Genomic DNA, 91,255 nt, shown 5'->3' with positions numbered 1-91,255 from the left:
CTGCCACAGCAGTGCGCCCGCTTTGTTTATTTCGCTGCCGCTTTTGCGTGCCCACCCGCGCGATGCGACGGCGCGAACAGCCGCAGTCCGCTCGCGAGGCTCGCCGCGCCGGCGAAGAAAGCGCCGGCACTGAGCGCGAGTGTCGGGCCATGCCGGCCGGCGATACCGAAGCTCAGCGCGACAAGCGCAGCGCCGGTGGTCTGCCCGAGCAGCCGGGCAGTCGCGACGATGCCGCTGGCGCCGCCGCTGCGCTCGGGCGGCGCGCTCGCCATCAATGCTTTCAGGTTGGGCGACTGGAAGAAGCCGAAGCCCGCGCCGCAAATCGCCATGCGGATGCCGATGTCGAGCACGTGCGGATGCGCCGGCAGCAACGCCAGCGACGCCATTCCCGCCGACATCACCGCAAGGCCGATCGCGCCGAGCAAGCCCGGCGGATAGCGGTCGGACAGGCTGCCCGCCAGCGGTGCGGCCAACGCGACCACGACCGGCCACGGTGTCATCAGAAAGCCGGTCTCGACCTGGCTGCGATGCAGAACATCCTCGAAGTAGAACGGCAGCGACACGAACGCCAGCCCTTGCGCGGCGAACGAGCACACCGCGGTCACCGCCGACAACGCAAACACTGGCCGCTTGAACAGATCGACGGGCAGCATCGGCGCGGGATGACCGGCTTCACGGCGAATCAGCAATACGCCGAACACCACGGCGATCGCGGCCGCGCTCAGCACCAGTTGCGTCGGCGCGCGCTGGGCGGCCTCGCCGAGCGCGAAGATCAGCGCGGCGAAGGTGACCACGTTGAGGAGCGCGGCAATCGGGTCGAAGTTGTGTGTGCCGCGCTCGGTGTGCGGCAGCGCGGGCCACGCGAAGCCTAGCGCCAGCAGACCGAGTGGCACGTTGACCGCGAACAGCCACGGCCATGCGGCAACGGACAGAATCAGCGACGCCACCGTCGGCCCGACCGCGAACGACACGCCGACGATCAGCGCATTGGTGCCCAGGCCTCGTCCGAGCCGATGCGGCGGATACAGATAGCGGATCAGCGCCGTGTTGACGCTCATGATCGCGCTCGCGCCGAGACCTTGCAGCACGCGTGCGGCGGCCAGCATCGGCAGCGTCGATGCGAGCGAACACGCCAGCGACGCCAGCGTGAAAAGCGCAATGCCACCGATATAAATCTTGCGATGCCCGACGATGTCGCCGAGCGCGGCAAGCGGCAGCAGTGTCGCGACCATTGCGAGCTGGTAGGCGTTGATGATCCACACCGACGCCGCAGGCGCCGCATGCAGATCCGCGGCGATGGCGGGCAGGGCGGTGTTGGCGATCGCGGTATCGAGTGTGGCGAGCGCGACCGCGAGCATGATCGCCGCCATCGCGCGGCGGTTGGCGGCGGACATCGGGCCGTCCGCTGGAAAGGTCTGAGCGGCGGTGGCGCTGGGTTTGTCGGACAAGGCGTGGCTCGTCGGGTTATGCATGCCGAAGCGCCGGGCATGTCGGAGGGACAGCGCGGCGCGCCAGCGGCAGGGTTGCGTGGAGTGAAGCGCACGTGGCCTGAGTCCAGCAGTCAGGGCGGCTCGCGCGGGGAATGGTGCAATTGTTACAGAGACGTGGAAATCGTGCTGGGAGGCCGGCGGGGCGGAGCGCTTAATCGGCCGCTAATAACGCAACTAACGGTCAATTCCGCGCAGCACCTTCGAACCCGCGCCGTCCGGGTTGTCATACGCCACTTCAGCACAACGGTTCAACAGACGAGGCGCCCGATTTGACCACGTATCGAACCGGTCAATGTATTCATCGGCCGGTCACATGTCGAAAAAATAATCGTGCTGTCTCTCCTATGGAAGCGCCTTTCGTCGTGCGCCATTGTTTGCCTGTTTTGTGGGCCGATGCACGTGCGCAGTGCCGCGCACAGGCTGCCTGCACCGCGTACGTGCGCAAAACCCGTGAAGTGCGGCGTGTCGACAGGCATGGCATGTGCGTGAGCACCCGCTCGCGCTCGCCGGTGTCCGTGGGCCGTAAAATGTCGTACTCTGTTCGTTAACCCGCCTGACCGACACGCGCCTCCCGTCCGTCATCTATGCGGTTCGCGTATGTCGCGTCGTTTTTTCCCGGAGGCTTCGATGACAGCCGTCGATCTGGAATTCGACCAGCTCAACAGTACCGTCGACGCGCTACGGCGCTCAATTTCCAATCGCATGATGTACGGCGTCGGCAAGGACGCCGTCACCGCTCACCCGCATGACTGGCTGCACGCGGCGGCGCTCGCCGTGCGCGACCGGCTGGTCGCGCGCTGGATGAAGACCACGCGCCTGCAGTACGAACAGGACGTCAAACGCGTCTACTACCTGTCGATGGAATTCCTGATCGGCCGCACGTTTACGAACGCGTTGCTCGCGCTCGGCATTCACGATCAGATGAAGGAAGCACTCGCGAGTCTCGGCGTCGATATGGAGATGCTGGTCAATATCGAGCCGGACGCGGCGCTCGGCAATGGCGGTCTCGGGCGGCTTGCCGCCTGTTTTCTCGATTCGATGGCTACGCTCGGCATTCCGGGCTTCGGCTACGGTATCCGCTATGAATACGGCATGTTCCGTCAGGAGATCGTCGACGGCGAGCAGGTCGAAGCGCCGGACTACTGGCTGCGCGCGGGCAATCCGTGGGAGTTTCCGCGGCCCGAGATCAAGTACATGGTGCATTTCGGCGGCCGCACCGTGCAGCGTGGTGAGCACGTCGAGTGGATCGACACCGAGCACGTGAACGCCATGGCCTACGACACGGTGATTCCGGGTTACGCGACCAGCGCGACGAACACGCTGCGACTGTGGTCCGCGCGTGCGAGCGAAGAACTCGACCTCGGCGCGTTTAACCGCGGCGACTATCGCAACGCGGTCGACACCAAGAACATGTCTGAGAACGTGTCGCGCTTGCTCTATCCGGACGATTCGACGCCGGCCGGCCGCGAATTGCGGCTGCGTCAGGAGTACTTCTTTGTTTCAGCGACGATGCAGGATCTGATTCGCCGCTATCAGCGCACGCACAGCACGTTCGGGCGTTTTTCCGAAAAGGTGGCGGTGCATCTGAACGATACGCACCCGGTGCTGGCGATTCCGGAGCTGATGCGTTTGCTGGTGGATGTTCATCATCAGCCGTGGGACAAGGCATGGCAGCACGTCACGAAGATCTTCTCGTACACGAACCACACCTTGATGCCCGAGGCGCTCGAAACATGGGACGTCGAGATGCTCGCGCGCCTTTTGCCGCGACATCTGGAGATTATCTTCGAGATCAATGCGGGCTTTCTCAAGCATGTCAGCGAACAATCCGGACATGACGGCGAGATGATCCGCCGTATTTCTCTGGTCGACGAATATGGCCAGCGGCGTGTGCGGATGGCGTATCTGGCGATTGTCGCGAGTCACAAGGTAAATGGCGTGTCGAAGCTGCACTCGCAACTGATGACGCGGGATATCTTCGCCGACTTCGCGCGCATCTATCCGGACCGCTTCACCAATGTCACCAACGGCATCACGCCACGGCGCTGGCTGGCGCAGGCGAGTCCGTCGCTGTCGTCGCTGATCGATCAGCAGATCGGCAAGCATTGGCGCAGCAATCTGTTCGAGCTGGAACAATTGCGCGCGCTGCGCAACGACAGTGCGTTCATCGACGCCTTTCGTGAAGCGAAGCGACAGAACAAACTGCGGCTCGTGCAGCGGCTCGCGCATCACACCAAACTGCATTTCGATCCCGATGCGTTGTTCGACCTTCAGGTGAAGCGCATTCACGAATATAAGCGGCAATTGCTGAACGTGCTGCATGTGATCGTGCGGTACAACCAGATTCGCGCGAATCCGGAGCGCGATTGGGTGCCACGCGTGGTGATGTTCGCCGGCAAGGCCGCGTCTGCGTATCGCATGGCGAAGACGATCATCAAGCTGATCGGCGACGTCAGCGAAAAGGTGAATCACGATCCGTTGATCGGCGATCGCCTCAAGGTCGTGTTCGTACCGAACTACGGCGTGAGTGTGGCCGAGTTGATCATTCCGGCGGCCGATCTGTCCGAGCAGATTTCGATGGCCGGCACCGAAGCATCAGGCACCGGCAACATGAAACTCGCGCTGAACGGTGCGTTGACGATCGGCACGATGGACGGCGCCAATATCGAGATCTGCGACGCAGTGGGGCGCGAGAACATCTTCATCTTCGGTCACACCGCTGACGAAGTGGACAGCCTGCGTGCCACCGGCTACCGGCCGCGGCAAGTTTACGAAGAGAATCCGGAACTGCGTATGGCGCTTGACCAGATTCGCTCCGGCTACTTCTCGCCGGACGATTCGCGGCGCTTTTCAGACATCTTCCACACGCTGGTGGATTGGGGTGATCACTACATGGTGCTCGCCGATTTCGCCGCGTTTTCGAAAGCGCAGGACGAGGTGGATGCGCGTTTCGTCGACAAGCGCGCGTGGGCCGAGAGTGCGATCGAAAATGTCGCGGGCATGGGGCAGTTTTCGTCGGACCGTACGATTGGTGAATATGCACGCAATATCTGGCACGTGAATCCACTCAGTATGGAGTGATGCGGGCGTGTTTGCGTTGGTATTTTTTAAGGCGCCAACTCAAATGAAAAAGGCCGTGCGAAACAATCCGCACGGCCTTTTTTATCGATCGATGAATATCACGGAGCGAATCGTTCGCTCTCGTTCGCTGCATGCAAACCAAATTGCGCGCGCGGGAAATCGAATAGCACATCGATATTCTGCATGGCCATCAAACCGACCACGATGCGGTTAGCGTCTGGCTTCGCCTTGACGATCGTGACTTGCGCCTTCTCGTAACGGTGCACCCACGGACCGGTGCCGATTGCCGTTTCATAGTTGCCCTGCTCGAGCACGTTACCGATATCGCCATCACCGGTCCAGTTGGGCGCTGTGTCCATTTCGATGCGGATCATGCCGGTGCTGCCGGTTGCGAACACCAGCGGTGCGCAGAAGGTCATCTTGCCGCCCACATTCACGCAGCCACGCGGCCATTGTGCCGTGCCGTCTTTCGACACCGTCATCGGCACCATCGTGTAGTCCTTCGTGATGGCGCTCGAAGGGCTCAACACCATGTACGGTTTCGCGAAGTTCGCATGCACCAGATAGCGTTGGCCGATGTTGCCGGGGAGCGCGCGCAGCGGTTGCGTGTAGCTGTTGTCGTCCGGCTGCGCGGCGCCGACGCCGACGATGCCGGAAAACGCCCAGCCGAATTCGCCGGTGTAGCCGTCCATCCCGACACACTTCCGCGCGTTCGGCAGGCAGCGCACGACGTCTACCGCTTGCGCGGCGATCGGCGTTGGCGTGGTGCCGGCGAGGCTGAACGGCACCTTGACGCCCGCGCCGAGAATCTCCACGCCGTTTGCGAATGACAGCGACGTCACGCCGCCGGCGCTCGCATAGTTCGAACCCGGCAGCACCGACTTCAATATCCGCGCGCCTTGCGTCCCCGTGTCGAGCGCCATGTACACCGACTTACCGTCGAGCTGGACCGGCAGGCCGAGGCGTGCATGATCTTCGTCGGCCCGTTCCACGTGCAGGGGGATCAGCAGGCCGTCATTGCCGCCATTGATCAGCGCGGCGTTTGCGGCGGGCGGCGTGGGGGTAGGGAAGGTGGTGGAGCAGCCGGTCAGCGCGGCGAGCGTGCCGGTTGCGACCAGGGCCACGATCGCTGAACGACGAAGATGATGGCCATATTGCCGGCGCGCGGCATCGAGAGACGACAGAAACATAGGATCACGCTTTGCAAAAAGGCGGATCCCTGGCGAAGGCGATGCATCGTGAGCTGCGAGTTGGACAGCCTGGACAGCACTGGCGGCAATCTCACTGGATTGCCGCGGCGTGGACGGGGAAACCGGGACGCTTGCGGGGGCCTGCGGGAGGGAACACGCGATAACAGGAGCGGCGACTCTACATGGCCGCCCTCGGGCAATTGCAAAGATGTGTAAAGGTTTGGGGTGCGGCTAGCAGGTTGTCCGTGCAAGCATTGATCTATGTCAATAGTTGCGCGGGCGGCGGATCACGGTGGCCTGCGCGTGACCGAGCGTGGCGCGGTCGAGCGCGGTTGTCAGCAGACCGATCACGTCCTCGAGCGAGCGCGAGGTCACTTCGACACGAAAGGTCACGCGCTCGAGTTGTTTGTCGATGGTAACGACGTAGAGACGCAGATCGTCGCCGAGCGCGGTATGCAACGCGCACCGTCCATTTGCCGACGAAGTGCCGGGCACGGTGACGTCGATGATGACAAGCGGAACGACGATATGCGTGCGGCGGGGAAGGCGTGATTCGCGCGGTGCGCGCGGGACGGAAACTTCAGACGTGGCTACGGACGTGAGCATCATGATTGCGCCGATTCGGCGAGGCGGCGCGCGTTGTTGATACCCAACCACTCTAGCGGCGCGCGCGTCAACGACGCGCAAAAGCTGCCGCGTCGCGAATCAATTTTGTGTTAACGCGCGACGCCCGGCGTTTTGCGGATGGCGAACGCTCAAGCCTTCGGCGCCGGAGCGGCTGTCTTCGCCTCGTGCACGGCCGCGGCAACACGCTCGACGAACTCGCGATCGGTGCTCATGAGCGCCTCACGCAGGCCATTGGCGGTCTGTACCATCAGACGATGCGTGACGTCCTGAGTCGCCCACGTAAGCCAGCCGACCACCACCAGCATCGTGCCGCACACCATGCCGACCGGCGAGCGCAATATCCCACCGACAATAGCGCCGACGAGCCCAAGCAGCGAGATTGCACGTGGCAAGACCTTATTCTTCTGTACGGTGACGACCTGCACGTCCACGATGTCGCGCAGCGGAAAGACCTGGCCGGCCGACGAGAGTGCGTTGCGCGTGACCGACACGCCGCGATCGTTGAAAGGGGTTTCCATCGAGTCCAATGCAAGCGGTAGCAAAGGGCGCAGCGTAACAGATGCGGCACCGGCGCTGGAAGTGGCCGCACGTCGCAAGACATCTTTAGATCAGCGCAGGCGCCTGAAAAACCGATCGCCCAAAAGGAAAACGCCCCGCAGGGCGTTTTCCATAACCTCGGAACGGCAAGGAACTGATGCTCCTCGCCGACCAAGGTAAAGCTCGCTTAGAACTTGTGACGGATACCGACGCGGAATGCCAGTTGGTTGTCCGCGCCCGTGCCCGACGTGCTGAAGTAGCTCGTGCTCGAACCGATCTGCGCTTGCAGATCCTGCGTGCCGTTGCGACCCGCTGCGATCTGGTAGATACCCAGTGCATACACGTCCGTACGCTTGCTCAGCGCGTAGTCGACGCTCAGGTCAGCCTGGTTCCAGTGGCCGCGGTTCGCATTGCTCAGGTGCATGTACGTGTAGCCCGCGCCTGCCGTCAGTGCCGGCGTGAACGCGTACTTCGCGCCCGCTTCGTATGCAGCGAACGTGGTCGAACCGCCTGTGACCGGCTCGAAGCGCGTGTTGGTGTACAACGCCCACAGCGTGGCTGCGCCGATCGAGTAACGGCCGCCGACACCGAACGTGCGCAGATCGCGGACGTTGCCCGTCGAGACGTTGGCGATGCTGGTCGAGAACGCCGGGGTTGCCTGGCTCGGGTAACGGATGTCCGTGTACGCTGCGCCGACGCCGAACGGGCCGTTCGCGTAGTTCACGCCGACACTGTACGCACGCGACGAACCTGCCACCGGTGCTGCGGTCGTGCCGCTAGCCGGCGAGCCGGCAAATGCGCCAGCCTGGTTCGAGAAACCGTACATTGCGCCGAAAGTCAGGCCCGCGAAATTCGCGCTGCTGAACTTGATTGCGTTGTTGATACGGCTCGACGTCAACTGGTCGACGTCATTGATGTGGTAAGCGTAGTTACCCGCGACGGTTTGGCCACCCGTCGAGTAGTTGCCACCCAGGTAATCCGTCGAAAACGAGTACTGGCGACCGAACGTCAGCGAACCGACGCCGTTCTGCGACAGACCGACAAACGCTTGACGGCCGAACATCGCGCCGCCCTGGCCGAGCGTACCGTTGCCGCTGTTAAAACCGTTTTCCAACACGAACAGCGCCTTCAGGCCGCCACCGAGGTCTTCGGTACCGCGCAGGCCCCAACGGCTGCCTTGAGCAACGCCGTCGTCGTACTTGAAGAGGTTGCCGTGGCCGGTGGCGGTCTTCGAGTTGTTCACATAGCTGATACCGGCATCGATCAGGCCATACAGCGTGACGCTGCTTTGCGCGTGGGCGGCACTGGCGAAGACGGCGAGAGTAGCGGCGGTCAATATTTTCTTGTTCAAGACTTTCTCCGATTAAAAATTAAGCGATCGCGACGCCGTGCTCTTCGGTAAGGTCGTGCGATGGCCCGAAATTTAAGGGAACGCAGAGTAAGGTATGTGACAGATTGTCTTTTTTTGATATCTGTCGTGCCGGCGCGACACTCAGATAGCTTCGCTAGCTGAAATCAAGCAAGGCACGTGGCTCATAAGCTTTTTCTGGCTCGTGCATATAAGCGTGTGAAAAACGATTGGTTTTCGGGGGCATCGGCCGCATGCGACGATCCGCGCCTATCAATCAAAACCGCTCGAGGGACACGCATGCAACGCCGGAAAATCATCCAGAATCTGCTCGCTATCGCCGCTGTTTCGCTAACGGCAACGTTTGCGCATGCTGACGACAAACAACTCAAGATCGGCACGATGAGTGGCCCGGACGCGCAGATCTGGTCGGTTGTGACCAAGGTCGCTGCGCGTGAAGGGCTGAACGTGAAGGTCATCGAATTCAACGACTACGTGCAGCCGAACGCGGCACTCGACTCCGGCGACCTCGATGCCAACGGTTTCCAGCATCAGCCATTTCTCGATAGCCAGATCAAGCAACGCGGCTACAAGATCGTCAACGTCGGCCTGACCTACGTTTCGCCAATGGGCTTCTATTCGAAAAAGCTCAAATCGCTCAAGGACTTGCCGGAAGGCGCGAAGGTCGGCATCCAGAACGATCCGTCGAATGGCAATCGCGCGCTGCTGCTGTTGCAGAAATACGGCGTGATCAAGCTGAAGCCGGGGGTCGGCACGAACGGTGTCAATGCAACGCCGCTCGACGTCGCCGACAATCCGAAGAAGATCAAGCTGATCGAACTCGACGCCGCGCAATTGCCGCGCTCGCTCGACGACCTCGACGCGGCGTCGATCAACACGGACTACGCAGTGAAGGCCGGTTTGCAGCCGACCAAAGACGCGATCGCGATCGAAGACTTCAAAGGTCCGTACGCGAATCTGATCGCCGTCCGTGCACAGGATCGCGACAAACCGTGGGTCAAGAAGCTGGTCGCAGCTTATGAGTCGGATGAAGTGCGCAAGTACATCGACACGCAGTTCAAAGGCGCGATTATTCCGGCTTTCTGAGCGGTTTCATGAGCGGCTTTCCAGCCGTCTTTGAGCAATCCGTTCTTTCGCAACAGGCGCGTAAACGCAGATCGCCCGCTGAAATAGCGGGCGATCTGCTTTGCAGACATGGCTTCCACGGGCAATACCGGGAAGCGCGGTTTCCTGCTTCTTAATTGCTCAACAACGATCCGCTTCTGAATGCCTTCGCGCCGGCAATGCGCGCGAACTCCAGCCCGGCCGTTGCAAAGCGTGTCAAATGCCGCGCGTACAGCACGCCGGCCACGCTGCTTTTCAGCGTCACGACGCGATCGGTCAACGGATCGACGATATCGGCGATCTCATGACCGACATCGACCCAGGTGCCGACTTCGCAGCGGTAAACCAGCACACCGCTTATCGGCGCGACAATCGGCTCGGCGCCGGCCAAAGGCGTCGCGGCGAATTCGAGCGCCGGCAGCGGCGCCGGCGTGCCGTCGATCACGCCACGTGAGGTCAGGTACTCGATGATCGCCTGGGCGTCGCGATCGGCATACTCGTACGACACTTCGCGTTGACCGCGCAGTTCGATCGTGACCGAGATCGAGCCATTCGGAATCGGAAAACGGTCGCCGTAACGGCCGCGCAGATCCGACCAGCAGAAGCTGTGAATTTCATCGAACGGATTACCCACCGAATTTAGCGCCAGCAGCGAGGCCTTGGCATCCAGATAGCAGGCGAGCGGCTCGACTTCCGGCCACAGGTCCGGGTTCGTGTACAGGTGCATTGCGGCTTCCCAGTCGCAGTGCAGATCGAGTACGACATCGGCGTCATATGAGAGCTTTTGCAGCGCCAGACGCTGTGATTCGAGTTCGGTTGCCGGTTTTTGCGCGTCGAGCGCTTCATGCATCGCCGCGCGGATTGCTGTGCGATTGGCGTCGATGTTGTCGGTCAGACGCCCTTCGATGCCAGGCTGAATCAGCGCCGACAGCTCGTAGAAATTACGGTTGAAGTTCTGCGCGCTGTTGGTCTCGAAGCGACCCGTCAGATGACCGAGAAAGTGTTGATTCAGACCGATCGGATTGGCCACCGGCACGATCACGACCTCGCCGCGCATCTTGCCGGCGGATTCCAGCGCGGCGAGTTTGCGGCGCAATGCCCACGAGACCAGCATGCCAGGCAACTCGTCCGCATGCAGCGACGACTGGATGTAAATCTTCTGCCCGCCGCCAGGACCATAGTGAAAACTCGTCAGATTACGGGCGGTGCTGAGCGTTGGGGCAATCAGCGGATGGGTTTGGGTTTGCATGGTTTTCAAATCCGCGGGCAAGTGAAGCATGCCACGCTATGTCGTTGATTACAGGGGAAATGGGGACTTCATTGCCGGTCATTGGCGGCCTGGCTCGCGGCGCCTCTATCGCACGATCTTAGCCGATATGACGCGACGCGTGGTTTTATGCGGCGTCATCCGGATGGCGCGTGGCACGCGGGCAGGCTTGTCCGGTTCGATCATAGTCCGGGCGGCGCGGCAAAGCGGTTCCGCAAACGAAACGGGCTCCGCATGATGCGGAGCCCGTTCCCTGCAAGCGCTGCAAGCGCGTCGTCAGACGCGCGTGGCTGGCTTAGCTGCCGTACACGTCGAAGTCGAAGTACTTCTTCTCGAGCTTCTTGTACGTACCGTCCTTGATGATGTCGGCGATCGCCTTGTCGACCTTCGCCTTCAGATCGGTGTCTTCCTTGCGCATGCCGATGCCCGCGCCGTTGCCGAGGATCTTCTCGTCGACGATATCCTTGCCGGCGAACTCATAGCCCGCGCCGCGCGGCGTCTTCAGGAAGCCGATTTCCGCTTCAACCGCGTCCTGCAGCGATGCGTCAAGACGACCCGACAGCAAGTCTGCGTAGACCTGGTCCTGGTTCTGATACGGCACAACCTTCGCGCCCTTCGGTTCCCAGTAAGTCTTCGCGTAGGTTTCCTGGATCGTGCCTTGCTCGACACCAACCGCTTTGCCCTTCAGCGAATCGGCGGTCGGCATGATGCCCGAACCCTTCTTCGTGACGAGGCGTGTCGGCGTGTTGAACAGCTTCGACGAGAAGGCGATCTGTTCAGCGCGTTGCGGCGTCATGGACATCGACGACAGCACGCCGTCGAACTTCTTCGCCTTCAGGGCCGGAATCATGCCGTCGAAGTCGTTTTCGACCCACACGCATTTGGCCTTCAGGCGCGTGCAGATTTCATTGCCGAGGTCGATGTCGAAGCCCGCGAGCTTGCCGTCCGAGCCCTTTGACTCAAACGGGGGATAGCTGGCGTCAACGCCAAAACGGATAGTCGACCAGTCTTTAGCGTGTGCGCCAATCGAGACGGTTGCAAGCAGAGCAACCGTCAAAGCCGCTAGCAGTTTTTTCACTGTTTTACTCCTCGGTGTAGTTCAAATACTCCCGTACGCGGTTGTGCCGCTGCGGGACGCCCGGCGCGACTCACGACCGGGCTTGGGTTGAAGCTGCCGGCCGGGGCGGCCAGCAGCGCGCGCCAAGCTTATCAGTTCAAAAAGATTGAGTAGCTAGTGAAACACCGGATGGCGAAAGGGAATAGCTTCTAAAGCCAGAATCTGGCCGGGATTCGACGCCGCCGCCATGCGTATTGCATTGATTTCGTGCGCTGCGGGTTGGCCTGTAAAGACCTCGTAATGAAGTTGGCTAATGGCGGGACGGCGGGGCGGTGGGACCTTGCCCGGATACTTCGCATAATGCGTTGTTCTGCAAAACCGGTATTTAAAATAACACTATTTACTACCGCATATTGCCGCCTATTAAGGCGTTCCTGTTTCAATTGCCTGACGGTAAGTTAAAGGTTTCGCAAGAATTACCGTTAAACGCAGATGAGCACATTTGTTAAATCACGCCGGATAGTTCGTTTTTCTCTACCGAGGCGAGGCTGAAACCCAAAATGGTCTGCTTGGCGTTATTATCAACGCTCCGCACGCTCGCCATCGCAGCATGCGCGAGTATTGGTATCTGTCTGAACAAAGTCATCGAGCACTACGCCCGCGGTTAAACGCCGCGCGCCTGTCCGCGCTCGTCGTAAAGGCCTTCTGCTAAGCGGTGTTGTATATGCACACGATTTCCACGGCAGATGAAATGCGCTGTTTCAATCCATCGCTACGGCGCCGAATTGTAGTTGTAGCGGCACGCGCGAATTCACTGCGCTGCGGCGGGCTTTCCGGTTTTTTGACACTGCTGATAAACGCCGCTTTCTGCTGTAGCCTTTTGTCGTCGGCACCCGTCGCGGCCGCCGACAAAGTTCTGCGTGTACTGGCGTGGCCCGGTTATGCGGACACCGATGTCGTCAAGACTTTCGAAACACGCTATCACGCGAAGGTCGAAGTTACGCTGGTCGATTCGGACGAGGCGCTATGGGCGCAGATGCATGCGCAGGGTATGCCCCCGTTCGATGTGCTCGCCGCCAATACGGCCGAAATCGAACGCTACACCCGCGCGAATCTGCTGGCGCCGCTCGATCTGGCCAGTTTGCCGAATACGAAAAAACAGTTGCCGCGGTTTCAGGCGCTGTCGTCGATCGAAGGGCTGACCTCGGCAGGCAATGTGTACGCCATTCCATTCACGTATTCGTCGATGGGGCTGATCTATGACCGCAAGCAGATCGCCGTTGCGCCGCGCTCGATGCGCGAATTGTGGAACCCGCGCTATCGCGGCAAGGTTCTCGACTTCAATAGCGCCCAACATAATTTCTCGTTCACCGCGCTGGCGCTGGGATATCCCAATCCGTTCCAGCTCGATGCCGTGCAGATGCGCGTGATCGCTCACAAGCTCGTCGACCTGCGCCGCAACCTGCTGACCTATTACAACTTGCCGGAAGAAGCGACTGCGTTCTTCATCCAGCACAAAGTTGCCTTGATGTTCGGTAACTATGGCACCCAGCAAGTTGAATCGTTGCGTCGTGCCGGCGCGGACGTGGGCTACGTGATTCCCGACGAAGGGGTGCTCGCGTGGCTGGACTGCTGGTCGATGACGCGTGCCGCAAATGATCGCCCACTCGCGCTTGCGTGGATCAATTACATGCTTGAGCCGGACGTTAGTGCGTTGCTGACGCAACGCCAGGGGCTTGCGAATACATTGACGGCGCCGGCGGAACACAGCGACAACGCGCACATCGTCTGGATCGGCCCGGTGGAAGATATTCAGCGGCGCGAAGACCTGTGGAAGAGAATCGCGTCCGGCGACCGGTCGGAGCGCTTCTGATGATACGTCCCGGCCTGACATTCAAATTATCGATTCTGCTTGCGTGCATTGGCGTGCTCGCGTCCGGCGCGACCGGTTATTACGCGTATCGCGCCAACCGTACGATGCTGGTGAACGAAGCCGAACGCAGCCTGCTGACTTCGACGGAACTGCTGGGCCAGCGTTTTTCCGTTGCGATCGACGATGTCGCCGCCGACGCGCTGGTGCTCGCGAGCCTGCCGTCTTCGGCGGATGTCGTGCAGACCGACAACGGCGTTGGCGCGAATGCGCCGCGCGAAAAGCTGGCACAGGTGTATGCCAGCTTCATGGTTCATCACCCCGAGTATCTGCAAATCCGCCTGATTACCCGCAAGCACTACGGACTCGAACTGATCCGCTTCGACCGTGATGCGGACGGTCTCGTGCGGGTCGAGGGGGACAGTTTGCAGGAGAAAGGCCAGTTCGCGTATGTGTTCGACACACTCGCGTTTTCGGCCGGGCGCATTTACACCTCACCGATCTCGGTGAATCACGAGTACGGTACGCATGCCGCCGAGGGCAAGCCTACGTTGCGGCTCGGCACACCCGTGGCGGACGCGAGCGGGGTCGTGGTGGGGGTCGTCATTATCGACATCGATCTTGCCGGTCTGCTTAAACGTTTGCAGAGCGATTTGCCGAGCGACTATCAGGTCTATCTCGCCAACGAATGGGGCGATTTCCTGGTCCATCCGGATGCCTCGAAAACATTCGGCTTCGACAGGGGGCGTCGCGTTCTGATGCAGGACAGCTTTTCCGTCACCAAGCCGCTCTTCGACCAGTCAGAAAGCGAAGTTCTGCTGAATGGTCTTGTGCGGCCGAGGCAGGCGGCCGGTCAGGTGCTCGCTTTCGTGCGCAGGCCATTCGGCGCGTCCGAGGGCAATCGGTTTATCGTGCTTGGCCTTGCCAAGCCGCTCGAGGATGTGTTGTCCGGCGCTACCCAGTTGGGTAACAGAATCATTCGCATGGTATTGATCTTCAGCGTGCTGGCGCTGTTCCTTGCGATTCTGTTTGCCCGCGCACTGACCAAGCCTTTGCACATGCTTGCACACGCGGCGACGCATCTGTTCGCCGAGCACGCGATGGAAACGCTGCCGCTCAAACGTACCGACGAAATCGGCGTGCTGGCGCGCTGCTTCGATCGTCTGCGCCGGGAAATCAGGTCGCAAATGGATGTGCTGCATAACAAGCAACGCGAGCTAGTGCATCTCGCCACACACGACGGGCTGACTGGTCTGCCGAACCGTATGTTGTTCATGCAGAAGCTCGCGACGGCGATTGAGGACGCGACGCGGCGCGAGGAAGGGCTCGCTGTGCTGTTCGTCGACCTCGACCGCTTCAAGCAGATCAACGACCAGTTTGGGCATTCGATTGGTGACAAGGTGCTTACCGCGGTGGCACAACGGCTGAAGCAGGTGCTCTGCACGGCGGATGTTGCCGCGCGCCTCGGCGGTGATGAGTTCATCGTGTTGATCGAGGGGCCACGTTCCCTGGAGGCGGCACCGGCGATTGCCTCGCGGATCATGGACGCGTTGAACGAAGAACTGCTGATCGACGGACAAAGCATGACAGTGGGGGCGAGCATCGGCATCAGCCAGTTTCCGGACGATAGCACCACGGTGGAGGAGCTTCTGCTCAACGCCGACGCGGCGATGTATGCGGCCAAATCCGGCGGGCGGTGTGGGTATCTGCGCTACCAGGATGTCCTCGAGGCACGGAAGCTACAACAGGAGCGGGAGCAGTTGCAGGCGAGCGAAGGTGCGACGGAGGGGCGCGAGGCGGAGCCGACTGCCTGAAGTGCTTTTAGAAAATTGCCTATAAAAAGTACCTGCAAAAAACGCCGACGTGTCGGGTCACCTCGACGCTTCAGGCGGCGCCGTGCCGGTCGCACTCGCTTCCCAAACGCGCGGATTCATTGCAACGCGGCAATGGCGCCCCTTGCGCCGTTTTCATGAAGCAACTGCAAGGCGTGCCGAAGCGTTTTTCTGAATTCAGGAATGTTGGCCAGATTCGCAGGAAACACCTCGCGCACAGACAGCAATGCATCCATCAACGCCTGCGGTTCGCCATGCGCGGATGCCGCGAGCGCCTGTAATCTACTCGCCAATGGATCGCTGATTTCGTAACGCGTGCCGGCGTCTGCATGGCCTCGCAAAAACATCATCCAGGCCGCTACCGCCAGCGTGAGACGCGTGAACGATTGGCCCGCGTCGATCCGCGCCGCAATCGTCGCGAGCAGACGCGGCGGAATCTTCTGGCTGCCGTCCATCGCAATCTGCGCGCAGCGATGTTTCAGCGCCGGATTCGCGTAACGCTCGAGCAATGCGTCCCGATAGGCGAGCACGTCAAATGATGCGGGCATGGTTAGCGTCGGCGCGATTTCCTGCGTCATCATCGCGTGGATGAGATTGCGCATGGCGGGGTGGGAGATCGCGGCGTCGATCGTATCGAAGCCGCCGAGCATCGACAGATAAGCTAGCGTCGAGTGCGTGCCGTTCAACATGCGCAACTTCGCCAGTTCGAACGGCGTGACGTCGCCGACGAGTTGCGCGCCGACTGCGTCCCATGCGGGACGCCCTCCGGGAAAACGATCTTCAATGACCCACTGCCGGAATGGCTCGCAGGGTACCGGTGCGGCGTCCTGATAACCGATCGCGTCGGCCACGGTGGCCCGTTCGGCGTCGGTGGTTGCCGGCACGATACGGTCGACCATTGTCGATGGAAACGCAACCCGGGCGGCGATCCAGTCGGCCAACTCGGGATCGGCTTGCCGTGCGAACGAACAGACCACCTGGCGCAGCGCGGCGCCGTTATGGGCGAGGTTGTCGCACGAGAGCACCGTGAACGGTTCGCCGTTCGCGCCGTCGCGCCGCTCGCGTAATGCTGCGACGAGAATGCCCGGCACCGTGCGCGGCGTGAGCGGGTGAGCCAGATCGTGCACGACGGCGGAATCGTCGAGCGCGACCTCGCCGGTTTTCGGGTCGCGGCAGTAGCCTTTTTCGGTGACGGTCAGCGAGACGATCCGTACCAGCGGATCCGCGAGGCGCGCGAACAGGGCGGCGCGATCGTGCGGCATGGCCAGCACCTCGCGCAATGCGCGCACGACCGTTACTTTCGCGCCGTGCGGCCCGCGCTCGACCACGCTATACAAGCCTTGCTGTTCCGTCAGCGCGTCGCGCTTGCCGACATCGCCTTGTAGTGTCACGCCGCAAATGCCCCAGTCGCCGCCCGCGGCGAGCATGGCCTCTTCCGTATAAAGCGCCTGATGCGCGCGATGGAAGTTGCCGATCCCCAGATGAACGATGCCGATGCGCGGCTCCCGCCATTGCGGCGACAGCAGGTGCGTTTGCAGCGCGGGCAGTGCGTGGCGGACGAGGCGGGGCAAGGTGGCTGCAGAGCTCATGTAATGAAATCCAGATTACGGAAAGGCTTTGAAACGACGCCGTTCAGCGGGAAAACCCTGATTTGACGTCACGCTATACTTGTATGGTAGCATCGTTCAAACGGCTTGAGACAGGTTGAGGAAGGTGATTTTCTGCTTCATTCCCCATTTCATTTTCCACCTCAGCCGCCGTTCGAAACCGATATGAAAACAGCAAGTCGCATGCCGCCGTTCGACGCGGTTCGCGACCTGCTATTGCAAGGAAGATGTCATGAAGATCGTTCGCGCCGACGTGATCGTCACGTGCCCGGGCCGTAATTTCGTCACGCTGAAAATCGTCACTGACGAAGGCGTGTACGGTATCGGCGATGCAACGTTGAACGGCCGCGAACTGGCGGTCGCTTCGTACCTGAAAGACCACGTGTGCCCGTTGCTGATCGGGCGCGATCCCGGCCGTATCGAAGACACCTGGCAATACCTCTACAAGGGCGCGTATTGGCGCCGCGGTCCTGTCACCATGACGGCGATTGCCGCGGTGGACATGGCGCTGTGGGACATTCTCGGCAAAGTGACAGGCATGCCGCTGTACAAGCTGCTCGGCGGTGCCTCGCGAGAAGGCGTGATGGTGTACGGCCATGCCACCGGCCGCGACATTCCTGAAGCGCTCGACCGTTACGCGGAACACATCGAAGCGGGGTATCAGGCCATCCGCATTCAATGCGGCGTGCCGAATATGCGCTCGGTGTATGGCGTGTCGAAAGGCAGCGGCATGTACGAGCCGGCCACCAAAGGCGCGGTCGAGGAACAGAGCTGGTCGTCGGAGAAGTATCTGGACTTCGTGCCGAAGCTTTTTGAAGCGGTGCGCGACAAGTTCGGCTTCGATACGCATTTGCTGCATGACGTACACCACCGTTTGACACCGATCGAAGCGGCGCGTCTCGGCAAATCGGTCGAGCCATATCGCCTGTTCTGGATGGAAGACCCAACGCCCGCGGAAAACCAGGCCGGCTTCCGGCTAATTCGCGAGCATACCGTTACGCCGATCGCGGTGGGTGAAGTCTTCAACAGCATTTGGGATTGCAAACAGTTGATCGAGGAGCAATTGATCGACTACATCCGCGCGACCTTGACGCACGCGGGCGGTATTACGCATCTGCGGCGCATTGCGGATTTTGCTTCGCTGTACCAGGTGCGAACCGGTTGCCACGGACCGTCAGATTTGTCGCCGGTGTGCATGGGCGCGGCGCTGCATTTCGATCTGTGGGTGCCGAATTTCGGCGTGCAGGAGTACATGGGTTTCCCGCAGGAAGCGCTTGACGTATTCCCGCATGCGTGGCGCTTCGAGCACGGCATGATGCATCCCGGCGAAGCGCCGGGCCACGGCGTCGACATCGACGAAGCGGCAGCCGCGCGGTATCCCTACGACCCGGCGTATCTGCCGGTCGCGCGTCTCGAAGACGGGACGCTGTGGAACTGGTGAGTCGATTCGCCCGGCTAACCTGACTACATAATTATGGAGACACGTGTGAATCCAGCACGCCCGCAACCCGCCGCGCCGGCCAGCACCGCCATGCTGCGCCGCGTGGCCTTCGCCTCGACCATCGGCACGGCAGCCGAGTACTACGACTTCTTCGTTTACGGCACGGCCGCCGTGCTGGTGTTCGGCCAGAAGTTTTTCCCCTCCGCCGACCCGCTGATCGGCACGCTCGCAGCTTTCGCCACCTATGCGGTCGGGTTTCTGGCACGGCCACTAGGCGGCATCGTGTTCGGTCATTTCGGCGATCGCGTCGGCCGCAAGAAGGCCTTGATCGTGACGATCCTGATTGTCGGCCTGGGAACGTTCGCGATCGGTCTGCTGCCTGACTATCAGTCGATCGGCATCTGGGCGCCGATTGCACTGATCGTGATTCGTGTACTGCAAGGCTTTGGCGTGGGCGGCGAGCAGGCGGGCGCCGTGTTGCTCACGGCGGAATACGCACCGCCTGCGCGGCGCGGCTTCTTCGCGAGTCTCGTGCAACTGGGCGCGCCTGCCGGTTTTCTGATTCCGTCGGGTCTGTTCGCGCTGCTTACCGCGACGTTGACGCAGGCGCAGTTGCTCGACTGGGGCTGGCGCATTCCGTTTCTCGCCAGCGCGTTGCTGGTCGCCGTAGGTCTGTATATCCGCTTGCGCACCGAAGAATCACCGATCTTCGCCACGATCCAGCGCACCAAATCGGTGGCTTCGCGCCCGGTGGTAGAAGTGGTGCGCCAGTTCGGTCCGACGATCGTCAAAGGTGTCGGTGCCAAATTGATCGAGGCCTGCGCTTTTGCGATGTACACCATGATCGTGCTTGCCTACGGCAAAGCACACGGCATCGCGCAAAGCATGCTGCTCGAAACGGTAATCGTCGCGGTCGCGCTCGAGCTCGTGACGATTCCGCTCGCCGGTGCGCTGTCCGATCGCATCGGGCGGCGGCCGACCTTCATCGCGGGTGCGTTATTGCATGTTGCGCTAGTGGTGCCGTTCTTCATGGCGATCGATAGCGGCAATCGCGCGGCGATCCAGCTTGTGATGATTCTCGCCATCAGTGTCGGCCATAGTCTCTGCTATGCACCGCAAGCGGCGCTGTTCCCCGAACTGTTCCCGGCGCGCGTGCGCTGCAGCGGTATTGCATTGATCTGGCAGATCGGCTCTTTGCTCGGCAGCGGCGTACTCGGACTGCTGGCCGTCAAACTGATTCAGCTCACGCATGGCAATTCGCTCGCGTTGATTATCTACGTGGCGGTGCTCGGCACCGTATCGGCTGTATCGCTCTTTGCATTGCCAGAAACCGCGCCTCTGCGCCGCGGTGGCGATCTCCATGATTGGGGCGGCGGTGAGCCGGTCGAGGCGCATACGGCAGCGCAAGCGTCTTCGTCCTCATCTTCGTCTTCCCTCGCGCAGCCCTGAGCGCGCGACCTTTGCCATACCGGAGTCCATCATGCTCGCAGCCGTGCTTCACGAACCCAAACTGATCCGCATCGACGAAGTCGATCCGCCCGAACCCGGTCCAGGCCAGGTACGCGTGCGTGTGCGCGCCGGCGGCATTTGCGGCTCCGATCTGTCGTACTACTTCAAAGGCAGGAGCGGCGATTTCGCGGTGCGTGAGCCGTTCGTGCTCGGACATGAAGTGGCCGGAGAGATCGATTCGCTCGGCGAGGGCGTGAGCGCGGAGCATCGGTTGACGCCCGGGCAGCGCGTTGCCGTCAATCCGGGGTTGGCCTGCGGGACGTGCCGCTTTTGCGTCGGCGGGATGCCGAATCATTGTCTGAACATGCGCTTCATGGGCAGCGCATCGACCTTTCCGCATACGCAGGGCATGTTCCGTCAGTACATCGTCGTCGCGGTGCGGCAATGTGTGCCTGTGCCGGATGGCGTCGATTTCGCGCAGGCGTCGATGGCCGAACCACTAGCCGTCGCATTGCATGCGGTGAAGCTGGCCGGTTCGCTCGTCGGCGCGAGTGTCTTGCTGGTGGGTTGCGGGCCAATCGGTTGCATTCTGCTGAGCGTGGCACGCCGTGCCGGCGCTCATCGTGTGGTCGCATTGGATCTTTCGGATCGCGCGTTGCAGATCGCGCAGCAACTCGGCGCGGATCAGACCGTGAACGCCGCGGACAGCGCCGTGATCGATCAATGGTCCGCACAACGCGGCACGTTCGACGTAGTTATCGAGGCATCGGGCAGTCCCGCCGGCCTCGATACGGCACTGCGTGCGGCGCGCGCGGGCGGGACGGTGATTCAGGTGGGTAATCTGCCGGCCGGCCAGTCGCCAGTGGCGGCGAACCTGGTGATGTCGAAAGAACTCCGCTATCAAGGCTCGTTCCGCTTCACCAGCGAATATGCCATCGCAGCGGATGAAATCGCCTCGGGCAAGGTCGATCTGCGGCCACTGATGACGCACGCGTTTGCGATGAGCGAAGCAAACCGCGCGTTCGAAGTGGCGCTCGACCGCTCGCAGTCGATGAAGGTGCATCTGAACTTCGACTGAGCATCCCCATGTTGCATGGGCGTTGCACCGATCCGCAGCGCCTTCCAAAGCCAATCAAGCTACTAGAGCCACTCAAACGCCCACCAAGAGGCGACCGGAAGGAGACACCTGATGATCAAGAGTCAACGCTGGTTTGTCGTCGCGCTACTGTTTCTGGCCGGCGTTATCAACTACCTCGATCGAGCCGCGCTGTCGATCGCCGCACCGCTGATCCAGAAAGACCTGAACTTCTCGCATGCGCAAATGGGCATCGTGTTCAGCAGCTTTTTCATCGGCTATGCGCTGTTCAATTTCGTCGGCGGGGTGCTGTCGGACAAGGTCGGCGCGAAACGCGTGTTCGGCACCGCGATGGGCGTGTGGTCGGTGTTTTGCGGCGCGACCGCGTTGGCGAGCGGCATCGGTTCGCTGATCGTGCTGCGCGTACTGTTCGGTATGGGCGAAGGTCCGTTCAGTTCGTCGAACAGCAAGATGGTCAATAACTGGTTCCCGCGCAAAGAGGTCGCGAGCGCGATCGGCGTGATCAGTTCGGGCACACCGCTCGGCGGCGCGCTGGCGGGTCCGGTGGTCGGCTTTATGGCGGTGCAGTTCGGCTGGCGCTGGGCCTTTGTCGCGATCATGCTGCTGGGACTCTTGTGGCTCGTTTTCTGGGCGGCAACGACTACCGAACACCCGCATGAGAATTCCCGGGTCACGCCTGACGAGATCGAACTCATCCACGCCGGTCAGGCGGACGAGCATGCGATCGCGCATTCGGCCGACGGCGAGAAGCTCGGCCTGCGGCACTTCCTGAAGAAGCCGATCATTCTCGCGACGGCCTTCGCGTTCTTCTCATACAACTACGTGCTGTTTTTCTTCCTGTCGTGGTTCCCGACTTATTTGACCGAAGCGCATCACCTGAGCCTGCGCGACATGAGTTTCACCACGGTGATTCCATGGCTGCTCGGCAGCGTCGGGCTCGCGGCGGGCGGCTTCATCTCGGACTTTATCTTGCGCTTGACCGGCAAGCCGCTGCTGTCGCGCAAGATCGTGCTGGGTAGCTGTCTGGGCGCGGCGGCGGTGTGCGTCGCGTTGGCCGGGCGTGTCGCCAGTACTCAGAGTGCGGTTGCGCTGATGTCGGTGTCGATCTTCTTCCTGTATGTGACGGGCGCGGTGTATTGGGCCGTGATTCAGGACACCGTGCCGCGTGAACACGTCGGCGGCGTAGGCGGCTTTGTGCACCTGCTCGCGAACCTGGCCGGGGTGATCGGACCGGCAGTGACCGGCTTTATCGTCGAAGCGACGCACGGCAATTACGCTAGTGCGTTTGTGTTGGCGGGGGTGATTGCCGTGCTTGGCGCGGTGTGTTCTCTGGTGTGGATTCGCGAGCCGCGACCCAGCGTGCTGAACATGAAACGTGCATGGTAGTATGGTGCGGCGCATTTGAGTGGATATCCAGGCAGGTATTCACGGTGTGTGCCGCCTCCCTCGCTATTCATTTGTTGCTTTGCTGATGCCGACCAAGAACCTCCACGCCAGCGCGTCTTCTTTCTCCTCCGATGCCACGCTCGTTGCGCCCCGCACACGCCGTCGTGCGAGCGTGCAGGGCGGTGCGCGCGTCGAGTTGCCGGATCTGACCGCCAGTGTCTCGTTCGATTCGCACGAGCCGATCGGCAAGCAGATTTTCCGTGCGCTGCGCGAAGCGATTTTTATCGGTCAGATGGTGCCAGGCACGCCGCTCTCGGAGAAGGAAGTGTCCGACATGTTTCAGGTGTCGCGGCAGCCGGTGCGGGAGGCATTCATCAAGCTGGTCGAAGCGGGCGTGCTTCAGGTATTGCCGCAGCGTGGCACCTTCGTGAAGCGTATTTCGCCGCGCCAGGTGCGCGAAGGGCGCTTCATTCGTGAAGCGATCGAGACGGCGGTGGTGCGCAAGGCAGCCGTATCGATTACCGACGAGCAGTTGCAGGCACTCGCCGACAATCTTCGTGACCAGAAGCTTGCGGCGAAATTGAACGACACCGCGGCTTTCCTCGCGCTCGACGAGGCGTTTCATTACGCGATTGCCCAGGCGATTGATTGCACGGCCGCATGGGAAACGATTCAGGACATCAAGGCGCAGATGGATCGCGTGCGTTATCTGAGCCTGCCTGACGTATCGCCGCTCGATTTGCTGATCAAGCAGCACGCAAAAATTCTGGCGGGCCTTCGCGCGCATGACCCAGGCGCCGCTGAAAAGGCGATGCGCAACCATCTGCGTGAGATTCTGATGTCGCTCGGTCCGATTGCCGAACGCAATCCAGCCTGGTTCGAAGCGGACGAACCGGAGCGCGTGCCTTTGTCGACCTGACGCGATAGCGGAGGGTCTCGCGCGTTGCAATTGACGCGCCTTGTCAAACGGCGTCACGAAAACGCAGTGTCGAGTGGTTACCATGAGGCCCCGGACGGCCCCGATTCCATGCACAACGCAGCCCCATGCCGGCTGCGTCGTGCGACGAAGGTAGGGCCGTGCTGCATTTGCTGAGGCCCTCGTTGATCAGATCTCATACGCGTAAAGCAGCAGTGTTGGTGGCGCTTGCCGGTATCGGCCTCGCCGTCGGCGCGCCTTTCGCTCTCAATTCGCACGCAGCGTTCGCCGGCCTGCGTCATGTTTCCCTCTATGTGTTCGCCGCGCTTGCCGCAAGTGCGGCAATCAGCGCGATGGCAAAGGCCGGCAAGCTGCATCTGATGCAGACCGCGCTCGGACTCAGGGTGAGTTTCCCGCGCACTTTCGCCATCACGCTGGCGACCGATTTCGCGTTCCTGGCTTCGCCGCTGGGGGCGGCGGGCTACGGCGTCAACATCGGCCTGCTGCAACGCGCCGGGGCATCCTGGTCGCTTGCGACGACCGTCGTCGGTGCGGATCAGGCGCTCGACCTCGCGTTCTTCACGACCGCCGTGCCGGTTTCGCTGCTGTTTGCATTCGGGCCGCTGACGCAAGTGATTCCGCGCGCGAGCGCACCGTTCGTGTTCGGCGTGCTGGCCGGCGCCGTGTGCCTGGCAGGTGTCTGCTGGATGAATCGTCGGCGCGTGGCGGCGGCATTGGACGCCGCCGGCCGGCGCGTTCATTGGCTTAACGAGCGCCGCACGCGGTTGAGCAGGTTTTGCCACAGCGTTCGCCGGCAATGGCTGGAACTGGTCGCCATACCCAGGTGGCGGCTTACCGCGTTGTGTCTGCTGACGACGCTGCAGTGGCTGCTTCGCTATGGCGCCCTCTGGTTCATCTTGCGCGAACTCGGTTACCGCCTGCCGTTAGGTTTCGTGCTCGCGGTGCAGGCCGTGGCCCTGCATGCCGCGCTGTGGACTGGTGTGCCCGCGGGCGGCGGCACCGGCGATATCGCGCTGGCTGCCGCATTCGCGACCTGGGTGCCCCGCGCGAGCATCGCGACGGCGCTGGTGCTGTGGCGCTTCGCGACGCTTTACAGCCCCCTGGTGCTGGGCGCGGCAGGTTTTGTTGCGCTTGCAACGAGGGGACGCGATCCGCTGTCGGCTGTCGAATGAACCGTCGAGGCTGGGAGCGAATGGAACGGCGCGGCGCGGCTCACCAGGCTCGCTGGGTTCACTCACGCCAGGTTCGGTCAGCGTTTTAGCGCGGACTATCGGGCACTTTCCGGATGCGTGCCGCAAAACTCGCCCGTGAGCCATGGTCAATGCGTAAGCGAAGCATCTGAAAGGTCTGTGAAATCAGCGCGAGCGGATAAACAGCTTTCAGCAGGTCCACGATCATGCGCCATTCCGCGCGTATGCCTTTCCAGTAACCAAGCTTCTCAGTTTTGCGAGCCTGCGTGACGTGGGGCCAGTGAGTGACCGCAATCGGCAGACGGCGCACGACGATGCGACGGTTCATGAACACCTCGATCCCGAAGCGCGGCAAGCCGTGAACGTCCTGCAGGACTTCGCTCAACAGCGTTTTCCTGACCACGCGCTCACCGGAGACGAAATCGAGGCCGATGGCGCGAAACGCCAACAGGCTGTTCTGGCGCAGACTCAGGCTCACCTGTGCGCTGCCTTGCAAAACGGGCAGGGCGAGGGCGCTGATGTCCGCGGCGGTCAGACCCTTCAGGTCGGCATCGAGCAGCATAAGCAACTCGCCTTGCGCCGCGGCGATTCCAACCGCCATTGCGGCGCTTTTGCCCTGGTTTTCCGTGCATCGAATCAGTTGTACGGATGAGAAGCCTTTGACTATTTCAGCGGTGCCGTCGGTCGAACCGTCGTCCACCACGATGATTTCATCAAGCAAAGGGTGGGTGCAGGCCACAGCCAGCACCGCGGCGATGCGAGGCGCCTCGTTGTAGGCGCAAATGACACAGGAGATTCGTGGAGGACGTCTGAGCGGGGCGCGAGCTGTCATGGAAAGGGGCGTAGTGAGCAGGTCATGGTGCGGTGCAGCACAAAGCTTACTTTTCAGCTATAGTCGGGATACGGCTTATGTCCAGAGAGGTACAGAATGTACGACGCCGAAATCGCCGCCACCCTCCTGAATCGTTGGGCTACACGTTCATCAACTACTGATTTCGACGCCTACTTCGATTTGTTGCGCGAAGGCAATCTTAGTTTCACCTTTCAATCCGGACATGTGCGCGAAGCGGGCATTGAAGAGGGGAGCGCATTCACTGTCGAATCCCTCGTATTCGGTGACGGCTCGCGCACCCTGCGCGTCGAAGCGCCTGACCGGACACCCCGCTGGACGCGCTGGGCCGCGGTGGAACCGCTGCTGCCCGCACCCAGCGAGGCCTGAGCAGCATCGTCAGACGATCCGCGCCCCGGCGCGATACGTCGCGCGCGGCACCGGCAGCGTGTCGAGCATCGTGACGCGTACGAAGTCCGCGCGCAAACCTGCTTCGATCGCGCCGCGATCATGCAGGCCTGCCGTGCGGGCCGGCTCGGCGGAGACTGTCGCCATGGCGCGCGGCAGCGTCCAGCCGGCCTTACCGACCAGTTCGAACACGGCAGTCAACAGACTGGACGGCACGTAATCCGACGACAGGATATCGAGCAAATCAGCTTTAGCCAGTTCGAGCGCCGACACGTTGCCGGAATGTGAGCCGCCGCGCACGATATTCGGCGCCCCCATGATGGTCGAAATACCGTGCTCGCGTGCCGTCTCGGCGGCGATGCGGGTGGTTGGGAATTCGGCCAGCACGATGCCTTCGGCCTTGGCCTGTTCGACGTGCTCGATCAGCGTGTCGTCATGGCTCGCTACCGGAATGCCGAGCCGGTTGCAGCGCGTGACGATCTCGCGGCGGTGCGCGTCGGCGTAACGGTCCTGTTCGACGGACAGCTCGGCCAGCGCCGTCGCCACGTGTTCGTCAGTCAGTTTGCCGTTGCGCTCCTGAAAGCGGCGCCATTGTTCGCGGTCGTGCCATTGACGCTGGCCGGGCGTGTGATCCATCACGGAGGCAAGCCGCAGCAACGGATGTCCGCACAACGAATCGAACACCTCGACCACGTCGGCGGTAGCGATTTCGCAGCGCAGATGCAGAAAGTGTTCGGCGCGCAGCAGCTTGCGCTCGGAAAAGCGCGTGAGGGATTCGGCGCATTGCGTTTGCAGATCGCGGCCGCGCAGGCCCACATTCGAGCGCGAACCGATCGCGAGGGCATCGAACACCGTGGTGATGCCGGCCGCCGCCACCTGCGCGTCGTGGATCACAAAGGCGGCATCGGTATTCCATTGCACGCCCGGACGCGGCGCCAGATGTTTTTCGAGGTTGTCCGTGTGCAGTTCGATCAAACCCGGCAACAGATAGTCGCCGTCCCAATCTTCCGCTTCGCGCGCCGAGGTCGTGCCACGCTCGACGTCGCGAATCACGCCGTCTTCAATGCGTAGCACGCCGGTAAATACATCGTCTCGCGTCACGATGCGAGCGTTCCTGATCAACATCGACTTGCTCCGTAGTCTGTCGTGAGTGTCGCAGCGCAGTGCTTCGACACAGTATTTCAGTTTAGTGGTTCAGTTTAGTGCCGTTTCGTGTCAATTAGTGGCGTAGCGGCGGCTGGAGTTCAAGGCGGCGCGTGGCGACCTTGTTGCGGGTATCTTCGTCGTGAAAGATGCCGACAATCGCCGCGCCACGCTCGCGAGCTTCGACGACCAGATCGGCCACTAAGTCGCGGTTCTCCGCGTCGAGCGAGGCCGTGGGCTCGTCGAGCAGCAACACCGGATGCCCGGCGATCAAACCGCGGGCGATGTTCACGCGTTGCTGTTCGCCGCCGGAGAAGGTGGCGGGCGCGAGCGACCACAGCCGCTCGGGCACATTCAAGCGCGCTAGCAGGGCAGCAGCACGCGCGCGGGCTTCGTCTTCCGCCACGCCACGAGACAGCAACGGTTCGGCGACAAGCGTAAGCGTCGGCACGCGCGGAATCACGCGCAGAAACTGGCTGACGTAGCCGACTATGCTGCGCCGCAGGCGCAGCACGTCGTGCGGCTCGGCGCCAGTGATCGACACCGGCTGCCCGCCATCCGCCGCCGCGTCGCGAATCGCAATCGAGCCCGTGCTGGCCAGGTAGTTGCCGTATAAACAGCGCAGCAGCGTACTCTTGCCGGCGCCTGAAGGGCCGACCAGCACGACACATTCGCCGCGTTCGACATCGAGCGACACACCCGCGAGCGCTTCGATCTGCACGCCGCCCTGGCCGTGCAGCGTGAAGGTCTTGCCGATGTCGGCCGCGCGCAGCATCAGTGCGTTGTTCTCGATGAACGCGCGTTCATCGACGTGTGATTCCCTGCTTGTTTCAATGGATCGCATTGTGAACCTCAAACCGGCAGAACCGAGGAAACCAGCGTTTGCGTGTACGGATGCTGCGGATCGTCGAGCACCTGGTCCGTCAGACCGGCCTCAACGACTTCACCGCCTTGCATGACCATCAGGCGATGCGCAAGCAGCCGCGCCACGCCGATATCGTGTGTCACGATCAGCACCGACAGATGGAGTGTGGACGTCAACGTGCGCAGCAGATCGAGCAGGCGTGCCTGCACCGAGACGTCGAGGCCGGCGGTCGGCTCGTCCATGAAGACGAGGCGCGGACCGGTGACGAGATTACGCGCGATCTGCAAACGCTGCTGCATGCCGCCGGAAAACGCCGCCGGAAATTCGTCGATGCGGGTGGCGTCGAGTTCGACGCGCTCCATCCACTGCGTTGCGGCGTGGCGGATATCGCCATAGTGGCGGGCGCCGACGGCCATCAACGGCTCGCCGATATTCGCGCCGGCAGAGACGCCGCTGCGCAGGCCGTCGCGCGGATTTTGCTGCACGAAACCCCACTCGGTACGCATCAACAAACGCCGGCGCGGTTCGGACAAGGCGAGCAGATCGAGCTTTTCGCCATGCGTGGCCGTGTAGTGGAGCGAGCCGCTATCGGTTTCGGTTTTCAGGGCGAGAGCATTCAGCAGCGTGGTCTTGCCCGAGCCGGATTCGCCGACGATACACAGCACTTCGCCCGGATACAGATCGAAACTGACGTTCCTGCAGCCGTTGCGGCCGCGATATTGTTTGGTGAGCGAACGGGCGCTCAACAGCGGCGTCATGCGGCTTCTCCTTTGCGCGCTTCGTATGAAGGCAGTTCGAGGTCCTGATCGCCGCGGCGTTCATGGCAGTAGTCACTATCAGAGCAGACGAACATGCGCTTGCCGGCGTCGTCGACGATCATTTCGTCGAGGAAGCTTTCCGTCGATCCGCACAGCGCACACGCGTGCTGCCACTTTTGCACCTCGAACGGATGGTCGTCGAAGTCGAGACTGCGCACGGGGGTGTACGGCGGGATCGCGTGAATGCGCCGTTCGCGGCCGGCGCCGAACAATTGCAGCGCGGGGTTCATATGCATCTTCGGGTTGTCGAACTTCGGAATCGGCGACGGCGAGCTCAGATAGCGGTTGTTGACGATCACCGGGTAGTCGTACGTGGTAGCGATGCTGCCGTGATGGACGATGTCCTCGTACAGCTTCACACTGATCAACCCGTAATCGGCCAGCGCGTGCAGCTTTTTGCATTCGGCGACGCGCGGCTCCAGGCGAAATAACGGTTCGGGCATCGGCACCTGATAAACCAGAATCTGCTTGTCGGTGAGCGGTGCTTCGGGAATCCGGTGACGTGTCTGGATGATCGTCGCTTCGGTCGTGCGGCGCGTGGTCGCCACGCCCGTAGTGCGCGCAAAGAAGCGGCGGATGTTGACCGCATTGGTGGTTTCGTCGGAACCCTGATCGATGACCTTCAGCGTATCGTTCTTGCCGATGATCGCCGCGGTCACCTGAATGCCGCCAGTGCCCCAGCCGTACGGCAGGGGCATTTCCCGCGAGCCGAACGGTACCTGATAACCCGGCACGGCGACCGCCTTGAGCAACGCGCGGCGCAGCATGCGCTTGGTCTGTTCGTCGAGGTAGGCGAAGTTGTAGCCGTCCGCGGCGCTGTCGTACGAAGCAGTGGTGAGAGAGGTGTGCGGCGCGTTCATGCGGCTTGCTCCTGCTGATCGCGATCCTGATCCTTGCCTTGATCGTTGCCCTGATTTTTGCCCGCTGCGTCGTGTTGCGCGCGCAGTCGTCGCACGAGTTCGAGTTCGGACTGGAAGTCGACGTAGTGAGGCAATTTCAGATGTTGAACGAAACCGGAGGCTTCGACGTTATCGCTATGCGAGAGCATGAATTCGATGTCCTGCGTCGGCGAGGCGAGCGTTTCACCGAGTTCCTCAGCGCGCAACGCACGATCCACCAGCGCCATTGCCATCGCTTTGCGTTCCGAGTGTCCGAACGCGAGGCCATAGCCTTGCGTGAAAGTAGGCGGGACGTCGCCGCTGCCGGCGAACTGGTTGATCATCTGGCATTCGGTGATATCGATATCGCCGATTTCAACGGCTTCGCCCAGTTCGTCGAGTTCCATTTCAACAGCGATCGTGCCGAAGCGGATCTCGCCGGCAAAGGGATGCGTGTGCGCATAGCCACGTTGGGTGGCGTAGCCCATGGCGAGCAAAAAGCCTTCGTCGCCGCGAGCGAGGTTTTGCAAACGCGTCGCGCGGCTCGCGGGAAATGCGAGCGGCTCACGCGAGAGGTCGCCGGGTTCCGGCGCTTCCGGCGTGGGGCGTTCCTGTTCGATCAGGCCTTCCTTGTCGAGCAGCGTGACCACGCGTGGCATGGCCTCTACTGCGAACTGAACGGCTTGAGTGGAAGCTGGTGTTGCGGTCGTATCGGTCCCGGCATCGCCATCGGCGAGCAACGCAAAATCCAGCAGACGCTGCGTGTAATCGTAAGTCGCGCCGAGCAACTGGCCGCCGGGCACGTCCTTGAAGGTCGCCGAAATGCGGCGCTCCACTTGCATGGTTTCGGTATCGATCGCCTGCGTATAGCCAAAACGCGGCAACGTAGTGCGATACGCACGCAGCAGAAAGATTGCTTCGACCAGATCGCCCGCGGCCTGTTTGATCGCGAGCGCCGCGAGCTCTTCGTCGTACACCGAGCCTTCGGTCATCACGCGCGCGACGGCGAGGCGCAGTTGTTCACGAATCTGCGCGACGCTGAGTTCAGCCAGCCGAGTATCGCCGCGGCGCTTCTTGTCGAGCAGACGCCATGATGCTTCGATCGCGCGTTCTCCACCCTTGACGGCAACGTACATCAGTTCACCTTCGCTTGAGTTGTGCGCGGCAGGCCGATCAGCGTGCTGCCGCAGACGAGATAACAATCGATGCCGCACGGAAAGAGCGGTGCGAGGGCGGCGCGTTCGTGCCAGAAGTGCTCGGGCAGGCCGATCGGCGAGATTGTCGTGGTGTGCTGTATGCCCGGGCCATTGAGTACGACCGGCGTGCCGCCCGTCAGTGCTTCGACGCGGATCAGCAACGTCACCGAGTGCTCAGGCGATTCCGCTTCGCCGAGGGCAAAGCTTTCCAGCGCCGGCATTGCGTTTGCGTCGTGGATATAGGCGAACGCTGCCTGTCGCGGTTCGTCGACGAGCGGCGCGCCGGTATGAAAGCGCAGCGCCGAGCCCAGCGCCGTGTCCGCCTGTGCGAGCCACACGGGCGTGGCGTAATCACACAGCGTCAGCAGTGCGGCGAATGCGGCGAACTCGGCGCGAGTGGCCCGCACTTCCGGCAATCCGCTTTCGACGACGCCCACGGTACCCGGGCGCGACAGCGCATCGAGCAGCGTGCGGAATACCGCCTGGGTGTCGTGCACCGGGTCCGCGAAACCGGGCGTTAGTGTCGACAATGCAATCTGTGAGTTTTCCATCAGTCGCCTCTGACCATCGTGAAGAATTCGACGCGTGTCGCCGCAGCATCCTGCCGGCGCTCCGCGCGTTCAGCGACCTGCTGTGTGTCAAACGGCTCGATCAATTGCTGATGCAAGGCAGCGTGATGCTCAGGCATTTGCAGCAGTGCGTCTGCCAGCGCAGCCAGTTCGGCGCGGCGGCGGTCGCGGCCCAGATGACACGCAACGCCGACGGTTGCCGTTGCGTCACCCGTGACGCGCAAACGCAACGTGGCGCGCGTGACGGTAGCCTCACCGAGATTGAACGGGTCGCCGCTGCCGCCGACGCGGCCGCGCACCATCGCGAGGCCGATTTCGGGTGGCCGCAGCCAATCGTAAGCAGGGGGCGGGACGCCTTGCAGCGCACGTTCCAGCGCGGCTTCGAGATCGGCGCGCGGTGTGCGGGCCAGCACGGCCATCCATGCGCGCCGCGTGGCGGAGGAAGGCGAGGCAGAAGTGGCACTCATCGAAATTCCTGTTGATCCAGCGAGCGGTCATTTGACCATCTATTCATCTAAACGTCTAGACGTTTAGGGGTATGCTTGCCGGGCGTTGATGTGCCTGGCCGACGTTTCACATTTCCATCACGGCTCGCGCACTACAATGCATGGCATAGCGAATATTTGAACCCAGAGGAATGACAGCACCATGACATTGAACGACAACGCGACGCCGGGCACGCTGCTCGAACGCGGCGCGGGCGTTGCCGTCTGGCGGCAGATCGAGCAGATTCTGGCGGCGGAAATCGCCGCGAGCGGCTTCGGCGAAGAAGGCCGTTTGCCGAGCGAGGGCGAACTGGCCAAACGCTTCGACGTGAACCGCCATACCGTGCGCCGGGCCATGCTCGGCCTGGCCGCATTGGGACTTGTGAGCGTCGAGCAGGGGCGTGGCACGTTCGTGCAGCCCGGCGCGATCGACTATACGATTGGCCGGCGCACGCGGTTTACAGAAAACTTGCGCCAGCAGCATCATGCGGCGGCGGGCACGATGCTGTCGGCCGCGCGCGTGAAGGCCGAGCCGAATGTCGCGAAGGCGCTCAGCCTGCGGGCGGGCGCGTCGGTCTACCGGATCGAGTCGCTGCACGAATCGGATGGCGTGCCGCTCACGTTCGCGCGCAACTGGTATCCGGCCGCGCGTTTTACGGACTTGCCGGCGGTGCTGGAGCGCACGGGCAGCATCACCAAGTCGATGGCTGAACTGGGCGTGAGCGATTATTTGCGCAAGTGGAGCCGTATCGGCAGCGTGTTACCTGAGCCCGAAATAGCGCGGCGTCTGAACATCAACCGGCAGCAGCCGGTGTTGTGGGTCGAAAACGTCGACGTCGATCTGGACGGCACACCGGTTAAATACGGCTTTACGCATTTTGCGGCGGACCGTGTGCAGTTGCTGGTGGAGCACGACGTATGAGCGGCGCGGTGTGGGGCGTTGGGGCACGTTTCGCGGTGTATTACGCACCCTCGCGCGAGTCGGCATGGTGGCAGGCGGGTTCGGCGTGGCTGGGGCGTGATGCGGAAAGCGGCGAGCGATGCATGTCGCCGCAACCGGAAGACCTGACGCGCCCTCTGGCCGATCTAACCGAAGCGCCGCGGCGCTATGGTTGGCATGGCACGCTGGTCGCGCCGTTTCGTCTTGCCGAAGGCATTACCCAACAAGATCTGCTGGAAGCGACGCGCAAATGGGCCGGCACGCAAAGCCCATTCGCGCTACCTGTCCAAGCGGCGACGCTCGGCGATTTCGTCGCACTACGTCCTGCCGATCCGAGTGGCGAAGCAAACATTCGTCACGTTGCCTCCAGTGCGCTGCAATCGCTCGATGCACTGCGCGCCAGGCCGGCCGCCGCCGATCTGGCACGCCGTCTCGCCGCGCCGTTGAGTGAACGGCAACGGGCATTGCTGATCGAATGGGGTTATCCGTACGTCTTCGACGAATTCCGCTTTCACATGACGCTATCCAGTTCTCTTGCCGATGCCGATGAGCGCGCGACGCTGGTTGCATGGTGGCAAGCGAAAACGCCGATGCTTGGGCCGCTCGCTATCGATCACGCGGCGCTCTTTGTCGAACCCGCGCCCGGCGAGCCATTCGTTCTGTGGCAACGCGTGCCGTTTCAGACCCGCGAGGTGAAATAACAATGGCTGGTCGTCTGATTTATGTCATGGGGCCGTCCGGTGCGGGCAAGGATTCATTGCTGGATTTTGCGCGCCACCGCCTGATGGGCGAGCCGATTCTGTTTGCGCATCGCTACATCACACGGCCGAGCGGCAAGGGTGAAGAGCATGTTGCGTTGAGCGTCGAAGAATTCGCGGCGCGTTCGGTGCTCGGTCTGTTCACGCTCGAATGGTCGAGCCATTCGCTGCGTTATGGCATCGGTATCGAACTCGATGCATGGCTTGCACGCGGTTGTACGGTCGTCGTCAACGGGTCGCGTCAGTATTTGCAGCAAACGTTGGCGCGTTATCCGCACACGGAGGTCGTGCACGTATATGCAGCGCCGCATATTCTCGAAGCCCGGCTCGGCGCACGGGCGCGTGAGTCGGCGGAACAGGTCGCGGCCCGGCTCGCACGGCGGGCACCGTTTTCGCTGCCGGAGGGGCTCCGGTGCATGACGATCGATAACTCTGGAGCGCTGGAAGACGCGGGGCTCGAACTGATTGCTTTTTTGCAGGCGGAAGCCGACGTTCGATAAGCCTGGCTACCCGGCCATGGCCATCCGCTCTCTGGTCGCTTCCTGCAGGCACGACACAAACTGCAACACCGCCGGCGTAGGTAACAAATCGCGCCGTGAGATGATGCTGAGGTCGTAACTTGGCAGCGCCTCTTCAATCTGTGCAATGCGTATGCCAAGCGGCGCGACCATCTGCGCCAGGGGCCTGGTAAAGCAGCCGATCACATCGGTTTGCGACACCAGCCCGAGCGTCACCGCGAATGACGACGGTGCCCGCAGTTGTCGTTTTGGCACCGGCAAGCCGTGCGCATTGAACATTGCCATCATCACGCTATGCGGAAAGTGATCGGCGCCCACGGTCACGATCCATTCCGCGTCTAGCAATTCATGCAGGCTCGTGACGTTCGCTAATGGATGCCCCGCGCGCATCGCGACGACGAACTGCGTCGAGTAGAGCGGCGCTTGCACCAGATCGCTGTCGAGCGCCTGCACATGATGGATTGCCGCGATATCGAGCGCGCCGTTGCGCAAACGCGCGACGGCATCCGGAATCGTGACTTCTTCCAGATGCAGATTCACCAGCGGCATCGCACGGCGAAACTTCGAAACCGCATGCGGTAGAGCAGTCAGCGCGATCGACGGCATCGTGCCCACGCTCACCTTGCCGGCCAGTTCCCCCTTTACCTGTTCGACTGCCTCGACAGTGCGGCGCATATCGCCCAGCAACTGTTCCGCGCGCGGCAACAGCGCAAGCCCGCACGCCGTCAACTCGACGCCGCGCACGCTGCGCACCATCAACTCGGCATTCAATGCGTTTTCCAGCTCGCGAATTGAGTGCGTGACGGCCGGTTGCGTTACGCCGAGCTCGCGCGCGGCGGCGCGCAGACTGCGATGATGGGCGGCGGCGACGAATGCTTGCAGTTGTTGCAGCTTCATGAGGGTAATCCCGTATATAAAGCTTGTTAATCAGGGTGAAAAAAACAGCATCTTATTCGAACAAAACGGCGTAGCTATAGTGCTTGCCTGTTTGCCGCGTTATGCGGCGTGAATTCCCATGGAGCGATAGATGAGCGAAGCCGCGCGTTTTACCGAAGTGTCCGACCTGGTGCCTGCCGCCGAAAGCCTGCGCGAGATCCGCCATCACATCCATCACCATCCGGAACTCGCCTACGAGGAAGTGCAAACCAGCGCTTTGGTGGCTGAGAAGCTCGAACAATGGGGCTGGCAGGTCACGCGAGGGGTCGGTCAAACTGGCTTGGTAGGCACGCTGAAAGTGGGCGATGGCACGCGCAGCATCGGCATTCGCGCTGACATGGACGCGCTACCCATCATCGAACAAACCGGACTGCCGTATGCGAGTGGCACGCACGGCAAGATGCACGCGTGCGGCCACGACGGCCACACGACGATGCTGCTTGGCGCCGCGCAACATCTCGCCGCCACCCGCAATTTCTCGGGCACCGTGCATCTGTACTTCCAGCCGGCCGAAGAAAGCGGCATCGACAGCGGCGCGATGAAGATGATCAATGACGGCCTGTTCGAGCGTTTCCCGTGCGACGCCGTCTTCGGTCTGCACAACCATCCGGGCGAAGAACCGGGCGTGATGCTGTTTCGCAAGGGGCCGTTCATGTCGGCGGGCGACAAGGCGATCATCACGATCGAAGGTATCGGCGGTCATGCGGCGCGTCCGCATCTGACGGTCGATCCGGTGGTGGTGGCGGCGAGCATTGTGATGGCGTTGCAGACGATCGTGGCGCGTAACGTCGATCCGTCGCAGCCGGCGGTGGTGACGGTCGGCTCGATGCATGCGGGCACCGCGAACAACGTGATTTCGGGCAGCGCGAAACTGGAGTTGAGCGTGCGTTCGTTCAGCCCCGAAGTGCGCACACTGCTGAAAAAACGCATTACGGAACTCGCCGAAAGCCAGGCCGCGAGCTATGGCGGCAAAGCGGTGGTGGAGTACATCGAAGGCTATCCGGTGGTGATCAATTCGGATGCCGAAACGGATTTCGCGGTGCAGGTGGCGCGCGAGCTGGTCGGCGACGACAAGGTGGTCGAGCAGACCGACATTCTGATGGGTAGCGAAGATTTCGCCTTCATGCTGCAGAAACGGCCCGGCACGTTTCTGCGGATCGGTAACGGTGCGGGCGAAGACGGCTGCATGGTACACAACCCGCATTACGACTTCAACGACCGCAATCTGCCGGTCGGCGCGGCATTCTGGACGCGGCTGGTGGAGCGGTATCTGGGCCAGTGAGGAGCCAAAGCCGGGCCAATAAGGCGACTCAGGCGCTAATGAGCTGCGGTTGAGCGGGCATTGAGTTCGCACCGTCAGCCACACAATCATAATGACGAGGAAGACCCGCGATGAACGCCACAACGGATGCGAGCCACGCTGTCGACGCTACCCGAACCACCAACCGCGGCGCAGTCGCGGCAGCGGTGATCGGTAACTGGCTCGAGTTTTTCGACTTCACCGTGTACGGTTTTTTTGCCGTGATCATCGGTAAGCTGTTTTTCCCGTCGGCGGATCCCACGACTTCGCTGCTCCTGTCCGTGGCGACCTTCGCCGCGGGTTTCATCACGCGGCCGCTCGGCAGCGTGATGCTCGGGGTGTATGCGGACCGCAAGGGCCGCAAGTCGGCGCTCAACCTGACCATCATGCTGATGGCGGCGAGCACCGGCCTGATCGCGATTGCGCCGACCTATGCGCAGATCGGCCTCGCCGCGCCGCTGCTGATCGTGCTGGCGCGTCTCGTGCAAGGCTTCTCACAGGGTGGTGAGTTCGGCGCGGCGACCACCACCTTGCTGGAACAGGGCGGCGGCACGCGGCGTGGTTTTCGCGCCAGTTGGCAACTGGCGACGCAAGGCGGCGCGGCGCTGATGGGTTCGGGCATTGCGGCGGCGCTTTCGGGCGCTTTGCCGAAAGAGTCGCTGGAAAGCTGGGGCTGGCGCATTCCGTTTCTGATCGGCGTGCTGATCGCGCCGGTCGGCATCTACCTGCGCCGCCGCCTCGCGGACGAGCCGGCAGGGGCGCACAGCCACGCCATCGAGCGCGGTGTGCTGCACGAACTTTTCACGGAGCATCTGCGTCCGCTGGTGCTGATTACGCTCACCGTCATGGGCGGCACGGTCTCGACCTACATCCTGACCTTCTATATGCCGACCTATGCGATCCACACGCTCGGCCTGCCGATGTCGCTGTCGATGCTGGTCGGCGTCGCGTCGGGTTTCGTCATGCTCATCATGTGTCCGGTGTTCGGCATGCTGTCAGATCGTATCGGCAGCCGTAAGCGGCCGATTCTGTTCGGGCGTGGCGTGCTGGTGCTGCTGCTGTTTCCGGCCTTCATGCTGATCAACCGCTTTCCGCAGTTGCCGGTCATCATGTCGGCGACCGCGTTGATGCTGCTGTTCTACTCGATGGGATCGGCGTCGGAATTTGCGTTGATGTGCGAGTCGTTTCCGCGGCGTGTGCGCGCCACCGGCATTTCGATCGCGTATGCGTTGAGCGTGTGCGTATTCGGCGGCACCGCGCAACTGGTCGCTACTTGGCTGATCAAATTGACCGGCAGCAAGCTGGCGCCGGCCTGTTACGTGGCGGCGTGCGTGGTGGTGTCGTTGATCGCGGTGGCGATGCTGAAGGAAACGGCGGATAAGCCGATCGATTGATTGATCAACCGCGCCGCGCAACCATCTCGGAGACCGTCTGCGCGGCCTGCTGCAAGGGCTCCAGAAATGCCTTCACCATCTGTTTGGCCGAATTACGCTGAGCGTTGCCGCTGATATTCATCGCCGCGATTACACGCCCCTGGCGGTTGCGAATCGGCGCGGACAGTGAAATCAGGCCGCCTTCCAGCTCCTGATCGACGATCGCCCATCCCTGGCGGCGCACCTGCGCGATCAGCTTTTTCAACTCTTCCTTATCGGTCACTGTGCGCGGCGTGTGAGCGTAGAGCGGCGCCGAGCTCAGGGTCGCTTCGAGCGCTTCGTCGTCGAGCGCGGACAGCAGGACCCGGCCCATCGACGTGCAATATGCCGGCAAGCGGCTGCCGATCGACAGGTTGATGGTCATGATCTTGTGAGTCGGCACGCGCAGCACGTAGACGATCTCGGTGCGGTCGAGCACGGCCGCCGAGCAACTTTCGTGAACCTGCGCCGACAGCGTTTCCATCACCGGTTCGGCGAGATTCCAGAACGGCATCGAGGTCAGATACGCGAAACCGAGGTCGAGAATCTTCGGTGTGAGGCGGAACAGGCGGCCTTCGGCCTCCACGTAGCCGAGCGTCTGCAGGGTCAGCAGGATGCGGCGTGCGCCGGCGCGTGTCAGGCCGGTAGCGGCCGCGACGTCCGTGAGCGTCTGTTCGGGGCGGGCGGCATTGAACGCGCGGATCACCGAGAGACCTCGCGCGAACGACTGCACGTAGGAATCGCCCGGTTTGTCCGGGGCCGGTTCGGCGCTGACAGGAACGGCGGAAGACGGCGGCAGGGCTTGGCTCATAGACCTAGGACGGTGCGTTTGAAGAAGTGCGCGGAGCGATTGCGCGATTCAGCCGTCGCGATGCTGCGCCAAGGCGTGACGATAGCTTAAGCCTTCTGTTTCGCCAACGTTGACCGTTTTTGCTCCAGGTCCGTATAAATGGAATCTGGTCTGAGGTGGCAGGCTAAGTTATTGATTCAACGGAACTTGTGCGCCATACACATTTGTCCATGCTGCAAATAAAGTTGCGGCTGGATACCTGCGTACCGAACCTTTGATGAACACGACGGTCCCGCAACGTTTAAACATTGCTTCGGACTCTCCCGAAGTGTAGTTCTTGTTTTTGGCATTTTTCCGTTGATTTTGTTTGCCTAGACTCCGTTTCAGATGCACCACTCGCTTCTGACAAAGAGCGTTGCTGCAGCAATGGAGAGGGCGGCGCCTCTGCGTCGCCCATATCTGGACGAATAAAACAGGACGGAGGCAATCATGTCTGAAAACAGCTACGAAACGGGTCGGCTCAATTTGCCGTTTGTGGGGATCTGCACGTTCGCGAAATCCCCGTTGTGTCTCGACTGGGACAAGATCGATGCGGATGTCGCGGTAATGGGCGCGCCCTTCGATTGCGGCACCCAGTGGCGTGCCGGGGCGCGCTTCGGCCCACGTTCGATTCGCGATGCGTCGACACTGTTCTCGTTCGGCCACGGCGGTGCATACGACTTCGAAGACGATGTCGTTTATCTGCCTAGCAACGAAGTTCGTATCGTCGATATCGGCGATGCGGACATGGTTCACACCAACACTGAAAAGAGCCACTCGAACATCGAATACGGCGTGCGCAAGATATTGGCGGCAGGCGCGTTGCCGGTGGTGATGGGCGGCGATCACTCGATCAACATTCCGTGCATCAACGCGTTCGAAGGTCAGGAGCCGTTTCATATCGTTCATATCGACGCGCACCTCGATTTCGTCGACGAGCGTCATGGTGTGCGGTACGGCCACGGCAATCCGCTGCGGCGCGCGGCAGAGAAAAGCGTTGTGTCGGGCATGACGCAAGTCGGCATTCGCAACGTGTCGTCGACTGCGCGCGAGGGCTATGCGCAAGCGCGTGAGATGGGCTCGGACATTATCTCGGTGCGCGATCTCCGCCGCCTCGGTATCCAGGGTGTGCTGGACCGCATCCCGAAGGGCGTGCGTTATTACCTGACGATCGACATCGACGGTTTCGATCCGTCGATCGCGCCTGGCACGGGCACGCCGAGCCACGGCGGTTTGCTGTATTACGAAGGACTCGAACTGTTCGCGGGTCTCGCAGAGCAAGGCGAGGTGATCGGCATCGACCTCGTGGAAGTTGCACCTGATTACGACCATTCGGGTTCGACTTCAATTCTTGCTGCGCAATTGCTGCTGAACACCATCGGTCGTGTCATGCATCAACGCAAAGTCAAACGAAACCTTTCTCGCTGATTTGCGCGTAATTGCTTTTCGGCGCGTTGAACGTGATACCCGGTCACCTATGGCCGATATATTAGCCGCGGGCGCTACTTGCCGCTTCGCGAGGCGCGGCCCAGTTCTTTGGCCGCAGCCCGCAACTGGTTGCAAAAAGCCTGTACGACCCGTGCCGATTCGCCGCTTTTGCGCGTGATTATCTGAAAATCCAGATGCGTCACGTAGTGCTCGGGATCGATGCGGGTCAACAAGCCGTTGTCCACCCAAGGCAGCGCGTAGTGAGGCGGCAGAAAGCCGATATAGTTGCCGGACAGAATCAGCATGGCCCGGCCCTCGACGTTATCGACGGAGGCCGCGGCTTCCGGCATGTGCAGCAACTTCAATTCCTGGTTGCCGAGATACGCGCGGGCCGCCAGTCGCTGCTTACTGAGCACCGAAACAGGAACCCTGCCGCTCGCCCGTTCGTGCAACGGATGAGTCGACGCACAATAGAGTCCCTGTTCCTCACGATAGAGCGGCAGGTAATCGAGGCCGGGAATGTGCACGGGAAATGGCCCCACGGCGAGATGCAGACGACCATCCAGCACGTGCTGCTCCATGCTTCCCGGCGTTTCGATCTGCACATGCAGGCGAACTTCTGGCGCCATCTGACCGAACTCGCGAATCGCCATGGGTAGAGGCGAGTACTTGTCGGTCAACGTCGCCTCGATCATGCCGAAGCGCAACACGCCGGAAAGCTGATTGCGCAGTGCGCCAGCTTCCATTTGAAACGTGTCGACCGCGCCGAGCAGACGTTGCGCGGCGGCGTGCAGTTCCGCGCCTTCCTCGGTGAGCCGGAAACCGGCGCGTCCGCGTTCACATAGCCGCAGTCCGAGTCGCGTCTCCAGTTGTGACATGTACTCGCTGATACTCGATGCGCCGATGTTGAGAATGGGCTGCGCAGCCGCAAAGCCACCGCATCGCACGATGGTTTCGAAAATTCGCAATAGCTTGAGATCCGTGTCCTGAACTTGCATGGTGGCGCCCCTCGATTACTTCGGGGGGTTCCGAAGTGCATTTCATCAATGGTGCATTTTATTGGGGAATTTGGCTACACAGAATTGCCATCAACCCAACTGTCCGACCATCGGAAGATCGGTCGCGACGGATGGGGTCAAGCGATGTTATCTGTGCCATGCCGGTAAGGTTCGCGGCTCGTCGGCGACACCGTCTGGCACACCACTCGAGGTGAGGAGAGCATGATGAAGAAGCCATACGCAGGTGCAAGCTGGTTGACAGCAGTCGCTTTGAGCATGATCTCCCTGAGCGCGACAGCGGGTGAGCAGGTCGTCAAGATCGGTCTGACGGGGCCGTTGACCGGCCCGCAAGCCGCCATCGGCAAGGACGACGAAAACGGCGTGAGAATGGCGATCGAGCGTCTGAATTCCGAGGGTCTCGTGATCGGTGGTCAGAAAACTCGCTTCGAGTTGGTCTCGCAAGACGACGCCGCCGATCCGCGTACCGGTATGACGGTCGCGCAAGGCCTGGTGGACGCCAACGTGAAGGTTATTTTCGGGCCGTTTAATTCCGGTGTCGCGATTCCGATCTCGAACCTCGTGAACGGATCAGGCATCGTGATGGCGACCGTCGCGTCGAATCCGTCGATCACGCAGCACGACTATCCGTTCGTGTTTCGCATCTCCGCCAGTGATACGCAACTTGGCAGCCGGATGGGGGAGTTCGCAGCAAAGGAACTGAAGATCAAACGTATCGCCGTGATCGATGATCGCACCGCGTATGGCCAGGGCGTCGCCGATGAATTCGTCAAGGCGGCTAAAGCCAACGGCATCGAGATTGTGGATCGGGAATATACAACCGACAAGGCGACTGACTTCGTATCGATTCTCACGCACGTCAAGGGTGCGAACGCGGAAGGAATCTTCTACGGTGGCTACTACGCGCAGGCCGGTGCGTTGCGCAAGCAGATGAAGCGCCTCGCAATGAATGGCTACCTGCTGGGCGGCGATGCAATGTGTAATGCCGAACTGGCGAAACTTGGCGGCGATTCGGTCGACGCGCGCGTGTATTGCCCACAAGGCGGCCCCGTCCTGGATCAAACGCCGGAAGGCCGGCGGTTCAAGGCGGACTACAAGCAACGCTTTCAAACCGATCCGCTAACCTACAGCGCTGCCTTGTACGATGGCGTGAACATCGTGGCGCAAGCGATGACGAAGGCGAACTCGATCGAACCGGCCCAGTACCGCGCTGCGCTGGCGAGCATCGATTCTCGCGGTGTGTCGGGCCACTACCGGTTCGACAGGAACCGCGATCTCACGGATTCACCCATCACCATCTATCACTATCGAAATGGCGAGCCGACGCCTCTTGCGTCTGCACAACCCTAAGCCTGCCCCATGTGCGCCTTCTGCTCGGCCGTACGGTAGCTTTCCATCAGGTCGATCATGAATACCTGCAGGATGGTCGGGGGCACAGCGGCACGCCGTATGATCGCGCAAAATGGCCACTGGGTGCCGAACTGGTCCGGGCATATCTGATGCATCTCGCCGCGCGCGATCCATCGGGCAGCGTAGTGGATCGGTAGAAATCCAATGTATGCCCCCGATAGAATAAGGATCGCCTGTGCCTCGATATTGTCGACGGTTGCTGCGGCTTTACTTACCTTGAGCATTTGAAGGTCGTGCTGCTGCAGATAGCCCCGTGCAACGACACGGCTCGACGCGATGGCCTGTTCGAGCGCGTTATCGGCCTGCGAGCGGCCGGCAAGCGGGTGACTCTGTCCGCAATACAGGCCGTCCGGTTCGCAGTAGAGATCCGTGTAGGTTAGCCCCGGCACATGAAGCGGGAAATGCCCCACGGCAATGTGCAGCCGGCCGTCCAGCACACGCTCCTCCAGTTCGGCAGGCGTGCCCACGTAGACATCCAGATGCACGTCGTGTCCCCGCGATACGAACGTTTGCAGTGCCTGCGGCAGCGGCGAGGCCGAGTCGGTTACGGTGTTGTCGATGATGCCGAGGTACAGCTTTCCCGAGATGTGCTTTTTTAACGCATCGGTATCCACACAGAAGCTTTCTACCGCCACCTGCAACCGCTGCGCCGCCTCGTACGTCGCCATGCCGTGTTCGGTGAGGCGAAATCCGCTCCGCCCGCGCTCGCAAAGCTTGAGCCCCAATCGTGTTTCGAGCGTCGTCATCTGCTCGCTGATCGTCGACTGGCTGACGTTCAGGGTCGCCTGGGCGGCGGAAAACCCCCCGCACCGTACCACCGTCATGAAAACCCTCAGTAGTTTGAGGTCCACGTCCTGCAACTGGATCACCGTCGTCGCTCCTATTGCACCGCTTGCTTCGATATTCCCGATATGAACATCTGATTCACGTGATTTTTACCCTCGAGCATGTCGTCCATAGTCTCTCAAAACGCCGCGTAGCTACAAGCCACGTTTATATCGATGGACCTCCGGTTGTTTGTGAGCGGCCGACCGACCCTTCTCGCGATCCCGCGAGGTCCTCGCCAGGCGTTGCAGGAACGCGCGGACCTACGCGCATGAAACTGGCCCATTAGAGGCCGAATTGCAGTCAATCCGTAACACAGGAGACAAAGATGGATACCGTCGTACGAAATTACCTGGAGAAGTTTGGCGTCCTTGAAGAGACGCAACGCTTTCTCATCAAGCCGCAGAAAATGTTTATTGGTGGCGCGTGGGTGCCGCAAGGTGACCGGGAATCCTGCGCCGTGATCGAGCCGTCCACCACCGGGCTGATCACGCACATTCCCTTGGGCACCACTGCGGATCTGGATCGTGCGGTCGAAGCTGCCCGCAAACAATTCGATGGCGGACCATGGCGCAGGCTCAAGCCGCTTGAGCGGGAACGGCTGCTTCATCGACTCGCTGATCTGATTGAGGCGAATGCAGCTGAACTGGCCGAGATCGAATCGATCGACGTAGGCAAGTCCGTCGCGAATGCGCGTGACGTCGACGTTCAAGGCACGATCGACACCTTCCGCTATTTTGCCGGGTGGGCGTCAAAGCTCCACGGCCGCACGGTTGAACCCTCTCTGCCGGGTGAATACGTTGCCTATACGCGCAAGGAACCCATCGGTGTGATCGGCGTGATCGTGCCGTGGAACTTCCCGTTGCAAACAATGGCATGGAAGGTGGCCGCAGCGCTTGCCGCCGGTTGCACCACAGTGATCAAGCCCGCCGAACTGACTTCTCTATCGACCCTGCGCTTCGCGGAGCTGGTGCAGGAGGCCGGGCTTCCTGACGGCGTCGTGAACGTCATAACGGGACGTGGACGCGAAATTGGTGCGGCCATGGCCGCCCATCCTGGCATCGACAAAATCACGTTCACCGGTTCCACCGAGGTGGGCCGTACTGTCGGACACACGGCCGTGGGAGGCATCAAACGCCTCACGCTCGAACTGGGTGGCAAGTCACCGGTGCTGGTGCTGGAGGACGCCGACGTCGAGGCGGCGGCCCAGGCGGTCGCAAACGGCATCTTCTTCAATTCCGGACAGGTCTGCGATGCGGGGACACGGGTCTACATCCAGCGCGGCATTCACGACAAGTTCATTGGCGCGCTGATTGAACACACCCGCAAGCTGAAGATCGCCCCCGGTCTGGATCGGGATTGTTTCATCAGCCCGCTCGTTTCTGCGCTTCAGAAGGATCGCGTCTCTTCCTATATCGAAGCGGGGCGGCGCGAAGGCGCGGAAGTTGTGCAGGGTGGCCATGTACTGGACCGGCCAGGCTATTTCGTCGAGCCGACCATCTTTGCGCATTGCCGCAGCGACATGAAGATAGTTCGCGAAGAGATCTTCGGCCCGGTGCTGGTGACCGCGCCCTTTGACGACCTGGATGATGCGTTGTCGCTGGCAAACGATTCGCCGTACGGTCTTGCCGCCGCGATTTACTCCAATGACCTGAACCGCGTGCACAAGCTGATCCCGCAGTTGCGCGCCGGCACGGTCTATGTCAATGCACATAGCACCATTGATCCGTCAATGCCGTTCGGCGGATTCAAAGAGTCCGGCTTCGGCAAGGACCTTGGCCCCGAGCAACTGGATCATCTGATGGAGACCAAGGCGGTCTGGATCACGCTGCACTGAAGCGCAAATACGCTAACGACGCCGCCTCGAATAAACGTGAGCCGAGCGCCACGTGACGAGCGGAAGTCGCGGCCAGCACGCATGCCGGATCTATCTCTATTCCATCAACCTCTCATTGCAGCCAGGGGTACATGATGCAAGCAACAGACGAAACAGTTGAACGCGCGGTAGTTGGGGTCGAGTCGGGTGCCATCGAGGGCCATTCAATCGACTTCATTCCAGGTAACGAAAGAACCGACAGGCTATCCAGGCAGGGACCGTTCTGGTTTCTGGGTAATTTCACGTTCTTCACCATGACTATTGGTTTTGTTGGTCCCAGCATTGGCCTGAGCGCGCTGTGGACGACGATAGCCGGCACGCTGGGCATTATGTTCGGCACGTTGTTCATGGCCTTTCACGGATCGCAAGGTCCTCATCTTGGTTTGCCGCAGATGATTCAGTCGAGAGCGCAGTTCGGCTATCGCGGGGTCATCGTGGTCTTGCTGGCGACGCTATTCGTGTTTGCTGGATTCAACATCGTCAACCTGGTGTTGATGATGCAGGGTCTCAAAGCGCTGTTCAACTGGGACCCCGTCAAGGTGGCGTTGGCAGTCACGCTGCCGGCTTCGATTCTGGCCATTCTCGGGCATGACTGGATGCACCGCAGTTTCAAATGGGCGTTGTATCTGTCGCTTCCCCTTTACGGCCTCGTAACAGTGGCCGTCCTGATGCACTGGGTGCATGACGTGCCGCTCGCCTCCGTCGCACCGGGCGCGGCGCCGACACCACCACTCGGCTTCAACTGGATTGCATTCATTGCACAATTCGCAGCCGCCGCCAGCTACAACATCGCTTACGCACCCTATGTATCGGACTATTCGCGCTACCTGCCGAAAAACACGCCGAGCGGTAAGCTGATCGCGGCGGTGTTCCTGGGCGCATCGCTGTCGGGCGCGTGGATGATCGCGATTGGGGGTTGGCTCGCGGACCATCTGCACGCAACCGATGTACTGGTCGCGTTGGATCAGGTGGGTAACGACCTGGCACCAGGTATGGGAAGCATTGTGGTTGCCGTCACGATCCTGGCGTTTCTGCCGGTGATCGCAATGAACATCTATAGCGCCAAATTGACGGCTATCACGGCAGTTGATTCGTTCCGGAAAGTCCAGCCGACTCTCAGGACTCGCATTCTGGCAATTGTCTTCGTGGTGATCCTTCAGCTCGGCGTGGCGCTGAGCATCTATACCTCGGGTAAGGGACTCTCCGTCCTGAATATTTACCTCGTCGTCATGCTGTATTTTCTGGTGCCCTGGACCGCGGTCAATCTGACGGACTACTTTTTTGTCCGCAAGGGGCGCTATGCGATTCCGCACTTCTTCATGCCTGACAACAATCTGTACGGCAAATGGGGCGCGCGCGGTTTGCTGGCCTATGCGATCGGCTTTGTCTCGATGATCCCGTTCTTCTGCGTCCTCGACGGCTCAAACGAAGTGTATGTCGGCCCGTTTTCACGTGCGATGGGCAGCGTCGATCTGGCCTGGCTGGTTGGTCTGTTCGTCTCGGGCATTGCCTACTACGTGTTGTCGCGTTCGCTTGATCTGAAGTACGAAGCATCGGTCATTGCCCAGATCGAGAAGACATCACCGCAATACACCACCGGCGACACGAGTCGCTACTGATCCACAGACGAATTCGTCAAGATCCAGAAAGCAGGCAAATATCATGGTTACCGAGCAATTCGATTACATCATTGTGGGCGCCGGATCGGCCGGATGTGTATTGGCCAACCGGCTCACCGAGGACCCTGCGGTCCGCGTTCTGGTGCTGGAATACGGCGGCAGCGATCGCAGCGTCATCATTCAGATGCCGAGCGCGTTTTCGATGCCGATGAATACGACCAAATACAACTGGCGTTATCAGACCGCCCCCGAAGCGCATCTGAATGGCCGCCAGTTGCACTGCCCGCGCGGCAAGGTGCTGGGAGGGTCATCGTCGATCAACGGCCTCGTCTATATTCGCGGACACGCGTGCGACTTCGACGAATGGGAGGAGCTTGGCGCTCGAGGCTGGGGTTATCGCAACTGCTTGCCCTATTTCCGTCGCGCGGAGAGCTACAAGTTTGGTGGCGACGAGTACCGGGGTTCGGAGGGGCCGCTGTCCACCAATAACGGCAATAACATGGCCAATCCGCTGTACGGTGCGTGGATCGAGGCCGGGGCAGAAGCCGGCTACATCAAGACGGACGACTGTAATGGCCATATGCAGGAAGGTTTCGGCGCGATGCATATGACCGTCAAGAATGGCGTGCGCTGGTCTACAGCAAACGCTTATCTACGCCCCGCGATGAAGCGGCCCAATCTGACCGTGGTTACTAATGCGATGACACGTCACGTGATTCTCGAAGGCAAGCGCGCTGTCGGGGTCGCGTACGATCAAGGCGGGGTCACGCGTACGGCGCGATGCCGTGCGGAAGTATTGATCGCCTCGGGTCCAATCGGGTCGCCCCACTTGCTGCAACGCTCCGGCATCGGGGCTGCCGAGGTGTTGCGCCAGGCGGGGATCGCGGTCAAACATGACCTGCCGGGCGTGGGCGAGAACCTGCAGGATCACGCGGAGATTTATATCCAGTACGCCTGCAAGGAACCCGTCACGCTGAATTCGAAAATGGACCCGTTCAGCAAATTCATGATCGGGCTACGCTGGCTTTTGTTCAAGGATGGCCTCGGTGCCAGCAACCATTTCGAGGCGGGTGGATTCATCCGCTCAGAAGCGGGATTGCGCTGGCCGGACATTCAATTCCATTTCTTGCCGGCAGCCATGCGCTATGACGGCGACAAGCCGCTCAAGGGCCACGGGTTCATGGTGCTGACCGGACCGAACAAGCCGAAGAGCCGAGGCTATATTCGAGCGACGTCAGCCGATCCCTATACGCACCCGGAGATCCGCTTCAACTACCTGGATCGCGAAGAGGACCGCGAAGGATTTCGACGCTGCGTCCGGTTGACCCGGGAAATCATCGGTCAGCCGGCGATGGATCGCTTCCGCGATGCCGAACTCGCGCCTGGTCCGGACGTGCAAACAGATGAGCAGATCGACGCCTTCGTCAGGGCGAACCTGGAAAGCACCATGCATCCGTGCGGCTCGTGTCGCATGGGAGAAGACGATATGGCTGTGGTCGACTCCGAGTTGCGGGTTCACGGTATCGAGGGCTTACGGGTGATCGATTCGTCGGTATTCCCGACTGAGCCCAATGGCAATCTGAATGCGCCGACGATCATGCTCGCCGAACGTGCGTCTGACCTGGTCCGGGCGGTGTCCATGCTGCCGGCGTCCAACGCGGACGTGGGCCTCGCCCAGGGGTGGGAGACGCGGCAACGCACGCATGCGCCGACGCGAGATTTGCATGTAGGGTAGCGTAGGGAAGCCGGCGGCTGTCACGTCCGCCGCGCATTCAATCCGGGAGCGCGTTGTCCTTCAGACAGTCGATAAAATACTCCGCCGCGTTGTCCAGCACGCGATCCTTGCGATGTATCAGGCTGAGCGCGAGGCGAGGTAGCGCGAAATCGAGTGCAACACGCTCCAGCGTGCCGCGCTCGATTTCCTCGTTTAGCTGAAAGTCTGGCCAGACGCTCACCACCCCGGCCTCGCTGGCGAGCTCCGTATAGAGCCTGCGCGCGGTGCACACCGTCACGCGCGACGGCGGTGCAATCGTCCCTGCTGTGGCGCCCGCGTGCGCGATCAGTGCGGCCCAGAATGGGGGCACGCTCTTGCGCGTGTAATTGTAGAGCCAGTGCGCGTCCCGCAAACGTGCAAGCTGTTTCTCACCCGCAAGCGGATCGCCTGGTTTGACCGCCAGCGATTGCGACACGGTGCCGAGCGGTGTCACGCGGAACTCGTTGCTCGGGTCCCCTTCGCTGGTAAAACCGATACACATGTCGAACGAGCCGTCGCGCAGGCCGTCGATGAGCCGTGTTGTCTGGTACTCGTGCACGTCGAGCTGCACGTCGGGAAAGCGCGTACGGAACGCGTGGATCGCGTCCGGCACGACGATTGAGGCGGCGAGCAGCGATACGCCAATCTCGAGTGTCCGGCCAGCCGACGACTTCATCTCCTCCAGTTCCTGCTCGGCCCGCGCGATTTCAGTAACGACGGTGCGCGCACGCCTGAGCAGCGCTTCGCCATACGACGTCAGGCGGATGCCCGAGCCGCTGCGCACGAGCAGCTGCACGCCGAGGCGCGCCTCCAGCTCCTTGATGCTCTTGGTCACAGCGGGCTGCGACAGGCACAGTGCTTCGGCGGCAGCCATCAGCGTGCCGTACTCGGCAACAGCCACGAAGGTGCGCAATTGGGTGGTTTTCATGGTTTCCGCGGCCCATAAGCTTTGGCTATGTACATAAAAAACTGGAAATTGACCAGTCGCGGCGCTGGCTAGTATAGCCACTCCGCCGCCGTCTGTGAGGCGCGGCCGGAGGCACTCAAGACAAGGAGGGACAGTGGGACTGAACGTCATCGACGCCGATATCGACGAACTCGTTGCATTGCGGCGAGACATTCATGCAAATCCGGAGACGGCGTTCGACGAGACACGCACGAGCGAACTCGTCGCCGCGAAACTGCGCGCCTGGGATATTGAAACACACACGGGTGTGGGCAAAACGGGCGTGATTGGCGTCATTCACGGCACGCGCACGACGTCGGGCATTGGGCGCGTAATCGCGTTGCGCGCCGACATGGACGCGCTGCCGATGGAAGAAGAAGGGCGCCCGTTGCACCGCTCCTTGCGGCAAGGGGTATTTCACGGTTGCGGCCATGACGGCCATACAGCGATGCTGCTCGGCACGGCGCGCCATTTCAGCCGTCATCGAGATTTCGCAGGGACGCTCGTGCTGATCTTTCAGCCCGCCGAGGAAACCGGCGGCGGTGCGCTGGCCATGCTGGCAGACGGGCTCGAAACCCGCTTTCCGTTCGACGAAATCTACGCCATGCACAATGCGCCGCATTTCGCGCCGGGCACGTTCGGCGTGCGCGACGGCGCCATGCTGGCGTCGTGCGACGAGTTGCGAATCGACGTGAACGGCGTCGGCGGTCATGGCTCGTCGCCGGAAAGGACGAAGGATCCGATCGCGGCTTCGGCGCAGCTCATCTGCGCGCTGCAGACTGTCGTGAGCCGCGCGATCGACCCCGCTTCGGCCGCCGTGCTCAGCATTGGCAGCATTCATGCGGGCAGCACGTCGAACGTGATTCCTTCACACGCGCAGATGACGGGCACCGTGCGTACGTTCGACGAAAGCGTGCGCGCACGGATGAAGGCGCGTATCGAGTCGATCTGCGCGGGCGTCGCGCTCGCGACCGAATGCGAAATCGCCGTGACGTTCTACGGCAGTTCGCCCGCGACGATCAACCATCGCGAGCAGGCCGAGGCCGCGGCCGCCGCAGCGGCAGATGTGTTCGGTGCAGCGAACGTTCTGCGCGATTTCCCGCCGCTCAATGGCTCCGAGGACTTCTCCGAATTTCTGCTGCGTCGCCCCGGAGCCTACGTGCTCCTCGGCCAGGGCGGCGTCTATTGCCATCATCCCGAGTTCGACTTCAACGACGAGGTGCTGCCGCTCGGTGTGCGCTTCTTCGTGACGCTGGCGCTCGCGCGCCTCGACGCGTAGCCCATCTTTTCGCGTCAGGAAAACACCCACTCAATCCAGTCAGGAGATACCTATGAACCAGCACCTGCTGGCGGTGCTCGGCTCGGCGCTCGCCGCTGCCGCGCTCATCGCCGCACCGTCTGCGCAGGCCGAAACCTTGCGTTTCGGTACCGATCCGACGTATCCGCCGTACGAGTACAAATTGCCGAGCGGCCAGCTCGCGGGGCTCGACATCGAAATCGGCAATGCCCTGTGTGCCGCCTCCCATGTGAAATGCGAATGGGTGGAGGGGAGTTTTGACGGGTTGATCGCCGGGCTGCAATCGCGCAAGTTCGATGCAATCAATGCTTCGCTCGCGGCCACGGCCGCGCGACGTGCGGTGATGGATTTCTCGACACCGCTCTATCCAGCGGACATCCGCCTCGTCGCCGCGAAGAGCGCCCATCTTCAGCCGAATGCGGCATCGCTCGCCGGCAAGCGTATCGGGGTGCTGCAAGGGTCGACGCAAGCGGCCTTCGCGAGGCTGAACTGGGCCGCGCACGAGGTGATGATTGTCGAGTATCAGGACCAGAACAGCGTCTACGCAGACCTCATGAACGGACGGCTCGACGGTACGCTGGTGGTCGGCGCCGCTGCCCAACTGGGATTTCTCGCGAAACCCGAGGGCAGGAACTTCGAACTGGCCGGCGCGCAGATCGTCGATCCGGCGCTGCTCTCTGCAAGCAGCGTGATCGGTGTGCGCAAAGCCGACCCGCGCACGCTACAGATGCTCGACGCAGCGATCGCGCAACTCAAACAAAACGGCACGATAGACCGGTTGACCCACAAGTACCTGGACGCAGGGATGACCACGAAGTAACCGCTGCACCCGCTAGGTGCGCCGCTGCCAGCGCGCGGCGCGCACGCGAGCAACGACACCGGCATCACGCTATTCGACGTTCAACAGCATCCAACGAAAGCGGCCGTTCCTCGAGATGACCTCGCCGGGCTATTGGCAGTCGTGGCCAACGAGCGCGCGTGCCGCCGATCACCGACCTCAGAGCGCAATCTGGACGCTCTGTCGAATCACACCGTCCGGCGAAAAGCGAACGCCATAGCGCGTCGGACGGCGGAGATGCTATTGGCGCGCGACCGGCGTGAACCCGTAACGTGTGAGGACGTCCTGTGCCTCCGGGCTCATCAGGTACAAGGCAAGCCGGTAAGCGGCGTTTCGCGTGGTAGCGGTCTGCGGCAACTCCAGGACTGTCATTCCATAGTCTGCGGAGATGCTGAGGTCGGCCGGGAGTTCGACCTGCACAAGGCTCGAATCGGGCTTTGTTTCGTGGGAGCTGCAATAGCCGATGAAGACATCGACGCGCCGCGTCGCCATAAAGTATTTCACGGGATTCTGACCAGCTGGAACCTGAGGCGCTGCTGGGCCACCAACCAGTTGCTGCGCTTTCGTCTCCAGAATCTGCTTCGCTCCGGGGTGGACTGAGTCAGCCTTCGCGAACAACGCCCATGCATAGTCACCGCCCGGGTCTGCCTTTGGTGTTGAGGTGCCGATCTTGACATTCGGATCGAGCAGTTTGTCGAGCAGATTGTCCGTTGTGAGGCCGACGTCCGGGCGGGCCTGAACGCAAACCCGATTTCTCGCAAAGACAACAGTAGGGGCAGCCTTTCCTTCTGTCGTGAGGCGTTGCGGATGCGCCATATTTGCGGAAACGAAAATATCCGCCTTGGCGGAATTCTCGATCTTGTTCAGCAGAAGACCTGCTGGCCCTGTAACGAGATCAATTTTCTGGCCGGACTCCATGGTGTATTGCTGCGTGATAGAGGCGAGTGCGCCGCCCATGCTTCCGGCAGCATAGATCGTGACAACTGGAGCAGCGGGTGCTTGCTGCGCCGACGCGATGCTCACGGTGCTACCGAGAACGAGGGAAAGAAGGGTGCGAAGTACCATATTCCGGTCCTTGTTCAGAGATTGATTTGTAGCGAAGCGCGGACGGTACGAGGAGCGCCAAGCGTGCCTGTACCATTGTCGGAGCCGCTGTAGCCACTTTGTCCACTTGGCGTGATGTTGGCCCAGTACTGGCGGTTGGTGATATTGTCGACGGCAATGCGCAGCGTCACTGATTTGCCGGCAATTTTCGTTCTGTAGCGCGCACCGAGATCAAAGACGGTATAGCCGTCGACATAGTCTGTGTTCGTATAGTTGCCCGGCCGACGGCTTGCGTAGTTCATGTTGATGTTGAACCCGAGACCGGCGACGGCCGGCACGGAGTAATCAAGTAGCGCATTGAATACGACGCGCGACAGGCCGAGGATCTGTTTATCACTGGTAGACGCCGAGCCAGTGTCGAACAGGCGGGGATCGAGTAGCGAGATCCCCGTGAAGATGTTGAGATCTCGCGTAACCGCGCCTGTCGCAGTCAGTTCAAGTCCGCGATTAACTTGTTGACCTTGTTCAGCAAAAACGTTGTTCGCGCCTACATACGCGTACGGCCGCTCGATGCGGTAAAGGGCGGCGCCGAGCGTAACCCGGCTCACATCGACTTTGTAGCCCAGTTCCCATTCTTTGCTTCGGTACGGAGCGAGGCTATCTCCTGCATTTGCTGATCCAGCCGGGGCATTGTCCCCCTGTTGAAGACTGTCAGCGTACGTCAGATACGCCGTCATATTGTCTTGCGGTTTAAACATCAGACTGGCCGTCGGGCTGATGCCGTTCGCGTTGTACTTGCTGGTTGTCGCGCCCTGCTTGTTGTAATTCTCTGTGTGTATCCAGCTCTGGCTCGCGGCCAGTAGCGTCGACCAATACTTGTTGAAGCCAATCGTGTCCCCGACGCTAATCGATTGCTGAACCGTATTGACGGACCGGTACCGATTTGAGAAATCGGGCAGCGGAGGTTTCGCAAAAGACAATGGGTCGTCGATGCTTGCAGTGCCGAGCGTAATCGCCCCTGTCTGATACGGTGTGTATCGATTCCAGAAGAAACCCGTGTTTGACACGAAGACGTCGTGTGAAAGGCCTGCAAGCTCGGTATGGCCATTCAGCGCGACGGTGTTGCTGACGATCGTGTCGAGGCTGTACGTGGTCGTCGCGGTGGTCGTCGTATAGGCGCCGGTCTTGCTGGTGATCGTGTTGGTCGGCACTGTCGACGCACGGTCGTTCGTCTCTCTCGACACGCCAGCGCTTAAGTGCCAGTCCTTGTTGAAGTCGTGCTTCAAGGTGGCACTGAACATGTTGGTGACGTTGTCATCACCCGCCCACGATTGGCCATAACCCGGACGTGCAGGGTCGGGCGCACTGGGAAAAGGCACGTTACGCGCCAATGCAAACGTTCCTGGGAATCCAGTCGACAGATAGTGGTACGTGCTGAAATTGGTCTCAAGCTTCGTGTCCGGGGTGAAACGAACGTCGAACGCGAGGCTTGCCAGTTGCCTGCGCAGGCGACTGCCCTCCACATATCCCTCACCGTTCTGGTTGAGCAGATTCAGCCGATAGCCGAAGCGGTCGTCGTTGCCGAAGTGTCCTCCGAGGTCCAGATGTTCAGTCAAGGACTGGCGTGACGCGTAGCCGAGCGTGAACTCGCGTAACGGCTCGGCGGTGGGCCGTTTGAGCACGTAGTTGAACGTGCCGGCAGGACTGGCGGGCCCATACAGGGCACCGGCCAGGCCATTTAGAACCTCAATCTGCTCGAATTGCTCGATTGGATAGTCTGTTGTCGCAGCGATACTGAGGCCATCAATCCGCGTGTTCTGGACAACTCCGGCTTGCAGCCCCCGAGTCTGAGGGCGGATATTTTCGCCCTGAACCGTCGGGATGAAGCGAAACGCTTCCCGCACGCTCTGGAGTTGCTGATTCTCCGCAAGCGATGATGGGACGACGCTGATCGAGTACGGCGTATCAAGAAGTTCTTTCTCGCCAAGCGGTCCAACTTTCGTTCGGTCGATCTGATACGACGGGTATTGGGTGGGAGATATTCCAGTGATGACTACGGGTGTAAGTTGGATTCCGTCGTCCTGGGCATGGACTGAGAATGTCGCGCCCATTCCTGCTGAAACGAGTGTGAGCGCCTGAAAGGCGTTGATTGTGCGAGTCATGGACCTTGATGTATCTATTTTTGTGTCGTTGTATCTGGCTATATATAACGCGGCGCATAAGCTTTCGACAAGTAGCGGCCTGTAATAGATGGAATTCGGCCAGAGCCCGGCTCAGGAAGCCTTGCGACTGAAATCTGGCTCTTCGTTGAGTGAACACGGCCGCCGGGTTGTTTGCGATAGACCGATGCCCGAGACGTCTATCAGCGTTGTGGCTGGTCATGTCGCGCAAAGAATCATTCGAAAAAACCAGGGTTTGCATGGATGCAGCCAAAGTCTCAAATTTGTATGATGACCCGACAACATGATTCGTTGGGGCATCCATGTTCGACAAGATTCCTGCCCGCGCGCTGAGCGATACCGTCGCGCAGCAGTTGCTCAAGCAGATCGACAAAGGCACCTTCGCGCGCGGCGGCAAGCTGCCGACCGAGGCCGTGCTGGCGCAGCAGTTCGGCGTGAGCCGCACGGTGATCCGTGAGGCAATTTCGCGGCTGAAGAACGAAGGCGTGGTCCAGCCGCGTCAGGGCAGCGGCGTGTTCATCGCCGCGCACGGGGCGATCCGGCCGCTGCGCATCGATTACGCGGAAGCGGTTGAAGCGGGCTCGGTGCTGCAAATTCTCGCGCTGCGGCGGGCGATCGAGGCGGAAGTCGCCTCGGAAGCCGCCATGCGCCGCAGCGACGCGGACATGATGTCGATCGACGCGGCGCTCGCCAGGATCGACGAAGTAGTGGCCGAAGGCGAGAACGGCGTCGCCGAAGACGTTGCTTTTCATCGCGCAATCGCCGCAGCCACCGGCAATCCCTATTTCCTGAAGACGCTCACCTTCCTGAATCAGTACCTCGAAGCCGGCACCCTGGTGACGCGGAGTAACGAAGCGCTGCGCGATGACTTCTCGCGTCAGGTGCGTGAAGAGCATGCGGCCATCGTCGCGGCGATCCGGGCGGGTGATCCGATGGCGGCGCGCAATGCGGCGAGCACGCATATGTACAACGCGGCACGGCGGCTCGCGGAAGCGGGCATTTGCTGAGCTGAACTGAGCCGGCCCGGATTGGGTTCTACCGGGCGCTCGCGGCTTACCAACGGAGAGGTCAGGCATGTCCAGAAATGTCGGTGTCATCGGTCTCGGCGCGATGGGCATGGGCGTCGCGCGCTCGCTGCTGCGCGCGGGCTTTCAGGTTCATGCGTGCGACCTGCGCAGTGAGGTCTTGCAAGCATTCGTCGATGCTGGCGGCCTGGGCTGTGCATCACCTGCCGAGCTTGGTGCGCAATGTGACGTGGTCGTCACGCTGGTCGTCAATGCCGCCCAAACCGAAGCCGTGCTGTTCGGCGCGCAAGGTGCGGTCGCCGCGATGATGCCGGGCGGTGTGGTGATTGCGAGCGCCACTGTGGCGCCGGACTTCGCGATCGAACTCGGCAAGCGCATCGAAACGGCCGGCTTGCAAATGCTCGACGCGCCGGTGTCCGGTGGCGCGGCGCGCGCCGCGTCCGGCGAAATGACGATGATGACGTCCGGCCCGGACGCCGCCTACGCCGCATGCGAAGACGTGCTGGCCGCGATGGCGGGCAAGGTTTATCGGCTGGGCCTGGCGCACGGTGCGGGTTCGAAGGTGAAGATCATCAATCAGTTGCTGGCCGGCGTGCATATCGCCGTGGCCGCCGAGGCGATGGCGCTCGGTTTGCGCGAAGGCGTCGATCCTGACGCGCTGTACGAGGTCATCACGCATAGCGCGGGCAATTCATGGATGTTCGAGAATCGCGTGCCGCATATTCTGAGCGGCGATTACACGCCGCTCTCGGCGGTCGATATCTTCGTGAAGGATCTCGGCCTGGTGCTCGATACCGCGCGCCGTTCGAAATTTCCGTTGCCCTTGTCCGCGGCTGCGCATCAGATGTTCATGATGGCGTCGACCGCGGGGCATGGTGGCGAAGACGATTCCGCGGTGATCAGGATTTTCCCCGGCATCGACTTGCCGGCGGCGAAGTAAGCACGGAGCCTGCCATGACTACTCTGTCCAGACGTGCGCTGCTCGGCTGCATCGCCGACGATTTTACCGGCGCCACCGATCTCGCCAATATGCTGGTGCGCGGCGGCATGCGTACAGTGCAGACCATCGGCGTGCCCGCGTCGAACGATGTCGTTGAAGCCGATGCTTTGGTTGTTGCGCTGAAATCGCGCACGATTCCCGCCGCCGACGCGGTCGCGCAATCGCTTGCCGCGCTCGACTGGTTGCGCGCGCAAGGATGCCGCCAGTTCTTTTTCAAATACTGTTCGACGTTCGATTCGACCGACGCCGGTAACATCGGCCCGGTCACGGACGCCTTGCTCGATGCATTGTCCGCCGACGCTGGAGCAAGGGCTTTCACGATCGCCTGCCCGGCGTTTCCTGAGAACGGCCGCACGATCTATCGCGGCTATCTCTTCGTGGGCGATACCTTGCTGAACGAATCGGGCATGGAAAACCATCCGCTGACGCCGATGCGCGACGCGAACCTCGTGCGCGTACTCCAGCGGCAGACCAGATCGAAAGTCGGCCTCGTGCGTTACGACGCAGTGGCAAAAGGTGTGTCGGCCGTACGCGAATCCTTCGATGCATTGCGCGGCGACGGCGTGCGCATGGCGATTGCCGACGCGGTGTCGGACGCGGATCTTTATGTACTCGGCGAAGCATGTGCCGACCTCACGCTGATCACGGGCGGCTCCGGTGTTGCGCTGGGTCTGCCCGGCAATTTCCGTCGCGCCGGTTTGCTTGCGGATGGCGGCGATGCCACGCAGTTGCCGCGTGCCGCAGGATTGTCGGCGGTGCTGGCCGGCAGCGCGTCGAAAGCGACCAATGCGCAAGTGGCAGCCTGGCGCGAAGCACGGCCCGCGTTCCGCATCGACCCGCTAGCCGCAGCGCGCGGCGATCCGGTGGTCGAGCACGCGCTGGCCTTTGCACAGCAGTACCTGGATAAAGGCGAGCCCGTGCTGATCTATGCCACTGCCACGCCCGACGAAGTCAAAGCGGTGCAACACGAGCTCGGCGTCAACGAAGCGGGGCACCTGGTCGAATCCACGCTGGCGTCGATTGCACGCGGTTTGCGCGAGCGAGGCGTGCGCAAGTTCGTGGTGGCGGGCGGTGAAACCTCGGGCGCCGTGGTGCGGGCACTGGACGTGCGCACGTTGCGGATCGGCGCGCAGATCGATCCCGGCGTGCCCGCTACCGCAACGACGGACGCTGAGCCGCTTGCACTTGCATTGAAGTCCGGCAACTTCGGTGCGATCGACTTTTTCGAAAAAGCGCTGCGTCACCTGAATGGAGCCGCGCAATGACCGGCACGCCTGCACTTCACACGACGAACGAAGCACGAGTCCGCGAGGAAATTTGCGTGACCGGTGCAAGTCTCTATCAACGCGGCTACACGGTGGGCAGCGCGGGCAACATCAGCGCGCGGCTCGACGACGGCTGGCTGATCACACCGACCGATGCCTGCCTCGGCCGCCTCGATCCGGCCGATATCGCCAAGGTCGATTTCGACGGCAATGCGGTGTCCGGTGGCAAACCGTCGAAAACGCTCGCGCTGCATCGGGGCATCTATGCGCGCAACGGCGAGGCGCGCGGCATCGTCCACACGCATTCGACGCATCTGGTCGCATTGACGCTTGCCGGCGTATGGCACGACAACGATGTTCTGCCGCCGATCACGCCGTACTACGTGATGAAAGTGGGTCACGTCCCCCTGATTCGTTACAAGCGTCCCGGCGACCCGCAAGTGGCCGAGCAGATCGCCGCACTCGCGGACACCGTTCGCGCGGTTTTACTCGAGCGCCTCGGCCCGGTGGTGTGGGAGCGTTCAGTGGCGCATGCATCGTATGCGCTTGAAGAACTCGAAGAGACCGCACGCCTGTGGCTGATGACGAACCCGAGGCCCGCGCCGCTCGGCGATGCGGCGCTCGAAGAACTTCGGACGATGTTTGGCGCGCGCTGGTAGATACCAGCAAAACAAGGCCAGGTGGCGCTTCCACGCTGACAGACAGGTACTGACATGCAGGTGATCGACGCGATGGCGGCTTGGCCCAAGGTGCCGGGACCCATCAATTGAGAGATCGAAATCTTGCCCGCGGAGCATGCATTCATTGCAGCTTGCGCGTGCTGAACCAAACCCTTTTCAAGGAGTTGTTGCCATGCCTCGCTTCGCCGCCAACCTGACCATGATGTACAACGAGCACGTGTTCCTCGACCGTTTCGCCGCTGCGGCAAAAGACGGCTTCAAAGCGGTGGAGTTTCTGTTCCCCTACGATTTCCGCGCAGGTGAAATCAAGGCCCGGCTCGAAGCGAACGGCCTGACTCAGGCGCTCTTCAATGCGCCACCCGGCGACTGGGCCGCGGGCGAACGCGGCATCGCTTCACTACCGGGCCGTGAAGACGAATTTCGCCGCAGCATTGAAACCGCGCTCGACTACACGCGCGTGCTCGGTAATCGCAAACTGCATGTGATGGCCGGCTTGATCGGCGCGGATCAGCCGCGGGCCAGGCATCGCGAGGTGTATCTGAAGAATCTCGCCTATGCCGCAAAGGCCGCGCAAGCAGAGGGTATTACCGTCGTGATCGAGCCGATCAATACGCGCGATATACCCGGTTTCTTTCTGAACCGCCAGGACGATGCACAGGCGATTTGCACGGAAGTGGGCGCGCCAAATCTCAAAGTGCAGTTCGACTGTTATCACTGCCAGATCGTCGAAGGCGACCTTGCGGTGAAGCTCAAACGCGATATGGCAGGCATCGGCCACATTCAGATCGCCGGCGTGCCGGAACGCCATGAGCCCGATATCGGCGAACTGAATTATCCGTATCTGTTCGATCTGATCGACACGCTGGGCTATGACGGCTACATCGGTTGCGAATACCGGCCGCGAGCCGGCACATCGGCGGGGCTCGATTGGCTCAAGCCGTATCTGAACGCCGCTCGCTAATACGGACAAAGCAGGGACAAAGCACATCATGAAAGTATTGATTACCGGCGGTGCGGGTTTTCTCGGCCAGCGTCTCGCGCGCGAATTGTTGACGCGCGGGTCAGTGAAGGACGAGCAGGGCAAGCTGCAAGCGATTACCGAACTGGTCCTGCTCGACGTAGTGCCCGGTAGCGATTTCGGCGATAGCCGCGTGCGGTCGGAAGTGGGCGACATCGCCGAGCGCAGCGTGCTCGACGGCGTAATCGACGACCGGACCGCGGCGATCTTTCATCTTGCCGCGATCGTGAGCGGGCAGGCGGAGGCGGATTTCGATCTCGGCATGCGCATCAATCTGGATGCCTCGCGCTTGCTGCTGGAAACGTGCCGGCAGCGTGGGCACAAGCCGCGTGTGCTGTTCACGAGTTCAGTGGCCGTCTACGGTGGTGATCTGCCTGAGGTTGTGCAGAACGACACCGCGTTGAATCCGCAATCGTCGTACGGGGCGCAAAAGGCGATCGCGGAGTTGTTGCTCAACGATTACACGCGGCGGGGTTTCGTCGACGGCAGGGTATTGCGGCTGCCCACTATTAGCGTGCGGCCGGGCAAACCGAATGCGGCGGCGTCGTCGTTTGCGAGCGGCATCGTTCGCGAACCGTTGAACGGTGAAACGGCGGTGTGCCCAGTAGCGGGCACGACGCGTTTGTGGCTGTTGTCGCCACGCAAGGCGATCGAAAATCTGATTTCCGGACTCGAACTCGATGCCGCTGCGCTCGGCAACCAGCGCGTGCTGAATCTGCCGGGGATTTCGGTAAGCGTCGACGAGATGGTGGCGGCGCTGCGCGAGGTGGCGGGCGAAGAGACAGAGAAGCGGATCGTGTGGAAGCCGGATGCGCGGATAGAGAAGATTGTCGGCAGCTGGCCGGGGCAGTGGGATCCCTCGCGTGCCGAACGGCTCGGCTTGACCGGCGATCGCAACTTCGCCGATGTGATTCGCGGCTATATCGCGGACGAGCGGATTCAGATCCGCTGAGAGCGCGCGTGTCGGGATCGGTTTTCAGGGAGCATTCTGGGCAGCAGAACGGTCCAAAGCCTCGTGCCGACAGGCCTAAAAACCCGTTTGCCGGCACGAGCGCGTCAATTTTCAGATCCTTTGCGTAGCCATTGCAATCTGGCCGGCGGCCCGCGCGTTTTCCCTGATCCGGCATTCGCTTCGCTTGACATGGTTTCGCGCACGCGCCTATTATCGGGACTAGTTGTTCGATATATGACCGTGAGTTCGTATATAGAACAAATGGCCGTATTCCCGGGCCTATCGTTCACCATCCTGCGCTAAGCTGAATTGACGTGACGGCTGCCATGCGGCCGTTTCCCATTGCGCTCACCGGGTCGATGCTGCGGAGCATCCGGCTCGCGCCACGCGCAGGCGTCCGGCGCCGCTCGCGGATACCGGAAGCGGCGCAGCGCACGCTGCACACCAACTGGAGACATCCTATGACCGAAGCATTCCTGTGCGACGCGATTCGCACCCCCATCGGCCGCTATGCGGGTTCGCTGTCGTCGGTTCGCGCCGACGATCTGGGCGCGGTGCCGCTCAAAGCGCTGATGGAGCGCAACAAGAACGTCGACTGGAACGCGATCGACGACGTGATCTACGGCTGCGCCAATCAGGCCGGTGAAGACAACCGCAACGTTGCGCGCATGTCGTTGTTGCTGGCCGGTTTGCCGCAAGGCGTGCCGGGCTCCACCGTGAACCGCCTGTGCGGCTCGGGTATGGACGCCGTCGGCATCGCCGCGCGCGCGATCAAGTCGGGCGAGGCCGCATTGATGGTGGCCGGCGGTGTCGAAAGCATGAGTCGCGCGCCGTTCGTGATGGGCAAGGCAAGCAGCGCGTTTTCGCGCCAGGCCGACATCTTCGACACGACGATCGGCTGGCGTTTCGTGAATCCGTTGATGAAACAGATGTACGGCGTCGATTCGATGCCGGAGACTGGCGAAAACGTCGCGACCGACTACAAGATCAGCCGCGCTGATCAGGACGCGTTTGCGCTGCGCAGTCAGCAGAAAGCCGCACGCGCGCAACGCGACGGCACGCTCGCGCAGGAAATCGTCGGCGTGACGATCGCGCAGAAGAAAGGCGATCCGATCACCGTGTCGCAAGACGAACACCCGCGCGAAACCAGTCTTGAAACGCTCGCCAAACTGAAGGGCGTGGTGCGTCCGGACGGCACCGTCACGGCAGGCAACGCATCGGGCGTGAACGACGGCGCAGCGGCTTTGCTGCTTGCCAACGAAGAAACCGCGAAGCGCTTCGGTCTCACGCCGCGTGCGCGCGTGCTGGGAATCGCAACGGCAGGTGTTGAGCCGCGCGTGATGGGCATCGGCCCGGCGCCCGCCACGCAGAAATTGCTGGCTCGCCTGAACATGACCATCGACCGGTTCGACGTGATCGAACTGAACGAAGCATTCGCCTCGCAAGGCATTGCTGTGCTGCGCACGCTCGGCGTCGCGGATGACGACGCGCGCGTGAATCCGAACGGCGGGGCAATTGCGCTCGGCCACCCGCTCGGCATGAGCGGCGCGCGTCTGGTCACGACCGCGATGTACCAACTGCACCGCACCCGAGGCCGTTTTGCACTGTGCACGATGTGTATCGGCGTCGGTCAAGGCATCGCGATCGCGATTGAACGGGTGTAATGGTTTGCGGTTTGTGCAGGAAAGCGCGGCAGCGTCGTTGGTGTTGAGGCTGCGCGTGTAGTGCTCCCGTGGCCGCATGATAAACAGCCCCCTCGCTCAGACGACGGGGCTGTTTTATTTTGCACAGTGCATGAGTTCACTGGCTATTGAATGTGTGTTTAATCGGTGTTAGTGGCGGTTTTTGACTTCATTGCGGCGATTACCGTCGATCAACAGAATAATAAAAACTGGGTTGTCATGCAGTATGTGTTTAATGCTTTTCGCATATTAAGTATTGCCTCCGTATATCAATGGACAAGAATATTAAAGCGGTGCTGTCAACTGGAAAGATGTCGCTGTGGCGCCGTGCCACGGCACTTTCGCATCATGTGTGCGTTGATTTAAAAATCACCATATAAACAATCGTAGCTTCCTGTAAGGCATGTACAATCATTGCGCCGTACCCCCGCTTTAATAAGCGACATCCTGAAGATGTATGCATTCGCGGTGTTAATCGGCATCCTGTGGTTTCAGATCGCCGTAACGCCAGATCGGACAATTTCTCGAGGAGAGCGTAGATGAAAGCAGCGACGATTGGAGCAGCGTTGGTGGTAGCGGGCTTCGCCGCGGCGCAACCGGTGTGGGCGCAAGACCCAATGGCCAGTGCCGCGCAGGGCATCGTCAGCGCAGTGCAACCGGTGCATGTGAAGGCGGAGATCGTCGGTATCGATCCAGGCAGCCGCACGCTCACGCTCAAAGGGCCGGGCGGCAATGCGGTGGTCGTGCTGGTGAGCCAGCAAGTCGCCGGCTTCGATCAACTGAAGATCGGCGATCGGGTGGACGTGCTGTACAAGAATGCGTTGCTGGTGAAGGCCGACAAGGTCACCGGTGCGGACAAGGGTATTCGTGCCCGCGTCGATACGCAGGTATATGCCCCGGCCTCGGGTGGTTATGCATCCGCGCGTCAGGTCGAAGTGCTCGCCACCGTGCAGAAGATCGATCACAAGAAGCGCCTCGTTACACTGCGCGGCGCGTATCAGACGCAAACGCTTGAAGTCGGACCGGACGTCGATCTGAAGGGTGTCAAGGTCGGCGATACGATTCATGCGGTTTTCGTTTCAGCTGCGGCCGTGCAGGTGACACCACAATAGGCGGCGCAGTAAGTGCCATGCCAGTAAACGGCACACGCTCAAACAGTACGGCGTAGCCGCGCGACACGGCATGCCTGGCTCCCCGGAGCCGGCATGGCTGACCGGCAAACACCCCTCACTGCAGGGGTGTTTGCTTTTCTGCGGTACGAAAGCTCGATCATCGAGTCGCGACGAGGCACGCTACCGGACCGCCGGCGCCTCCAGGCCCAACCATGCGAGCCGTCCTGGCCAACGCCTGATGAGGCCAGGCCTGACGGACAACGCATAACTCAACGACACGCGCGCAGCGCGTTCGCTATCCGTGCTGAGCCACACGCGTTCGCGGCGTCGCAGCCGGAACTCGTTGCCCGGTTCGAGCCAATGATCGTACGGCGAGTTGATGCGCGTGAGCCATAGGCGCGCGCCTTGCACACGGAGCGTGCTGTCGGCATCGACACGCCATGTCAGCGTTGCGCCTGGCACTACGGAAAAATGCACGACTACCTTCGGTAGATGCTCATCCTGTTGATAGGCGGACAGACTTGGGTCGTCATCCATGCACTGCGGGCTTGCCTGATCCATCTTGCTCTCCGTCATCGAGCCGGTGGACGGAGGCGCCCACAAAACAAAAGGCCCCTTCCGTTACCGGCGGGGCCTTTGGGTCTTGTTTTGCAGATTCAGACTGCTAACGCGCACGTGCTCCCAAATGCCTGCCGATCGTGGCATGCATTGTTGGGTTTTTAATCGCGAAGGCGATGGAGATGTGCGTCAACATGCGAATGAGTGTGCCGTTTTGACGCATGTCTTGTCAATAAAAAAATCGCAATGGATTCAAGCAACAACGCGAGGCGTGCAGTGTCAACGCGTCCTGCTTGCTTCGACGCTGCGGCGAATCTGGGCGGCGAGTGCGCTTCGCAATGCGTAGCGCTTGCGGCGGGCTGCGTTGCCGGTATTGTCATCCTGGCGTTCGGCCAGATAGCGCGCCGGCGGTGCGAGGACGAACCAGCCATTCCAGCGCGCGAGCGCTCCACACTCGATTGACAGTTGATCGTAGTCGGCGGCCACGCGGCGCTTTCTCAGGCAATAGCGCCAGTTCGCATAGATGTGCGCCTGCTTCGAGACGATGAAGGTGCCCCCCGCGTCGAGCGCCGCGGCGACACATTGCGCAAGGTAAATCACCAGCACTTTCGGCCGGAGTCCATACCACCGCTTGGTGAGCGCGCGAAACAGCTCGCGGCCGTTGACCGTATGGTCCGGACCCTGCACGGAGCCGACGCAAAGACGTGGCCGCCGCACTTTGCCGCCGAGATAGGCGAGACTGAAAGTGCAGGAGACGATGCGCTGGTCCCGCGCATCGCGGATGCACAAGGTCCAGTCACCTTCCTTCTGAAACTGTTCGATCGACTCGAGCGACACATGCCAGCGTTCGGCGCCGACGTCGAAAAATGCGATTGGCGCCGAGCCGGTTGCGGCGATGCGCGCGGCGAGCTGCGGCACGCGCTGCTGTGTCAGCGCATGATGATCGAGGCTTGCCGTGAGGCGTTCTCGCGGGCTGAAGCGGGTATGAAGGAACGGCCGATGCATGCGCTCGAGCGCGGTGGGATGACGTTGCACCAGATCGTGCAAAGGCGAAATGGCGCAGCGTTCGAGCCATACTTGCGTTGAGCGCCACGACATCAGCGAGCGCAGCCACAGGCGCATGCGGCGCCAGCGATGAAATACGCCGGTGCCGGGATAGAGTGCGTGAGCGGCTTGCTGAATGACCGCAAAGGATGCAATGGCTCTTGCGAACCACGCTGAGCGGGCGCGAGCCCCTTCGTTGGAAACAGTCGTCACGGCGGATCCTTGGGCTATTTCGACCGAGGGGATGCTAGCGGCGCGGATCGCGTGTCCGTGTCGAATTGCTTGTGCATTTGTCGAGTTTTGTCGGGTGTGTCGCATGATGTGCGGCGCATCCGCTATGCTGTGCGTCGAGCCGACTCGTCCGGCCGTTGCCCGCCGGTCTGCGCCGTACGGTTGCGCCGTTGCCCGCCGCTATTGAAACAGTCTCAGCCTTGAACGATTCGTCCCATGCCATTCCGGATCCTGCTTGTCGAAGACGATGACCGCCTGTCCGCCCTGGTCGCCGGTTATCTGCGCAAACACGAATACGAAGTCGAGACCGTGCTGCACGGCAACGAAGCCGTGCCGGCCATTCTCAAGCGCCGCCCGGATCTCGTGATTCTCGACGTGAACCTGCCTGGCAAGGACGGTTTCCAGATTTGCCGCGAAGCGCGCGAGCAATTCAACGGCGTGATCATCATGGTGACCGCTCGCGACGAGCAGTTCGACGAAGTGCTGGGCCTCGAATTCGGCGCGGACGACTACGTGCATAAGCCTGTCGAGCCACGCGTGCTGCTGGCGCGCATCAAGGCGCAGTTGCGCCGCGTGACCGCGCGCGCGCCGGAGGCCAGCCAACCCGAGAGCTACACGTTCGGCAAGTTCGAGATCAGCCGGGCAAACCGCACCGTCAAACTGCCGGACGGCAGCTTGCCCGATCTGACATCGGCCGAATTCGATTTACTGTGGGCCTTGGTGAGTTGCGCGGGCGAGGTGGTGAGCCGCGACGAGTTGATGCGGCAACTGCGCGGTATCGAGTTCGACGGCCTCGACCGCTCGATCGACGGCGGCGTATCCAAGCTGCGCCGCAAGCTGCATGACGACGCGGGCACTCCGCAGCGCATCAAGACGGTGCGCGGCAAGGGCTATCAGTTCAGCAAGCTGGCATGGGATTAGATGCGGTCGCGGTGGCCGCGGTGGTCGCAACGGCTGCAGCGGCGCTGTGGTTCGGGTTCAGGTGAGATGAAGTGGCATTGCATCGCGACTGCGACTGCGGTTGCGGTCAGATGAAAGTGGCGTTGCATTGCGGCTGCGGTTGCGGTCAGATGAAGCGGCGTCGCATTGCGGCTGCGACTGCGGTTGAGGTTGCGGCTGAGGTTGCGGTTCTGCTCAGATGGAATGGCGTTGCGCCGCAGCTGCGGTTCGGGTGGGTTGGCGTTGGGTTTCGATTGCGTAATACGTCGAAATATCGGCCGACAAAACTCCACAAACACCGCCTCAAATTGACAGTCATTTGAGGCGGTGATGATTAGCATCGCAGGCTTGTGCAACGACAGGCTTAGTGATGTCCGCTCGCGTTTCCCCCATTTCCCGCCATGCTGTGTTGATGATTCACGGCTTGGGTGGCACGCGCCATGATTTCGGCGCGCTCGACCGCAAGTTCGAGCAGATCGGTTGCGACGTGCATTTGCCGTCGCTGCCGGGCCACGGTTCGAACCCGGACGCGTTGAGCCGCGTGACGCTGAGCGACTACATGCAACTGCTGAGCCGCACGTATCGCGACCTGATGACACGTTATGAGCGAGTCGACGTTGCGGGCATTTCGATGGGTGCGTTACTTGCATTGATGTTGAGTGCGCGCGAGCGCATGACGACGGGGCGCCTGATTCTGCTGTCGCCGCCATTATTCCTTGACGGCTGGGGCGGTTCACGTCTGCGACCGTTGCGTTACCTGATGTACTGCGTGCCGGGGCTACGCCGATTGATTCGCGTGCCTGAGGGCGAGCCGTTTGGCATCAAGAACACGCGCATTCGCAACCTGATCCGCCGCCATTTGCAGAAGGGGAGCGGCATCCACTATCCGTACGTGCCGTTGGCGGCGATCGAGCAGGTCGACTGGATGCGCTTCGCGGTGAAGCGAGCTTTGGGACGCGTAACATGCGAGACCTTGGTCATGCATTCGGAAGAGGACGAAGTAACGAGCATCGGATCCGCGGAATTCGTGTGCGAGCACCTCGGAAGCCGTTCTGTGACCTTCGTGCGCTTGACCGACAGCTACCACATGATCACACTAGACAACGAACGTGACACGGTAGCGGAGCGAACACTGGCATTCGTGCAGAGGGCGTAAGGGGCAACCGGAATCGAACCGAGGACGTAAGGCGCAACCGAAAAGGCAGAAAAAACGCAGGCAAAAAACGCAAACAAAAACGCAGACGAGAGCAAAGTGAACTGCTAGCCGCGCGTCGGAGGACCCAGCCACCATACCGGCGGTTTTAAGAAGTACGCTTCGGCGCGCGTAGCGCTGCCGGAAGAATGACTGCCTTGTCACCGAGGTGAAATGTGCGAGAACACAGATTCCAGATGCACCACTACCGCAACTGTGCGGGGGACCCGCTTAAGCATTAGCGGTGTGAAGCCGCTTTCTTTGCTTATCTTTCTTTGCGGCGGCAAAGAAAGTAAGTGCCGCCCCGCACAGGGGCAACACTAATAGACCACAATCGCAACAAAAAAAGCGAAGAAACCAAAATGCCACCCCCAGCGGAGCAAAAAAAACTAACCCCCTACCGCTATGGAAAATGGCGCTGGCGCCGCTTCAGCCGCTCCTGGACAGACACCCGAGCAGACAGAATCCCTAGCTGGTCGAGGCTATACGTCCGCGTCTACACACGCCTGCTAACACTGACATTGCTAGTACTGGCGGCATCGATAACAACCTTAAACCTGACACTAAAAACATCGCCATCGCTCTGGCAAGCATTAACAACAGCAAAAGCATCCATACCAATCGCGTTGATAACACTACTGCTACCGGCGATAACAGCCTACCGCTGGATGCGCCCAGTCTGGCTAGACCTCGTCATGGTCCGCGAACGCGCAATCGACTTCACGGGCGGCCGCTTCAACACCCGCGCCCGCGAATCGCACAGCGTCATCATCGGCCCACTGGCCCGCACGTTAAACGCCCTGGCCGAGCGTATGGAACGCCTGATCGCCGCACAGCGCGAACTCACCAATGGCATCTCCCACGAACTCCGCACGCCCCTGGCCCGCGTGCGTTTTGCGTTGGAGAACCTCCGCGAACCCGCGTCCGCGGCCGAATACAACAGCGCATTGGCAAGCATCGCTCAGGACGTTACGGAACTCGATGAGCTCATCGATATGAGCCTGACCTACGCGCGCCTCGAATACAGTTCCCTGCAATCGAACCTCGAAGCCACCTTGCTCACGGCATGGTTCGACAGCCAGATTACCGACGCCACGTTGTTGTACGCGAACAAGCAACTCGTCGCGCAAGTAGACGTGGACACGCCGCTACGCGTAGTGATGGACAAACGCCTGATGTCCTACGCATTGCGCAACTTGTTGCGCAATGCCAGCAAATACGCCCATTCGCGGATCATGGTCGGCCTGAGCGTCAAGCACGGCAATGTGGAAATCTACGTGGAAGACGACGGCGCCGGCGTGCCAGCCGATCAACGCGAGCGCATTTTCAATGCCTTCGTGCGGCTCGATCGTCAGACCGGCGGCTACGGCTTAGGTCTCGCGATTACGCAACAGGTGCTGCGCGCCCATCACGGCCGTATCGCCGTCACCGATCCGTTGACGCTCGGCGGCGCACGTTTCGAAATGAGCTGGCCGGTAGGCACGGTGGCGTGAAACACACCGTGCCTACGCAGCTTCAATAGGTGTGTCCCAACTGGAAGTAAAAGTTATGGCGACCGCCCGGTGCAAACGCTACACCCAGATATATCGGTCCGAATGAACTGGTCAGGGCGGTGAACGCCGTCACGCTGCGCTTCAGCGGTCCGCTTCCGAACTGCGAATCGCGGTTCCAGACGTTACCGGCTTCAATGCTCAACCCCGCATACAGGCCACGAATTGGCGACGCGTTAAAGGTGGCGAGCTGATTCATATACGTGACCTGGCCGTACGCCATCGAATTGCCGGACAGTTGATCGGCGGCGTAGGCCGACAGATGCTGAAAACCGCCCAGCGTGAAGCCGAACGGGTTCGTCAGGTTGGTGCCGCCGAAATCGTTACCCGCTTCGATACTCGCGTTGATGCTATGCCGTCCGTAGCTTGCCGCGGCAATGCTTTTCCCGTACACCTCGGTGAAACTATCGCTGCCCGCGAACAGCGAACGCTCTACGCGTAGTTCGCCGAAATAACCCTTGCGCGCAAACAGCGGATCGTCGAGTTGATCGATCACGAGACGTGCGCGCGCGCTGAGCTGCCGCCCGTAAATATCGGGGAACAGCAGCGGCGAGTTAGGTCCGTCCTCGAGTGGCAAGTTGTATTGTGGCGAGGCGAAGCCGTGCGCGTATGCCACGCCGATACGGAAGTCGCCGAGACGCGCGAGTGGCAGGCCCAAATCGACCCCGACGCGCTCGGTCTGCAAGCGGTATTGCGTGACCTTGACGTCGCCGGAGTCGTCGTAGAGGTTGGCGTAGCGGCGCTGAAACTCGAGATAGGGCGCCACGTAATAGCCGAAAGAACTCGACAGCGGCTGCCGCAACTCTGCATGCAGGTTGATCAGATCGCTGCCGACAGTGCCGTCCACTCGCCCTTCGAGCCCTGACGAAGTGAGCCACGGCCGGCGATAACCGAGATGCAGCCGGAAGCCGCCTTCGTCCGTCGAACTGCTCGAGAGACCGAGCCCGAACAGCAGGAAATTCGGTCCCCACTGTTTCTGCTGCGCGACGATCACGAGCTTGTGCTCATCGCCATCGTCGACGAGTTGCTGGCTCACGCTGTCGAAATCGCCTGCCGTGGAGAGCGCCAGCAAATCCTTGTTGAGTGCGGCGGGATCGTACACGTCGCCGGGTTTGACGTGCAATGCGGCGCGAATGCGTGCCTCGGGCACCACGCCTTGCGAGGCGATCTCGATCTGTGTGATCCGCACCGGATGCGTTGCGGGCACCGCATGCCGGGCGCGCCACGCGGCGTAGTCAGCGGGCGAGAGCGCCAGATGCTGAAGCTGCGGCAGTACCGCACGCGTGGCGGCGGCGCCAGCCGCGATCGCCTGGCTCGCGTTGGCGAAGTCGGTGAAGCTCAGCGAGCCGAGCGCCGGTTCGATCAGTACGTCACCGGTTTGCAGCTGTTCACGTTGGCGCGCAACGTTCTGGTGAATCAGGATGCCGATCATCTGCTGCATCACGTCGGCGGGTGAAGCCAGTGCATCCAGCGGCCGCAGCGGCGAGCCGATATCGACGGCGATCACGACGTTCGCACCCATGTCGCGCGCCGTTTCGATGGGCAGATTGCTGACGATGCCGCCGTCCACCAGCGTGCGCCCGTCAATGTCGGCCGGCGCGAACAGGCCGGGCAACGCCATGCTGGCCCGAATCGCCTGCGGCAGCGAACCGTGATCGAGTACCACCTTCTGGCCGGTGCGCAGATCGGTGGCGATCGCGCGATAGGGGATCGGCAGCCGGTCGAACGAAACGCTGCCCGGCACGGCGGACGTCCAGTCCTGCAGCAGCGCTTGCAGGCGATTGCCCTGGACGAGCCCCACCGGCAGACGGAAGCCATTGGCGCCGTAGCCGAGCGAAAGGCTATTCACATATAGCCGCTCGTCTTCGCGGCGCGATTGCGGCAGATCGGCGCGCTCGGTGACGTCGAACGCGATGTCCGCGAGATTGATTCCCGTGAGGCGTTTTTGCATGTCCTGCGCGGTCATACCGCTCGCGTACAGGCCGCCGACGACCGCGCCCATGCTGGTGGCGGCGATACAGTCGACCGGAATGCGGTTTTCCTCGAGCACCTTCAATACGCCGAGGTGCGCATAGCCGCGCGCGCCCCCGCCTGAGAGTACGAGACCGACGGAGGGCCGGCCGGCCGGGCCGGCTTCGGCGCCGCACGCAGATTCGGCTGCGAGAGCGGGGCGTGCGAAGGCAGCGATCCCGCACGCCAGTAGCACCACGGTGCAGCGCAAACGAAGAACGATGGGCCTGCGCCACGTGTGGGCCGCCGTTTGTTGTAGTTGTTCGCTCGCCGACGCTCGACTCATCTGTTTTGACGCAGGAAGAAAACCGAGAGATTACATCGTTTTGCCCCAGTAAAAACAGGTGATTTCGCATAAACGCGGGTTTACGGAAAAGCGTAGTCGTAACGCCTTGAGCCTCGCATCAATGCGAGGCGCCCAGGTGAAGTATGGTGGAACCGGGCGTAGGGGGACGATCTCGCGGCACTAGCGCGCCATCAACGCACGCACGGCCCTTGCAGCCATCGGATGCCCCATATCCGGCGCAACGAAATGAGCCACTTTACGTTCGGCGAGGTTGACCGTCACATAGTCGTTCGGCGCTTTCGTGTTGAGACCGTCGGACGCCGAGTGATACTCGATACGTAACTGCGTCGCGGTGACGACCAGGCGCAGATAACCGTAATTGGTGTCGTCGTAGTTTTCCAGTACGACCTGATCTGTGGTGGCCGACGCCGCCTGCATGACTTGTGGCGCGCGGATGGCGGGCGCGCCCTGTGCGGCGAGCTTGACCAGACCATGTCCGCCGTTGCCGCATACGATGTATGGAATCTGCGTGCCGTCCGCATTTCTCGTGCGCGTGAAGCGTTGATAATTGTGGGCGTGGCCGGAAAGAAACGCATGTGGCCACACGCCATTGGCTTCGCACACCTTGTCGATCTGCGCCAGCATATCGACGCTCGATCCGTGTCCGCCCGCGCAGTATGGCGGATGATGATCCGCGATCAGCAGTGCGCCGGCGAACTTTTCGGCTTTGACGCGCTTGAGCGCGGCGTCGAGAAAGTCGAGTTGCGTGCGTCCGATGTTCGGGTCTGAAATCACACCGGGATCTTCGAGCGTGTTGCTGTAAATCACCAGCACGCGCACGAACGGCGCATCGAGCGTGAAGAACACGCCGGGCTGGATTTGCGCGGTGCGCGACAATCCGCCTGCTTCGGGCGAAACGGCGAACGTATCCGCACAAAAATTTCTCAGGAACGCGGTGAGACTCGCGGCGTGCGCTTCCGGCGAAATCATGCCGTCATGGTTGCCGGCGCAGGCGAGGATCGGCGCGGGGTAGTCCCGATACGGTTCGTAAAACTGATCGTAATAGTACTGGCCCTCGCCGAAGCTATAGACGACGTCGCCGAGTAACAACGCGAACTGCGGTACTTCACTGGCATTGGTTTCGTTGAAGTCCGCGGTCAATTTGTCGGCCACTTCGTTTTGGGTCGCCGGGCCTTTCGTACTGCCGCAATCTCCCAGCGCGTGAAATACCAGTTGTCCGTTGGCTGTGATTCTGTCGATGGCAGTTGCATTGCCACCCATGACCTCGGCCAGGGTGAGTTGGGGCTCCACACCGCCGCTTGGCGCGGGAAACGGCAACGGAAACAGTTTGTGCTCCGCATTGAGCTTGTCGATTTCCTTGTAGGCCGCATCATCCGATGGATGGGGCACCCGAAACACCGTCGGGTCCGCGGTCGGCTGAGGCTGGGCGAACACGGGCTTGTCCAGCATCCGCGGACGGAGCGCCGAGGTGCTGGCCGTTGCGGCAGGCTGGTTTGAGCCGCGGGTGGGCGCAGCGGCCTTTTTGCCGGATGCCGCTGCCTTGCTGGCCGGTTTTCGTTTGCCTTCTGCTTTCGCCGTGCTTTCTTTCGCCTTGGCTTTGGATTTCGACTCGCGTTTTGCCGACATGAGCGCCTCTTGAAGAAGAGTAAGCGGGTGATACGCAAGCGGTTTTCGCCGTTGCATTCATCGAACCCTACGACATGTGTATTTCGGAAAAGTGTCGCAGTGATGTCGAACATGGTTTGTCGTCGCGCCTGACTCTGTGTGCGGCACGTGCGCGTCACGTGCTGAACCCGACCTGAAACAATTTATGTCGGGCTATGTCGCGGCACGTTGGAATTGCCTGCAAACCCTTGTCCAGCGGGCCTCTTTTGTGGTGAAACAGGGCGACATATCTTCGCTGCTGATTAAAACCGCGCGTCCTTCTATAGTCCGCTCGTCGCCACGCCGCAGTGCGCAGAAGTGGCCCGAAATCAGGAAGGACATACCGTGAAAGATTATTCGTTCGTCGTCCCAGCCATCGCAGCTTCCTCTGCTTCCGTAGCGACCGCCGCATCCATGCGCGGCGCGCTGCGCAAGCTCATGCTCGCCGCAACTGTCGCCGTGCTCGCGCTCGGCAGCGCTTCGGCTTTTGCCTGGTCGCAACACGGCACCGCGTACACCTCGCGCGGCACTTACAACGGTGCGCGGTACGGCTCGTGTGGCGGCGGCAGTTGTTCGCATGCTGGCGGCGTGGCGGGCCCCTACGGCGGCGTGGCGACCAACACCGGCTCGGTGTCCCGCAACGCGCCGGGCCAATTCTCGAATTCAGGCACGGCGACGGGGCGCTACGGCAACCAGGTCCAGCATGCGGGCGACACCAGTTGCGCGGGCGGCACCTGTTCGCATACCGGCACGCTCACCGGACCGGACGGCAAAACAGCCACCACCTCCGGCGATGTGACTAAAACCGCGCCGGGCCAGTATTCGTCGTCCGGGTCGATCACCGGATCAAACGGCAACACGGTCAACCATTCGGCATCCACAAACTGCGCAGGCGCTTCGTGTTCGCGTTCCGGCACGGTGACTGGGTCCGATGGCGGCACCGTCGATCACTCCGGTACGGCGACGCGTGTTGCGCCGGGCGTCGTTACGACGTCGACAAGCACGACGGGTGCACACGGCAACACGGTGACGACAAGTGGGACCGTCACGACCACGGGTGTCGTCACGACAGGCGGCACGACGGTGGTGATTGCGCCGAAGCCTGTTGTCGTCGTGCCGCCGCCGGTTGTGTATGTGCCGCCGCCTCCGGTTGTCTACGTTCCGCCGCCCCCGCCGCCTGCTGTGTATGTCGCCCCGCGCGTTGTCTATGTGGCGCCTGCGCCGCGCCCTGTAGTGTGGGTGCCGGGCCACTGGGTGGGGAATGTCTGGGTGCCGGCGCACTGGTCATGACCGAAAACCTGCGCGTGAGAACCGAAGATGAAGCCGGACGAATCGGCCGGCCGTTGATAAGCAGGCAGGGAAGTGCGCAGGCTGTCCGGTCACGTTTCAACGCGGTACGTACACGGACATTGTGCAAGGTAGGTGTGTTGGCAACGATGATCGTTGCTGCGGGTGTGGCGATTGCAGTGGGTGAGCGCGTCACCAACACTGAAACGCGTGCTGTGCACCGGGCAATTGAACCCGGGCAGGACTGCTCGGCGAAATACGCAGCGTTGCTCGATCTCGCCGAACTAGCGAGACGTGATGGCAAATCGTCCGAGGTCGTGATGCGCGGGTTGAGCGACAGCGGCGGCGCAATGAGTGAATGTTTGCCGATTGGCAGGAACGCCGGGGCGAAGTAGGCACGCGAATGGCCCGAGCGGCCATTCGCGTGTGTCAAAAGCGGTCTTCCAGAGAAGGAATCCCCAGAGCCGTCATGGCCGGCCGCTAGCGGCCCTGCTGTTGCAGATACTGCCTGACGTCGCTCAGGGTCACACTTCCTTTATGGCTTGTATCGATCTGATCGAAGTGCTTGGCGACATAGCCGAGCCCCTGGGTCTGGGCCTGCGCTTTTGTGACCGCGGCGCCATTGCTAAGGGCCGTATTGGCCCCCAGCCGCGCCTCGAGCCGCTGCTGAGCTTCCTGTTGCAGTGCCGTGCCGGTCGATGGCGCGACGGGGGCAGCACGGTTTTGAGGGAAGAACGGACCGTCGACGCCCCTGGACCCGGTTGGCGGCGTCGCCGGCGCCACCGCTTGCGGCGGTAACGCATTCGCGTTGCCAATCAGACAGCCAAGGACGATCAACGGGGAAACACGCCGCAATCTATCGAAAAGAGACATGATGACTCGCATTGATTGAGTGAATAGAGTATCGCGAACGAGGCACGTCGGTTCAGATCAGTCAGGGCGCCGTGGCTTGCGCCGTAGCGGTCGGCTGACTGGCGGCGCTTTCGTCGTGCCACGGCGGCGGCAGCGTCCAGAGCGCGAGCGCATCCGGAAGCGGCGTGCCCCGGTAGAAGCGCACCAGATCCCGTTTCATCAACGGACGGGCGACGTCATCCAGATAAATCATATGTCCGCCCTGGAAGAAGTTGACCTGCAAGTCCGGATTCAGACCGGGTACTGTCTGCAGCCGCGCCAATTGCTTCTCGGTATTGAAGAACGGTGTGGCCAGATCATGAAAGCCGTTTTCCGAGAGCACCTTGAGTTTCGGGTTGAGCGTCAGCGCACCCAGCAGATCAGGGATCGTATCGGGCAGCGGCTTTCCGTCATGCGAGAAATCCCAGACCTGGATGATGTTGTCGTTCAGCGGCAAATAGGTCGCGTTCGGCGCCGTGTATCCGAGGTAGTCGGGCATCTGCGTTGCCAGCGCCGTGGTGAACGGCTGGGAGATCAGGATGTCGGACGGGTCCCCGTCGTTTTGCAGCCGCGGATCCGAATTCGGCAATGACACGCGTCCGTCGTACCGGCCGATTGTTGTGCCAGGCAAGAGGCTCGTCGAGAACGGGTTGGCGCCGAAGTAGCCCTGCAGCGCCTGCACGGTCAAACTGGATGGCAAGGTCCACGACTGAAGCGTTTTGGCATTGGGAAACACTGGCGTGCCCAGCGCGTCCGGTATGCCGAGCTGACTGAGCACCCACGATTGCGAATACCGCTTGAACCGGTCGTATTCGGCCGTGGCGAACAGGCTTGCCTGGTATGCGTACAGGTCCTGATTGAGTGGCGCCGGCGACACCTGGTTGTAGTAAGCCGCGACTTCCGCGTAGCCGGGGAAATATCCGGCCAGCGTATCCGTGTCCAATGCCAGTGCGCTCGTCGAGTTCGTGATGGCGACGGCCTCGATTGCATCCGCGAAATAGTTCAGGATTGAAGACTGGAGAACGATGCCGGTCAGATGCACGCCGGCCGATTCGAGCGCCAATGAGAGCATATCGGTGCGAGGCGTGCCGTACGACTCGCCGTACAGATAAATTGGCGAACTGCTGCGATTGTTGACCGCCAGATAGCGCTCAATGAAATCGCGCATGATGTTGACGTCCGCGTCGGTCGTCCAGAACTTCTGGTTCGTGTTCGGCAGAATCGCCTCGGAAAGACCTGTTCCCGGTGGGTCGATGAAGACCATGTCGGTGGTGTCGATCAGGCTGTCCTTATTGTCGACGAGCGGATAGTTCGGCCAGTTCCCGAACGCGGGGTCGGGCGTGGCGACCCGCGTTGGCGCGAACGACCCAAGCCGCAGCCAGATGGAGGCGGAGCCCGGGCCACCGTTGTAGACGAACGTGACCGGTCGCGGCGAGCCGTTCGTATCCGGCGCGGTGTATGCGACATAGGACATCGTGGCTTCAGGGTTGCCGCTCGAATCGGCGGCCGTCAAATGGCCTGTCGTCGTGGTGTAGTTGATCGGCGTTTTGCCTAACGTCCACTTGTAGTGCATGACAGCCGTCTTCTCCGAGGCCTGAGCCGGAGCGAGGCCATCTGTGGCATTGCCGGAATAGGCCACCGGGTCGACATAGGTTTGATTGGCCGTTGGTGCTTGCGACTGCGCGGCGGCCTGTTGCGCGGTGAGCTGCTGATTCGCTGTAGCCTGCTGCATGCTCACAGCCGTGCCTGAGGATGAACTGCCGTCCTCTCCGCCGCAACCTCCGAGAAGCATGATCGTGACCGCTAAGGTTCCCAGGACCGGCAGCCTGCATAGGCGATGATGGCTATGGCCGGTAAGACGCTCGTCTCGTTTCATCTCTATCCTTGGTGGTGGGTTCAGATACCGTTTCACAAAGGCCGCTCTCGCCGATGAAGATATATCGGAGTTCGAACTATTGATGGTGCATTGTCGGCATGCAGCGGTTGAGACCAACTTACTTCAAAGCGCATAGATATAGAGTTCTATGCGACATGCGTAGAATAACTAAATATCTGGTTTGGATATTCCAGTGCTTTTCTGGATACGTTTCCTTAATCGGATATTCGTATATTGGTGGCAGAAGAAAAATAGGTGACGCAACTGGAGTTTGTCAAGGATGTACCGAATTTCCGTAATTGCAACCTCGGAAAGTTGCACTTGAATTCGTGTGTGATTCAATCAATTCAATCGGTTAGGTCGTGACGCCGATATGAGTTAATCGATTATTTATTACGAAATAAAATGTTTTTGTTTGTTAATCGTAATAATTAAATTGTACCGGGGAGCGCAAGCGTTCCGCTTATCCATGAAATCGTGATCTTCCGGGAATCGGCCGGGTTGGACGGCCCGGTGTAATGCCTGAGGCACTGCTGCAGGGATGAGCGCTGTGCCGCATGACTACGTGGCCTGATTTTCCAGACGTGTCAGATCGCGTTCCATAAAGAGCGTGCCCGCGACGGGATTAAAAACGTAGGCCGGAATCGGCTCGAAACCGAGCGACACATAAAGCTGCTGCGCAGCGTGCATGTCTGGAAGTGTATCGAGACGAATACGCGGATATCCCGCCTCTCGTGCAATTTGACAAATCAGCGTTGCCAATTGCCTGCCGACCTGCTGGCCACGTCCAGATGGACGGATATAAAGACGTTTCATTTCGCACGTCAATTCATCCAGAGGACGCATTGCAACACAACCGATCACGTTCCCATTGTTCAGAGCGAGAAGAACGCGCCCCCGGGGCGCCGCAAACTTGCCGGGCAACTCCGCGAGTTCCGATTCGAAATTCTGGAAGCCCAGATCGATACCCAGGCTGTCGGCGTACTCGCGAAATATCGCCCGCACAACGTCAAGCTGTTCGGGAAATCGAGCGGGACAAATCTCTACCATTCACACGTCTCCATCGCCTCACCACCGGTTCTGGCAGCCAGTTGCCGGCGGACCATTTATTCGGTTTCAGCCAGCACCAGCGGGAACCGGATTTCGAACCGGGTGCCAACGCCTTCGCGTGACGCAAAATCGATCTGGCCGTTCAACACGCGGCAAAGCTCCTTGACGATCGCGAGGCCGAGGCCCGTGCCGGGAATATCTTCGCCCGCAGCGCGTTCGAATTCGTCGAATACCCGGTCCGCATCCGAAGGTGCAATGCCCACGCCGGTGTCCGACACGCGAATCGACCAGTGCTCTGTGCCGGCCGTTGCGAAGCCAAGTTCGATCTCGCCGGACTTCGTGTACTTCGTTGCGTTGGAGAGCAGATTGACGGCGATCTGCTTAAGCTTGAGACGATTGGACGTGATAGCGGATAGCGCCGGGTCGAACGTGGCGCGCAACTTCAGCCCCTTGGCCTCGATGGCCGGCCGCGAGGCGGTGACGAGTTCGTCGTAAAGCTCATGCAACTCAACCGGCTCGCGTGTGAGAGGCGTCTCGTCGCCGAGTACGACGGAGTACTCGACCATCTGATCGACGAGTTGTTTCATGTCCGCGGCCTGCCGGTTGGCCAGCGTCAGCGCCATATCGGCCTTTGAAGGCGCCCGTTCGATCAATTGCAGTGCGATCGAAAACGCGTTCAGAAAATTGCGCAGATCATGGACCACGCTGCGAGTGATTTGCATGCGTGACTCGTAAAGATCGCCGACCAGCCGCTGCTTGAGTGTCAGCTCGTGATTGGCGCGCTCGAGCCTGCCTGTGTACTCATCGATCTTGCGGTCCCGTTCGCTGACCACTTCACGGATCGACGTGAGCGTCACCATGCTGAGTGTTTCGGCGACCATGCGCCGCGCGCGGCCTTCATGGCGGCGCGTGAACGTGCTGTCCTGGTCGGCGAATTCTTCCAGCGCGTCGGCGAGCACCTGATGATACAGATCGAGCTCGCGCACGAGTTCCTCGATCCGGTAGCCCTGACGCCAGCGGACTATGCCGTGTTTTCTCGCATTACGCTCGATCGCCGGTTCGACGCGTTCGAGATCTTCGACGTCGAGCGCGAGGCAGAGTCCTTCGAGAATTTCCGGCAGATGATCGGCGAGCTGCTGATAGGTAAGTTTGTCCGCTTCGACGAGGTCGGCATCGCTGAAAACGGCATTCATCCATTGCTCGGTCAGGCGGGAGCGTTGCGCACGAATGAAATCGGCAAATTTGCGCAGCGGGCTAAGGCGTATTTCGGTCATATTGGGTGCATCGGTGTGAAGTTGCTACAACATACATATGCTCGAACCACACCAGACGCGTCGGACACGAGGGCACATGCCTACGCCTTGCGGCAAACATACTTCGGCTGGAATGAATTAGAGGCCTGGGGCCAGCGATCTCGTGGCTTCCGGGTTTCCGAAGCCGAGCCGCCGCAGCCGATAACTGGCGTCATTATCGCCGCAATTGCTGCTTGTGGAACACCGCTTGCGTAAGCTCTCCTGCCAGGCAAACGCCCGGTGTATCCAATCAGGCATCCGCTTTCAGGAAATCGACAAATACGCGCAACGGTGCAGGCAAGTGACGACGGCCAGGATAGTAAAGAAACGGCCCCGAAAAGCGTTGCCACCATGGCTCAAGGATCGGCTCCAAGGCGCCGCTATCGAGATGCGGGCGCAACATGTCCTCGAAAAGGTGAATCACCCCCACGCCTGCGATAGCTGTACTGACAGCCAGGTCGATTGCCGCGCCGGGTCTGACGAGGAGCGGCCCTGACGGATTCAACTGGATCACTTCGCCGTCACGCTCGAAATACCAGGTCGGCGTAGCGCCGCCGGCAAATTGGCCCCGCAAGCATGCATGAGAGAGCAGGTCGCGCGGATGTTCGGGTCTGCCGCGCGTGTCGAGATAGCCCGGCGCTGCGGCCGTAGCGAAACGCTGCACGCGCGGACCGATTGGAATCGCGATCATGTCCTGTTCAAGCCGCTCGTCATAGCGAATGCCCGCGTCGCAGCCGATCGACAGCACGTCGACAAAGCCATCTTCCACTACGACCTCTACGCGTATGTCGGGATAGGCCTTCAGGAACTGGGGAATGATGGTCGGCAATACGATGCGCGCGGCGCTCGACGGGACGTTGAGTTTGAGTGTGCCGCTCGGTTTGTCCCTGAAGCCGTTCAGCACGTCCAGTGCGGCTTCCATCTCGCTGAACAATGGCGTCAGTTTTTCGATCAGACGCAGTCCGGCTTCGGTCGGCGCCACACTGCGCGTGGTTCGGTTGAGCAGGCGCATACCGAGCTTCGACTCGAGACGGCGCACAGCAATGCTCAGGCTGGAGGCGGAGACGCTGCTAATGCGCGCGGCGTCGCGGAAACCGCTGGCGCGAGCGACTGAAACGAATGCGGCAAGATCGTTGAATTCCATAGCCATTGTTCAAAATGTTTAACAACCCGTGCAATTTATGCCGGATTATCGAACAGCGCAATCCCCGCCATACTGGCGCCCAACACCTCACATCAAGGAGCGCACCATGTCGAACTTCACCCCCGCGGACACATTTTCGCTGGCTGGCCACCCCGTGCAACGCATGGGCTATGGCGCCATGCAACTGGCCGGACCGGGCGTATTCGGACCTCCGAAAGATCGTGATGCAGCGATCGCCGTACTGCGCGAAGCCGTGGCGTCGGGCGTCAATCACATCGATACGAGCGACTTCTACGGACCACACATCACCAACCAGTTGATTCGCGCAGCACTGCATCCTTATCCGGACGGTCTCGTGATCGTTACAAAGGTGGGTGCGGTCCGTGGCAACGATGGCTCGTGGCTACCGGCGCTCGAGCCGGAAGATATCGAGCGCGGTGTTCACGACAACCTGCGTAATCTCGGTGTCGACGCGCTCGACGTCGTCAATATGCGCAACATGGGCAGCGTGCATGCACCTGCCGAAGGGTCGATTGAAAAGCAGGTTGCGGCGCTTGCCGAACTTCAACAGCGAGGGCTGGTTCGCCACATCGGTTTGAGCAACGTGACCGCGGCCCAGGTCGCCGAGGCGCAGGGCATCGTGGAGATCGTCTGCGTACAGAATCACTACAACCTGGTTCACCGGGACGACGACGCATTGGTCGACGAACTGGCGAGGAAGGGCATTGCATACGCACCGTTCTTCCCGCTCGGCGGATTCACGCCGATCCAGTCGTCAGCGTTGTCCACGATTGCGCAAACGATCGGCGCGACGCCGATGCAGGTGGCGCTTGCCTGGCTCCTGCATCGCGCACCTAACATTCTGTTGATTCCAGGCACTTCGTCGCTTGGGCATTTGCGTGAAAACATGCAGGCAGCACGCTTGAGCTTGACTGACGAGGTGCGCGCAGAGCTGGACGCGATTGGTGCGGGGAACAGGGAAGCGTGATCTAGCGGACGGAGTAGTGGCCGGGGTCGCTCAGGATCGACCCGACGATAAGTCTCGTTGCGCGTGATCTCGCTTCTAGATCATGGATGTTCACGTCGCGACCGAGTCCGCGATGCATTCCCGCAGCCATTGATGCGCCGGGTCGCGATGAGACCGCTCATGCCAAAGCATCGCCATTTCATAACCCGGTACCTCAACCGGCGCCTCGACGACCCTGAGCGCGCTATTGCCACGCACCAGTCGCGCTGGCAGCATCGCCACGAGGTCGGTGCTCGCCAGGACTGACATCATGAACAGGAAGTGCGGGACCGAAAGCACAACCCGGCGTGTGACGCCCACCTCGGCCAGCACGTCATCCGTAACGCCGCTAAACCCACCGCCATCCGGCGAGACGATCACGTGCTCCAGTTTGCAGAACTGCGCAAGCGTTGGCCTTCGCTTCAGGCGTGGGTGATCTGCGCGGCCGACCAGCACATACCGCTCCTTGAAAAGCACCCGCCGGCGCAATCCGGGCGGAGCGCCTTCGCTGGTATGGAATGCCAGATCGATCTCTCCCTGTTCCGCCTGCTTCGCGAGACGGGGCGGAACAGCTTCCACGATCGCAAGCCTGGTGCCGGGCGCCGCCGCGCGCAACCCGGGCAGCACGGGCAGCAGGATTGTCGACTCAGCGTAGTCCGTGGCGGCAACGCGCCATGTATGACTCGCTTCGGCCGGATTAAACGGGCTGGCGGGCGACACTGCGTGCTCGAGTGCGTCGAGCGCCAGGCGTAAAGGCTCGCGCAATTCTTCTGCTCTCGCGGTGGGGCGCATACCTCGTGGGCCCGGCAGTAACAAGGGGTCTCCAAAGACATCCCGCAGCTTGGCAAGATGCACGCTCACCGATGGTTGAGAGAAGTTCAAGCGCTCCGCCGCGCGGGTCACATTGTGCTCCGACAGCAGGACATCGAGTGTCACCAGCAGGTTGAGGTCGAGCCTTCTGAGATTATTCATGTTAATACCTGATATGTTGGTAATTCATTTCCAATATACCGGATGAGAATCTATCGTGTTCCTTTCTGGCAATGGAGGTCAGGTCATGAATGTTCTTCTCGTCTATGCCCACCCGGAACCCCGATCACTGAATGGGGCCCTGAAGGATTTTTCGGTCAAACGTCTTGAGGACGCTGGACACGTCGTTCAGGTATCGGATCTGTATGCAATGAAGTGGAAAGCATCGCTGGATGCGGACGACAGCCTGGATAGGCAAACCGATACGCGTTTCGATCCCGCTCTCGACTCAAAGCGCGCCTTCGAGGCGGGTTTGCAGAGCCAGGACATCGCACTCGAGCAGGAGAAACTGAAGTGGGCGGATGCCGTGATCCTGCAGTTTCCGCTGTGGTGGTTTTCGATGCCCGCGATTCTGAAAGGCTGGGTGGAGCGCGTCTATGCCTATGGCTTCGCGTACGGTGTAGGGGAGCACTCCGACGCGCGCTGGGGTGACCGCTATGGGGAAGGCAGCATGGCAGGCAAGCGGGCGATGCTGATTGTCACAACAGGTGGATGGGAGTCTCATTACAGCGCGCGGGGTATCAACGGGCCGATCGACGAGGTGTTGTTCCCCATTCAGCATGGCGTTCTGTATTACCCCGGCTTCGACGTTTTGCCACCGTTCGTCATTCATCGGACGAGCCGGATCGACGAAACACGATTCTCAAAGGTCTGTGACGCGCTCGGACAACGTCTCGACGACCTGTGGAAGACCGCGCCCATACCGTTTCGTCCACAAAACGCCGGCGCGTACGACATTCCGGAACTCACGCTACGCGCCGATGTTTCGCCGGATCAGGTTGGCTTCGCGGCACATATCGCGTAGGCCGTGTGCCGCCGTTGCATTTACGTGCCGGGCGTAACCCTTGTCCAGACGTTCAGTTTGGGCCGATCCGCCCCCTTGGGGCGGCGCCAAGCTGACGATACCGTATGCTTCGCTGAAATATGGTTGTAAGTCGCCATTGCTAGAGTCATCAACAGAATTTTGCCGCCAGATGCCGGACAGTGTCCTTCGGACACATAGAAAGGGAAGAGCGACAAGCCATGAAGATGAATCGCGCGTTCTGGCTCATTCTGATGCTGCTTTTTACGAACCCGGTCTGGGCCTTCCAGTCCAGGGTCGTCACCATTCCCAGTGCTGCCATGCATAAGTCGTTCGAGGCGACTGTGGTGCTGCCTGATCAATACACACACGGCAAAGCGGCCGATCGCTTCCCGGTTGTCTACCTGCTGCACGGCTCAGGCGGCGACTACACCGACTGGACCACGAATTCGCACATCGGCAAACTGGCCGACCGCTATCACGTGATCCTCGTCATGCCGGACGGTGGTCACGAGAGCTGGTATATCGACAGCCCTGTCGATCCGCGCAGCCTTTACGAAACCTATGTGGGGACGGAAGTCGTCGGCTATATCGACACGCATTTCCGGACGATCGCGACGCGGCAGGCACGTGCGATTACGGGGTTGAGCATGGGCGGATTCGGGGCCTTGCATATCGCGCTGGACCGGCCGGATGAATTCGGCGCCGCGGGAAGTATCAGCGGGGCGGTCGATCCGCGCGGCTGTGAGGATGAGCCCGGGATCGATCAGGTGTTTGGGGATCCTACCCGTCACGCTGATTTCTGGAACAACGAGGCCATAGTCGAGAACGCCCGTAGTTTCAGCAATGAGCATATCGCGCTGACAATCGATTGTGGGGTGAACGACTCGCTTGTTCAATCGAACCGGATGCTGCATGCGCGGCTTGTTGAACTCGGCGTGCCGCATGACTACGCGGAGCGGCCTGGCGGACACACCTGGAAATATTGGGGCAACGCGGTGCAGTATCAGGTGCTGTTCTTTGCCAGTTCGTTCAAGCGCAGTGGGGGCGCTGCGCAGACGTGACGGAATGCGCATCCAGAAACTGACAGACGTGGCGATGTAGCGCCTGTACACCAGGGCTCGATTCAAGCGCACGCCAGCAACCATGTACGAGCCCTGCGCCAATCCACAATCGCGCCTCTCCGCCAGCCGCGATGACGCGCTCAACAAACACCCGCGCATCGTCGCGCAACGGATCGTGTTCAACACCTATGGCAAGCGTCGGCGGCAGACCGTCGAAGCGCACCGCGTCCAGCGGGACGGTCCACGCCGGATAGGGCACGTGTTCGCCCCAATACAGATCGCGAAACGCACGGACATCAGCAAGTGTGAGCATCGGCGCATGCGCTTCGTCGTCACGCGCGGGCATTTGCGGTTCGGTGCCGAGCATCGGATAGACCAGTGCAAGTCCGCGTATGCCCTGAATGCCGTCATCGCGCAACTGCATGGCGACGCTGGCAGCGAGCGTGGCGCCGGCACTATCGCCCGCCAGTTGCAGTGCGCTTTCCACGAGTAAATCAAACGGCAAACGGCCGTTCAACGCGGCGAGCGTGACCTCCAGACAATCGTCATGGGCGGCTGGAGCGCGGTGTTCAGGCGCAAGCCGGTAATCGACCGCAATCACATCGAGGCCGGTATCCGCGGCGATACGTGCCGTCACGATCTGATGACTCGCCAATGATCCAAGCACGAAGCCGCCACCGTGAAAGTACAGGACGGTGCCGCGGATCGTCCCGTTCGCCTTTAAGCGATTCCGATAGAGCCGCAGTCTGATCGGATGGCCCGCGCTCGCCCGAAACTCGGCGTCTTGTGCTATCACGTCGGCTGGTAATGGTGGTGTGAGCGCAGCCGCATAGCGATCGTAAATCGCGCGCTGCTCGCTTGGTGGCAATGAAGTCGAATGCCCCGCATAGATTGCAGCGGTCCGTTCGATGAACGCGGCAATCTCCGGTTCAAGCATGCTCACTCCCATGAGGCGGTGTCTTAACGGGAAATCCAATCACGCGTCCTGCAAACCGGGGCGCAGGCAACACAGTATGCGCTTGCGCCAACTCGCGCACGCGCGCCTCGACATCGGGGTCGAAAGCAACAGCGCGTGGGCCGCCCGTATCCACATGCAGAAGCATCTGCTCTCCCGCGGCCACCGGTTCAACGCCATCATCGGCAAACATCTCGAGGTAAAGATGCAGCCGCTTCGCGTCGTGCCCTAGCACGCGCATATCGACGCGAACCTGCACACCTTCCTTGATTTCATGCAGATAGTTGATATGCGCCTCGAGCGTATAGATCGAGCGGCCACGCTCCTTACGCACCGCATCGGGCAACCCGATTGCATCGATCAACGCATCTGTCGCGAAGCTAAAAATCAGCATATAGAACGCGTCGCGTAGATGGCCGTTGTAATCGACCCATTCGGTGCGAACAATGTCGCGATAGCAGGGCAGCAGCGCGTGGTCCGGCATATGCAATTGATCTCCTTTATTCCTATGAATGGCAGTGGCCGCAGCGATCACGCGCTGTCGACGCATTCAGGTGAGGCGGCGCGTCTTCCAGCACATAGCGTCACTCCGCCGGAAGCAACCCATGCCGCACCTTAGCCGCGTCAATCGCCGCCAGCACACTCGTAATGCAATCATCCCGATACCGCTCGAGCTGCTTGATTGAGCGTGGTCCAACTTGTTCAGACGTTCCCTCCACCACCCGATCGATCAATTCATCAGTCAGCTGCGGTGCGACCAGTTTAGTCCAGGGCAGCTCCAACGCCGGTCCAAACTGCTGCATGAAGTGGCGCATACCCGCGTCACCACCCGCCAGTGTGTACGTCAGGAACGTGCCCATGAATGACCAGCGGATCCCCGCGCCGAAGCGGATGGCGTCGTCGATTTCGCCCGTGGTCGCCACGCCTTCGTTGACCAGATGCAGCGCCTCGCGCCACAGTGCTTCGAGCAAACGGTCGGCGATAAAGCCGGGCACTTCTTTGCGCACGAGGAGCGGGCGCATCGACAGCGAACGATAAATCTGCATCGCGGCATCGATGGTTGCCGGTGCGGTGAGTTCGCCGCCGACCACTTCGACGAGCGGCAGCAGATACACCGGATTGAACGGATGCCCGACAATGCAACGCTGCGGATTCACCGCCCGTGCATAAAAATCGCTCGGCAGCAGGCCGGAAGTGGATGAAGCGATGATCGCATCCGGCTTCGCCGCACGGCTGATCTGTTCGTGCAGGGCCAGCTTCAATTCTTCGCGTTCGGGCGCGCTTTCCTGAATGAAATCCGCTTGCTCGACACAGGCTTCAATCGTATCGACGAAGCGCAGCCTGTCGGGCGTTGCTCCTTCCGACAAGCCGACGCGCTCCAATGCCGGCCATGCATTCGCGATGTTTTCGCGCAACTGTTTCTCCGCGCCAGGAGCGGGGTCCCAGGCGACGACGTCGAGCCCGTGCGTGAGCGCGCGCGCCACCCAGCCGCTGCCGATCACGCCCACGCCGATTGCCGCAAATGTTTTGATATCGACGATCACTGCCATTGCTGACGTTTCCTTTGCCTATGAGTTTTTTCAAGTCCCGAAGCGTGCCCTGTCAGGCGCAACGGGTACGCGCCGTATTCACGCGTACTGTCCAGCCACACGCCGCTCCAGCTGCCGCTCGCCACGCGCGGGCAAGCCGAGTTTGCGGCGGCCTTCGGCGGGTGTGAGCGCGCGCCCGCCAAGCCGTTCGATGATCTCGACCGCGCGTTGCACCAGCGTGCCGTTCGTTGCATGCACACCTTTATCGAGCCAGACGTTGTCTTCAAGGCCGACCCGCACGTGGCCGCCGAGGAGCATCGCCTGCGCGACCATCGGCATCTGCATGCGCCCGATGCCGAATCCGGCCCATTGCGCGCCAGCCGGCAGACTGTCCGCCATCGCTTTCATCGTCGTGGTATCGGCGGGCGCGCCCCATGGAATGCCCAGGCAGATCTGAAACAGCGGTGGTGCGTCGAGTAAGCCTTCCTTGAGCAATTGCTTCGCGAACCATAGATGGCCGGTATCGAAGATTTCCAGTTCCGGCTTCACGCCGAGTTCCTGGATGCGCTTGGCGCCGGCGCGCAATTGCGCGGGCGTCGATACATAAATGTAGTCGCCGTCGCCGAAATTGAGTGTGCCGCAATCGAGCGTGCAGATTTCCGGCAGCAGTTCCTCGACGTGCGCGAGCCGCGTCAAACCGCCGACCAGGTCGGTTCCCGCGCCGAAGCGCATCGGGTCTTCGCCGGGACCGATCTCGAGATCGCCGCCCATGCCAGCCGTCAGATTGATGATCACGTCGGTGCCTGACGAGCGGATCCGGTCGACTACTTCGCGATATAACTGCGGATCGCGGCTGCCGCGTCCGGTCTTTGGATCGCGGACGTGGCAATGCGCAACGGTGGCGCCGGCTTTCGCGGCTTCGATAGCGGCGTCGGCGATCTGCTTCGGCGTGACGGGAATGGCCGGATGCTTGCCGACCGTATCGCCCGCGCCGGTGACGGCGCAGGTCACGATGACTTCATGATTCATGCGTGCTAGTTCCTGTGGATTGAAATGTGCGACTCGATGGATGAGAGCCGGACTGGGGCTAAGCCAACCGCGTTCAGGCTGACCGCACCTGGGCGACCCCGTCCAGGCGACCCCGTCTAGGCGACCCCGTCAAAGTCCGAGAAAGGCTTTCACTGCCGGCAAGCCGTCTTTGCCGTCATAGGTCTTCACGCCCGCGAGCCACGCATCCAGTACTTGCGGGTTCTTCTTCAGATACGCTTTGGCGGCATCGGCGGGTTTCTCCTTGTTCATCACCGACTGCATCACCACGTTCTCAAGTTGCGTCGAAAAGCGCAGGTTGCTCACGAGCTTGCCCGCGTTCGGGCAACGCGTCAGAAAGTCGGGGGACGTCAGCGTATAGACGCGTGCTTCGCCGTCATTCGGACCGAATACGCCGTCGCTGCCGGTGAGGTATTTCATATCGATCTGGATATTCATCGGATGCGGTTCCCAGCCGAGAAACACCACCCATTTCTTCTCACGAATGGCGCGGTCCACCGAAACCAGCATGCCCGCTTCACTCGATTCGATCAGCTTGAAACCGCCGAGGCCGAACTGATTATTGGCGATCATTTTCTGAATCGCGGCGTTCGCGCTGCTGCCGGGTTCGATGCCATAGATCTTCCCGTCGAGTTGATCGCGGTGCTTCGCGATGTCGGCGAAAGTCTTGAGCCCTGCGTCGTATTCGTAAGCCGGCACCGCGAAGGTCGCTTTAGCGCCGGTCAGATTAGGCGGTTGCAGCACCTGGATCGATTTCGAATCGACGAACGGCGCAATCGCTTTCTCCTGCACGGGCCACCAGTAACCGAGCGACACGTCGAGCTGTTTGCTCCTCAGGCCAGCGAACGAAATCGGCACCGAGGCGACGGTCGTAACCGGCTGATAGCCGAGTCCCTCGAATACGGTCGATGCGAGCGCAGTGGTCGACGTGATGTCTGTCCAGCCGATGTCGGCAAAATGCACCGCGCGGCAAGTGGCGGGATCCTGTGCAAACACCGGCGACGCAGCGACGACAGCCGCCAGACAGGCAAGATGGGCAAGCAAGACTTTGACGCGTAACTTCATGACGTTCCCCCTTCGGACACGTTAGACAGCGTGTTTCGAACCGGGCCGCGGCGAGAAAAGCAGGGCGGCCCCCGGACCTGCGCGATACGGCTTGAGTAATGTTTGAGTAATACTTGAGTCGGGCCGGATCTGTACGAGTGACGTAACGTTAATGCCCCATATTCCTGCCAAAGCGACCACCAGCGACCCGTTCTTGCTCCCACGCGACAGCGAGGGAAAACCAGCATTGTTCGTCATTGCGATGCAGCATCGATTGATGCAGTGATTTTTGGTGTGCCTTGCCGGCTCGCGGACTGCTTGCTACGCTCGCCCGGAATCCCGCGTCCGCCTGCGGTTTTTGTCCCTGATCGAGTCTGCGTAAGATGCCTGAAGATATGTCGTTCCTGCTGCTGCCCGGCTTTTCGGCGATCGGCTTCATGTCGGCGGTCGAGCCGTTGCGCGTGGCGAACCGCTTTCGCGGCGATCTCTACCGGTGGCGCATTCTGAGTCTCGACGGCGCGCCGGTCGCGGCCAGCAACGGTATTTCGATCAACGCAGAGGCCGCAATCGTCGACGTTCGCGAAACGCAGACGGTGTTTGTCGTCGCGGGCTTCGAGCCGCTCGCCTGCTATACGCGTGTGCTCGGCGATTGCCTGAAGCGGCTCGAGCGCGCTGGCGCGACGCTCGGCGGCATCGATACGGGCAGCTTTGTACTCGCGGAGGCAGGGCTCCTCAGCGGTTCGGACAGCGTGACCGTACATTGGGAAGCCTTGTCGGCGTTCCGTGAGCGCTATGGCTCGCTGAACGCAAGCCAGGAGCTGTTCGAGATCGGCGCGCGACGTATCACGTGTGCGGGCGGCACGGCGTCGATCGACATGATGCTCGACCTGATCGGCCGCAAGCACGGCGCAGCGTTGGCCTCGGCGGTATCGGAACAGTTCGTCGTGAGCCGGATCCGTCAGCGTTCGGACCATCAGCGCATGGAAATTGCGGCGCGCTACGGCGTGCACAACCGCAAGCTGATTCAGGTGATTGGCGCAATGGAACAGCATATGGAAGAGCCATTGTCGCCCGCCCAACTCGCTGAGGAGATCAGCGTGACGCGGCGGCAACTGGAGCGGTTGTTCTGCGCGTCGCTGAAGGACACGCCGACGCATTTCTATCTGCAACTGCGCCTTACCCGGGCGCGTGAGCTGCTGCAACAGACTGACATGTCGATCACATCGATTTGCGTTGCATGCGGATTCGAATCCCCCTCGCATTTTTCGCGGACGTATCGCGCGCGGTTCGGCGTGAGTCCAAGAGGCGACCGGCAGGTAACGGGTGGCAGAAATGGCGGCGCTGGGTTGTCATCAGGCGAGCCAACGCAGGCATCCGCCCCTGCATTGTCAGCAAGCTGACTTCGCTGCGCGGCAGCGACTACTGCTCGCCGATCGCGTCGCCGCGCTGATCCGGCGTAATCAAGACGTTACGTTCGAGGCTTCGAACGTTGAGAGCCGGCTCTACCGCTCTGGCTTCCAACTACCTTTCACGAAGATTGTGCCGCATCTAGCAACAGTGAATTCGTTAATTAGGGGTTTACCCTATATGCGCGGACTCCTAGACTGTCTCCACTGGCTGCAAACAAACAGGTTTGCAGCACGGCAAAAAACAATCTCTGGAGGTAGTCGTCATGAAATCCCTGATCGAAGCTGTTGTTATCGCTGCTCTTATCACTGCGCCGCTCGCTGCTTTTGCCCAATCCAACCAGCCGGTGACCCGCGCCCAGGTGCGTGCGGAACTGGTCCAACTGGAAAAGGCCGGCTACAACCCGGCGACAGCGAATACCGACGATTATCCGGCGAACATTCAGGCTGCTGAGGCGCGTGTTGCTGCACAAAACGGCAGCGCTCAAACCAGCGGTTATGGTTCGGCCACGAACGGGTCGTCGCAAGCGGGCAACCGCACCGAAGTGACGCCGAGTTCGTATTCGGCTCCGGTCGTCAACGTCGGTCATTAATGACCGCGGCGCGAGCAGTCGTCTCGCGCCGGCTTGATTGGCTGTAACGTTGGCAATAACGCGCAGCAGGCCTGCTTTCATCGTAAAGTGGAAGGTCGCTGCGCGATTTAGCATTAAGCGAAGTAATTGGCGCTCGTAGTCCTCTCTTGGTCTCGCACAGACGCTTAGCCCTGAGGGGCAGTCAACTGCCTGAGCTGTTCCAGCAACTTCACCGCCGGACTCGGCAAAATCCCCTGACGGCGCCGAAAAGCCGTCAACGTGCGGCGTGCGACCAAACCCGGAATCGGCAGCGTATCGAACACGCCAGCCGCGCTTTCGGTGTCGTACATCGGCGTAGCCATCCAGCTCAGAAACCCCGCACGTGTCACCAGGCTTTTCAGCACCG

Annotated in this window: 82 protein-coding genes (1 of these 82 only partly in view); 42 read left to right on the top strand and 40 right to left on the bottom strand. The window is 61.1% G+C overall.

Translation table 11 applies throughout. The features are described 5' to 3' along the window. Positions 1–26: 26 nt before the first annotated feature. The gene (locus PQR40_RS10645) at positions 27–1,394 is read right to left on the bottom strand and encodes an MFS transporter (protein WP_408238077.1); all 1,368 of its coding nucleotides are present in this window, start codon (positions 1,392–1,394) and stop codon (positions 27–29) included. A gap of 723 nt (positions 1,395–2,117) precedes the next feature. Here PQR40_RS10645 and PQR40_RS10640 point away from each other — a divergent pair. Beyond that, the gene (locus PQR40_RS10640; protein WP_408238065.1) at positions 2,118–4,571 is read left to right on the top strand and encodes a glycogen/starch/alpha-glucan phosphorylase; all 2,454 of its coding nucleotides are present in this window, start codon (positions 2,118–2,120) and stop codon (positions 4,569–4,571) included. 98 nt (positions 4,572–4,669) lie between these two features. Here PQR40_RS10640 and PQR40_RS10635 read toward each other — a convergent pair whose 3' ends face one another. The 4 genes from PQR40_RS10635 to PQR40_RS10620 form a co-directional block, all read right to left on the bottom strand. Continuing rightward, positions 4,670–5,761 carry a hypothetical protein gene (locus tag PQR40_RS10635; RefSeq protein ID WP_408508955.1) on the bottom strand — a complete coding sequence of 364 codons (1,092 nt, stop codon included), beginning with the start codon at positions 5,759–5,761 and terminating at the stop codon, positions 4,670–4,672. Between the two features lie 264 nt (positions 5,762–6,025). Next, the gene (locus PQR40_RS10630) at positions 6,026–6,370 is read right to left on the bottom strand and encodes a hypothetical protein (protein WP_408508954.1); all 345 of its coding nucleotides are present in this window, start codon (positions 6,368–6,370) and stop codon (positions 6,026–6,028) included. Positions 6,371–6,516: 146 nt separating this feature from the next. After that, the gene (locus tag PQR40_RS10625) at positions 6,517–6,906 is read right to left on the bottom strand and encodes a DUF6232 family protein (protein WP_408508953.1); all 390 of its coding nucleotides are present in this window, start codon (positions 6,904–6,906) and stop codon (positions 6,517–6,519) included. A 206-nt stretch (positions 6,907–7,112) separates the two neighbouring features. Further along, positions 7,113–8,276 (bottom strand): porin, encoded by a 1,164-nt coding sequence (locus tag PQR40_RS10620; RefSeq protein ID WP_408508952.1) that lies wholly within the window; start codon positions 8,274–8,276, stop codon positions 7,113–7,115. A gap of 297 nt (positions 8,277–8,573) precedes the next feature. Here PQR40_RS10620 and PQR40_RS10615 point away from each other — a divergent pair, with 297 nt between their 5' ends. Continuing rightward, positions 8,574–9,380: a MetQ/NlpA family ABC transporter substrate-binding protein gene (locus PQR40_RS10615; protein ID WP_408508951.1), complete on the top strand. Its 807-nt coding sequence runs from the start codon at positions 8,574–8,576 to the stop codon at positions 9,378–9,380. A 151-nt stretch (positions 9,381–9,531) separates the two neighbouring features. Here the strand turns inward: PQR40_RS10615 and PQR40_RS10610 are convergent, their stop codons facing one another. Both PQR40_RS10610 and PQR40_RS10605 read right to left on the bottom strand, forming a co-directional pair. Then, positions 9,532–10,647, bottom strand: a complete 1,116-nt coding sequence (locus PQR40_RS10610; RefSeq protein ID WP_408387810.1) for a succinylglutamate desuccinylase/aspartoacylase family protein — start codon at positions 10,645–10,647, stop codon at positions 9,532–9,534. 313 nt (positions 10,648–10,960) lie between these two features. Next, positions 10,961–11,743, bottom strand: coding sequence for an ABC transporter substrate-binding protein (locus PQR40_RS10605; protein WP_408334993.1), 783 nt, complete (start codon positions 11,741–11,743; stop codon positions 10,961–10,963). A 703-nt stretch (positions 11,744–12,446) separates the two neighbouring features. Between PQR40_RS10605 and PQR40_RS10600 the strand changes: the two genes are divergently transcribed. Both PQR40_RS10600 and PQR40_RS10595 read left to right on the top strand, forming a co-directional pair. Continuing rightward, positions 12,447–13,595, top strand: a complete 1,149-nt coding sequence (locus PQR40_RS10600; protein ID WP_408508950.1) for an ABC transporter substrate-binding protein — start codon at positions 12,447–12,449, stop codon at positions 13,593–13,595. Then, the gene (locus PQR40_RS10595; protein ID WP_408334999.1) at positions 13,595–15,406 is read left to right on the top strand and encodes a diguanylate cyclase domain-containing protein; all 1,812 of its coding nucleotides are present in this window, start codon (positions 13,595–13,597) and stop codon (positions 15,404–15,406) included. Before PQR40_RS10600 ends, PQR40_RS10595 begins: the two co-directional genes overlap by 1 nt. Positions 15,407–15,522: 116 nt before the next feature. On the opposite strand, the gene PQR40_RS10590 is transcribed toward PQR40_RS10595, so the two are convergent. Next, entirely contained in the window at positions 15,523–17,013 is a 1,491-nt protein-coding gene (locus PQR40_RS10590; RefSeq protein WP_408387806.1) for a mannitol dehydrogenase family protein, read from the bottom strand. A gap of 250 nt (positions 17,014–17,263) precedes the next feature. Here PQR40_RS10590 and manD point away from each other — a divergent pair, with 250 nt between their 5' ends. The 6 genes from manD (at position 17,264) to PQR40_RS10560 (ending at position 24,512) form a co-directional block, all read left to right on the top strand. Continuing rightward, positions 17,264–18,472 (top strand): D-mannonate dehydratase ManD, encoded by a 1,209-nt coding sequence (manD, locus tag PQR40_RS10585; RefSeq protein ID WP_408238032.1) that lies wholly within the window; start codon positions 17,264–17,266, stop codon positions 18,470–18,472. Between the two features lie 45 nt (positions 18,473–18,517). Beyond that, the gene (locus PQR40_RS10580; protein WP_408238029.1) at positions 18,518–19,921 is read left to right on the top strand and encodes an MFS transporter; all 1,404 of its coding nucleotides are present in this window, start codon (positions 18,518–18,520) and stop codon (positions 19,919–19,921) included. A gap of 31 nt (positions 19,922–19,952) precedes the next feature. Next, on the top strand, positions 19,953–20,999 hold the full coding sequence (locus PQR40_RS10575) for an L-idonate 5-dehydrogenase (RefSeq protein WP_408238026.1): 1,047 nt from the start codon (positions 19,953–19,955) through the stop codon (positions 20,997–20,999). 111 nt (positions 21,000–21,110) lie between these two features. Beyond that, complete coding sequence (locus PQR40_RS10570) at positions 21,111–22,403, top strand: MFS transporter (protein WP_408238023.1); 1,293 nt, start codon at positions 21,111–21,113, stop codon at positions 22,401–22,403. Positions 22,404–22,488: 85 nt separating this feature from the next. Beyond that, positions 22,489–23,322 carry a GntR family transcriptional regulator gene (locus PQR40_RS10565; RefSeq protein ID WP_408238074.1) on the top strand — a complete coding sequence of 278 codons (834 nt, stop codon included), beginning with the start codon at positions 22,489–22,491 and terminating at the stop codon, positions 23,320–23,322. 182 nt (positions 23,323–23,504) lie between these two features. Beyond that, entirely contained in the window at positions 23,505–24,512 is a 1,008-nt protein-coding gene (locus tag PQR40_RS10560; RefSeq protein WP_408508949.1) for a lysylphosphatidylglycerol synthase transmembrane domain-containing protein, read from the top strand. Between the two features lie 85 nt (positions 24,513–24,597). Here PQR40_RS10560 and PQR40_RS10555 read toward each other — a convergent pair whose 3' ends face one another. Continuing rightward, the gene (locus PQR40_RS10555) at positions 24,598–25,362 is read right to left on the bottom strand and encodes a glycosyltransferase family 2 protein (RefSeq protein WP_408238017.1); all 765 of its coding nucleotides are present in this window, start codon (positions 25,360–25,362) and stop codon (positions 24,598–24,600) included. A gap of 96 nt (positions 25,363–25,458) precedes the next feature. On the opposite strand from PQR40_RS10555, the gene PQR40_RS10550 reads away from it, so the two are divergent. Next, positions 25,459–25,749: a hypothetical protein gene (locus PQR40_RS10550; RefSeq protein ID WP_408238014.1), complete on the top strand. Its 291-nt coding sequence runs from the start codon at positions 25,459–25,461 to the stop codon at positions 25,747–25,749. Positions 25,750–25,758: 9 nt separating this feature from the next. Here the strand turns inward: PQR40_RS10550 and PQR40_RS10545 are convergent, their stop codons facing one another. The 7 genes from PQR40_RS10545 to phnG form a co-directional block, all read right to left on the bottom strand. Continuing rightward, on the bottom strand, positions 25,759–26,892 hold the full coding sequence (locus PQR40_RS10545; protein WP_408238011.1) for an alpha-D-ribose 1-methylphosphonate 5-triphosphate diphosphatase: 1,134 nt from the start codon (positions 26,890–26,892) through the stop codon (positions 25,759–25,761). Positions 26,893–26,986: 94 nt separating this feature from the next. Further along, positions 26,987–27,754 (bottom strand): phosphonate C-P lyase system protein PhnL, encoded by a 768-nt coding sequence (gene phnL / locus PQR40_RS10540; RefSeq protein WP_408335005.1) that lies wholly within the window; start codon positions 27,752–27,754, stop codon positions 26,987–26,989. An 8-nt stretch (positions 27,755–27,762) separates the two neighbouring features. Beyond that, the gene (gene phnK / locus PQR40_RS10535; RefSeq protein ID WP_408238005.1) at positions 27,763–28,533 is read right to left on the bottom strand and encodes a phosphonate C-P lyase system protein PhnK; all 771 of its coding nucleotides are present in this window, start codon (positions 28,531–28,533) and stop codon (positions 27,763–27,765) included. Next, complete coding sequence (locus PQR40_RS10530; protein WP_408238002.1) at positions 28,530–29,453, bottom strand: alpha-D-ribose 1-methylphosphonate 5-phosphate C-P-lyase PhnJ; 924 nt, start codon at positions 29,451–29,453, stop codon at positions 28,530–28,532. The genes phnK and PQR40_RS10530 overlap by 4 nt, the downstream gene beginning before the upstream one ends. Further along, a complete protein-coding gene (locus PQR40_RS10525) occupies positions 29,450–30,607 on the bottom strand; it encodes a carbon-phosphorus lyase complex subunit (RefSeq protein WP_408237999.1) in 1,158 nt (385 codons plus the stop codon). The genes PQR40_RS10530 and PQR40_RS10525 overlap by 4 nt, the downstream gene beginning before the upstream one ends. Then, positions 30,607–31,218 (bottom strand): phosphonate C-P lyase system protein PhnH, encoded by a 612-nt coding sequence (phnH, locus tag PQR40_RS10520; protein WP_408335014.1) that lies wholly within the window; start codon positions 31,216–31,218, stop codon positions 30,607–30,609. The genes PQR40_RS10525 and phnH overlap by 1 nt, the downstream gene beginning before the upstream one ends. Next, a complete protein-coding gene (gene phnG, locus PQR40_RS10515) occupies positions 31,218–31,703 on the bottom strand; it encodes a phosphonate C-P lyase system protein PhnG (protein WP_408335017.1) in 486 nt (161 codons plus the stop codon). Before phnG ends, phnH begins: the two co-directional genes overlap by 1 nt. Before the next feature lie 181 nt (positions 31,704–31,884). On the opposite strand from phnG, the gene phnF reads away from it, so the two are divergent. The 3 genes from phnF to phnN are packed head-to-tail and all read left to right on the top strand — an operon-like array spanning position 31,885 to position 33,919. Beyond that, positions 31,885–32,643: a phosphonate metabolism transcriptional regulator PhnF gene (gene phnF / locus PQR40_RS10510; protein WP_408335020.1), complete on the top strand. Its 759-nt coding sequence runs from the start codon at positions 31,885–31,887 to the stop codon at positions 32,641–32,643. Next, the gene (locus PQR40_RS10505; RefSeq protein WP_408508948.1) at positions 32,640–33,362 is read left to right on the top strand and encodes a DUF1045 domain-containing protein; all 723 of its coding nucleotides are present in this window, start codon (positions 32,640–32,642) and stop codon (positions 33,360–33,362) included. The genes phnF and PQR40_RS10505 overlap by 4 nt, the downstream gene beginning before the upstream one ends. Positions 33,363–33,364: 2 nt before the next feature. Next, positions 33,365–33,919 carry a phosphonate metabolism protein/1,5-bisphosphokinase (PRPP-forming) PhnN gene (gene phnN, locus PQR40_RS10500; RefSeq protein WP_408508947.1) on the top strand — a complete coding sequence of 185 codons (555 nt, stop codon included), beginning with the start codon at positions 33,365–33,367 and terminating at the stop codon, positions 33,917–33,919. 6 nt (positions 33,920–33,925) lie between these two features. Here phnN and PQR40_RS10495 read toward each other — a convergent pair whose 3' ends face one another. Next, positions 33,926–34,834 (bottom strand): LysR family transcriptional regulator, encoded by a 909-nt coding sequence (locus PQR40_RS10495; protein ID WP_408237982.1) that lies wholly within the window; start codon positions 34,832–34,834, stop codon positions 33,926–33,928. 130 nt (positions 34,835–34,964) lie between these two features. Between PQR40_RS10495 and PQR40_RS10490 the strand changes: the two genes are divergently transcribed. Both PQR40_RS10490 and PQR40_RS10485 read left to right on the top strand, forming a co-directional pair. Continuing rightward, entirely contained in the window at positions 34,965–36,155 is a 1,191-nt protein-coding gene (locus tag PQR40_RS10490) for a M20 aminoacylase family protein (protein ID WP_408508946.1), read from the top strand. Between the two features lie 110 nt (positions 36,156–36,265). Continuing rightward, positions 36,266–37,567: an MFS transporter gene (locus PQR40_RS10485; RefSeq protein WP_408508945.1), complete on the top strand. Its 1,302-nt coding sequence runs from the start codon at positions 36,266–36,268 to the stop codon at positions 37,565–37,567. 4 nt (positions 37,568–37,571) lie between these two features. Here PQR40_RS10485 and PQR40_RS10480 read toward each other — a convergent pair whose 3' ends face one another. Further along, a complete protein-coding gene (locus tag PQR40_RS10480) occupies positions 37,572–38,396 on the bottom strand; it encodes an IclR family transcriptional regulator (protein ID WP_408237973.1) in 825 nt (274 codons plus the stop codon). 468 nt (positions 38,397–38,864) lie between these two features. Between PQR40_RS10480 and speB the strand changes: the two genes are divergently transcribed. Beyond that, entirely contained in the window at positions 38,865–39,842 is a 978-nt protein-coding gene (gene speB / locus PQR40_RS10475) for an agmatinase (protein ID WP_408237970.1), read from the top strand. 74 nt (positions 39,843–39,916) lie between these two features. Here the strand turns inward: speB and PQR40_RS10470 are convergent, their stop codons facing one another. Then, complete coding sequence (locus PQR40_RS10470; protein WP_408237967.1) at positions 39,917–40,840, bottom strand: LysR family transcriptional regulator; 924 nt, start codon at positions 40,838–40,840, stop codon at positions 39,917–39,919. Between the two features lie 225 nt (positions 40,841–41,065). Between PQR40_RS10470 and PQR40_RS10465 the strand changes: the two genes are divergently transcribed. Then, on the top strand, positions 41,066–42,208 hold the full coding sequence (locus tag PQR40_RS10465) for a branched-chain amino acid ABC transporter substrate-binding protein (RefSeq protein WP_408238071.1): 1,143 nt from the start codon (positions 41,066–41,068) through the stop codon (positions 42,206–42,208). On the opposite strand, the gene PQR40_RS10460 is transcribed toward PQR40_RS10465, so the two are convergent. Continuing rightward, the gene (locus tag PQR40_RS10460; RefSeq protein WP_408237964.1) at positions 42,205–43,137 is read right to left on the bottom strand and encodes a LysR family transcriptional regulator; all 933 of its coding nucleotides are present in this window, start codon (positions 43,135–43,137) and stop codon (positions 42,205–42,207) included. The genes PQR40_RS10465 and PQR40_RS10460 overlap by 4 nt on opposite strands. Before the next feature lie 284 nt (positions 43,138–43,421). Between PQR40_RS10460 and PQR40_RS10455 the strand changes: the two genes are divergently transcribed. The 3 genes from PQR40_RS10455 to betA all read left to right on the top strand — a co-directional run bounded on the left by PQR40_RS10455 (position 43,422) and on the right by betA (position 48,323). Next, the gene (locus PQR40_RS10455; RefSeq protein WP_408508944.1) at positions 43,422–44,930 is read left to right on the top strand and encodes an aldehyde dehydrogenase family protein; all 1,509 of its coding nucleotides are present in this window, start codon (positions 43,422–43,424) and stop codon (positions 44,928–44,930) included. Positions 44,931–45,061: 131 nt separating this feature from the next. Then, positions 45,062–46,588 carry a purine-cytosine permease family protein gene (locus PQR40_RS10450; RefSeq protein ID WP_408335032.1) on the top strand — a complete coding sequence of 509 codons (1,527 nt, stop codon included), beginning with the start codon at positions 45,062–45,064 and terminating at the stop codon, positions 46,586–46,588. Between the two features lie 43 nt (positions 46,589–46,631). Next, positions 46,632–48,323, top strand: a complete 1,692-nt coding sequence (gene betA, locus PQR40_RS10445) for a choline dehydrogenase (protein ID WP_408508943.1) — start codon at positions 46,632–46,634, stop codon at positions 48,321–48,323. 37 nt (positions 48,324–48,360) lie between these two features. On the opposite strand, the gene PQR40_RS10440 is transcribed toward betA, so the two are convergent. Continuing rightward, complete coding sequence (locus tag PQR40_RS10440) at positions 48,361–49,269, bottom strand: LysR family transcriptional regulator (RefSeq protein WP_408237952.1); 909 nt, start codon at positions 49,267–49,269, stop codon at positions 48,361–48,363. Positions 49,270–49,402: 133 nt separating this feature from the next. Between PQR40_RS10440 and PQR40_RS10435 the strand changes: the two genes are divergently transcribed. Together PQR40_RS10435 and PQR40_RS10430 are read left to right on the top strand one after the other, a co-directional pair. Next, positions 49,403–50,566 carry an amidohydrolase gene (locus PQR40_RS10435; protein WP_408237949.1) on the top strand — a complete coding sequence of 388 codons (1,164 nt, stop codon included), beginning with the start codon at positions 49,403–49,405 and terminating at the stop codon, positions 50,564–50,566. A gap of 52 nt (positions 50,567–50,618) precedes the next feature. Continuing rightward, positions 50,619–51,404, top strand: a complete 786-nt coding sequence (locus PQR40_RS10430; protein ID WP_408508942.1) for a transporter substrate-binding domain-containing protein — start codon at positions 50,619–50,621, stop codon at positions 51,402–51,404. Positions 51,405–51,662: 258 nt separating this feature from the next. Here the strand turns inward: PQR40_RS10430 and modA are convergent, their stop codons facing one another. Both modA and PQR40_RS10420 read right to left on the bottom strand, forming a co-directional pair. Beyond that, on the bottom strand, positions 51,663–52,487 hold the full coding sequence (gene modA, locus PQR40_RS10425; RefSeq protein WP_408508941.1) for a molybdate ABC transporter substrate-binding protein: 825 nt from the start codon (positions 52,485–52,487) through the stop codon (positions 51,663–51,665). 14 nt (positions 52,488–52,501) lie between these two features. Continuing rightward, a complete protein-coding gene (locus PQR40_RS10420) occupies positions 52,502–54,628 on the bottom strand; it encodes a TonB-dependent receptor (protein WP_408508940.1) in 2,127 nt (708 codons plus the stop codon). Positions 54,629–54,948: 320 nt separating this feature from the next. Between PQR40_RS10420 and PQR40_RS10415 the strand changes: the two genes are divergently transcribed. The 8 genes from PQR40_RS10415 to PQR40_RS10380 all read left to right on the top strand — a co-directional run bounded on the left by PQR40_RS10415 (position 54,949) and on the right by PQR40_RS10380 (position 63,380). Next, positions 54,949–55,653: a FadR/GntR family transcriptional regulator gene (locus PQR40_RS10415; RefSeq protein WP_408237938.1), complete on the top strand. Its 705-nt coding sequence runs from the start codon at positions 54,949–54,951 to the stop codon at positions 55,651–55,653. A gap of 67 nt (positions 55,654–55,720) precedes the next feature. After that, positions 55,721–56,611, top strand: coding sequence for an L-threonate dehydrogenase (ltnD, locus tag PQR40_RS10410; protein WP_408237935.1), 891 nt, complete (start codon positions 55,721–55,723; stop codon positions 56,609–56,611). A 14-nt stretch (positions 56,612–56,625) separates the two neighbouring features. Beyond that, entirely contained in the window at positions 56,626–57,936 is a 1,311-nt protein-coding gene (gene otnK, locus PQR40_RS10405; RefSeq protein WP_408508939.1) for a 3-oxo-tetronate kinase, read from the top strand. After that, positions 57,933–58,595 carry a 3-oxo-tetronate 4-phosphate decarboxylase gene (gene otnC / locus PQR40_RS10400; RefSeq protein ID WP_408483984.1) on the top strand — a complete coding sequence of 221 codons (663 nt, stop codon included), beginning with the start codon at positions 57,933–57,935 and terminating at the stop codon, positions 58,593–58,595. The genes otnK and otnC overlap by 4 nt, the downstream gene beginning before the upstream one ends. Before the next feature lie 193 nt (positions 58,596–58,788). Further along, positions 58,789–59,577 carry a 2-oxo-tetronate isomerase gene (gene otnI, locus PQR40_RS10395; RefSeq protein ID WP_408508938.1) on the top strand — a complete coding sequence of 263 codons (789 nt, stop codon included), beginning with the start codon at positions 58,789–58,791 and terminating at the stop codon, positions 59,575–59,577. A 28-nt stretch (positions 59,578–59,605) separates the two neighbouring features. Further along, positions 59,606–60,586, top strand: a complete 981-nt coding sequence (gene denD, locus PQR40_RS10390; protein WP_408508937.1) for a D-erythronate dehydrogenase — start codon at positions 59,606–59,608, stop codon at positions 60,584–60,586. 461 nt (positions 60,587–61,047) lie between these two features. Next, positions 61,048–62,250, top strand: coding sequence for a 3-oxoadipyl-CoA thiolase (gene pcaF, locus PQR40_RS10385; RefSeq protein ID WP_408237920.1), 1,203 nt, complete (start codon positions 61,048–61,050; stop codon positions 62,248–62,250). A 557-nt stretch (positions 62,251–62,807) separates the two neighbouring features. Continuing rightward, positions 62,808–63,380, top strand: a complete 573-nt coding sequence (locus PQR40_RS10380) for a hypothetical protein (RefSeq protein WP_408335062.1) — start codon at positions 62,808–62,810, stop codon at positions 63,378–63,380. A gap of 180 nt (positions 63,381–63,560) precedes the next feature. Here PQR40_RS10380 and PQR40_RS10375 read toward each other — a convergent pair whose 3' ends face one another. Next, positions 63,561–63,941, bottom strand: a complete 381-nt coding sequence (locus PQR40_RS10375) for a DUF2917 domain-containing protein (protein ID WP_408237914.1) — start codon at positions 63,939–63,941, stop codon at positions 63,561–63,563. A 276-nt stretch (positions 63,942–64,217) separates the two neighbouring features. Then, positions 64,218–65,195, bottom strand: a complete 978-nt coding sequence (locus PQR40_RS10370; protein WP_408237911.1) for a DUF535 family protein — start codon at positions 65,193–65,195, stop codon at positions 64,218–64,220. A gap of 234 nt (positions 65,196–65,429) precedes the next feature. Between PQR40_RS10370 and PQR40_RS10365 the strand changes: the two genes are divergently transcribed. Further along, complete coding sequence (locus PQR40_RS10365) at positions 65,430–66,134, top strand: response regulator (protein WP_408237908.1); 705 nt, start codon at positions 65,430–65,432, stop codon at positions 66,132–66,134. Here the strand turns inward: PQR40_RS10365 and PQR40_RS10360 are convergent. Beyond that, complete coding sequence (locus PQR40_RS10360; RefSeq protein WP_408508936.1) at positions 66,131–66,493, bottom strand: hypothetical protein; 363 nt, start codon at positions 66,491–66,493, stop codon at positions 66,131–66,133. The two genes, PQR40_RS10365 and PQR40_RS10360, sit on opposite strands and share 4 nt — an antisense overlap. A gap of 29 nt (positions 66,494–66,522) precedes the next feature. Here PQR40_RS10360 and PQR40_RS10355 point away from each other — a divergent pair, with 29 nt between their 5' ends. Continuing rightward, a complete protein-coding gene (locus PQR40_RS10355; RefSeq protein ID WP_408508935.1) occupies positions 66,523–67,308 on the top strand; it encodes an alpha/beta hydrolase in 786 nt (261 codons plus the stop codon). A 398-nt stretch (positions 67,309–67,706) separates the two neighbouring features. After that, entirely contained in the window at positions 67,707–68,837 is a 1,131-nt protein-coding gene (locus PQR40_RS10350; RefSeq protein WP_408237899.1) for an ATP-binding protein, read from the top strand. A 22-nt stretch (positions 68,838–68,859) separates the two neighbouring features. On the opposite strand, the gene PQR40_RS10345 is transcribed toward PQR40_RS10350, so the two are convergent. Together PQR40_RS10345 and PQR40_RS10340 are read right to left on the bottom strand one after the other, a co-directional pair. Next, positions 68,860–71,190: a patatin-like phospholipase family protein gene (locus tag PQR40_RS10345; RefSeq protein WP_408508934.1), complete on the bottom strand. Its 2,331-nt coding sequence runs from the start codon at positions 71,188–71,190 to the stop codon at positions 68,860–68,862. A gap of 180 nt (positions 71,191–71,370) precedes the next feature. Next, positions 71,371–72,645: a metallophosphoesterase family protein gene (locus PQR40_RS10340; RefSeq protein ID WP_408508933.1), complete on the bottom strand. Its 1,275-nt coding sequence runs from the start codon at positions 72,643–72,645 to the stop codon at positions 71,371–71,373. 4 nt (positions 72,646–72,649) lie between these two features. Between PQR40_RS10340 and PQR40_RS10335 the strand changes: the two genes are divergently transcribed. The 3 genes from PQR40_RS10335 to PQR40_RS10325 all read left to right on the top strand — a co-directional run bounded on the left by PQR40_RS10335 (position 72,650) and on the right by PQR40_RS10325 (position 74,537). After that, the gene (locus PQR40_RS10335; RefSeq protein WP_408508932.1) at positions 72,650–72,850 is read left to right on the top strand and encodes a hypothetical protein; all 201 of its coding nucleotides are present in this window, start codon (positions 72,650–72,652) and stop codon (positions 72,848–72,850) included. 350 nt (positions 72,851–73,200) lie between these two features. Next, entirely contained in the window at positions 73,201–74,145 is a 945-nt protein-coding gene (locus PQR40_RS10330) for a hypothetical protein (RefSeq protein ID WP_408508931.1), read from the top strand. Further along, positions 74,142–74,537 carry a hypothetical protein gene (locus tag PQR40_RS10325; protein WP_408508930.1) on the top strand — a complete coding sequence of 132 codons (396 nt, stop codon included), beginning with the start codon at positions 74,142–74,144 and terminating at the stop codon, positions 74,535–74,537. Before PQR40_RS10330 ends, PQR40_RS10325 begins: the two co-directional genes overlap by 4 nt. A gap of 85 nt (positions 74,538–74,622) precedes the next feature. Here PQR40_RS10325 and PQR40_RS10320 read toward each other — a convergent pair whose 3' ends face one another. From PQR40_RS10320 to PQR40_RS10300, 5 genes are all read right to left on the bottom strand, one after another. Then, entirely contained in the window at positions 74,623–75,015 is a 393-nt protein-coding gene (locus PQR40_RS10320) for a 2-oxoglutarate dehydrogenase (protein WP_408237881.1), read from the bottom strand. A 61-nt stretch (positions 75,016–75,076) separates the two neighbouring features. Next, a complete protein-coding gene (locus PQR40_RS10315) occupies positions 75,077–76,909 on the bottom strand; it encodes a S10 family serine carboxypeptidase-like protein (protein WP_408237878.1) in 1,833 nt (610 codons plus the stop codon). Between the two features lie 561 nt (positions 76,910–77,470). Next, positions 77,471–77,959 carry a GNAT family N-acetyltransferase gene (locus PQR40_RS10310; protein WP_408237875.1) on the bottom strand — a complete coding sequence of 163 codons (489 nt, stop codon included), beginning with the start codon at positions 77,957–77,959 and terminating at the stop codon, positions 77,471–77,473. Between the two features lie 56 nt (positions 77,960–78,015). Further along, positions 78,016–79,233: a sensor histidine kinase gene (locus PQR40_RS10305; protein WP_408237872.1), complete on the bottom strand. Its 1,218-nt coding sequence runs from the start codon at positions 79,231–79,233 to the stop codon at positions 78,016–78,018. A gap of 268 nt (positions 79,234–79,501) precedes the next feature. After that, positions 79,502–80,395: a LysR family transcriptional regulator gene (locus PQR40_RS10300; RefSeq protein WP_408508929.1), complete on the bottom strand. Its 894-nt coding sequence runs from the start codon at positions 80,393–80,395 to the stop codon at positions 79,502–79,504. A 106-nt stretch (positions 80,396–80,501) separates the two neighbouring features. Between PQR40_RS10300 and PQR40_RS10295 the strand changes: the two genes are divergently transcribed. After that, entirely contained in the window at positions 80,502–81,383 is an 882-nt protein-coding gene (locus PQR40_RS10295) for an aldo/keto reductase family oxidoreductase (protein WP_408508928.1), read from the top strand. 90 nt (positions 81,384–81,473) lie between these two features. On the opposite strand, the gene PQR40_RS10290 is transcribed toward PQR40_RS10295, so the two are convergent. Next, the gene (locus tag PQR40_RS10290) at positions 81,474–82,373 is read right to left on the bottom strand and encodes a LysR family transcriptional regulator (protein ID WP_408508927.1); all 900 of its coding nucleotides are present in this window, start codon (positions 82,371–82,373) and stop codon (positions 81,474–81,476) included. An 85-nt stretch (positions 82,374–82,458) separates the two neighbouring features. On the opposite strand from PQR40_RS10290, the gene PQR40_RS10285 reads away from it, so the two are divergent. Together PQR40_RS10285 and PQR40_RS10280 are read left to right on the top strand one after the other, a co-directional pair. Then, positions 82,459–83,235: an NAD(P)H-dependent oxidoreductase gene (locus tag PQR40_RS10285; protein WP_408335094.1), complete on the top strand. Its 777-nt coding sequence runs from the start codon at positions 82,459–82,461 to the stop codon at positions 83,233–83,235. 218 nt (positions 83,236–83,453) lie between these two features. After that, positions 83,454–84,296, top strand: coding sequence for an alpha/beta hydrolase (locus PQR40_RS10280; protein WP_408237857.1), 843 nt, complete (start codon positions 83,454–83,456; stop codon positions 84,294–84,296). Here PQR40_RS10280 and PQR40_RS10275 read toward each other — a convergent pair. The 5 genes from PQR40_RS10275 to PQR40_RS10255 form a co-directional block, all read right to left on the bottom strand. After that, complete coding sequence (locus PQR40_RS10275; RefSeq protein WP_408508926.1) at positions 84,265–85,233, bottom strand: alpha/beta hydrolase; 969 nt, start codon at positions 85,231–85,233, stop codon at positions 84,265–84,267. The two genes, PQR40_RS10280 and PQR40_RS10275, sit on opposite strands and share 32 nt — an antisense overlap. After that, the gene (locus PQR40_RS10270; RefSeq protein WP_408237851.1) at positions 85,226–85,735 is read right to left on the bottom strand and encodes a thioesterase family protein; all 510 of its coding nucleotides are present in this window, start codon (positions 85,733–85,735) and stop codon (positions 85,226–85,228) included. The genes PQR40_RS10275 and PQR40_RS10270 overlap by 8 nt, the downstream gene beginning before the upstream one ends. Before the next feature lie 100 nt (positions 85,736–85,835). Beyond that, the gene (locus PQR40_RS10265; RefSeq protein ID WP_408237848.1) at positions 85,836–86,801 is read right to left on the bottom strand and encodes an L-carnitine dehydrogenase; all 966 of its coding nucleotides are present in this window, start codon (positions 86,799–86,801) and stop codon (positions 85,836–85,838) included. A gap of 78 nt (positions 86,802–86,879) precedes the next feature. Continuing rightward, positions 86,880–87,809 (bottom strand): 3-dehydrocarnitine:acetyl-CoA trimethylamine transferase CdhC, encoded by a 930-nt coding sequence (gene cdhC / locus PQR40_RS10260; RefSeq protein ID WP_408237845.1) that lies wholly within the window; start codon positions 87,807–87,809, stop codon positions 86,880–86,882. A 129-nt stretch (positions 87,810–87,938) separates the two neighbouring features. Further along, entirely contained in the window at positions 87,939–88,892 is a 954-nt protein-coding gene (locus PQR40_RS10255) for a choline ABC transporter substrate-binding protein (RefSeq protein WP_408508925.1), read from the bottom strand. 362 nt (positions 88,893–89,254) lie between these two features. Here PQR40_RS10255 and PQR40_RS10250 point away from each other — a divergent pair, with 362 nt between their 5' ends. Continuing rightward, entirely contained in the window at positions 89,255–90,271 is a 1,017-nt protein-coding gene (locus tag PQR40_RS10250; protein WP_408237839.1) for a GlxA family transcriptional regulator, read from the top strand. A gap of 272 nt (positions 90,272–90,543) precedes the next feature. Continuing rightward, a complete protein-coding gene (locus tag PQR40_RS10245) occupies positions 90,544–90,870 on the top strand; it encodes a DUF4148 domain-containing protein (protein ID WP_408237836.1) in 327 nt (108 codons plus the stop codon). A gap of 164 nt (positions 90,871–91,034) precedes the next feature. On the opposite strand, the gene PQR40_RS10240 is transcribed toward PQR40_RS10245, so the two are convergent. Next, positions 91,035–91,255: the end of a LysR family transcriptional regulator gene (locus PQR40_RS10240; RefSeq protein ID WP_408335114.1), read on the bottom strand. It continues 688 nt past the right edge of the window; only the last 221 of its 909 coding nucleotides appear in the window; the start codon falls outside the window, past its right edge; the stop codon is at positions 91,035–91,037.

The sequence above is a fragment of the Paraburkholderia sediminicola genome (assembly GCF_046026855.1).
Classification (GTDB): Bacteria; Pseudomonadota; Gammaproteobacteria; order Burkholderiales; family Burkholderiaceae; genus Paraburkholderia; species Paraburkholderia sediminicola_A.
The sequence above is the reverse complement of the archived record's forward strand: the minus strand, read 5'-3'. Positions and strand labels throughout refer to the sequence as shown.

Bases quoted from the DNA above. Each gene is read 5' to 3' on its own strand.
- PQR40_RS10280 (WP_408237857.1), top strand. From the start codon at position 83,454: ATGAAGATGAATCGCGCGTTCTGGCTCATTCTGATGCTGCTTTTTACG.
- phnH (WP_408335014.1), bottom strand. From the start codon at position 31,218: ATGGAAAACTCACAGATTGCATTGTCGACACTAACGCCCGGTTTCGCG.
- PQR40_RS10490 (WP_408508946.1), top strand. From the start codon at position 34,965: ATGAGCGAAGCCGCGCGTTTTACCGAAGTGTCCGACCTGGTGCCTGCC.
- PQR40_RS10365 (WP_408237908.1), top strand. From the start codon at position 65,430: ATGCCATTCCGGATCCTGCTTGTCGAAGACGATGACCGCCTGTCCGCC.
- PQR40_RS10610 (WP_408387810.1), bottom strand. From the start codon at position 10,647: ATGCAAACCCAAACCCATCCGCTGATTGCCCCAACGCTCAGCACCGCC.
- PQR40_RS10350 (WP_408237899.1), top strand. From the start codon at position 67,707: ATGCCACCCCCAGCGGAGCAAAAAAAACTAACCCCCTACCGCTATGGA.
- PQR40_RS10615 (WP_408508951.1), top strand. From the start codon at position 8,574: ATGCAACGCCGGAAAATCATCCAGAATCTGCTCGCTATCGCCGCTGTT.
- PQR40_RS10465 (WP_408238071.1), top strand. From the start codon at position 41,066: ATGAAGAAGCCATACGCAGGTGCAAGCTGGTTGACAGCAGTCGCTTTG.
- PQR40_RS10290 (WP_408508927.1), bottom strand. From the start codon at position 82,373: ATGAATAATCTCAGAAGGCTCGACCTCAACCTGCTGGTGACACTCGAT.
- PQR40_RS10645 (WP_408238077.1), bottom strand. From the start codon at position 1,394: ATGTCCGCCGCCAACCGCCGCGCGATGGCGGCGATCATGCTCGCGGTC.
- PQR40_RS10570 (WP_408238023.1), top strand. From the start codon at position 21,111: ATGATCAAGAGTCAACGCTGGTTTGTCGTCGCGCTACTGTTTCTGGCC.
- PQR40_RS10270 (WP_408237851.1), bottom strand. From the start codon at position 85,735: ATGCCGGACCACGCGCTGCTGCCCTGCTATCGCGACATTGTTCGCACC.
- PQR40_RS10360 (WP_408508936.1), bottom strand. From the start codon at position 66,493: ATGCTAATCATCACCGCCTCAAATGACTGTCAATTTGAGGCGGTGTTT.
- PQR40_RS10285 (WP_408335094.1), top strand. From the start codon at position 82,459: ATGAATGTTCTTCTCGTCTATGCCCACCCGGAACCCCGATCACTGAAT.
- denD (WP_408508937.1), top strand. From the start codon at position 59,606: ATGAAAGTATTGATTACCGGCGGTGCGGGTTTTCTCGGCCAGCGTCTC.
- PQR40_RS10320 (WP_408237881.1), bottom strand. From the start codon at position 75,015: ATGTCTCTTTTCGATAGATTGCGGCGTGTTTCCCCGTTGATCGTCCTT.
- cdhC (WP_408237845.1), bottom strand. From the start codon at position 87,809: ATGAATCATGAAGTCATCGTGACCTGCGCCGTCACCGGCGCGGGCGAT.
- PQR40_RS10355 (WP_408508935.1), top strand. From the start codon at position 66,523: ATGTCCGCTCGCGTTTCCCCCATTTCCCGCCATGCTGTGTTGATGATT.
- PQR40_RS10275 (WP_408508926.1), bottom strand. From the start codon at position 85,233: ATGCTTGAACCGGAGATTGCCGCGTTCATCGAACGGACCGCTGCAATC.
- PQR40_RS10450 (WP_408335032.1), top strand. From the start codon at position 45,062: ATGATGCAAGCAACAGACGAAACAGTTGAACGCGCGGTAGTTGGGGTC.
- PQR40_RS10595 (WP_408334999.1), top strand. From the start codon at position 13,595: ATGATACGTCCCGGCCTGACATTCAAATTATCGATTCTGCTTGCGTGC.
- PQR40_RS10545 (WP_408238011.1), bottom strand. From the start codon at position 26,892: ATGTTGATCAGGAACGCTCGCATCGTGACGCGAGACGATGTATTTACC.
- PQR40_RS10630 (WP_408508954.1), bottom strand. From the start codon at position 6,370: ATGATGCTCACGTCCGTAGCCACGTCTGAAGTTTCCGTCCCGCGCGCA.
- PQR40_RS10455 (WP_408508944.1), top strand. From the start codon at position 43,422: ATGGATACCGTCGTACGAAATTACCTGGAGAAGTTTGGCGTCCTTGAA.
- PQR40_RS10480 (WP_408237973.1), bottom strand. From the start codon at position 38,396: ATGAGCCAAGCCCTGCCGCCGTCTTCCGCCGTTCCTGTCAGCGCCGAA.
- PQR40_RS10345 (WP_408508934.1), bottom strand. From the start codon at position 71,190: ATGAGTCGAGCGTCGGCGAGCGAACAACTACAACAAACGGCGGCCCAC.
- PQR40_RS10640 (WP_408238065.1), top strand. From the start codon at position 2,118: ATGACAGCCGTCGATCTGGAATTCGACCAGCTCAACAGTACCGTCGAC.
- betA (WP_408508943.1), top strand. From the start codon at position 46,632: ATGGTTACCGAGCAATTCGATTACATCATTGTGGGCGCCGGATCGGCC.
- otnC (WP_408483984.1), top strand. From the start codon at position 57,933: ATGACCGGCACGCCTGCACTTCACACGACGAACGAAGCACGAGTCCGC.
- speB (WP_408237970.1), top strand. From the start codon at position 38,865: ATGTCTGAAAACAGCTACGAAACGGGTCGGCTCAATTTGCCGTTTGTG.
- PQR40_RS10300 (WP_408508929.1), bottom strand. From the start codon at position 80,395: ATGGAATTCAACGATCTTGCCGCATTCGTTTCAGTCGCTCGCGCCAGC.
- PQR40_RS10250 (WP_408237839.1), top strand. From the start codon at position 89,255: ATGCCTGAAGATATGTCGTTCCTGCTGCTGCCCGGCTTTTCGGCGATC.
- PQR40_RS10575 (WP_408238026.1), top strand. From the start codon at position 19,953: ATGCTCGCAGCCGTGCTTCACGAACCCAAACTGATCCGCATCGACGAA.
- PQR40_RS10380 (WP_408335062.1), top strand. From the start codon at position 62,808: ATGAAAGCAGCGACGATTGGAGCAGCGTTGGTGGTAGCGGGCTTCGCC.
- PQR40_RS10255 (WP_408508925.1), bottom strand. From the start codon at position 88,892: ATGAAGTTACGCGTCAAAGTCTTGCTTGCCCATCTTGCCTGTCTGGCG.
- PQR40_RS10555 (WP_408238017.1), bottom strand. From the start codon at position 25,362: ATGACAGCTCGCGCCCCGCTCAGACGTCCTCCACGAATCTCCTGTGTC.
- PQR40_RS10430 (WP_408508942.1), top strand. From the start codon at position 50,619: ATGAACCAGCACCTGCTGGCGGTGCTCGGCTCGGCGCTCGCCGCTGCC.
- PQR40_RS10625 (WP_408508953.1), bottom strand. From the start codon at position 6,906: ATGGAAACCCCTTTCAACGATCGCGGCGTGTCGGTCACGCGCAACGCA.
- PQR40_RS10420 (WP_408508940.1), bottom strand. From the start codon at position 54,628: ATGACTCGCACAATCAACGCCTTTCAGGCGCTCACACTCGTTTCAGCA.
- PQR40_RS10600 (WP_408508950.1), top strand. From the start codon at position 12,447: ATGCACACGATTTCCACGGCAGATGAAATGCGCTGTTTCAATCCATCG.
- PQR40_RS10440 (WP_408237952.1), bottom strand. From the start codon at position 49,269: ATGAAAACCACCCAATTGCGCACCTTCGTGGCTGTTGCCGAGTACGGC.
- PQR40_RS10495 (WP_408237982.1), bottom strand. From the start codon at position 34,834: ATGAAGCTGCAACAACTGCAAGCATTCGTCGCCGCCGCCCATCATCGC.
- phnN (WP_408508947.1), top strand. From the start codon at position 33,365: ATGGCTGGTCGTCTGATTTATGTCATGGGGCCGTCCGGTGCGGGCAAG.
- pcaF (WP_408237920.1), top strand. From the start codon at position 61,048: ATGACCGAAGCATTCCTGTGCGACGCGATTCGCACCCCCATCGGCCGC.
- PQR40_RS10295 (WP_408508928.1), top strand. From the start codon at position 80,502: ATGTCGAACTTCACCCCCGCGGACACATTTTCGCTGGCTGGCCACCCC.
- PQR40_RS10265 (WP_408237848.1), bottom strand. From the start codon at position 86,801: ATGGCAGTGATCGTCGATATCAAAACATTTGCGGCAATCGGCGTGGGC.
- otnI (WP_408508938.1), top strand. From the start codon at position 58,789: ATGCCTCGCTTCGCCGCCAACCTGACCATGATGTACAACGAGCACGTG.
- PQR40_RS10305 (WP_408237872.1), bottom strand. From the start codon at position 79,233: ATGACCGAAATACGCCTTAGCCCGCTGCGCAAATTTGCCGATTTCATT.
- phnG (WP_408335017.1), bottom strand. From the start codon at position 31,703: ATGAGTGCCACTTCTGCCTCGCCTTCCTCCGCCACGCGGCGCGCATGG.
- PQR40_RS10470 (WP_408237967.1), bottom strand. From the start codon at position 40,840: ATGCAAGTTCAGGACACGGATCTCAAGCTATTGCGAATTTTCGAAACC.
- PQR40_RS10375 (WP_408237914.1), bottom strand. From the start codon at position 63,941: ATGGATCAGGCAAGCCCGCAGTGCATGGATGACGACCCAAGTCTGTCC.
- PQR40_RS10565 (WP_408238074.1), top strand. From the start codon at position 22,489: ATGCCGACCAAGAACCTCCACGCCAGCGCGTCTTCTTTCTCCTCCGAT.
- PQR40_RS10325 (WP_408508930.1), top strand. From the start codon at position 74,142: ATGACCGAAAACCTGCGCGTGAGAACCGAAGATGAAGCCGGACGAATC.
- phnL (WP_408335005.1), bottom strand. From the start codon at position 27,754: ATGCGATCCATTGAAACAAGCAGGGAATCACACGTCGATGAACGCGCG.
- manD (WP_408238032.1), top strand. From the start codon at position 17,264: ATGAAGATCGTTCGCGCCGACGTGATCGTCACGTGCCCGGGCCGTAAT.
- PQR40_RS10550 (WP_408238014.1), top strand. From the start codon at position 25,459: ATGTACGACGCCGAAATCGCCGCCACCCTCCTGAATCGTTGGGCTACA.
- PQR40_RS10530 (WP_408238002.1), bottom strand. From the start codon at position 29,453: ATGAACGCGCCGCACACCTCTCTCACCACTGCTTCGTACGACAGCGCC.
- otnK (WP_408508939.1), top strand. From the start codon at position 56,626: ATGACTACTCTGTCCAGACGTGCGCTGCTCGGCTGCATCGCCGACGAT.
- phnK (WP_408238005.1), bottom strand. From the start codon at position 28,533: ATGACGCCGCTGTTGAGCGCCCGTTCGCTCACCAAACAATATCGCGGC.
- PQR40_RS10525 (WP_408237999.1), bottom strand. From the start codon at position 30,607: ATGTACGTTGCCGTCAAGGGTGGAGAACGCGCGATCGAAGCATCATGG.
- PQR40_RS10245 (WP_408237836.1), top strand. From the start codon at position 90,544: ATGAAATCCCTGATCGAAGCTGTTGTTATCGCTGCTCTTATCACTGCG.
- phnF (WP_408335020.1), top strand. From the start codon at position 31,885: ATGACATTGAACGACAACGCGACGCCGGGCACGCTGCTCGAACGCGGC.
- PQR40_RS10485 (WP_408508945.1), top strand. From the start codon at position 36,266: ATGAACGCCACAACGGATGCGAGCCACGCTGTCGACGCTACCCGAACC.
- PQR40_RS10415 (WP_408237938.1), top strand. From the start codon at position 54,949: ATGTTCGACAAGATTCCTGCCCGCGCGCTGAGCGATACCGTCGCGCAG.
- PQR40_RS10310 (WP_408237875.1), bottom strand. From the start codon at position 77,959: ATGGTAGAGATTTGTCCCGCTCGATTTCCCGAACAGCTTGACGTTGTG.
- ltnD (WP_408237935.1), top strand. From the start codon at position 55,721: ATGTCCAGAAATGTCGGTGTCATCGGTCTCGGCGCGATGGGCATGGGC.
- modA (WP_408508941.1), bottom strand. From the start codon at position 52,487: ATGGTACTTCGCACCCTTCTTTCCCTCGTTCTCGGTAGCACCGTGAGC.
- PQR40_RS10590 (WP_408387806.1), bottom strand. From the start codon at position 17,013: ATGAGCTCTGCAGCCACCTTGCCCCGCCTCGTCCGCCACGCACTGCCC.
- PQR40_RS10505 (WP_408508948.1), top strand. From the start codon at position 32,640: ATGAGCGGCGCGGTGTGGGGCGTTGGGGCACGTTTCGCGGTGTATTAC.
- PQR40_RS10635 (WP_408508955.1), bottom strand. From the start codon at position 5,761: ATGTTTCTGTCGTCTCTCGATGCCGCGCGCCGGCAATATGGCCATCAT.
- PQR40_RS10315 (WP_408237878.1), bottom strand. From the start codon at position 76,909: ATGAAACGAGACGAGCGTCTTACCGGCCATAGCCATCATCGCCTATGC.